Here is a 101,363-nt window from a genome sequence, read left to right as displayed (position 1 = left end):
TCTTCATTGCCGAATTCAAAGATCGGCACCATCACCAGCGAGGATTGCACGCTCATCATCGAGCGGTAGCCGGAATCGACGCGCTCGACTTCGCGCGCGATCAGGCCGTACGACACATAGTTCAGGCCGGGGCCGCCGTACTGTTCCGGAATGGTCGGGCCCAGCAGGCCGAGTTCGCCCATCTCGCGGAAGATGGACGTGTCCATGGCTTCGTGGCGGAAGGCTTCGAGGATGCGCGGCTGCAGCTTGTCCTGGCAGTAAGCCGCGGCGGCATCGCGCACCATGCGCTCTTCGTCGGTGAGCTGCTGGCTCAGCAGCAGCGGGTCATCCCAGTGGAATTGGGCTTTTTGTCTCATGATGTTCTCTTTCTTGTCTTGTCGCTTCAGTCGGCGGTCGCGGTCAGGCGCTCGGCGTTCTCGTGGCGCTGCTGCTCTTCCATCACCAGCTCGCCCAGCATGCGCTTGATGCGGTTGAATTCCGGATCGGCCGGATCGCGCGGGCGCTCCAGCGTGATCGGCACGTCGCGCTTGATGGTGCCGGGACGGTAGGTCATGACGATGGTGCGGTCGGCCAGGTACACCGATTCCTCGATGCTGTGGGTGACGAACACGATGGTGGTGCCGAAGGTCTTCCAGATCTTCAGCAATTCGTCCTGCAGGTTGCGCCGGGTGAGGGCGTCGAGGGCGCCGAAGGGCTCGTCCATCAGCATGACCGGCGACTCCAGCGCCAGCACGCGGGCGATCGCCACACGCTGGCGCATGCCGCCCGACAGGTCCTTCGGATAGCGGGCGCGGAAATCCTGCAGCTTGAGCATGTTCAGCAGGAAGTCGACGCGCTCCCGGATCTGCGCGGCGCTGCGGCCCGCCACTTCCAGGCCGAAGGCGATGTTCTTCTCGATCGTCATCCAGGGGAAGAGCGCGTACTCCTGGAACACCATGCCGCGGTCGGGACCGGGCTCGAGGATCGGCTTGTCGCCGGCCAGGATGCGACCCGAGGTCGGATGCGAGAAGCCGGCGATCGCGTTCAGCAAAGTCGACTTGCCGCAGCCCGAAGGGCCCAGCAGGCAGATGAATTCGCCGCTGGCGATCTCGAGGTTGATGTCGCGCAGGGCGACGACCTCGCCGCCCTGGCCGGCGAACACCTTGTTGACGCCGTTGATGTGGATGGCTGTCATGTCGTCTCCTTAATGGTTGTCGAGACCGCGATGCCACTTCAGCAAGTGGTTGTTCAGCGCGCTCATGCCGGAGTCGATGGCCAGCCCCAGCAGGCCGATGGTGAACATGCCGGCGATGATCTTGTCGGACCAGAAGTATTCGCGTGCTTCCAGGATGCGGAAGCCGAGACCGTTGTTCACCGCGATCATCTCCGCGACGATCACGACGATGAAGGCGGTGCCCATGCCGATGCGCGCACCGGCCAGGATATAGGGCGTGGCGGCCGGCAGGATCACGCGGCGGAACATCGTCATCGGACCGACGCCGAGGTTGCGCGCCGCGCGGATATAGATCGAATCGACCTGGTGCACGCCGGCGATGGTGTTCATCAGGACCGGGAAGAAGGAACCCAGGCTGATCAGGAAGAAGGCCGGCGGATTGCCGAGGCCGAACCACAGGATCGACAGCGGGATGTAGGCGATCGGCGGGATCGGACGCAGGATCTGCACCAGCGGATCGAACAGTTTATACACGGCCTTGTTGGTACCCATCAGCAGGCCCAGCGGCAGGGCCAGGCCGGCGCCGATGGCGAAGCCGACCAGCACCCGCGTCAGGCTGCTGTAGGCGTCTTCCAGCAGTTCGCCGGACACCAGCCAGCGCAGATAGCTGCTCTGGGCCGGGTCGTAGGCGCTCAAGGGCATCAGGTACTCGCCCCATTTATGCAGCACGGCGAGGGGCGAAGGCAGGACCTGCGGATTCACCCAGCCCATGGCCGATGCGCCCTGCCACAGCAGCAGCGCCGCGAGCGGAACCGCGGCGCCATGGACCAGGCGCCGGAGCAACAGAAGATTCATCCCGACCCCTTGCTTATTTAGCGGACTTCTTGGCTGCCTGCAGCAGATCCAACTTGACCCAGTCCTTCGCGGCCGGCGGGTTCGCCATGCGGCCGACGTTGTACTTCATCATGTAGTCGGTGGTCAGCTGGACGTGTTCGACCGTGATGTCGTCGGTGAACTTGGCGTTTTCCATCGCGTCGCGGTAATCCTCGGACGACACCTGGTTCTTGAACATGGATTCACGCACATACTTCTCGGCCAGCTTCGGATCGGCCAGGAATTTGCGGGTGGCGTCCACGAAGCACTGCATGAAGCGCTGGGCGACGTCGCGGCGTTCCTTGTACAGCTTTTCCGACATCACCAGGGCGCGGGTCGGCTCTTCCAGCGGGGTGTCGTAGGGCTTGATGATTTCGGTGCCGTATTTCTTGTTGATGGCCTGGGTCGAGTAAGGCTCGGACTGGCTCATGGCGTCGATGTTCTTGGTCAGCAGGGCCTGGTTCAGGTCCGGATAACCCATGTAGACGACCAGCACATCCTTGCCCGGCTTGTCCGACCAGGTCATGTTGTGCTTCGACAGTTCGGCGAACAGCAGGATTTCCTGCGGGCCGCCGCGGGTGACGCCGACCTTCTTGCCCTTCAGGTCGGTGATCGAGTGGATGTTCAGGTCGGGACGGCCGACGATGCGCACGCCGCCCTTGGCGAAACCGGCCACCAGGTAGACCGGCACGCCGCTGGCGCGGCCGGAGATGGCCGCTTCCAGCGCGCTGGCCGAGACGTCGACTTCGCCCGCGATCATGGCCGGCACGATGTCCAGGCCCTTGGCGAAGACGCGCTCTTCGATTTTCAGGTTGTACTGCGGCGCGATTTCCTTCATGTAGGCGACGGCGCCGTAGTGGGCGAACTTCAGGTTGCCCAGGCGGACCAGGTCGGCCGCATGGGCCAGCGGGAATTGCGCGGCGGCTGCCAGGGCGACGGCCAACGTCTTGACGTTCAGGAATGCTTTGATGCGAGTGGCGAATGCCATTGCTGTCTCCTTGATGATTGATTGTTGTTGCACGACTCTGCGGTACGTTGCCAACAAAGCATGAGCAGTTTCCATGCCAGCGATCAAGGTGTTAGGGCTTTCTCCAAGTCCTTGTTTTAGAAGCACAAATAGATTGGCGTTAAAGGGATGGCACCGGCGATTCCGTGAATCCGCACAATCCGCCCCCGATCTGTCCGGAATGCCGCACGTCGACCGCGGCGCCGGTACATAACTTTTTCACATAGCCTCGGGGCATTCTTTCATCCTTGCAGCTTGCGCTACGCCTATACTCTCCGCTGCACAATTAAGCGCACGTTCGCCCTGACTACATCACATGGCTCTGAATTACATCTGGATCGGCTTTTTCCTGGTTGGCTTCGTCGCGGCGCTGGCCCAGTGGATCTTTCTCGGAGATACCGAGATCTTCAAGCGCATCATCGACGGCACCTTCGATTCCGCCAAGATGGGCGTGATGGACATCGCCCTGCCGCTGGCCGGCGTGATGACCCTGTGGCTGGGCCTGATGAACGTCGGCGAGAAGGCCGGCGCGGTCGGCTGGCTGGCGAAGATCATTTCTCCCTTCTTCTCGCGCATCTTTCCGGAGGTGCCGAAGGACCACCCGGCCACCGGCCACATGGTGATGAACTTCTCGGCCAACCTGCTGGGCCTGGACAATGCCGCCACGCCCTTCGGCCTGAAGGCGATGGAAAGCCTGCAAAGCCTGAACCCGAACAAGGACACGGCCAGCAACGCCCAGATCATGTTCCTGGTGCTGCACACGTCCGGCCTGACCCTGATCCCGCTGGCCATCATGGCCCAGCGCGCCATCCTGGGGGCGAAAGACCCCTCGGACATCTTCATTCCCTGCATGATCGCGACCTATGTCGCCACCGTCGCCGGCATCATCGCCGTGTCGATCCGCCAGCGCATCAACCTGATCAACGGCGTGGTGCTCGGCTGGCTGGGCGGCATGACGGCCGCCATCGCCGGCCTGATGTGGTACATGACGACCTTCCTCACCAAGCCGGAAATCGAGACCTTCTCGAAAGTCGCCAGCAACCTGATCCTGTTCACCATCATCGTCGTGTTCATCGTCGGCGCGCTGCGCAAGAAGGTGAATGTGTACGAGGCCTTCATCGAGGGCGCCAAGGGCGGCATCCAGACCTCCTTGACCATCATTCCCTACCTGGTCGGGATGCTGGTGGCGATCTCCGTGATCCGCAATTCCGGCGTGCTGGGCTTCGTGGTGCAGGGCCTGGAATGGCTGATCCGCCAGGCCGGCCTCGACACCGCCTTTACTCCCGCCCTGCCGACCGCGCTGATGAAGCCGCTCTCCGGCAGCGGCTCGCGCGCGCTGATGATCGACGCCATGAAGACCTATGGCGTGGATTCCTTCGTCGGGCGCCTGGCCTGCATCTTCCAGGGCTCGGCCGACACCACCTTCTACATCGTCGCCCTGTACTTCGGTTCGGTCGGCGTGCGCAAGACCCGTTACGCCATTTCCTGCGGCCTGATCGCCGACCTGGCCGGCATCATCGCCGCCATCTCGGTGGCCTACGTGTTCTTCGCTTGATTTTTGAATGAATAAAGGGACCAGCATGTTTCGCATCCGCCCGCTCGCCTTCGCCGCCCTCGCCACCGTCGCTTCCTTCAGCGGCGCGCTTCCTGCCCACGCCCAACTGCCGGAACCGGTCGCCCAGGTGCTGCGCAGCACCGGCATCGCGGAAGACGCCGTCAGCGTGCTGGTGCTGCGCGACGACCAGACCGTGCTGTCCCACTTGGCGGACCGCCCCATGCAGCCGGCCTCGACCATGAAACTGGTGTCGACCCTGGTCGGCCTGGAGACCCTGGGCCCGGTGTTCCGCGGCCGCACCGAGCTGCGCACCACCGGCGCGCTGCGGGGCGACACGCTGAAAGGCGACCTGGTGCTGCGCGGCGGCGCCGACGTCGACCTCTCGGGCGAAGCGCTGGAAAACATGCTGCGCAGCCTGCGCTACCAGGGCATCCGCAAGATCGAGGGCAAGCTCGTCGTCGACCGCCAGCTCTTCAATCCGGCGCGCACCGACCTCGGCGCGCCGCCCTTCGACGAATCGCCGGAAGCGTATTACAACGTCATCCCCGATGCGGCGATGATCAACAAGAACATGCTGCAGCTGGACATGCGCTCGACCGGCTCGCGCCTCAAGCTGCAGATGCAGCCCGAGCTGCAGGGCGTGAGCATCGGCCACGACATGAAGCTGATCGACGCCAACTGCAAGCAGTGGGACGACGGCTGGAAGCTGCCGGAAGTGGTGCCGCAGAAGAACGGCGGCATCAAGGTGATGCTGCACGGGACTTTCCCGAAGAACTGCGAGCAGAGCTATTCGATCAATGTGGTCGACCACCAGGACTACGTGGAGCGCCTGTTCCGTGCTACCTGGAAACGGCTCGGCGGCACAATTTCCGGCACCGCCGTCGAGGGCGCGACGCCGCCGGACTCGCGCCTGCTGGCCGCCCACGTCTCGCGCACGCTGCCGGAAATCGTCCGCGATACGAACAAACCTTCCGACAACCTGCTGGCGCGCCTGATCTTCCTGAGCCTGGGTTCACTGGAAGCAGACCCGGTGCTGGGCAGCCATCCGCAAGCCGGCGCCGCCGAAACGACCTTCTCGCGCAGCGATGCCGCCGTGCGCAACTGGATGCGCGCCCACGGCATCGACGACAAGGGCCTGGTGCTCGAAAACGGTTCCGGCCTGTCGCGCACCGAGCGTATCACCCCGGCGCAGATGGGCGGCCTGCTGAAGGCCGGCCTGCGCAGCCCTTGGGCGCCGGAATTTCAGTCCAGCATGCCGATCGTCGCCGTCGACGGCACCATGCGCCGCCGCCTGCACGACAGCCCGGCTGCCGGCCGCGCACGCCTGAAGACGGGCACCCTCAGCAACGTCGTGTCCCTGGCCGGCTATGTGCCGGACGCCACCGGCAAGCCGCTGGTCGTGGTGGCCATGGTCAACAGCAGCCTGGCCAGCAACGGCCGCGGCCGCGCCGTGGTCGACACCCTGGTCGACTGGGCATCACGCCTGGGCGGTCCTGCCCAGCCGGTGCTGCGCGTGCCGGGACAGCCGGCGCCGAGCCAGCCGACGCCGGGACCGCAGCCGACGCCGCAAGGCGTGCTGGCGACGCCGCCGGCTCAGCCCGAACAGCCGCTGCAGCCGGCCCAGCCCCAGACCCAGCCCCAGCAAGCCACCCAGCAGGGGCAGCAGCAGGGCCAGGACAGCAATCAGCGCCAGCCCATGCCGCCCGCTCCGGCGGCGCTGGAACGCCCGTGAGCGGCGACGCACCGGCACCGGTGCCTGCCTCCGCCTCCGCATCGGCAGGCACGCCCGCCGGCATCCGCATCCGGCGCTTCACAGCGCGCGAATGGCCGGCCTACCGCGCGCTGCGCCTGCGCTCGCTGGCCAACGCACCCGAGGCCTTCGGCAGCAGCTTTCAGGCCGAGGAAGCCTGGGCCCAGGAACTGTGGATGGCGCGCCTGACCGCGGCCAGCGTCTCGGGCCGCGACTGTCCGCTGGTCGCGGAATCGGCCGGACCGGACGACGCCGTCGCTGACATGCTCGGCCTGCTCTGGGCCAAGTGCGACGCCGAGGATGCCGGCATCGTCAACCTGTTCCAGATGTGGGTCGCGCCGGAAGCGCGCGGCCGTGGCGTGGCGGCGGCCCTGGTCGACGAAGCCGTGACCTGGGCGCGTTCGATCCGGGCGCACAGCGTCCGCCTGGGCGTGGTCTGCAGCAACCAGGCCGCGATCCGGCTCTACCTGCGCAAGGGCTTCCGCGACGTCGGCACGCCGGCGCCGATCCGCCCCGGTTCGGCACTGCTCGAGCAGACGATGTGCTTGAACTTGATGCAATAAAATTTCAAATTTAGCCTGTTTTTGAAACTTTATTGCGGCACCGAACTCGCCTTGACCGTCCCCGCCGCGTTGCCCGGCTGCGCGGGCGCCCCGGCCGCCCCGGCCAATGATGCGGCGCCGCCCGAGTTCCCCTGCGCCGTATTCGTGCCCGGCTCCATCCACGGCGTGCCGGCCAGGTTGGGCCTGGCTTCCACCAATGAGACATTCGCGCCGGTGCCCTCGCGGATCGCGCGCACCACATCCATCATGGTCGACTCGGTGAATTTTTCCGGTGTGCCGAGGAAGACGCTGCCCAGGCGCCGCGGCCAATGCATGATGCCGCCCTCGGGCTTGGTGAACACGGCAACCATGTCGAGGTGATAGCCGCTCTTGTAGGGGAAGAGGCAGGCGACCAGGTTCATGTCCTCGGTGCCGCGCACCCGCGGGGTCGCCTTGGCGGTCCATGCCGCGCCCTCGCAACTGGGGCCCCTGGCCACCGAAGAACCCGCCGGCACGCCAGTCGGATCGGCGATCTTGAAGTGGCCGGGCAGGTCGGTCGCCTCGACGCCGGGAGGCGTTGCCACCACCGCATCCTTGACGTTGCGGTTGATGCCGTCGGTGGCCGCCTTGGTGACCGATTGCGCGGGAGCGTCGGTCCTGATGTCGAATACCCGGTAGTACTCCACCGTCGTACTGCGCGACGCCAGCGGGTTGTTGCCGCCATCGGTGCTGCATCCTGCCAGCGCGGCCGACAGTCCGGCGGCCAGCGCGCAAGCCCGCGTCATAACTCTTACCGTGCCTCTCATCATGCACCCTCCCTGTTGGTTGGACGTCTGTGACGGCTCCAATTTTTACGCTTGCTCATGCATGACGAATGAGTTGGCTCAAGCGTGCGCGGGTGCCGTCAGCGTGGCGCCACAGGGATGCGGCAAGAACTCAGAGTACGCGGCGGAAGGTCTGGCGCACCAGGTTGCGGTCGCCGCAATCGAAATGCCACCATTCGGTGTTGATACCGACAAAGCCGGCCTGGAACATCGCCTCGCGCAGCAGGCGGCGGTTGGCCACCTGGGCTTCGGTAAGAGCACCGGTCTGCAGGAAACCTTCTTCCAGCTTCGGGTGCGAGAGTTCGGTCATGTCGTCGAAGCCGGTGCCCATGTCGAGCTCGCGGCCGGCTTCGTCGAGGATGGTGATGTCGAGCGCCATGCCGTAGGAGTGGATCGAGCCGCGCTCCGGATTGGCGAGATACATCTGCAGGCCGGTGCCCTCCAGCGCGTCCCACAGCTGCTGCTGCACGCGCTGGGGACGCAGGGCGTCCAGCACCAGCACCGTGCAGCCGGGCCGCTGTTCCTTCAACCAGGCCACCACGCGCTCGAGCGCCGCGGCGGCATCGACGTGCAGCCAGGCGCAGTCGTAGGGCGAGTACAGGTCGCGGCCGATGAAGTTGTCGGGGGTGGCGTAGCGCAGGTCGACGGCGATGCCGGCGATGCTGGAGAGGTGACGGAACTCGGGATCGCCGGCGATGTCCTCGCTGGCGATCGTCAAGGGCCCGGTAATGCTCATTGTCGACCTTTCACTGAGTTCCTTTGTCTAACAATGCGCGGGCGGCCGCGCCGATGCAGTTTGCCAGCTCGCGCGCACCGTGCGACAGCGGCGCATGGCTCGCCGTCAGCAGGTAGAGCTGGACCGGAATCGCCGGCGCCCACTGGCGGCACTGGACCTTGGCCTTGGCCGCCGAGGCCGCCGTGAACGGGTCGAGCACCGCGCTGCCGGCGCCCGCCTCGACCAGCGAGCGGGCGATCTGGTAGGTCTGCACCACGGTCTGGAATACCGGATGCACGTCCTGGGCCTCGCAGGCCGCCACCACCATTTCGCCGAGCGGGTCGCGGTCGGCCAGGCCGATCAGTTCGCCGGACAGGGCGCTCGGGGTGATCGGCTCGCGGCATTCCGCCTCGCTCCAGGTGCCGGCCGGCGCCATCACCATCAGGTTGCCGGCGGCGATCGCTTCGGCCTCGATGCCGGGGTGGCGCGGGTCGTGCAGGGACAGCGCCAGGTCGGCCTCGCCCAGGCGCAGGGCGTTGACGATCTCGCTGGTGTGGAAGGTGGCCAGTTCGCAACGGGTCTGGGCGAACTCGCGGCGCCACACCGTCAGGGCGGCCGGCAGCACGCTGACGGCGATGGTCGGCGTCGAGATCAGGCGCACGGTCTCGCCGGCGCGGTTCTTCAGGCTGGCGGCCAGGCGGCGGATGCCCTGCAGGTCGCGGTTCAGCTTTTCCGTTTCCGCGAACAGGCGGTGCGCTTCCGGCTTCGGATACAGCTTGCCGCGGACGCGCTCGAACAGCGGCATGCCCAGCTGCAGCTCGGCATGCTGCAGCACCTTGGTCACCGCCGGCTGCGAGATATGGAGAACCTGGGCGGCACCGCTGATGGTGCCGACCTGCATGATGGCGTGGAAAACTTCGATATGGCGCAGGCGCATCGCTTCACCCTTTGGAGCAGAAAGGGAAAGGATACGTAAAACTGGCGCTGCCGGAAAGCATCACTGCTGAACTTTTACCGGCGGTGTTGCAGGAATGGCTGCCGGATCGACCGTGGCGGGGGCTGGAGCCGGCAGCACGGGCGACGGCACCGGCGAAGTGATCACCGGCGACGGCAGCACTGGAGGTAGCAGCGGCAGCGGGCCGCTCGGGTTGGTCAGCGCCTCCAGCAGCGCGGCGGTTTCGACGTCGGGCATGCCGTCGATGTTCGCCGGACGGTATTTCATCTGGAAGGCCGACAGCACGGAGCGGGTCTGCTCGTCCATGTTGCCGGACTGGACCAGGCCATAGCCCCAGGCCGCCAGCTTCTTCTGGAACCAGGCCACGTCCGGCAGCTGGGTCTGGAAGATCGGCGTCACCACCGCCACGCGGGCGGCGTCCGGCCACACCACCAGGCCGGCGTCGGCCAGCTGCTTCCACGGGAACATCGGACCCGGGTCCTGCTTGCGCAGCGGGGCGATGTCGCTGTGGCCGAGCACGTTTTCCGGCGCGATGTGGTTGCGGGTGACGATGTCGCGCACCAGCGGAATCAGGGCGTCGATCTGGTACTGCGGGAAAGGCGCGTAGACGCGGCCGGCCGGGGTGTCCTTCCAGCCCGGATTGACGATCTCGATGCCGATCGAGCTGTTGTTCAGCTGGGTGTAGTTCTTCCAGCTCGAATTGCCGGCATGCCAGGCCGCGTTCTTCTCGTCGACCAGGTTGTAGATGACCGGCCTGGGCTCGTCGGTGAGCAGGTAGTGAGCGCTGACTTCCTGCTGCGTCAGGATCTTGATCGAGGTCGGGCGGTCGCTGACGGTATAGTGCAGCACCAGGAAGCGGGCGCGCGAGCTCTGGCCCTTGGCCGTGTAGGTCTTGTCATACTGCGGTCCGGTGGCGCAACCGGCCAGCAGGGCGATCAGGAGGGTGGCGGCAAGGCTTTTCATGGATGGTTCGTCTCGTCGAATGTTGAATGCTTGTTATTATGCAGCAGGGGTCGGCGGCGGTTCGAGCGCCATGCGCGCCGCCGCGTAATGGGCGCCGCCCGAGGTCTGGCTGAATGCCAGCCCGGCCGGCAGCAGCTCGCGCATCGCCGCCACGATGGACGGGTGCAGTTCTGCCGCGCGGCCCGACACCGCCACCGGGCGCGGTCCGAAGCGGGAAATCAGGGCCCGCGCCAGGCGCGCCAGTTCGGCGCCGGCATTGCGCAGGATGGCGGCGGCGGCCGGATCCTGGTCGGCCGTCGCCGCCACGGCCAGCGCCAGCTTGCCGACTGCGCCGCGTTCCTGGCCGTAGATGAACTGGCGGGAAAACGCCCAGTCGTCGCCGCCGACGTAGTCGAACACGGCCTGCGCCATCTTCGAGCTGCGCCAGGCGCCGGGAGATTCGTCTTCGAGGCGCCAGATGTGGCGCAGCGCCTCCTTCGCGATCCAGAAGCCGCCGCCGCCGTCGTCCAGCACCACGCCGCGGCCGCCGGCGCGGTGGAAGGTGCCGTCAAGGTCGATGAAGGCGCCGATCGAACCGGTGCCGGCGTACACCAGGTAGCCTTCGCCGGGCGCGAAGCTGGCGCGGTAGGCGATTTCCATGTCGCTGCAGAAGTGGATGCCGCTTGCCTGCATGTGCAGCAGCTCGGCCAGCCAGCGCTGCAGCAGTTCGCCCTCGCCGCCGAAGCCGGTCAGCCCGGCCTGCACGCGCGCCGGCACGCCATGGGGCAGCACGCTGGCGGCCAGCTCGGCAAAGGTGGCGCGCACGGTCTCGCGGCCATGCGGACTGCCCATCTGCAGGGCCGACAGCCCGGCGACGGTGCCTTCGGCCACGATCTGGCCGCCCGGCGCAGCGAGCGCCCAGCGGGTCTGGGTGCCGCCGGCGTCGATGCCGAGGCCCAGCTCAGTGGCAGCGGAGGATGAGGCTTGAATCATGGTCGAAGCGAAGTGTACGCCGGTCGGGCCGGGGCGTGCGAATGAAAGGTGGCCGTATGCGCATGAGTAAAGGTTATGGAGAGCACGTCGGCCCGCGGCCCTAGAACCGTCGTGCCCGCGACTTTTGCTCCGTCGCCCCCGCGAAGGCGGGGGTCCAAGTTCTGCTTGAGTTATCGAAATTTATGCAAACTTGGGTCCCCGCCTTCGCGGGGACGACGGTGGCTGGTGTCGCGGGGACGACGTGCAACTGCTAACGATTAGGCCTTCTTCCAGGCCATCACCCGAGCGCTCTCATTCCCCAACCGGTCAACCGCACTCACCACCACCAGATCCGCCGCCCCCAAAGTCGCATCGTCACCCACCAGCCACTCGTTCTGCCCGGCCGGCACCACCGCAAAGCGCCACTGGCCGCCATAGCGCGACCACACGGCATACAGGCTGTCTCCCTTGCCTGGCGCCAGCTTCAGGCGCAGCGCACTGCCCTTGCGGGTGACGGCCACCGAGGGCGCTTCCGGCTTGTCCTTGCCCAGCCAGGGCGTGGCCGGCACCAGCGCCGGGGTGGCGTAGGAGACCGTGCGCAGCTGGTCGCTCAGGCCCTTGCGGTTCTCCATCAGCGCGACCATGCTGAAATGGACGTGGCCGCCGGCGCTCGGGCGCGAGCGCGTGATGGCGATCTGGTCGATGATCTCCTGGGGCTGGTAATCCTTGGCCGGCGGAGCGATGCCGACCCGGCTGGTGTACAGGCCCGGCCAGACGTGGCGGCCCTGGCTGTTCTGGCCCAGCCAGTAGTCGAGCAGCACGTCGTAGGCCTGGCCCGGCTGCTTGATCGACCAGTACAGCTGCGGCGTGAAATAGTCGAGCCAGCCGTTCTGCAGCCAGGTTTCGGCGTCCGCGTACAGCTTGTCGTACTGCGAGAAGCCGGTGACGCCGGGCGGGCGGCGGTCCGGGCGGCCCAGGCCGAAGGGGCTGATGCCGAAGCGGACCCAGCTCTTCTCCTTGTGGATGCCCTCGTACATGGCCTGGATCAGGTGGTTCACGTTCTGGCGGCGCCAGGATGCGCGGTCCAGCTTGCCCCCTAGGGCCAGGTAGCGCTGCCAGGACGGCTCGTCCGGGAAGTCGAGTTCCGCCTTCGCCGCCTTGCCGTTCAGCGCGGTTTCGTTGCCGGCCGCGGCGTTGGGCGCCTCGATCGGGTAGGGATAGAAGTAATCGTCGATGTGGACACCGTCGATGTCGTAGCGGCGCACCACGTCGAGCACGACGTCGAGGGTCTGCTTGACCGCCGATTCCTCGCCCGGGTCCATCCACTCGAACTTGCCGTAGGTTTTGACGGCGGCCGGATTGCTGCGGGTGATGTGGTTCGGCGCGGCCGGCGACCTGGCGATGTTGTGGCGTGCGCGATAGGGATTGAACCAGGCGTGCAGCTCGAGCCCGCGCGCATGCGCCTGCGTGACCCAGAACTTCAGCGGGTCGTACCACGGTTGCGGCGGCTTGCCCTGGGCCCCGGTCAGGTATTCCGACCACGGCTCGATCTGCGAAGGATAGATGGCGTCGGCCGAGGGACGCACCTGCAGGATGATGGCGTTCAGGTTCAACGCCTTGGCGCGGTCGAGGATCGCGATGGCCTCGGCCTGCTGCTGGGCGGCGTTCAGGTTCTGCTTGCTGGGCCAGTCGATGTTGGCGACGGTCGAGACCCAGGCGGCGCGGAATTCGCGCGGCGCCGGCGGCGGCATGTCGCCATCGCCTGCGCCGGCGGTGGCGATCTTGCCGGCGCCCGGGGTCGTGGTACAGGCCGAGAACAGGCCACTCATCGCCAGCGCGCCGGCGACTCCCGCAAGCGCGAACGCGCGTCGTTTCTGATCAGGTTGCACAGGTGCTCCACATATTTTTCAAACTTTGACAAACCATTTCTTGCGCCACATGCCCCAGGCCACCGCGAACATCAGCGCATTGAACAGCACCGCATGCAGCAGCGAGGTGTTCAGGGGCCCGATGGGCAGCGCGGCGATCGGCGCATACAAGGTTTTCCCCAGCGAACGCAGGCTGCCGTCCGGCTGGGTAAATTTAATGAAACCGAACATCTTCGCCAGGAATCCCGACAGCGCGAAGATGAACAGCGCATTCATGCCATAGATGACGAAGGGTTTGGTCCAGCGCGCCGCGGCCTCGCGCACGGCAGTGTAAGGGTTTACGTCCAGCAGCCAGTAAAAGGCGGAAAACACGATCAGGGCCCAGCCCGTCATCAGGAAGCAATAGGACGGGGTCCACAAGCTCTTGTTAATTGGCATCAGAATGGAGTCCAAAATCGCGCCGATCCACACGCACAACAGGCCGGCCAGCAGCATCCAGACGGTCTGCTCGGTGCGGTTCACGTTCGTTGCCAGCCAGCGCCCGGCCAGCACGCCGAACAGCTGGCTGCACAGCGCGGGCAGGGTCGACACCAGCCCTTCCGGATCCCAGGTCTTGCTTTGCACCCACAGGTGATTGCCCAGCAGCGAGCGGTCGATCCAGGCGCCGAAGTCCTGGCCAGGCTCCAGCACGCCGGCGCCGATGCCGGGCACGGGCACCAGCAGCATCAGCACGCTGTACAGGGTCAGCAGGCCGGCGATGATGGCCAGCTGCATGCGCCAGCCGCAATACACGACGATGGGCGCGGCCAGCAGGGTGCACAGCGCGATCCGCTGCAGCACGCCGGGGATGCGCACCTTCTCGACATTAAAGTAGGGCATGAAGTTCAGCAGGAAGCCGATCAGGAAGATCAGCGCGGCGCGCTTGGCCAGCTTCAGCAACAGGCGCGGACGATCGGCGCCGGCCGCGGCCAGGCGTCCCAGCGAGAGCGCCATCGCGACGCCGCCGATGAACAGGAAGAAGGGGAAGATGCAGTCGGTGAAAGTCCAGCCGTTCCACTTCGCGTGTTCGAGCTGGGAATACAGGTGGCTCCAGTCGCCCGGATTATTCACCAGCACCATCGCGGCGATGGTGAAGCCGCGGAAGGCGTCGAGCGAAGCCAGGCGGGACTTGGGGTCTTGCATCTTGTTGTTGTCTCCTTCTTGTTAGCGTGTGAACGTCGCCCCCGCGAAGGCGGGGGTCCAAGTTCTGCGTGCGTTACGACTGCGCTGGCAAACTTGGGTCCCCGCCTGCGCGGGGACGACGGCGCACTACTACTACTTCTTCCCGAACTCCGGATCAATCTTCACCAGCGCCGCCATGATGAAAGCCGGAACCGTCGCCAGGCAGGTCCAGGTGAAGAAGTGCTGGTAGCCAATCATCTCCTGCAGCTTCCCGCTCCACATCCCGGGCACCATCATCCCCAGCGCCATCAGGCCGGTGCAGATCGCGTAGTGCGCGGTTTTATACGGGCCCTCGCAGACCATGATCATGTACATCATCATGGCGGTGAAGCCGAAGCCGTAGCCGAACTGCTCGATTGCCAGGAAGCCCGAGATCACGCCGAAGTTCTGCGGCTGGAAGGTGGACAGATACACGAACACCAGGTCCGGCAGGTGCACCGCGAACACCATCAGCCACAGGCAGCGCTTCAGGCCCCAGCGCGAGATCAGCCAGCCGCCGAACAGGCCGCCGATGGTCAGGGCGACGATGCCGATGGTGCCGTAGGCGGTGCCGTACTGCGCGGTGGTGAGGCCGAGGCCGCCCTTCTCGACCGGGTCCTTCAGGAAGGGCGCGACGAGTTTCAGCAGCTGGGACTCGCCCAGGCGGAAAGTCAGGATGAAGCCGAGGATCAGCCAGATGTCGCGCTTGCCGAAGAAGCTGCCGAAGGTGGCCAGGAAGGCGCGCAGCGGATTGCTGCCCTCGCTCGCCTTGTGGTCGGCGTCGGGCCGCGGCAGCACCGCCTGGTGCCAGGCGAACAGCGCGAAGAACAGGCCGGCCAGCACGAAGAACACGATGGCCCAGGCCTGGTGCACGTCGCCCAGCGACACGGCGAGCGTGCCGGCCAGGATCACCAGCGGCCCCTGCCCCGCCAAGGTCGCCAATCTATAAAAGGTGGAGCGCACGCCGACGAAGGCGGCCTGCTGCGCCTGCGGCATGCCGAGCATGTAGAAGCCGTCGGCCGAGATGTCGTGGGTGGCCGAGGCGAAGGCCATGATCCACATGACGGCCAGGCTGACCACGAAGAAGGCGGGTAAGTGAAGCGTCGCGCCGACCGCGCCGAGGCCGGCGGCAAGCGCCAGCTGCAACGCGACGGTCCAGCCGCGCTTGGTGCCGAACATGTCGACCAGCGGCGACCACAGGGGCTTGATCACCCAGGGCAGGTACAGCAGGCTCGTATAGAAAGCGATGTCGGTGTTGGAGATCCCCATGTCCTTGTACATGACGACCGACAGGCTGTTGGCGACGATGTAGGGGATCGCCTGGCCGAAGTACAGGGAGGGTACCCACAGCCACGGGTTCTTTGCTTGCGTTTTCTGCATAACTCTTTCGTGGTGGGGCGTACCGGCGGCGCAGGGCGCTTCCAGCACGCCCCGCTCGCTTAACTGGTCATTGAACTGGTCAGCCGGCCAACGCTTCGCGCACGCTGCCGTGCGCGCTGTCCAGCAGGGCGCGCGCCTGCTCGACCTCGATTTTCCTGGACAGGGCGACGATGGCGACCTTGACGTGGAAACCGCACTGCTCCAGCACCTGGCGCGCCGTTTCATCGTCGGCGCCGGTGGCGAAGGTGGTCAGGCGGATCGCCCGGCGCACCAGCTTGGCATTGGTAGCCTTCAAGTCTACCATCAGGTTGCCATAAACCTTGTTCAAACGCACCATCAGGGCGCTCGAGAAAGAGTTCAGAGCGATCTTTTGCGAGGTGCCGGCCTTCAGGCGGGTGCTGCCCGAGATGGCTTCCGGACCGGTGTCCAGGGTGACGCCGATTTCCGCCTCGCCGGCGACCGGGGCGTCCGGATTGTTGGCGAAGCCGACGGTCAGCGCGCCGGCGGCGCGCGCGGCGCGCAGGGCGCCCAGCACATAGGGCGTGGCGCCCGAGGCCGCGATCAGCAGCACCACGTCGTCCGGGCCCACGTTCACGCTGCGCAGGTCGGCCGCACCCTGTTCGAGATCGTCCTCGGCGCCTTCGACGGCGACGAACATGGCATCGGTACCGCCGGCCAGCAGCGCCACCGCGCGGCCGTGCGGCCAGGAGAAGGTCGGATACAGCTCGACGCTGTCGAGCACGCCCAGGCGGCCGGAGGTGCCGGCGCCGACGTAGATCAGGCGGCCGCCCGCTTCCATGCGCGGCAGCGCGGCCGTGACGGCGGCGGCGATGCGCGGCGCGGCGGCGCGGACCGCCTCGACGGCCTTGAACTGGTCATCGACCAGCACATTCACCAGCTCGGTGGTGGGGTATTGGTCCAGGGAAGCGTGTTGCGGGGCGGGGGTCTCGGTGTTCAGCATAATAAAACCAGTGTAATACCAATCCCAACAGCCTGCCATGAAAGGATCGGCCGTTATCATTCCGAAAAGTTATGTATAGCTGCGGCCTATTCATTGGCAGTGCGGCCGGCGACTCCGTATGCTGGCCATGACAAGAACAAGGAGACGAGATGAACCACGGCAGGCGCAATATGCTGGGCATGGCTTTATTGGGCATGATCGATCCGCTGCTGGCGGCCGCGCCGGCGTCGAGCGCTTCCGCGGCCGCCATGCCTGCCGCGCTGAAGGCCCGGCTCGACCGCGAGCTGGCGGCGATCGTGGCGAATCCCGCCTGCGAGCTGGCCAGCCTGTCGGTGCTGGCGATCCGCGACGGCCGCATCGCCTACGAGGCCCAGTTCGGCCGGCGCCTTATTGGCAACGTCAGTGGGTCGAATGGCCAGTCGGACAAGCCGGTCGATGCGCGCACCCTGTTCCGCATCGCCTCGATCTCGAAGATGATGACCACCCTCGGCCTGATGCGCCTGGTCGAGGACGGCAAGCTGGACCTGGACGCCGACGTCTCCGGCTACCTCGGCTTCAGCTTGCGCAATCCGCATTTCCCGGACCAGGCCATCGCCTTGCGCCACCTGCTCACCCACACCTCGTCCCTGCGCGACGAGGCCGGCTATTCCTGGGGCGTCGACACGGCGCTGAAGGACGTCCTCGTCCCCGGCAGCCGCCTGCATGGCGAAGGCAAGATGTGGGCAAGCAATGCCGGCCCGGGCGCCTATTTCACTTACTGCAACCTCGGCTGGGGCGTGATCGGCACCATCATGGAAGGGGTGACGGGCGAGCGCTTCGACCGCCTGATGCGGCGCCTGCTGGTCGAGCCCCTCGGCCTGCACGCCGGCTACAACCCGTCCGAGCTGCCGCCGGAAGACGTCGCCAACATCGCGACCCTGTACCGCAAGCGCACCGTCGACACCGAGGTCTGGGATGCCAACGGCCCCTGGATCGCCCAGGCGGACGACTACGGCCAAGCGCCGCCCTCGCCACCGGCCGGCATCGAGCGCTACGTCATCGGCGCGAACGCCACGCCCTTCAGCCCGACCGGCGGCATGCGCATCTCGGCCCACGACATGGGCGTCGTGATGCGCATGCTGATGAATGGCGGCGTGCACGACGGTCGACGCATCCTGCGGCAGGCCACGCTGGACCGGATGTTCTCGCGCCAGTGGACCTACGACGGCAAAGGCGGCAACGGCGACAGCCTCGACGGCCTGTTCAATTGCTGGGGCCTGGGCAACGAGCAATTCCCTGACGATCCCGTCACCCATACCCGCCTGGTCGAAGGCGGCGGCTTCGCGGCGGCCGGCCACCTGGGCGACGCTTACGGGCTGATGTCGGTGTTCGCTGCCGACCTGAAGAACCGCAACGGCATGGTCGCGCTGGTGGGCGGCACCTCGACCGACCCGCTGGCCTACAAGGGCAGGTATTCGTCTCTGGCCCGTTTCCAGGAACAGATCCTCACGACGATGCATCGGCGCGCCATCCTGGTGCGCGCATGACCGGCGGTTATGCCTGCCTGCGCTACATTCATTAGCGAAAGCCAGGGCCAGCCCCTAAGCTTTCACGTCATCATCGAAGAAAAATAGTGTGCACGGATGCAAGAAATAATCGTGATCGGCGGAGGTGTTGTCGGCCTGACCTCGGCCTGGTGGCTGCTCGAGGCGGGCCACAAGGTCACGCTGCTCGAACGTGCACCACAAGTGGGCACCGGCACCAGTTTCAGCAATGGCGGCCAGCTGAGCTACCGTTACGTGTCGCCGCTGGCCGACGTCGGCGTGCCGCTGAAGGCGCTGCAGTGGATGTTCCAGGAATATGGTCCGCTGCGCTTCAAGCCCCAGTTCGACCTGCACCAGTGGACCTGGCTGGCCGCCTTCCTGGCCAACTGCCGCGCCGACGCCAACCGCAAGACCACGAACAAGCTGCTGGAGCTGGGCGAACTGTCGCGCCAGGCGATGGTCCAGCTCGAACCGGTGGTGCCGCCGGAATCCTTCCAGTGGCGCGAGTCCGGCAAGCTGGTGGTCTACCGGACCAGGAAAGCCTTTGAGGCCGCCGCCTCCAAACCGGATTCCTCCCCTACCCGCCAGGTCTGGAACGCGGCCGAATGCGTGGCCCACGAGCCGGCCCTGGCCGCCGCCGAGGACAAGCTTGAAGGCGGCATCTACAACAGCGGCGAAGCGGTGGCCGACTGCTACGCCTTTTGCGTGGCCCTGGCCGAACGCATCGCGGCGCATCCGCGCTTTACCGGCTTCGTGCATGGCGACGCCCTGCGTCTGCTGACGTCCGGCGACCGGATCACCGGCGTCGAGACCAGCAGCGGCCCGGTGAAAGGCGACGCTTACGTGCTGGCGGCCGGCATGCAGAGCCGCGCACTGGCCCGGACCGCCGGCATTTCGCTGCCGATCTATCCGCTCAAGGGCTACAGCCTGACGGCGCCGATCCGTCCCAGCGACGTGGCGCCGGAAATCAGCGTCACCGACTTCGAGCGCAAGGTGCTGTACGCGCGCATCGGCGGCAAGCTGCGGGTGGCGGCCATGGTCGACATGATGGGCGAAGACCTGAGCCTGGACGCCCGCCGCCTGGCCAGCCTGACGCGCCAGGTCCGCGAAACCATGCCCGATGCGGCCGACTACAACAGCGTCACCCCCTGGGCCGGCCTGCGCCCCGCCACCCCGAACAGCGCCCCGATCATCGGCCACTCGCCCTACAAGAACCTGTGGCTGAACATCGGCCACGGCCCCCTCGGCTTCACCTTCGCCTGCGGCACCGCCAGCCTACTGGCCGACCTCGTCCAAGACAAAACCCCACCCTTCACCCTCGAAGGCCTGACCCTGCGCTGAAATTCGGGGTCAGAGCACTTTTCGCCTTAAATTCGGGGTCAGAGCACTTTATGGGGCAATGACCCAGCTGCAGCTAAGCCCGGCATGGCTTCTGCCATAGGGGCGAATGCTCGGGCCAGGCCCGAAATTTGTAACCAATAGTCGAAAATAGCCGCGCTGGCGGTAAAAAACGGTAATGTGCTCTGACCCCGAATTTTTGCGGAAAAGTGCTCTGACCCCGAATTTTTTTCGAGACGGTTGAATTTATTTTCGGCAAAAGATGTCCGAAGATGAGGCAACTGCAGCCAATATGCTGTCTTCTAGGAAATTCCGAACAGTCATCGCCTCTCACCTGAGCCTCTAAAATGGCGGATAATTGCCGCCATGCCTACCCCGCCAAAACCCGGCTGCCCCTGCGGCAGTACCTTGCCCATCCTGCGCTGCTGTGGCCCGTATATCGCCGGCGCCCAGCTTCCGCCGACCGCCGAAGCGCTGATGCGTTCGCGCTACACGGCCTATGTGATGCAGCAGGAAGACTATCTGCGCGCCACCTGGCACCCGAGTACCCGGCCGGAAGAGTCCATCGTCGACAAAAATGAAAAGATTCAATGGCTCGGACTTGAGATAAAATCTGCTTTACGTTTACGTCAACGTAAAGTAGATCTGCCGGAACAGTTGGACCAGGACACCGTCGAATTCGTCGCCCGCTTCAGGGTCAACGGCCGCGCCCAGCGGCTGCACGAGATCAGCAACTTCGTGCGCGAACCCGAAACGCCCGGCGGCGTGCCACGCTGGTTCTATGTAGACGGCAGCTTCCCCGAGCAAAAAGCTAAATAGAATACGCAGGAGACGCGATGCCTCAAATCGACAGCAAACTCAACCCGCGCGGCGAGGATTTCAAGACCAACGCCGCAGCCATGCAAGCCCTGGTCGACGACCTGCGCGCCAAGGTGGCCGCCGTTGCGAAGGGCGGCGGCGAAGCGGCCAGTGCCAAGCACGTCGCCCGCGGCAAGCTGCTGCCGCGCGACCGCGTGCAGATGCTGCTCGATCCCGGTACGCCCTTCCTCGAGTTTTCCCAGATGGCGGCCTACGAGATGTACCACAATGCGGCCCCGGCAGCCGGCATCATCACCGGCATCGGCAGGGTCAGCGGCCAGGAATGCGTGATCGTCTGTAACGACGCCACCGTCAAGGGCGGCACCTATTACCCGATGACGGTCAAGAAGCACCTGCGCGCCCAGGAGATCGCCGAGCAGAACAACCTGCCCTGCATCTACCTGGTCGACTCGGGCGGCGCCAACCTGCCGAACCAGGACGAGGTCTTCCCGGACCGCGACCACTTCGGCCGCATCTTCTATAACCAGGCCAACCTGTCCGCCAAGGGCATTCCGCAGATCGCGGTCGTGATGGGCTCCTGCACCGCCGGCGGCGCCTACGTGCCGGCGATGAGCGACGAGTCCATCATCGTCAAGGAACAGGGCACCATCTTCCTGGGCGGCCCGCCGCTGGTGAAGGCCGCGACCGGCGAGGTCGTGAGCGCCGAAGACCTGGGCGGTGGCGACGTCCACACCCGCCTCTCGGGCGTGGCCGACCACCTGGCCCAGAACGATACCCACGCGCTGTCGCTGGCCCGCACCATCGTCTCGAACCTCAACCGCAGCAAGCCGCAACAGGGCGCGCTGCGCGAATCCGTCGAACCGAAGTACGCACCGGAAGAGCTGTACGGCGTGATCCCGGTCGACACCCGCAAGCCCTTCGACGTGCGCGAAGTCATCGCCCGCATCGTCGACGCTAGCTGCTTCGACGAATTCAAGGCGAGATATGGCACCACGCTGGTGTGCGGCTTCGCCCATATCTTCGGCATGAAGGTCGGCATCATCGCGAATAACGGCATCCTGTTCTCGGAGTCGGCGCTGAAGGGCACCCACTTCATCGAGCTGTGCTGCCAGCGCAAGATCCCGCTGGTCTTCCTGCAAAATATCACCGGCTTCATGGTCGGCCGCAAGTACGAGAACGAGGGCATCGCCCGCAACGGCGCCAAGATGGTGACCGCGGTGGCGACGGCGTCCGTGCCGAAGTTCACGGTGATCATCGGCGGCTCCTTCGGCGCCGGCAACTACGGCATGTGCGGCCGCGCCTTCTCGCCGCGCTTCCTGTGGATGTGGCCGAACGCGCGCATCTCGGTGATGGGCGGCGACCAGGCCGCGTCCGTGCTGGCCACCGTCAAGCGCGACGGCATCGAAGCCAAGGGCGGCCAGTGGTCGCCGGACGAAGAAGCCGCGTTCAAGCAGCCGATCAAGGACCAGTACGAACACCAGGGCCACCCCTACTACGCCACCGCGCGCCTGTGGGACGACGGCGTCATCGATCCGGCCGACACGCGCATGGTCTTGGGGCTTGGTCTGTCGGCCGCGCTGAATGCGCCGATCGAAGACACGAAGTTCGGCGTATTCCGCATGTAAAACGGGGAGAGAACATGGATAACTACGATACCCTGATCATCGACGTCGCCAACAAGGTCGCCACCATCACCCTGAACCGTCCGGACGTGCGCAACGCCTTCAACGAAGTCGCGATCGCCGACCTGACCATGGCCTTCGACGAGATCAGCCAGGACGCCGACGTGCGCGCCATCGTGCTGGCCGCGAACGGTCCCTCCTTCTGCGCCGGCGCCGACCTGAACTGGATGAAGAAGATGGCCGGCTACTCCCACGAGGAGAACGAAGCCGACGCCCTGCGCCTGGCCGACATGCTGCGCACCATCTACTTCAGCCCGAAGCCGGTGGTGGCGAAAGTGCAGGGCGACTGCTACGCCGGCGGCATGGGCCTGGTGGCGGCCTGCGACATCGTCGTGGCGGCTGAAGGCGTGAACTTCTGTCTGTCGGAAGTGAAACTGGGCCTGATCCCGGCCACGATCTCGCCCTACGTCATCAAGGCGATGGGCGACCAGGCTTCGCGCCGCTACTTCCTCAGCGCCGAGCGTTTCGACGCTAGCTGCGCGAAGCGCCTCGGCCTGGCCCACGAGGTCGTCCCGGCCGAGGAGCTCGACACCACCGTGAACACCATCGTCAAGGCGCTGGTGAACAACAGCCCGAATGCCGTGCGCGAAGCGAAGAAGCTGGTGCGCGACGTGGCCGGGCTGCCGATCGACGATGTGCTGCTGGCCGATACCGCCGCCCGCATCGCGAATATCCGTGCTTCCGCCGAGGGACGCGAAGGGGTCGCGTCCTTCCTCGAGAAGCGCAAACCCGCTTGGCTGAGTTAGCCAATCAGTAAAGTAATAGGATTCATCTTGAACCGTCACACCTCGTCCGACTGGATCGCGCGCAGCCTGCGCAGCGTCTGGCACCCATGCACACAGATGCAGCACCACGAAGAGGTGCCGCTGATCGCCGTCAGCCACGCCAAGGGGCCGTGGCTCTACGACCATGAAGGCCGGCGCTACATGGACGGCATCAGCTCGTGGTGGGTCAACCTGTTCGGCCACGCCAACCCGCGCATCAACGCCGCCCTGAAGGACCAGCTGGACACGCTCGAACACGCGATGCTGGCCGGCTTTACCCACGAGCCGGTGGTCGAGCTGTCGGAGCAGCTGGCGGCGTTAACCGGCCACGCGCTGGGCCATGCCTTCTATGCGTCCGATGGCGCATCAAGCGTAGAGATCGCGCTCAAGATGAGCTTCCATTACTGGCGCAACGCTGGCTACCCGAACAAGCAGGAATTCGTCTGCCTGCAAGGCTCCTATCACGGCGAGACCATCGGCGCCCTGGCCGTCACCGACGTCGCCCTGTTCAAGGACGCCTATGGCCCGTTGCTGCGCGCTTCCCGCACCGTGGCCTCGCCCGATGCCCGCAAGGCCGTCGACGGCGAGTCGGCCCAGGACGTGGCGCGCCGCGCGATCAAGGACGTGGAAACCCTGTTCGCCGAAGAGGGCGACAGGATCGCCGCCATCATCGTCGAGCCGCTGGTGCAGTGCGCGACCGGCATGGCGATGCACGATCCGCTCTACCTGCAGCGTCTGCGCGAGTTGTGCGACAAGTACCACGTGCACCTGATCGCCGACGAGATCGCGGTCGGCTGCGGCCGCACCGGCACCTTCTTCGCCTGCGAACAGGCCGCCATCTGGCCGGACTTCCTCTGCCTGTCGAAGGGGATCAGCGGCGGCTACCTGCCGCTGTCGCTGGTGCTCAGCACCGACAAGGTCTACGAGGCTTTCTACAGCGAAGACATCACGCGCGGCTTCCTGCACTCGCACTCGTATACCGGCAACGCCCTGGCCTGCCGCGCCGCACTGGCGACCCTGCAGATCTTCCAGGAAGACGATGTATTGAACAGGAACCGCGAGACCGCGACCCGCCTGATGCTGGAATTGGCCCCGCTGCTGGAACACGAGCGCGTCACCAGCTTCCGCCAGCGCGGCATGATCCTGGCGTTCGACGCCGTCGAGCCGGATGCGAAACGCGCCTCGACCTTCGCGCGCCGCTTCTTCACCAGCGCGGTCGAGAACGAACTGCTGCTGCGCCCGATCGGCCGCACGGTCTACCTGATGCCGCCCTATGTATTGGACGAAGAAGAGATCGTCGGACTGGCGGCGCGCACGCGCAAGGTCTTCGAGAAGGTGATCGCCGAAGCATGATGAACAATGCGAATCATGCGGTGGATCTGAGTCTGATCGCCGGCGTCGAGCGCCAGCTGGACACCCTGGCCGTCCAAAGCCTGACGCGCCGCCGCCGCACCGCCGACTCTCCCTGCGCGCCGCGCCAGGTGGTCGACGGCCGGTCCATGCTGGCCTTCTGCAGCAACGATTACCTGGGCCTGGCCGCGCATCCGCGCGTGATCGCCGCCCTGCACGAAGGCGCGGACCTGTACGGCGCCGGCAGCGGCGCCGCCCATCTGGTTTCCGGCCACAGCCGCGCCCACGCGCAGCTGGAAGAGCGGCTGGCCGCGATGCAGGCGCCGCACCTGGCCGATGCGCGCACGCTGTACTTCTGCACCGGCTACATGGCCAACCTGGCGGCGCTGACCGCGCTGGGCAGCAGCCCGGATGCGACGATCTTTTCGGAGGCGCTGAACCACGCCTCGCTGATCGACGGCGCGCGCCTGGCAAAAGCCGGCGTCACGGTCTATCCGCATGGCGACGTGGCCGCGCTGGAAACGAAGCTTTTGGAAAGCGGGGCCGGCACGAAAATCGTCGTCACCGACAGCGTGTTCAGCATGGACGGCGACCTGGCACCGCTGCCGGCCCTGCTGGCCCTGTGCGAACGCCATGGCGCCTGGCTGGTGGTCGACGATGCCCACGGCTTCGGCGTGCTGGGCGCGAACGGCCGCGGCGCGCTCGAACATTTCGCGCTGCGTTCGCCCAACCTGGTGTATGTCGGCACCCTCGGCAAGGCGGCCGGCGTCGGCGGCGCTTTCATCGCCGCGCATGCCTCCGTCATCGAACTGATGATCCAGCGCGCCCGCCCCTACATCTACACGACGGCGAGCCCGCCGGCGCTGGCGCATGCGCTGCTGGCCAGCCTTGACATCATCGAAGGCGCGGAAGGCATGGAACGCCGCGCGCACCTGAACCGGTTGATCGCCCTGCTCGACGATGAGCTGAAGCTGAAGCGCTGGCAGCGGCTGCCGTCGCGCACCGCCATCCAGCCCATCGTCATCGGGGCCAACGACGAAGCGCTGCGGGCGGCCAGCCGCCTGCACGAGCAGGGCCTGTGGGTGCCGGCGATCCGCCCGCCCACCGTGGCGCCGGGCACCGCCCGCCTGCGCGTGACCCTGTCCGCCGCGCATACGCAAGACGAGGTGGCGCAGCTCGCCGCCGCCCTGAATCACCTGGAAACCCAGCAGCTGGAAAGGACCGCAGCATGACTCTCAACGATCCCGAACAACCGGGCGGCACGCCGGCCCATTCGGAAGTCGGCTTTGCCGAGCCGGCGAAGGCCGCCGCGCCCGTCGTCACCACCGTGCCGGCCCCGCTGGCCGCGGAAGGCGTGCCGACGCGCTTCGCCTGCTTCGTCACCGGCACCGATACCGAAATCGGCAAGACGCTGATCAGCGCCGCGATCCTGCACAAGCTGGTACAGCATGGCCAGCGCGCCTGCGGCATGAAGCCGATCGCGGCCGGCGCCGAAGAGCGCGACGGCGAGCTCCATAACGAAGACGCAGCCATGCTGCGCGCCGCCGGCAATGTGAACCTGCCGCAGCACATCACCACGCCCTTCATGCTGCGCGAGCCCTGCGCCCCGCACATCGCGGCCGAGCTGGAAGGCGTGCGCATCGAGCCGGTGGCGATCATGACCGCCTTTGCGGAGATCCTGGGAGCGTCCGACGCCACCGTGGTCGAGGGCGTGGGCGGCTTCTGCGTGCCCTTCTCCGACGATTTCGACAGCGCCGACCTGGCGGTGCAGCTCGGCCTGCCGGTGATCCTGGTGGTCGGCATGCGCCTGGGCTGCATCAACCACGCCCTGCTCACCGCCGAAGCGATCATCTCGCGCGGCCTGGTGCTGGCCGGCTGGGTCGCCAACCAGGTCGATCCAAGCATGCGCTTCGTCGACGAGAACGTGGCCGCCCTGGAGCAGCGCATGCCCGCGCCCCTGCTGGGACGCGTGCCGCGCCTGGAACAAGTCTCGGCCGCCGATGCGGCGGCCTATATCGAGCTCGCGGGCGTGCCGGGATGGCCGCTCATGCGCTCCTGAAACACCAAAACAAGGATTCAAAAAATGACCCAAGTCGTTACCCTCCACCCGCCCGTCACCCCGGCCTCTCTGCCGAAGGACGCCACCTGGCCGCTGGCCGAGGTGCTGGCCCTGTTCGAACTGCCGCTTCCGGAGCTGATGTTCCGCGCCCAGCAGGCCCACCGCGTCAACTTCCCCGACGGCGACGTCGAACTGGCGACCCTCCTCTCCATCAAGACCGGCGGCTGCGAGGAAGACTGCGGTTACTGCCCGCAGGCCGCGCGCTACGATACCGGCGTCGAAGCGAAGAAAATCCTCGACCTGGACACCGTGCTGGCCGCAGCAAGCGAAGCCAAGTCCAAGGGCGCGACCCGCTTCTGCATGGGCGCCGCCTGGCGCAGCCCAAAGGAGCGCGACATGGAAAAGGTCGAAGCCATGGTGCGCGGCGTGAAGGCGCTCGGCATGGAAACCTGCGCCACGCTGGGCATGCTCGAGGAAGGCCAGGCCGAACAGCTGAAGCAGGCCGGCCTGGACTACTACAACCACAACATCGACACCTCGCCGGACTTTTATGGCGACGTGATCTCGACCCGCGAATACAACGACCGCCTGGATACCCTGGGCCGCGTGCGTAACGCCGGCCTGAAGATCTGCTGCGGCGGCATCGTCGGCATGGGCGAGACGCGTTCGCAGCGCGCCGGCCTGATCGCCCAGCTGGCCAACATGAACCCGTATCCGGAATCGGTGCCGATCAACCACCTGGTGCAGGTCGAAGGCACGCCGCTGCACGGCCTGCCGCCGCTGGACCCGATCGAGTTCGTGCGCACCATCGCCGTCGCCCGCATCACGATGCCGAAGGCGCGCGTGCGTTTATCCGCTGGCCGGCGCGAGCTGGGCGAGGCGGTGCAGGCAATGTGCTTCATGGCCGGCGCCAACTCCATCTTCTACGGCGACAAGCTGCTGACCACCGATAACCCGGAAGCTGACGATGACCGTGCGCTGCTGGAAAAGCTGGGTTTGAAAACCCGCTCGGCGACCTTGGAGTCGGTGCAGAAGGAAAGTTGCGGTTGCTGAGGCCACGTACCTGAAAACGTCAATCCCGCGAAGGCGGGAATCCAAGTTTTTGGACTGAGCCACGAACTTGGGTCCCCGCTTGCGCGGGGACGACGGATCGAACGCTAACACTTAAAAAATAGACGAGACACCACATGTTCACCAAGATCCTCATCGCCAACCGTGGCGAAATCGCCTGCCGCGTCGCCGCCACCGCGCGCCGCATGGGCATCCGTACCGTTGCCGTCTACTCCGAAGCCGACGCCGGCGCGAAGCATGTCGCGGTCTGCGATGAGGCGGTCTTGATCGGCCCGGCCGCGGCCAAGGACAGCTATCTGCGTGGCGACAAGATCCTCGAAGTCGCCAAAGCCACCGGTGCCCAGGCCATCCATCCGGGCTACGGTTTTCTCTCGGAGAACGCGGAATTCGCCGAAGCCGTCGAGGCGGCCGGCCTGGTCTTCATCGGCCCGCCGGGTTCCTCGATGCGCGCGATGGGATCGAAGTCGGCGGCGAAGCAGCTGATGGAAGGCGCGAACGTGCCGCTGGTGCCGGGCTACCACGGCGATGCCCAGGATCCTGAGCTGCTGCAGAGCGAGGCCAACCGCATCGGCTATCCGGTGCTGCTGAAGGCCAGCGCCGGCGGCGGCGGCAAGGGCATGCGTGTGGTGGAGCGCTCGGAAGATTTCCAGGCCGCGCTGGCCTCCTGCAAGCGCGAGGCGATTTCCTCCTTCGGCGACGACAAGGTGCTGGTCGAGAAGTACCTGACCCGCCCGCGCCACATCGAGATCCAGGTCTTCGCCGACAAGCTGGGCAACTGCGTCTACCTGCACGAGCGCGACTGCTCGGTGCAGCGCCGCCACCAGAAGGTGCTGGAGGAAGCGCCGGCGCCCGGCATGACCGGGGAGCGCCGCGCCTCGATGGGCGAAGCGGCCGTCGCCGCCGCGCGCGCGGTCGGCTATGTCGGTGCCGGCACCGTCGAGTTCATCGCCAACCAGGACGGTTCCTTCTACTTCATGGAGATGAATACCCGCCTGCAGGTCGAGCACCCGGTGACGGAGATGATCACCGGGACCGACCTGGTCGAATGGCAGCTGCGCGTGGCGGCCGGCCAGCCGCTGCCGAAGCAGCAGCATGAAATCTCCATCAATGGGCATTCCATCGAAGCGCGCGTGTATGCGGAGAATCCGGAGAAGGGCTTCCTGCCTTCGATCGGTACCTTGCGTTTCATGGACGTGCCTTCGCATGTGGCTTTCGAGCTGGGCGGCACTGCAGACGCACCGGCCGGCGTGCGCATCGATTCGGGTGTACGCGAAGGCGATGCGATCTCGCCGTTCTACGACCCGATGATCGCCAAGCTGATCGTCTGGGGCGCGGACCGTACCCAGGCGCTGTCGCGCATGGCGCAGGCGCTGTCCGAGTTCCACATCGTCGGCCTGGCCACGAATATCGCCTTCCTGAAGCGCCTGGTGGAAGGCCAGGCCTTTTCCAGCGCCGACCTGGACACCGGCCTGATCGAGCGGAACAACGCCTCGCTGTTCCCGGCCGCCGGCCCGGCGCCGAAGGGTGCGCTGGCCCTGGCGGCAGTCGCGCTGGCGGATGCCGAGCAGGCCTTGTCGGTGTCCGGCAATCCGGCCGATCCCTGGACCAGCACCCATGGCTGGCGCATGAACGGCACCTATCGCCGCGCATTGTCCTTCAGCGACGAATACACCGCCATGCTCGACGCCAAGGCCTATGCAGCGGTCCTGGCCTATCACCCGCACGGCTGGGTGCTGGAACTTGACGGCGCCGCCCACCCGTTGGCGCTGGTCTCGAAACGCGGCGGCGAAGGAGATGGCAAAATCGCGATCCGCCTCGACGGCAGCGCCCTGCACGGCACCGTGCGCCGCGACGGCGAACTGCTGCACGTGTTCACCGGCGGCCAGCATGTCACCCTGCACTACGCCGATCCGATGGCGCATGCCGGCGAAGTCGAAGCCGCCGGGGGTCGCCTGACCGCGCCGATGCCGGGCAAGGTGGTCGCCGTGATCGCGAAAAACGGCCAGACTGTCAAGAAGGGCGAGCCGCTGGTGATCATGGAAGCGATGAAAATGGAGCACACGATTGCGGCGCCGAGCGACGGCCTGGTCGAAGAGATCCTGTACCAGGTCGGCGACCAGGTGGCCGACGGCGCGCCCCTGCTGGCCTTCAAGGCCGCCGCCTGAGGAGGCCGAATGCGGATTCTCCTCTACCGCGGCGACGGCGTGATCGAGCCGTGGGCGCGCGATTTCGCGCAGGCGCTGCCGCAGGCCGAAACGGTCGCATGGCAAGAGGGGCACGCCCTCGAACCCTGCGACTACGCTGTCCTGTGGGCGCCCACGCCCGCCCTGCTCGACCAGCTGTCGCGCGTCAAAGCGATCTTCCTGATGGGCGCGGGCGTGGACGCGATCCTGAAATTCGGCGATGCCCTGCCCGACGTCCCGGTGATCCGCCTGGGCGACGCCGGCATGGGCGGGCAGATGGCGGAGTACGTGGCGTATGCCGTGCTGCGCTACTTCCGCCGCTTCGACGAATACGAGCAGCAGGCGCGCCAGGGCATCTGGAATCCGCTCGGCGCGCGCAGGAAGGAAGAATTCACGGTCGGCGTGCTGGGGCTGGGCAAGCTCGGCGTGCCGGTCGTGCAGGCGCTGCGCCAGCTCGGCTTTCCAGTGCGCGGCTGGAGCCGCACGCCCAGGGACATCCCGGGCGTCGAATGCCATGCCGGCATGGACTCGCTCGACGCGTTTCTGGGCGGTTCGCAGGTGCTGGTCTGCATGCTGCCGCTGACGCCGGAAACGACCAACCTGCTGGACCGCGCGCGGCTGTCGAAGCTGCCCGAGGGCGCGTATCTCGTCAACGTCGCGCGCGGCGCCCAGGTCGCCGAGCCTGACCTGCTGGGCCTGATCCGCTCGGGCCACATCGCGGGCGCCACGCTGGACGTTTTCCGCAACGAGCCGCTGCCGGCGCCGCATCCCTTCTGGAGCGAGCCGCGCATCACCATCACGCCGCACATCTCGGCGCTCACGATCCGCGAGGAAGCCGTGCGCCAGATCGCGCAAAAGATCACCATGCTCGAACAGGGCGAACATGTGGCCGACGTGGTCGACCGCCAACGAGGATACTGAAAATGAACCTGCCAAAACACGTCAAGATCGTCGAAGTCGGCCCGCGCGACGGCCTGCAGAACGAAAAAGAGAATGTCTCTGCCGCCGTCAAGATCGAGCTGGTCGACCGCCTGTCGCGCGCCGGCTTCGCCAACATCGAAGCGGCGTCCTTCGTCTCGCCGAAATGGGTGCCGCAGATGGCCACCAGCCTTGAGGTCATGGCCGGCATCAGCCGCCGTCCGGGCACCATCTATTCGGCCTTGAGCCCGAACATGCAGGGCTTCGAGGCGGCGCTGGCAGCGAAGGCCGATGAAGTCGTGATCTTCGGCTCGGCCTCGGAGGCCTTCTCGCAAAAGAACATCAACTGCTCGATCGCGGAATCGATCGCGCGCTTCGAAAGCGTTGCCAAAGCCGCCAAGGAGCACGGCCTGCGCCTGCGCGGCAGCATCAGCTGCTCCTTTGGCTGCCCCTACCAGGGCGAGGTGCCGCTGGATGCCGTGGCCGACGTGGTGGCGCGCATGCGCGACCTGGGCTGCGACGAGATCGACATCGCGGACACGATCGGCGTCTCTACCCCGCGCAAGACCCAGGCGGTGATGGAGACCGCGGCGCGCGCCTTCAAACTCGAGGGTATCTCCGGCCACTTCCACGACACCTACGGTCAGGCATTGGCGAACATTTACGCCAGCCTGGAAGTGGGCGTGGCGATCTTCCACTCCTCGGTGTCGGGCCTGGGCGGCTGCCCGTACGCGAAGGGCGCGACCGGCAACGTCGCCACCGAGGACGTGGTCTACATGATGAACGGCCTGGGCATCGAGACCGGCATCGATCTCGACCAGGTGGTGGACGCGGGCCACTTCATTTCGCAGCAGCTGGGGCGCAAGGGAGTGAGCCGGGCCGGGAATGCGCTGCTGGCGAAACGGGCTGGCTGATTTGTCATGCGATCGTGGGCACGCCGTGCCCACGTCCTCGCCACGCGGAAATGAAAAAAGGCCGACGATCGCTCGTCGGCCTTTTCGGTATACTTGGTCGGAGTACAAGGATTCGAACCTTGGACCCTCTGGTCCCAAACCAGATGCGCTACCGGGCTGCGCTACACTCCGAAGACAACGATCATACCCTTCCGCAGAGGTCGCGGTCAAGGAAAGCACCCGAGAATGCGCGCGAATGTGTGCGGATGAGGCTTTCCGGCACAGGAATCGATGGGAGCCGCACGTGAATGCCGTAATCGACCATTTCCCGGGACCGGGCTTTGACGCCCTTCCCGACCGCAAGCAATTGCAGCGCGTGGCGGCGGGCATCGCCATCTCGCTGGCCGCGCATGCGCTGCTGTTATCGATCTATCGCCAGCCGCGGCCGGCCGCCCTGCCCGCGCCCGCCGGCGAGCCTCTCACCGTGCGCCTGCGGGCGGAGCCGCAACGACCGCCGGTTGCGGAGCCGGCCGAGCCGCCGGTACAGCCGCAAGTACAAACGAAGCCGGTGCCGCGCGCACGCCCGCCCCGCCGCATCATCGCCGTGCCGCCGCAGCCGGAAGCCGCCAAGGACAAACCCTTCGCCGTCGAGGCGCCGCCCACGCCACCGGTGCCCGCGGACGCAGCGCCGGCACCGCACTTCAACCTGGACGCCGCCCGCAGCGTGGCGCGCAAGGTGGCGAACGAGCCGGATCCGGCCAAGGTGGGAACAGCGCTGGAAAGACTGCCGCCGCCGCCATTGCAGACCGAGAGCAAGTTGGAGCGCGCCATCAAGGGCGCCAAGCGGCCGGATTGCAAGGATGGGGTGCCGGGTGGATTGCTGGCGCCGATTTTCCTGGCGATGGATAAGAAGGATAGTGGGTGTAAGTGGTAAAGCATCGTCATTCCCCGCGAACGCGGGAATGACGTTGGTTTGCGGATCGACGGTTCAGGCGTCGCCCTTGATCTGCAAAGCCCGCTCATACAGCGCATTTTTCTTCCGCCCCGTAATCTGCGCCGTCAGATTCGCCGCCTGCTTCACCGAGCACTCCGTCAGCAGGATCTGCAGGATGCGCTCCGCCTCCGCATCGCCGGCATCATCGGCCGGTGCCGCGCCTTCGACCAGCACCACGAATTCGCCGCGCTCGCGGTTCTGGTCGGCCTTGACCCAGGCCAGCGCCTCGCCGAGCGGGCAGCGGTGGATTTCTTCGAACATCTTGGTCAGCTCGCGCGCGAACACGACCTGGCGGGTCGGCTCGAACACGGCGGCCAGGGCTTCGACGCAGTCGGTGATGCGATGCGGTGCCTCATAGATCACGAGGGTCGAGGTTTCGCTCTTGAGCTGGGCCAGTTCGGTTTCGCGCTGCCTGGCCTTCGCCGGAAGGAATCCGACAAAATGGAAGCGGTCGTTCACCAGGCCGCTGGCCGACAGCGCCGTGACCACCGCCGAGGCGCCGGGTACCGGCACCACGTTCAAGCCTTCTGCGCGCACCGCGTCGACGATGCGGGCGCCGGGGTCGGAGACGGCTGGCGTGCCGGCGTCCGACACCAGGGCCACGCGCTCGCCCGCGCGCAGGCGCTGGATCAGCTTTTCGGCCACCTCGCGCTCGTTGTGCTGGTGGGCGGCCACCATCTGCTTGTTCAGGCCGAAGCGGGTCAGCAGGGCGCCGGTCTTGCGCGTGTCCTCGCAGGCGACGACGTCGGCGATCAGCAGCAGATGCAGGGCGCGCAGGGTGATATCGGTGACGTTGCCGATCGGTGTGGCCACCACGTAGAGCGTTGCGGTAGGATACGACTGCTGGGCTGCTTCGCCCAGTACGGGCAATTGGGCGATCTGGCTGGACTGAATGGCGGTCATGTGGGGATCGGATGCTGATTAAAAAACTGAAAGCGCTGGGCGCGGGCCTGGCGACGGGACTGACGGTTGCGCTGCTGACCGGCTGCACCACGGTGAGCCTCGACGAGCCGCAGCGATTGTGCGCGCCCGGGGGCGCAAACACAAGTCCCAGGAGCGGCGACTACGCCTGCCCGGAGTATGCGCCGCCACCGGCGCCGGCCTATGTGCCGCCGCCGCGCGAGGTGGAATCGGCGCCGGTGCAGACCGCGCCGATCCAGCTGCCGGGCCATGAGTCCCGCCCTCCCCCTCCCGCCGCCGCCAGGGGTGCCGGTCCGGTCCGCGTCGCCCTGCTGCTGCCGATGAATTCCCCGAGCCTGGGCGCCGCCGCCGATGCCGTGCGCGCCGGCTTCATGGCCAGCGCCGAGCGTGACGGCGCCGGCATCGCGGTCGACCTGGTCGCCACCGGCGACAGCGCCGACGACGCCCTCGCCGCCTATTCCCGCGCCGCCGCCTCGCACGACGTCATCGTCGGCCCGCTGGCCCGCCCTGCCGTCAGCGCGCTGGCCAGCGGCGGCGCGGTGAGCCTGCCGACCGTCGCCCTGAATCATCCGGAAGTGCGTGGCTCCTTGCCGCGCGGCATGGTCGTGGCCGGTCTCTCGATCGAGGACGAGGCGCGCCAGGCCGCCGACTGGGCGGCGCGCGAACATCCGCAGGGACGGGCACTGATCCTCACCGGCAACGCCGCCTGGGCCCAGCGCGCGGCCGGCGCCTTCGAGGCGCGTTGGAGCGAACTCGGCCATACGGGCCAGCGCTATAACCTGCCCTCTGCCGGCGGCCGCGCCGACCCGCTTGCCATCTCCGAGCTCAAGACCCGGCTGGAAATCGATCCGCCGGAAGTGCTGTTCGCCGCGCTCGACGCGGTCGAGCTGCGCCAGGTGCGGGCCCGGACCGGCACCGCGATTCCCCTGTACACCGGCGGCGCCGGCAATCCGGGCCGCGCGCCCGGCACCGCGTATTCCGAGCTGAACGGCCTGCGCGTGGTCGACCTGCCCTGGCTGATCCGGCCGGACAACCCGGCGGTGATGGTGTATCCGCGACCCATCGATTCGGAGCAGTCGCTGACCATGAGCCGCCTGTACGCGCTCGGCATCGATGCCTTCCTGGTCGCCCGCGAGCTGGGCCTGCGTCCGGGCTCGCCCTTCATCATCGACGGCGTCACCGGCCACCTGGAGGTCGATGCCGGCAGCCAGCGCCTGCGGCGGCGCGAAGCCATGGCGGTCTACCGCGACGGCAACTTCGAACCCGCGGACGCGGGGCCTTGAAATGTGGCCGGCCCGCCTGTCGCAGAAGCAGGAACAGGGTCGGCAAGGAGAAGAATCGGCACTGGCGTATCTTCAACACCACGGTTTGGTGCTGATCGAAGCGAACTTCCGGTGTAAGTTAGGCGAGATCGATCTCGTCATGCGCGAGGGCGACACCCTCGTCTTCGTCGAGGTGCGCCAGCGCGCCGACCGTTCGCGCGGCGGGGCCGCCGCCAGCATCACCCCAGCGAAAATCCGCCGCATCCTGCGCGCCGCCCAGCTCTATCTGCAACGCTTCAGGCGCATGCCGCCCTGCCGCATCGACGTCGTCGCCATCGATGGCGGCAGGCTGGAATGGTTACGGAACGCCATCGAAGCCGCCTGAAATGTAAGCATTTCTTACGCCACTTGTGCGGTAGGCGTTGCCACTGCACTATAATCTTCGTCCATGAATACTCAACGCATCCTCGCTCATTTCCAGGAAAGCGCCGAACTCAAGCTGAAGTCGGGCCAGCTTCTCGCACAACCCATTTCGCAGGCCATCGAACTGATGTTCAATGCCCTGTCCAACGGCAACAAGATCCTGGCATGCGGCAACGGCGGTTCGGCCGGCGACGCCCAGCACTTCGCTGCCGAACTGGTCGGCCGCTTCGAGCGCGAGCGTTTCCCGCTGCCCGCGATCTCGCTGAGCACCGACACCTCGATCATCACGGCGGTCGGCAACGACTACAGCTTCAACGAGATCTTCAGCAAGCAGGTGCAGGCCCTGGGCCAGGCCGGCGACATCCTGCTGGCGATCTCGACGTCTGGCAATTCCGGCAACGTGCTGGCGGCCGTCGAAGCGGCGCTCGAGCGCGAGATGCGCGTCGTCGCCCTGACCGGCAAGGACGGCGGCAAGCTGGGCAAGCTGTTGACCGATGCCGACGTGCATATCAACGTGCAACACGCACGCACCGCGCGCATCCAGGAAGTGCATCTGGTCGCGATCCACAGTATCTGCGACGGTATCGACGTCGCCCTGTTCGGAGAAGAAGATGCAAGTTAAGAAAGCCGTCCTTACCGCTGCCGTGCTCGCTTCCCTGATGGCTTCGCTGCAAGGTTGCGTGGCCGTGGTGGCCGGTGGCGTGGTCACCGGCGCGTTGGCGACCACCGACCGCCGCACGCTGGGCGCGCAGACCGAGGACAAGGCGATCGCCGTGAAGGCCGAAACCCGCATGCCGCAGATCGTCGGCGATGCCGGCCACGTCAACATCAACAGCTACAACCGCAAGGTGCTGCTGACCGGCGAGGTGCGCGACGAGGAAATGAAGCGCGCCGTCGAGAACGAAGTGCGCGGCATCACCAACGTCGACAACGTGATCAACGAGCTGGTCGTCGCCGGCCCGTCGAGCTACACCTCGCGTTCGAACGATGCCCTGATCACCAGCAAGGTCAAGCTCAGCCTGGCCGACAAGCAGACGGTGTCCGCCAACTCCTTCAAGGTCGTCACCGAACGCGGCAATGTCTACCTGATGGGCCTGGTGACCCAGCGCGAAGGCAATATCGCGGCCCAGGTGGCGCAAGGCGTGTCCGGTGTGATCCGCGTGGTCAAGATCTTCGAATACATCAGCGAAGAAGACCTGCGCGCGATGCAGCCGCAGCAGCCGCCGCAGGCGCAGTAATCCACGGGAAACTGGCGGCGGGTCTATAATGACTTGTCGCCCGTTCACGGATGAGATGAAGCCATGACCGCAACCAGTTCCAACCGCTCCTGGATCAAGCCGGCCGCCATCGGCGCCGCCGTGCTCGCGATCGCCGGCATCGGCTTTGCCGCTTTCAACCAGCAGCCGACTGCGCCCAACGTCACCTTCATCAGCATCGACGGCCAGAAGATCAGCTCGCAAGACTTGCGCGGCAAGGTCGTGATGGTCAATTTCTGGGCAACTTCCTGCGCCACCTGCGTGAAGGAAATGCCGCAGATGGTCGACACCTATAACAAGTTCCGCAAGCAGGGCCTGGAATTCGTCGCCGTCGCCATGAGCTACGATCCGCCGAACTATGTCCTGAACTATGCGGAAACACGCAAGCTGCCGTTCAAGGTCGCCCTCGATTCCGGCGGCGACCTGGCCAAGCAATTCGGCGACGTGGCAATGACGCCGACCACCTTCGTCATCGGCAAGGATGGCAAGATTCTCAAACGTTACCTGGGCGAGCCGGACTTCGCGTCGTTGCACGCGCTGCTGCAGAAATCGCTGACCGCAAGCTGAAGCACATCCGCGCACCCCTGACCTCCCGCAAACCGTACCTGTTTGCTTGCCCCAAGCTTGACGCGTTCGCTGGCAAAGGAAAACTCATGCGCAAGCCGTTCACGTCCGCCCTCCTGTTCCCACTGCTGCTGGGAGGCTGCGCGAGCGTCGACACCGAACTGCGCGATACCGTCATCCTGCGTTACCAGCACGTCGCCAACGTGCACCGGATCGGCTTTCGCAACCCGATCGCACTGAGGCGCAACGAAGCCATCCATTTCGTGCAGCCGCTGGAATCGCAGGGCTTCTGGGCCGTATTCGTGCTGTGCAGCGTGGACGTCAACGGCGCCGTGCCCGCCTTCTATTACGACATCGACCGCTTCCGCGTCCAGTACGACGGCCGCCGCTTCGGCCCCTTGCGTCCCTACACCCTGCGGCTGGACGATAGCATCGACCTGAACACGCGCACCGACACCGCCGCCATCGCCGACGCCATCGCGGCCGAAATCCACGAAGGCCCGCCCAGCCAGGTATTTCATCATGGCGCCTACCCGAACCTCGACTACCGCTTCGCCATCTACGTGCCCCACGGCCTGGCCGATTACGCGGGCGAGGAATTGCCGCTGCGCTATGTCGGCGGCCACACTATCGTAAAAGGCAATGGCATCCCGCCTTCCGATATCCGGCTAGCGGGCGCGAACGGCACCGGCATCACGGCGCGCTGCCGGCCCTGATCGCGCTATGCTGTCGGCAAGGACAGCAGGAGGAAGCATGAGCGCAGCGAATATGACGATGACGGTCGAGCAAGCCTACCGGGCCATGCTGGCCTTCCTCGAACGCGAGGTCGAGCTGACCGAATCCAGCGACCTGGCCGACCTGGTCAGCGAATACAAGCTCGATGCGGATGGCCAGACCCGGGATCCGGCATTGTGGGAGGAATGGCTGACGGCGGTCGACAAGGTCCGGCCGCAGGGGAAACCGGACTGAGGGAGGACCGGCATTGCTCCCTCCTCTCGAACTGATTGCGCGTCTCGGCCTGGCGGCCCTGCTCGGCGGGGCGATCGGCTTCGAACGCGAGCGCCTGTCGTGGGCGGCCGGCTTGCGCACCCACATGCTGGTGTGCGTCGGCTCCTGCCTGTTCATGATCGTGTCGGCCTATGGATTCATGGGCGTACTGGAGCACGACCACGTCTCCCTCGATCCCTCGCGCGTGGCGGCCCAGGTCGTCTCCGGCATCGGCTTCCTGGGCGCGGGATCGATTTTGCTGCGCGGCGAGATCGTGCGCGGCCTCACCACCGCCGCCAGCCTGTGGACGGTGGCGGCGGTCGGCCTGGCCGCCGGCGGCGGACTCTACCTTGCCGCCGTGTCCGCCACCATCATCATCCTGATCATCCTGGCCGGCATCAAGCCGCTGGAGCGCCGCTATTTTTCCGCCCGGCAAAAACGTGAGGTGATGATCTCCGCCGAACGCGGGCGCCTGACCCTGCACGTGCTGGAAAAGGAAATCGGCCCCGTCACCAGCCGCATCAACACCTTCATCGTCCAGCAGCAGAAAGAAGCCCCGAACATGGACGATGTGCTGATCTCGTTTTCGCGCATGTCGGAAAGCGATTTTCATACGCTGCTCGACAAGTTGCAGAGCATTCCGGGCGTGCAGAAGCTGGACGCCAAGGGTCTCTCCGCGCGGCGGACTTACTAAGCCCGCTGCCTACCAGCGCCCCCGCTCCCGCTTCGACTGCCGCTTGCGCGCCGCCGCGTTCTGTTGCTGCAGCAGGGAATCGACGCGTTCGGACGCTTCGCGCGCCAGCTGCTGGGCCAGCTCGATGCTGGGGAAGAATTCCGGCATCCGATAACCCAGCCAGGCATAGGCCGAGACCATGCGGCAGGTGTCCTCGACTTCCTGCAGGTTCTGCCAGAACAGTTCCTGCGGGTGAGGCTGCAGCTTGCAGATCTTGCGCTTCGCCAGCGATTGCGCCCAGTGGTTCCAGGCGCTTTCCAGGGTCGGGACGCGGGTCGAGATCGGCACCAGGGACATCGTGAACTTTTCGGCCACGCTCAGGTCGAGGGTATCCAGCCATTCCGCGCGCTCGTTCTGCTCCTCGGTGATGCGCGGGTAAAAAAAGCCGTCCGGGACGTCGATGTTGTGCACGAAGCGCTTCAGCAGTTTCACCAGCGAGGTCTCGCCGGTTACCGACGATATCCTGTGCAATTGCTCGATCGACGGTGCCACCGCGAAGCCGCTGGCTCTTACTGGCGGGATCTTTTCCTTCATTAGTGAGCGCATGATGTCGTGCGTCTCGTCGTCGTAGCCGGCCACGAAGCCTTCTTCATGCACGCCGTAGCGCCCTGCCCGTCCGGCGATCTGCTTGGCCAGCGCGGCCGAGATCTCTTCCTCTTCGACACCGTTGTACTTGACGGCCGTCGTCATCACGATGCGCTGGATCGGCATGTTCAAGCCCATGGCAATGGCATCGGTGCCGACCACGATGTCGGCCTGGCCTTCGCGGAAACGCTCGGCCTGGGCACGCCGCACTTCCGGCGACAGGTTGCCGTAGACGGTCGCTACCGACAGGCCCATCTCCGTGATCATGTCCCGCCACATCAGGACATTGCGGCGCGAGAAGGCGATGACGGCGTCGCCGCGCCGCAGGTTCTTCAGCCTGCGCACCGCGCCCGGTTCCATCGACAGCGGCGCCTTGCGCTTGAGCACGTGCACTTCGAGCGGGCACTCCAGCCTGTCGGCCAGGGCCTCGATCGCGCGCCGCGCTTCCGGCGCCCCGACCAGGTAGACGACCGACGCCGGCGCACCGCACACGGCCGCGGTCCAGGCGGCGCCGCGGTCGCGGTCGGCCAGCATCTGGATTTCGTCGATCACGGCCACCTCGACCCTGGTCCTGGTATCGAGCATCTCGACGGTGCTGGCGACGTGGGTCGCGTTCTCGGCCAGACGCCGTTCCTCGCCGGTGATCAGGCTGACGGCCAGCGGCTCGCCATCCTCGCGCAAGGCGCCCTGCAGGCGCTCGTAATTCTCCAGCGCCAGCAGGCGCAGCGGAGCGAGGTAGACGCCGCTCTCGGCCTGGGCCAGGTGCTCCATCGCGCGGTGGGTCTTGCCGGAATTGGTCGGCCCCAGCAGCGCGACGAAGCGGCGCGCCATCTTGCTGGCGACCTCGAAGGATTGCGGGTACTCGGCCAGGTTGATGCTTTCCTTGGTGCGCGCGGCGTGGCGCTCTTCCTGGTCGCGCTCGACGGCGTGTTCGAGGCGCTGGTGGATGCGCTCGAACACGTACTCGGCCGGCTCGGAGGTCTCCAGTTCTTCCAGCACGTGCAGGAACAGCATGGGATCGAAACCCGCTTCCTCGCACCGGTCGGCGATGTCGCGCACGAATTCCTCGACTTCCTGGTTCAGGTCGTCGATGGCGTCGCGGGTCGCGCGTTCTTCGATGAGTGCGCGGCGCACGCCGAGGTCCATCTTACGCCACTTGCTCGGCTTGGCCAGCACGCCGCGCGAGGGCACCAGGCGGTAGTCGACGTGCAGGCCGTCCACGCGCACCGCGCCGGAAAAGCGCAGGAAGACGCGGCCTTCCATCTTGACCAGCTCGACGCCGCGCTGGTTCAGCTGCAGCTCGTGTTGGAGGAAGTTGTCGTCGTCCTGGGTGTCGTCGATGTTGTTGTTGGCCGGGTGACCGGAATGGTGTTGGCTCATGTTTTTTTATGCACGGGCTTGGGTTGAGGCCAATATAGCGCGGTTGGCGCGTGGGCTACGTTCGGCAAGCCACGGAATGAAAAAGCGTGGGCGGGGCCGCCCACCCTACCGGTTTGAATCCCGTAGGGTGGGCGGCCTCCGCCCACGCATGTCGATCAGAGAAAAAGCGGCTTGTTACGCAGCCACGCCCGCCTCATGCGCCTGCTGGTCCGCATGGTAGGACGAACGCACCATCGCGCCCACGGCCGCGTGCACGAAGCCCATCTCGTAAGCCTTCTCTTCGAACATTTTAAAGGTGTCCGGGTGCACGTAGCGGCGCACCGGCAGGTGCGAGTTCGACGGCGCCAGGTACTGGCCGATGGTCAGCATGTCGATGTCGTGGGCGCGCATGTCGCGCATGACTTCGAGGATTTCCTCGTCGGTCTCGCCCAGGCCCACCATCAGGCCGGACTTGGTGACGGCGTTCGGGTACTTCTTCTTGAAGTCGCGCAGCAGCACCAGCGAGTGCTGGTAGTCGGCGCCCGGGCGCGCTTCCTTGTACAGGCGCGGCACGGTTTCCAGGTTGTGGTTCATCACGTCCGGCAGGCCGTCGGCGAAGATATCGAGGGCCTTTTCCAGGCGGCCGCGGAAGTCCGGCACCAGCACTTCGATCTTGGTGTTCGGGCTCAAGGCGCGGGTCTTCTGGATGCACTCGACGAAGTGGCCGGCGCCGCCGTCACGCAGGTCGTCGCGGTCGACCGAGGTGATCACCACGTAGGACAGGCGCAGGTCGGCGATGGTCTTGGCCAGGTTGCCCGGCTCGTTGACGTCCAGCGGGTCCGGACGGCCGTGGCCGACGTCACAGAAGGGGCAGCGGCGGGTGCACTTGTCGCCCATGATCATGAAGGTGGCGGTGCCCTTGCCGAAGCATTCGCCGATGTTCGGGCAGCTGGCTTCCTCGCACACCGTCACCAGGTTGTTGGCGCGCAGGATGTCCTTGATCTCGTAGAAGCGCGAGGAGGCGGTGGCGGCCTTCACGCGGATCCAGTCCGGCTTCTTCAGGCGCTCGTGCTGCTCGATCGGCACGATCTTGATCGGGATGCGCGAGGTCTTGTCCGCGCCTTTTTGCTTGGCGCTGGCGTTGTAGGCAGCTTCTGCGGCATTGCCGGTGTCGATTTCGGAAGTCATGTGCTCTTTACCCAGGGAGGGTTTCGGTTGGTTTGTTCGTTGCGGCCGGAATGTCGTCCGCGGACAGGTGCCGGACCAGGGCCTGCGCCAGGGCCTGCTGCACGTCGTGGAGCGGCGCTTCCACGCCCATGCTGCGCATGTCCACCGTGGCCAGTCCGGAATAGCCGCAAGGGTTGATCCAGCTGAAGGGCGCCAGGTCCATCGCCACGTTCAGCGATACGCCGTGGTAGGTGCAGCCGTTGCCGCGCACTTTCAGGCCGAGGGCGGCGATCTTGGCGCCCTTGCTCGGTCCATTGGCCATGTAGATGCCGGGCGCGCCTTCGACCCGTTCGCCCGCCAGATTATACGCCGCCAGCACATCGATGACCGCCTGCTCGATCTTGTTGACGAACTGGCGCGCGTACAGCTTGCCGCCCGGCTTGTTGCGGCGCAGGTCCATCAGCAGGTAGATCACGACCTGGCCGGGACCGTGGTAGGTCACCTCGCCGCCGCGGTCGGTCTGCACCACGGGGATCCCGTGCGCGCTCAGGATATGGCCGGGATCGGCGCCCAGGCCGAGGGTGTACACCGGCGGGTGCTCGACGATCCAGAGCTCGTCGGGGGTATCGGGCGTGCGCGCGTCCGTGAAGGCACGCATGGCGGCGAAGACGGTGTCGTAATCTGCGCGGCCGAGCTCACGGATGGCAGGGCGGTTCGCTGGCATGGAAACTGTGGGGACAGGAATGGAATGCCTCGACATTATAAGCCAGCCTCATGTCCCGTGCCGGCAAGCCCCCTGTTCCTGTTGCTTAAAGCACGACTTTGACCATCGGATGCGCGGACAGCTCGGTGTACAGCTTGTCCAGCATCTCGCGGCTGGTGGCGCGAACGGTCACGGTCAGGCCGGTATAGGCGCCTTTCGACGACGGACGCACTTCCATCTTGCCTTCATGGAAAGTCGGGTCGTGCAGGACGATCAGCTCGAGGATGGTGGCGGCGAACTCCTCATGCGTCGCGCCCATCACCTTGATCGGGAAATCGCTGGGGTATTCGATGAGGGATTCTTTGGGGTCCATGGGCACTCCTGTAAAACCTGCATTGTAGCCAAAGTCCCCAAGATGCGCCGGAAGGCGCACCGGGAACGGCGGTGGCGTTCCCGGTGGGCAGCCGCCGGTCAGCGGTCCGAATGATGCTCGCGCTCTTCGCCGCGCTTGCGCTCTTCGGCGCGCGGGTTGGACGCAGGCGGAGCAGGGCGCGCCGCCGGGGGAGGCGCAGGCGCAGCGACCACCTGTGGCGGCGGAGCAGGACGCGCGACCGGGGCCGGAGCGGGCGGAGGCGGCGCCGCACGCTGCGGCGCTTCACGGGCACGTTCCTCCTCGCCGCGGTGCGGACGCTCGAAGCGCGCTTCCGTGACCGGCCGCGGTGCCGGCTGGGGCGCCGCCATCACCGGAGCCTGCTGGACCGGCGCGGCCGGCATCACCGCCGACACCGGCGCCTGAGCCGGACGGCGCTCGTGCTGCTGCTCGTTGCTACCGGGACGTTCGCGGCGCGGCTCGTCGCCGTCACGGCCGTCACGACGATCGCGGCGGCCTTCTTCCCAGTCGCGGCGTTCCTGGCGCTGCCAGCCCGGCGCGGCCGGCTGCGTGCCCTGCAGCTGCGGGCTGTTGGCCGTCAGCGGCTGCGGCGCCGGCGAGATGTGCGGCGTCGGGCTGACCACCGGCTGCGGCTGGGCCGGCACCGGCAGCGGCACCAGGCCGGGCGCCTGCTGCTGCACGGCGCCCTGCTGCACGGCCGGACGCTGGCGCACGAAACCGTCGCGCTCGATGCGGGCGGTGTCGATGCGCTCCGGGCGGCCGTTCACATTGCGGTCGGAACGCTCGCGGTCCGGGCGGTTCGGCTCGATGCGATCGGGGCGGCCGTCGCCGTTGCGGTCGGCGCGGTTCTGGAAGCGGCCGGGGATTCCGTCACCGTTGCGGTCGCCGCGGTTGGCTTCGAGGCGGTCCGGGCGGCCATCGTGGTCGCGGTCCACATTGCCGCCGCGGTGAGGCCGGTTGGGCGGGGCGGGCGGGGCGCCGGCCGCCGGAATGCCGAGGTTCTGGCCGTTGTGCACCAGCGCCGGCGGCACGGTGGCGATCGGCGCCTTCGGCACGTTGACCCGGCCGCCGGGGCCGAAGCGGTCGCGCGGCACCACGGTCAGGCCCTCCGGGCGGTAGTCGCGGCCGCGGCGCGGATCGGGCCGCACGTGATTGTTCAGCCAGCGCAGGCGATCGTCGGAGACGTGATAGGAGGGCACGTAGCGGTCGTGCGGTGACAGCGGATACCAGCCGAAGCCCGGACGGCGGCTGCGGTCGCGGAAGGTGATGTTCCAGTCGGCGCCGCCGACCCAGCCGACCAGGGCCGGCGCCCACACGGGCCGTTCGACGCGGCCGCCCGGCGCCCAGGCCCAGCGGCGGTTCACATACACCCAGCGGCCGTAGTGGAAGGGCGCATAGCCCCAGGGCGCGTTGTCGACCCAGGTCCAGCCCCAGGGATCGATCCAGGTCCAGCTGCCGTCGCGGTAGGGCACCCAGTCGGCGGCGACCGCCGGGATCCACAGCGGGCCGTATTCGCTGTCGCTGCGCCAGTTGCCGTAGCGGTCGAGGTCTTCGTAGCCGGTCATCTCGGACGTCACGTAGCGTGCCGAGGCGGAGTTGTCCTCGATGCGGTCGCGCGAGAACGACCAGCTGTCGAAGGCGTCCTGCACGGCGCTGGCGGTGCGCATGTCGTCGTCGGTGACCTCGAGGCGCTTGCCGGCGCGCACTGTCAGCTGGGAGCCGCCGGACTCGACCAGGGCGGCGCCGTCGAACACGTTCACCATGCTGGTGTCGCGCACGCGCTCGGTGTCGATGCGGATCCGGCCCGGCTGCTGCATGCGCACGCGCGCCTGGGGGGTGAGCACTTCGAAGCCGCGCAGCACATCCGGATTCAGGATGCGCACGCTGGCGCTGCCGTAGTGCAGGCGCAGGCGGATATTGTCGTCGTCCAGTTCGAGCACTTCGAGCGAGGAATCGCCGTCCAGGCGGACCGAAGTCGAGCCGACCCGCAGCTCGGTGCGGGCGCCGGGGGCGGTCGTGATCATATTGCCCGAGGTGACCGGCCAGTTGACCTGGGCCTGGGTCATCTCGACGCCGACGTCGCCGCCGATGCCGACCGAACCCTGGGTCAGCGCAACGCGGCCGACGCGCGCCGGCGGATCGTCCGCGGCCACCGCCAGCGCGGAAAGGGTGGTGAAGGCCAGCAGCACGGCCGTCTTCAGGATCGGATTGGACATCGCGACGTCTCCAGCGTGAACTGTTATTCGGTTATATCCCGGGTTTACCCTGTAATAACGCATCCGGGCGCGGAACGACGACCATCGTTACAAATCGTTGCGAAATAGTTATTTCGACATGGAGATTATGCGTGGGCGCGTTTCACCAGGAACAGCAGGCAGCCCATCCCGATCAGCACGGCGCCGAAGAACCGGTTCTGCATCTTGACCGCGTGCTCGTCGCGGAAGAAGCGCTGCATGCTCGAGGCCAGGAAGGCGTAGCCGTGCATCACGGTGGTATCGATGGCGACCATGGTCACGCCCAGGATCGCCAGCTGCAGCAGCATCGACCCGTCCTTCGAGATGAACTGGGGCAGCACCGCGACCATGAAGATGATCCCTTTCGGGTTGGTGGCATTGGTCAGGAAACCGGTCAGCACGCGCCGGCCGAACGGCGGATGGGCATCCAGCCTGGCGGCGGCGACGTCGGTGGCCCGCGCTTTCGAGCGCCACTGGCCGATGCCGATCCAGATCAAGTAGAGGGCGCCGGCGATCTTGACCGCGGTGAACACCGACTCCGAGGCCAGTACCAGCGAGCCGACGCCGGCGCCGGCGATGACCAGCACCAGGATCAGGCCGAGCTGCAGGCCCAGCACGGTGGCGCTGGCTTTCTTGAGGCCATAGGCCAGGCCGTGCGACATCGACAGCACGGCGCCGGAGCCGGGCGACAGGGCGATCAGGATGCCGGCGACGACGAACGCGATCCAGGTGGAAAAGGGCATGGGGGAAATCGGGCGGGTGCGGGGGTGCGGGGTGCGGAATGCGAAAACGGGCATGGCGCGCAGCGGCCGGCATGGCGCCGGGCTGCGGCCAGCCACGGGAACAGCTTACTTCTTCTTCGGGTTGACGGCGGCCTTCAGGGTCGCGCCGGCAGCGAAACGCGGGGTCTTCGACGCAGCGATCTTGATCACTTCGCCGGTTGCCGGGTTGCGGCCTTTGCGGGCAGCGCGCTTGGTGACCGAGAACGTGCCGAAGCCGGTGATACCGACCGTGTCGCCCTTTTTCAGGCGCTCGGTGATGATGTCGATGATGGTGTTCACTGCTTGGTTCGCAGCGGCACCCGACAGTTCGGTACGCTTCGCAAATTCAGCGATCAGTTCGCCTTTTTTCATAAATCCTCCGGGTTGAAAGAGCCGGAAGATTAGCATAATTAATTGCCCTGTGTAATCTGTTAACAGGGCGTACGTAAGCCGTACGCCCCGTCGCCACGGGCTTCCTGCGTTTTCGGCAGGTTCAGGCCGGTACTGCGGGAGCCTCCTGCACAGCCAGTCGGGTGCGCAGGGCGGCGTTGATCAGGGTCTGGTAGCCGGTGCCGGTGCGCTCGGCGCGCGAGCGGAACTCGTCCAGGACCTCGTCGTCGAGGTAGATCGTGATGCGGGTCTTGCGCTTCGGCGGACGGGCGCGGCGGCGCGGCGCGACCGGCAGATCGAGTTTGGCGAAATTCGCGAGGTTCGTGGTCATGGCATCTCCTTCGGTCGGCAAGGCTGCTGTACCGCAGCCAATGTTGGCACTATACGTACAGCGTTGCGACCCTTCCGCCGGAAAGCGACGAGATGCAGATTTTCGGGGATGAAACGCAAATAACGCGCCTGAACCGTGTGAAGAAGCTGTGGTGCCTCAGTTAAGATGTGGCCATATTGATATTGAGGGAAAACCAATGGCTGCAGGTAGTTTGCTGGCGTTAATCGACGATATTGCGAGTGTCCTCGACGACGTCGCCCTGATGAGCAAGGTGGCGGCCAAGAAGACCGCCGGCGTGCTGGGCGACGACCTGGCGCTGAATGCCCAGCAGGTTACCGGCGTCAGCGCCGACCGCGAACTGCCGGTGGTGTGGGCGGTGGGGGTGGGCTCGCTGAAGAACAAGGCGATCCTGGTGCCGGCCGCGCTGGCGATTTCCGCCTTCATCCCGTCGGCGATCACGCCGCTCCTGATGGTGGGCGGCGCCTATCTGTGCTTCGAAGGCTTCGAGAAACTGGCCCACAAGTTCCTGCACAGCGAGGCCGAGGATGCCGCCCACGAAGAGGAACTGGCCCAGGCGCTGGCCACCGGCGCCGACATGCGCGAAGTGGAAAAGGAAAAGATCCAGGGCGCGGTGCGCACCGACTTCATCCTGTCGGCGGAGATCATCGTGATCGCGCTGGGCGTGGTCAACGAGCAGGGCGCCTCCTTCGGCACCCAGGTCGCGGCCCTGGTGGCGGTGGCGATCGCGATGACGATCGGGGTCTATGGCGTGGTGGCCGGCATCGTCAAGATCGACGACCTCGGCCTGTATCTGAGCCGCAAGAGCGGCGCCGCCGCGCGCGCCATCGGCAACATGCTGCTGGCCGCGGCGCCGCGCCTGATGAAGGCGCTATCCGTGATCGGCACCGTCGCCATGTTCATGGTCGGCGGCGGCATCATCGGCCACGCCTTCGAACCGCTGCACCACCTGGCCGAAGGCGCGGCCCACGCGGTGGCCGGGGTGCCGGCGATCGGCGGCCTGCTGGCGGCCGTGACGCCGACTCTCGTCGATGCCGTGGCCGGCGTGATCGTCGGGGCCGTTGTGCTGCTGGGCGTGAGCGTCTTCCAGCGTTTGCGCGGCAAACACTGAGCCGTCGTTCCCGCGCTAACTCGTCGTTCCCGCGTTACCTCGTCGTTCCCGCGCAGGCGGGAACCCAAGTTGGTTTGCGTCTCGACTGCGCATCGAACTTGGATCCCCGCCTGCGCGGGGACGACGGCAGCCTCCCTTACACCTTCCTGACGTGCGCCCCCTGTTGCGCAATTACATCTGCGCAACTTGGGCTAATTGACAACGGTAAACATGCCGGACAGTATCGTTGAAAAGCGCATCCCAACAAGAAGGAACAAGAGATGAAACAACGATTTGCACCGGAAAAGACCGTACTCGCCTTATCGATCGCCTCGCTGTTCGCCGGCGCCGCCGCGCAGGCACAGGAAACAGGGGATGCCGCCAGCCCCAGCGCCACATCCGGTGCCACCGCCACCGTGGTGGTGACCGGCACCCGGGTGGCCAACCGCACCGCCCTCGACACCGCCTCGCCGGTGGACATCATCTCCGCCGAGTCCCTCAAAACCACCGGTTCCACCGAACTGAACCAGGCGCTGTCGACGGCCCTGCCTTCGCTGAACTTCCCGCGTCCCTCGCTGACCGACGGCACGGATACCATCCGCCCGGCCACCCTGCGCGGCATGGCGCCGGACCAGTCGCTGGTGCTGGTCAACTCGAAGCGCCGCCATGCTTCCTCGCTGGTCAACCTGAACGGCAGCATCGGCCGCGGCTCGGCCTCGGTCGACCTGAACACGATCCCCTCGAGCATGGTCAAGACGATCGAGGTGCTGCGCGACGGCGCCGCCGCCCAGTACGGCTCGGATGCGATCTCGGGCGTGGTCAACGTCCGCCTGCGCACCGACCGCAGCGGCGGCGAAGGAACCGTCGTGTACGGCGCGCACAAGACCGAGTACGACCTGCTGAACGACGCCGCTCCGGCCGGCGCGTCCTGGACCGCGCCGAACTCGCGCAAGCGCACCGACGGCCAGACCACCACCGTCAGCGCCTGGAAGGGCCTGCCCTGGGGCGAAACCGGCTACATCACCCTGGCCGCCGAATACAAGAACCAGGAACACACGGAACGCGCCGGCTACGACATGCGCCAGCTGTATCCGAAGGTCGGCACCGCCTACGACCCGCGCGAGCTGACCATCAACCGCTTCGACGCCTGGTACGGCGAGCCCGAGGTCAAGCAGTCGACCCTATTCGTCAACGCCGGCAACAACATCACGGCCGACGTCAAGGTCTACGGCTGGGCCAGCTACCAGAAGCGCGACGCCCGCTCGGCCGGCTATTTCCGTACGCCGCAGGACGTGCGCAACATCCCGTCGATCTATCCGGACGGCTTCCTGCCGATCATCGCACCGACCGTCGACGACTACAGCGCCGCCGCCGGCGCGACCTGGACCGCCGGCGACTGGGACATGGACGCCTCCATCGTCTATGGCAAGAACAAGCTGAGCTACGAGATCCAGAACACCCTGAACCGCTCGATCGGCCCGACCAGCAAGACGGTGTTCGACGCCGGCGGCTTCGGCTACGACCAGACCGTGCTGAACCTGACCGGGGTGCGCAAGGTGGACGCCGGCGGCCTGGCTTCGCCGCTGAACGTGGCGGTCGGCCTCGAGGCGCGCCGCGAAGGCTACCAGCTGAACGCCGGCGAACCGGATTCCTACCGCTACGGCGGCGTGGTGCTGGCCAACGGCACCCCGGCCGCACCGGGCGCCCAGGTGTTCCCGGGCTTCCGTCCGGCCAACGCCACCGACGCCAGCCGCAACGCGGTCGGCGCCTTCGTCGACCTCGAAGCGAACGTCACCGACCAGCTGCTGGCCTCGGTCGCGGTACGCGGCGAGCATTACTCGGACTTCGGCAACAACCTGTCCGGCAAGCTGTCGGCGCGCTACGATTTCAACAAGACCTTCGCCCTGCGCGGCGCGGTGCAGAACGGCTTCCGCGCGCCCTCGCTGCAGCAGCAGAACTTCACCTCGACCTCGACCAACTTCATCAACGGCGTACCGTTCGAGATCACCACCTTCAAGCCGACCGATCCGGTCGCGGTGGCGCTCGGCGCCAAGCCGCTGAAGGCCGAGAAGTCGACCAACTACTCGCTGGGCGCGGTGCTGCGCCTGGATCCGCTCACGCTGACGGTGGACGCCTACCGCATCAACGTGAGCGACCGCATCATCCTGTCGGAGAACCTGACCTCGACGGCGGTGCGCAATTACATCGTGGCGCAAGGCTTTACCGGCGTGGGCGGCGGCCGCTTCTTCATCAACGGCGTCGACACCAAGACCACGGGCGTCGACATCGTCGCCAACTACCCGCTGAACCTGGGCGCCAGCGGCCGTTTCGACTTCACCCTGGCCGGCAACTTCAACAAGACCGACGTCACCAAGGTGCCGACCACCGCCCAGCTGGCGGCCCTGAACCCGGCGCCGGTGCTGTTCGACCGCCTGAACGTGCTGACCCTGGAGAAGGGCCAGCCGAAGAACAAGATCACGGCAAGCGTGAACTGGAAGCTGGCGCAGTGGGGCGTGACCGCGCGCGCCACCCGCTACGGCGAAGTGCTGTCCCCGGGCACCACCCAGGCCTTCGACTTCCTGATCCACCCGCATACCATCGTCGACCTCGAGGCGCGCTACGCCGTCACGCCGAAGCTGAGCCTGGCCCTCGGCGCGGACAACCTGTTCGACCAGTATTCGGAAACGCTGCCGCCGTCGCTGAACACGACGAGCAATACGCCGTTTGCGAACTACACGCCGTTTGGTACGGGTGGGCGGTATATCTACGCGCGGGCCAACTACAGCTTCTGAGTCGACCGTCACCCATGAACCGTCGTTCCCGCGCAGGCGGGACGACGGTGTGGCCGCCTTTTCCCATCTCGCTTACACTCCCTTTCAAGCGATCACCCGCGCCGGCACAGCATCGCCCCCAGCGCCAGCCCGACACCGAAGGCGCCATAGACCACGGCCAGCGCCGGCGGCGACAGGTGTTTTTCGTAGCCGGGCTTGAGCCGGTCCGGCGTAAGCTGGTAGTCCACGAAGCAGGCCACGGCCGAGGCCGCGGTGCCGACGCCCAGCGTGAGTGCGGGGTTCTTGCGGTCGAGCACTTCGCCGCACAGGCGCTCGAAGATCACCGACCAGAACGTCGCGCTGCCATGGTGGATCAGGTAGCCGGGCAGGGTGTAGCGTGCCGACAGTTCGTGGTGATCGGCCGCCCTGTCGCCCCAGAGCCAGTGGCTGACGGCATTGGTCGGCGCATAGGCGCTACCCGCTTCGCGCTTGCCGAATGCGGCGAGGACCGCGGTCGACAGCAGGCTGGAGGTGATGCCGCCGACCAGGCCGCGCTGGAATGCAGTTTTCCATGGTTCCATATCGTCCTCGATGCAAGAAAGCTCAGTACAAGAAAGGGAAGTGAATGCGGATTCTGCTGACGGGAGCAAGCGGATTCATCGGGCAACACCTGCTGCAGGCACTGCTGGCGGAAGGCCACGAGGTCGTCTGCGCGGTGCGCCGGGTAGAAAAGACCGACGATCCGCGCCTGTCCTTCATCCATGCCGACTTCACGAAAGATACCGATAAATCCGTCTGGCTGGCGCGCCTGTCGGGCATCGAAGCCGTGATCAACACGGTCGGCATCTTCCGCGAAAGCGGGGCCCAGACCTTCGACAGGCTGCACGTGCGGACCCCGCGCGCGCTGTTCGCGGCCTGCGCCGAATCGCACGACGTGCATATGGTCGTGCAGCTGTCCGCGCTGGGCGCCGACCAGGAGGCCGACACCGCCTACCACCTGTCGAAGAAGGCCGCCGACGACTACCTGGCCGCGCTGCCGGTACGCGCCGCCATCGTCCAGCCCTCGCTGGTCTACGGCAGCGACGGCGCCAGCGCGCGCGTGTTCAAGGCGCTGGCCTCGATGCCCTTCGCGCTCCGCTTCGGCGACGCGCCCCAGCTGGTGCAGCCGGTCCACGTCGACGATGTGGTCGCCGCCATCGTCGCCCTGCTGCGCCGGCGCCTGTATCTCGACCAGGACCTGGGTCACGAGGGCAGCGCCCGGCGCATTCCGCTCGCCGGCCCCGATGCGCTGCCTTTTACCGACTACCTGGCGGCCCTGCGCGCCTCGATGGGCATGGGACGGCTGCGCGTGCTGCGCCTGCCCGGCGGCGTCGCGCGCGGGCTGGCCCGCTTCGGCCGCTGGCTGCCGGGCGGCCTGCTCGATCCGGAAACGCTGCGCATGCTCGACCGCGGCAACAGCGGCGCCCCCGGACCGCTGCTGCGCCTGCTGGGGCGGCCGGCGCGTCCGATTACCTCCTTCGTGCTGGAGCCGCGCGCCGAACGTGCGCGCGCCAGGCTGGATTGGCTGCTGCCGATCCTGCGCATCAGCATCGCGCTGGTGTGGATCGTCACCGCCATCGTCTCCGCCTTCGTGTATCCGGTGGCGGACAGCTATGAACTGCTGGCGCGCACCGGCATCCCGGCCGAACTGCGGCCGCCGATGCTGTACGGTGCGTCCGCCTTCGACCTGCTGCTGGGCCTCGGCATCCTGTTCCTGAAACGCCGGCGCTGGCTATGGCTGGCACAATTGGGCCTGATCGGTTTCTATACCGTGGTGATCGCGTGGAAGCTGCCCGAATTCCTGGTCCACCCCTACGGGCCGCTCACGAAAAACCTGCCGATGCTGGCCGCGATCTGGCTGCTGTACCAGGTCGAAGATGAGGAAAACTGATGGACTACGTCGTCGTGAAATGGCTGCACATCCTGTCGTCGACCTTCCTGTTCGGCACCGGCATCGGTTCGGCCTGGTACATGCTGTTCGCGAATTTCAGCCGCGACGTGCGCGCGATCGCCGTGGTCAGCAAGTACGTGGTGATCGCCGACTGGCTGTTCACGGCCACCACCGCGATCCTGCAACCGGCCACCGGCTTCTACATGATCCACCTGGCCGGCTATCCGCTGCATAGCAAGTGGATCATGTGGTCGCTCACGCTCTACGTGCTGGCCGGCGCCTGCTGGCTGCCGGTGGTGTGGCTGCAGATGCGCCTGCGCGATATCGCGGCGGGGGTGGTGCGCAGCGGCGCCGCGACCTTGCCGCCGCTGTACTGGAAGTACTTCAAGACCTGGGTGGCGCTGGGCGTGCCGGCCTTCGTCGCCTTCGTCTTCATTTTCTGGTTCATGGTCAGCAAGCCGGTCTAGAATGCGGTATCTCTTTTCCAAAGGATGGTCATGTCCCGCTTCAAGCTCGGTCTTGCCCTGGTTCTCGCATCCGGCAGCGCATTCGCTGCTCCTCCCGCCTGGGTCGCACGCAGCGACGCCTACGCCCAGCCGGTCCTGAAGGACACTGGCAAATACCACCCCGAAGACTCCACCTCGCTGGGCGACGAAAGCTTCGACACCATGGTCGCCGACTACAAGCCGCGCGACTACGAGCGCGAGCTGGCCGACACCGAAAAACGCCTGCTCGAACTGCGCCGCCAGCGCGCGGGCGAGAAGGATCCGAAGGTGGGGCAAGACCTCGACATCCTGATCGACTCGCGCGAAAAGCAGATCGCCTCCATGAAGCTGGAACGCCAGTACCTGCTGGACTACACCAATGTGGGCGAACTGGTGTACGGCGGCCTGCGCGCCCTGCTCGACCCCCGCAACAAGCCGGAGCGCCAGAAGCTGGCCCTGGTGCGCCTGAAGCGCTACGCCGGCAAGGAGAGCGGCACCACGCCGATCGCCACCCTGGTGCGCGCACGCACCGAGGAGCGCCTGGCGAACAAGTCCCTGATCGGGCCGTATGTCGGCGAAGTCGAGGATGGGCTGAACAACAACGCCACCTACCTGGACGGCATCGAAGACCTCTTCAGGAAGGCCAAACTCAGCGGCTGGGAAGCCGACTTCGCGGCGCTGCGCCAGCAGGTGAACGACTACGACGCCTTCGTGAAGAGCCGCATCCTGCCGCGCGCGCGCAAGGACGTGCGGCTGCCGGAAGCGGTCTACGTGAATCGCCTGCGCAACGTCGGCGTCGACATCGCGCCGGAGCAGATGATCGAGCGCGCCAGCTTCGACTTCCAGGAGGTACGCGACCAGATGCAGGTGGTGGCCAACACCATCGCCTCCCAGCGAGGCCTGCAGTCCAGCGACTACCGCGACGTGATGCGCGAGCTGAAGAAGACCTCGATCCCGCCGGACCAGCTGCTGTCCTTCTACCGCGAGCGCCTGAAGGAGATCGAGGGCATCATCCGCCAGCACGGGCTGGTGACCCTGCCCACGCGCGACGCGAATATCCGCACCGCGACCCCGGCCGAGGCGGCGCGCACGCCGGCGCCCTTCATGAACCCACCGCGCATGATCGGCAATACCGGCGAATATGGCGAGTTCGTGATCCCGCTGTCGAACCCGAATGCGAAGTCGAAGGAAAAGATGAACGACTTCGACTTCGCCGCGATGTCCTGGACCCTGGCCGCGCACGAGGCACGTCCCGGCCACGAGCTGCAGTTCGCGTCGATGGTGGAGCAGGGCATGTCGGTGGCGCGAGCCCGCTTCGCCTTCAACAGCACCAACGTCGAGGGCTGGGGCCTGTATTCGGAAGCGCTGGTGCTGCCCTATATGCCGCCGGAAGGCCAGCTGGTGTCCCTGCATGCGCGCCTGCTGCGCATGGCGCGTGCGATGCTCGACCCGCAGATCAACCTGGGCCGCATGACGCCGGCACAGGCCAAGGATTTCCTGATGAAGGAAGTGGTGCTGTCGGAGCCCTTCGCGCAGTCGGAAGTGGACCGCTATTCCTTCCGCAGCCCCGGCCAGGCCACCGCCTACTACTACGGCTACGTGAAGCTGCGCGCGCTGAAGACCCTGGCCGAGATCGAGCTGGGCGAGCGTTTCAATTTAAAGGCCTTCAACGACTTCATCATCGCCCAGGGCATCCTGCCGCCGAAGCTGATGCGCGAAGCGGTGCTGCGCGATTTCATTCCGGCGCAGAAAGCGGTGGTGGCGGCAAGCTGATCGTCACCTGAGCGGCCAGGCGAGCGGTGCGCCGGCGGCCCGGGCTTTGGGTATTCAGACACGGGCTCGTCCTGCCGCAGGACGGGCCTTTTTTTCGTGCGCCGTCCAACTGATCATTGAGTCCACAATGATGTCCCCGGCCGTGCGGGCGCAGATGTCCGCTGCCGCAACATCGATGGATGGAGAGCAATGATGCGGGCTTACCAGATTCTTCCCGGCGATGGCATCGACGGGCTGCAGTGCGTGGATTTTCCCGAGCGTGAACTGGGCATGGGCGAAGTGCGCGTGCGCGTGCATGCGGTGTCGCTGAACTACCGCGACCTGATGGTCGCGAGCGGTAACTACCTGGTCACCGTCGACGACCCGATCATTCCCTGCTCGGACGGCGCCGGCGAAGTGCTGGCGGTGGGGGCGGGCGTGAGCCGGGTGCAGGTCGGCGACCGCGTGGCCGCATCCTTCTTCCCTTACTGGCAGGACGGTCCGACCGGGCCGGACAAGATCCGCCACGCGCTGGGCGGCGACATCGACGGCATGCTGGCCGAAGAGGTCGTGCTGTCCGAAGACGCGCTGGTGAAGATCCCGCCGGGGATGAGCTTCGTCGACGCCTCGACCATGCCCTGCGCCGGCGTGACCGCCTGGAATGCGATCTTCGTGTCCAGCAACGAGGTCCGTCCCGGCGACACCGTGCTGCTGCTGGGGACCGGCGGCGTCTCGGTGCTCGGCCTGCAGCTGGCGAGGGCGGCCGGCCTGCGCACCATCATCACCTCGTCCAGCGACGAGAAGCTGCAGCGCGCCCGCGAACTGGGCGCGCACCACACCGTCAACTACCGCACCTTCCCGGAATGGCAGGAAGAGGTGCTGCGCCTGACCCACGGCGCCGGCGCCCACGTGGTGCTGGAAGTGGGCGGGCAGGGCACCGTGAACCGCTCGGTATCCTCATGCGCGATGGGCGGTACCGTCGCCATCATCGGCGGCGTCAGCGGCTTCGGCGGCGAAGTCAATCCGGCCACCCTGCTGGCCAGCGCCAAGCGCATGGTCGGCATCTTCGTGGGCAGCCGGGCCATGCTGGAACAGGTCATGCGCTTTGCCGACACCAGCGGCCTGCAGCCGGTGGTCGACCGCGTGTTCACCTTCGACCAGGCGCGGGAGGCCTACCGCCACATGGAATCGGGCTCGCACTTCGGCAAGGTGGTGATCGCGGTAAGGTAGGGTGGGCGCTGCGCGCCCGCGCGTGAAGCCGGCTCAGCGCCGGATCTGGACCAGCTCGATCTCGAACAGCTTCGGCCACAGCTTGCCCGTCACATAGAGCTTGTGGTGCTTGTCGTCGTATGCGATGCCGTTCAGGACCGCATCCACATTGCCCGTGCCGCGCTGGGCCGGCGGCAGCAGGCCGGTGAGGTCGATCCAGCCGACCACGTTGCCGCTGGCGGGGTCGATGCGCGCGATCACGTCCGTGCCCCAGACGTTGGCGTACAACTCGCCGTCCACCATCTCGAGTTCGTTGAGCTGGACGATCGGCTTGCCCTCGGCCGTCACACGGATGCGGCGCCGCTCGTCGAGCGTCTTCGGATCGAGGATGCGGATCTCGGCGCTGCCGTCGCTCATGTAGACGTTTTTCGCATCGCTGGCCAGGCCCCAGCCTTCGCCCTTGTAGTTGAAGCGGCCCTTCAAGGTGAAGGTTTTCGCATCGAAGATGAAGCCGACGTTCGACTGCCAGGTCAGGTTGACGATGGTGTTGCCGACCGGAGTCGAGCCTTCGCCGAAGTATTCGTCGGCCAGCTCCTTCTTCTGCAGCACTTTGCCGGTCTTGAGATCGACCCGGCGCAGCGAGGACTGGCCCTTCTGGCCGGTACTCTCGAACAGCTGGCCATCCTTGATGAACAGGCCCTGGGTAAACGCCTGTGGGTCGTGCGGGTAGGTGTTCTTGACCACGAAGCCATAGACGGGAATGGCGGCCTGGGCGAAGTTCGTGCCCGCAAGGAGGGCGGCGGCAAGCGCGAAGGATGCGGATTTCTTCAAGGTGGAGACTCCTGGATCGGTGACGGCAAAGAACCTGTCCCGGTGGGCGGGGGGACGCGCATGGCGATGCATGGCAAGCGCGGGCAAGGCGCGAGGAGGCCGCATGGCGAGCCATGCAACGACGAGCAACGCCGCCCGCGCTTGTCAGGCGCGCCAGGAGCGACTCCCGCCTACCCGGACAGGTTCATAGTATGCCAGCAACGCGCTGCCGATGTTAAGCTTGCGCCATCATGCAAAAGAAGATCCTCACTTACCTGCAGCTGCCGCCCGGCGGCGAAGCACCCGCCCTCGACCACCTGTCTCCCTTCCTCGCCATCGTGCTGGCCGAGGAAGAGGTCACGGAACTCTGGCAGGCGGAGATCAGCCGCTGGCTGGTGGCGTCAGGCTGCCGTTACCTGCTGGCCTGGGGCAAGGATTGCGAAGCCTGGCACGACATGGTCGAGGATGCGGCGCTGGAAGCCTTCGACTACGAGGACGTCCCCGAGGAGCACAAGGTGATCGCGACCTGGCACGAGGACGAGGACCGCGAAGAAGTGTTCTGGTTTGCCAAGCACCGCGCGGCCCACCCCAGCCACAGTTTCAAGGCCACCGTGATCCTCGATATCTCGGCGCGCAACCGGAGGGACGAGATCGAGGCGGAGTACACGGACGCCTAAGTACTTGGCCAGAAATAAATGTGAATTTTGGCAAACAGAACCGGATGCGGTGCAAGGCGGCGAGTGCGCCGCAGTGCGAGCACTGCAAGCAGGAGCCAACGCAGCAACGCGCCGGTTCTGGCAGCCAAAAACACATTTATTTATGGGTAAGTACTTAGGCCCAGCCGTCCGGAGCGTGTTTTCGTTTTGCGTTAGCATGCGGTCTGCAATCGCTTCAACACGCTGGAAAAGGAAACGGAATGGACAGTATCGACCTCGAAGTGCTGCACGCCTGCGCGCAATGGATCCGTGACGGCGTCCCGTGCGAGTACGTGACCGTGGTGCGCACCTGGGGTTCGAGCCCGCGGCCGGAAGGCGCGACCATGGCGATCCGCGCCGACGGCCTGGTGGTCGGTTCCGTCTCCGGCGGCTGCATCGAGGACGACCTGATCGCGGCGGTGCGCGAGCATGGCATCACGCGGACCAGGCCGGAAGTGGTCACCTACGGCATCTCGGCCGACGAAGCCCACCGTTTCGGCCTGCCCTGCGGCGGCACGATCCAGCTGGTGGTCGAGCCGCTCGGCCCGCACAGCCGCATGGATGAACTGCTGGCCCTGGCCCAGCGCCGCGTGCTGAGCCGCCGCACCCTGGACCTGGAATCCGGTGCGGTCGAGCTGTCGTCGGCATCGCCCGACGACCAGCTGCGCATGGCGGACGGCAGCCTGGTGAGCGTGCACGGGCCGCGCCTGCGCATGCTGATCATCGGCGCCGGCCAGCTGTCGCAGTTCCTGGCCCAGATCGCGATCGGACTCGAATACCAGGTGACGGTGTGCGACCCGCGCGAGGAATACCGCGGCAGCTGGAGCCTGCCGGGCGTGGAGGTCGTGCATGCGATGCCGGACGACCTCGTGCTCGAGATGAAGCTGGACAGCCGCAGCGCCGTGATCGCGCTGACCCACGATCCCAAGCTGGACGACCTGGCCCTGATGGAAGCGCTCAAGACCGACGCCTTCTACGTGGGCGCGATCGGCTCACGCGTGAACAATGCGCGGCGCCGCGAACGCCTGCGCGAATTCGACCTGAGCGAAGAACAGATCGCCAAGCTGCACGGCCCGATCGGCCTGTATATCGGCAGCAAGACGCCCTACGAGATCGCGGTGTCGATCCTGGCCGAGCTGACCGCGGTGAAGAACGGGGTCGCGCTGCCGGCCCAGATGTCGGTGGAAGGCGGCAAGGAATTGGCAGGGAAGCTGCCTCCCGATCCGCTGGCCGCCTGAATCAAGCTTCTCTCAGCAGCAGCACGGCCAGCACCAGCATGGTGGTGCCCGTGAAGGCTTCGATGGCGCGCCACACCGCCGGCCGTCCCAGCACGAAGGCGCAGCGGCGCGCGCCCAGGCCGAGCAGGGAAAACCACAGCAGCGAAGCCGTCATCGCACCCGCCGCGAAAGCGCCGCGGTGCCCGGCCGCCAGGCTGCCGCCGACCGCGCCCAGCAGCACCACGGTATCCAGGTAGACGTGGGGATTCAGCAGCGACATCGCCATTACCGTCACCAGGGCGCGGCGGGCGGTGGGCGCCTGCTGTCTCTCGGCCGCCGGTCCGGCGCCGGCGCCGCGCCAGGCGCTCGTCCAGCAGCGCAGGCCGTACCACAGCAGGAACAGGGCGCCGCCATGGCGCGCCGCCGCCAGCAGCCATTCCGAGGACTCCACCAGCTGCCCGAGCCCCGCCATGCCGAGCCCGATCAGGGTGACTTCGACCAGGATGCAGGCCGCCACCGTCAGCCCCACGTGCCGGCCGCTGACGCCGGTGCGGATTACGTGCGCGTTCTGGGCGCCGATCGGCATGATCAGGCTCGCGCCCATGCCCAATCCCTGTAGAAATACCTGCTGCGAAAACATGTTCGTTGATCCTCGATGCGTCAATATCGAGAGGATCAAGGTTCTGCGGTGAATCTTCAATTACATTAACGAAATCTAAGCTATCGTAAATTTCGCTAATCTATGAAGATCGATCCGCGCCGCAGCGAAGCCTTCCTGGCCGCCGTCGACAGCGGCAGCCTGGAAGCGGCCGCCCACCAGCTGAGCATCACGCCCTCGGCGGTGTCGCAGCGCATCTCGGCGCTCGAGCACGACCTCGGGACACCGCTGCTGATCCGCACCCGTCCCTGCCGCCCGACCGCGCCCGGCATGCGCCTGCTGCAGTTCCTGCGCCGGCGCGCCCTGCTGGAAGCCGAGTTCCTGGCCGAGGTCGAGAACGACGAGCTGCCGGTGCGGGTGCCGCTGGCGGTCAACAACGACACCCTGGCGACCTGGCTGCTGCCCGTACTGGCGCCGGTGCTGGCCGCGGAACAGCTGCTGGTCGAATTCGTGCTGGACGACCAGTGGCACACGTTTACGCTGCTGGAGCAGGGCCGCGCCCTGGCCTGCATCTCCGGCGAACCGGAGCCGATGCGCGGCTGCACCGTGACGCCGCTGGGCATCATGCGCTACCGCCTGGTGGCATCGAAGGACTTCGCGCGGCGCTGGTTCCCCGGCGGTTTTACGCGCGAGGCCGCCAGGAAGGCGCCGGTAGTGGTGTTCGACCGCAAGGATTCCCTGCAGGCGGCCTTCCTGCTGCAGCACTTCGGCCTGCCGGAAGGGGCGTATCCCTTCCACTACGTGCCGGCCAGCGATCCCTTCGCCGACGCGATCCGGCTCGGCCTGGGCTATGGCCTGCTGCCGCTGGAACAGTGTGCGGAACTGCTGAAGACCGAGGTGCTGGTCGACCTGACGCCCGACCTGCACCTGGACGTGTCCCTGCACTGGCATGCCTGGCGGATTCAGCCGCCGAGGCTCGAACGCATGGGCGCGGCACTGGTCAAAGGAGCGCGCGCGGTGCTGTTGCCATCCTGAGCGGCCGCCTCGTCGACGGGCAGCCATTGCACCACACCCCAGATAAATTCGGGCACTACGAACAGCCACAGCAGCGGCGCGCCGGTGTGGACAAGTGCCCAAGTCATCCACATCGAAAACAGGAAGCGGCCGACGCCGTCGTAGCGCCCGTACAGCGCCGCCGTCGCATGCAAGCGCAGCACGCTCCAGACCAGCACCACGCTGCCCATCATGCAGGCTAACAGGATGTGGAAGGGAGAAAAGGCCGGCAGCGCGGCGCCGCCCAGCCACTGGTTCACGGCGGACAGGTGCTCGTGCGCCAGGGCGAAGGTCCAGGGCGTGGCGAAGCAGGCGGTGAGCAGCAGATCGTACCAGGCGCTGGCGCGGACGATCTTCAGGTAGGTTTTCAGGTTCATGATATCTCCTTGGGTTGGTTCCAGAGATCATCAACCGTGGAGTACACTCCAGGGTCAAGCCCTTATGTGAACGCCCATGAAAATCGGAGAACTGGCATCCGCCACCGGCCTGAGCCGGGATACCCTGCGCTTCTATGAAAAGCGCGGCCTGCTGCAGCCCCGGCGCCGCGACAACGGCTACCGGGATTACCCGCCCGAGGCCGTGCAATGGCTATGCTACCTGCGCAGCGCCCAGCAGCTCGGCTTTACCCTGGCCGAGATCGAAGCCGGGATGCCGCTGCTGGCGACGCCCGAGAGCTCCGCACAGGAGCTGCAAGAGGCGCTACGCCGCAAGCTGGCCGACATCGACGCCCGCATCGCCGGCCTGACCATGCTGCGCGCCGAGCTGGCGCGCGAACTGGACGAGCCGGGCGCCGCCTGTCCGCTGCAGCAGTAGAAATTTGTTACAAAGCCATGTCCTCGTGCTACTCTCCTGCCGCGTTGAATACGCAGGCGCCGGCATGGGCGCACAGAACGCATCGATGGAGATCACATGAAACGCCTGTTAGCTGCCGCCGCCGTGCTGGCCACCTTTGCCCACGCCGCCTTTGCCGGCGAGATCACGCTGTTCACCGATAGTAACTTCCGCGGCCCCAGCGTCACCATCAACCGCGACGCCTACAACCTGGCCGACATCGGCTTCAACGACCGCGCCTCGAGCATCATCGTGCGTTCGGGCGTATGGCAAGTCTGCGAGGACAGGGATTTCGGCGGCTACTGCGCCGAGTTCGGCCCCGGCGAATACCGCGAACTGCCGCGCTTCAACGACAGCATTTCCTCGCTGCGGGAAGTCTCGCGCGGCGGCCGCGGCTACGACCGTGACGACCGCCGCGGCGGCCCGGGCTGGCGCGGGGACCGCGACGAGCGCGGCGGCCCGCGTGGCGGCGACGCCGTCCAGCTGTTCTCCGGCCAGCGCTTCGAAGGCCCGGCCGTCAGCCTGTCCGGCGATTTCCGCTCGCTGAACGACGTCGGCTTCAACGACCGCGCCGGCTCCATCATCATCTACGAAGGCCGCTGGGAATTCTGCGAACATGGCGACTTCCGCGGCCAGTGCGTGGTGTACGGCCCGGGCCGCTATCCCTTCCTGGAAGGGATGAACAACCGCATTTCGTCGATGCGCCGCGTGCGCTGAGCTCTCTGAGCGTTACGCGCTCAGGAAAAGACGCCGCTGCGCGGAGCGGCTTCGCCTTCAAGCAGCGCGCGCAGGGTAAAGCGCAAGGGGTAAATGCCGCCGGGAGGCTTGCCGAGCTCGCTGGCGGTGCTGGTCTTGTACCTGAGCGGCGTTTTCGCGCCGTGCGCGGCATACACGTAGGCGCCGTCGGCAAGCAGGCCGGCGCCATCGAACGCGATCTCCTCATCGGTCGACAGGGCAACGACGCCGACGAAAGGCGTGCCGTCGGCGGCCACGAAATCGGCCGCAACCGATAGCGAAAGCGCGTCGCGCGGGATCGTGGCGCGTTCGAGCGGCCGGATCCAGGTCTCGTCCTGCGCGTCGTCCGCCTCCTCATCCATGGCAAATTCCCAGATCGCGAACGCTTCCAGATCCTCGGAAGTGAGGGCATCGATCGGTTTGCGGGTCTGCAGTGTGGTTTCCATCGATGTTCACTCCTGATGAATTGATGAATGGATGGTGGATGACGACGCGGTCCAGGCCGGTGGCTGGGTGCGGGCATCCGAGCAGTGTAGAGCGGAAATGGCAAGGTTGCAATAGGGCAACTATGGATGTTCTGGCCTGAATCAAAGCGTCTTGCGAGCAGTCAATAGAGTCCAAGTAAATCCGGCTTCAAATGCTTCCGTTACCGCCCGGGAGCATTCATGCCTGCACAATTTTCTGCCTTCTTTTCCGACACCACCCAGACAAGCCGCCTGCTGCGCCTGCACACGTGCCTCGGTCCCGACCGGCTGCTGGCCGAATCGATGCGCGGCGAAGAAGCCATCGGCGAAGGGTATGCGTTCACGATCACTGCCCTGTCGCTGGATGCCGGCATCCCGCTGCGCACCCTGATCGGCCAGCCGGCCCTGCTCGAGCTGCTGACTGTCGACGCCGGCATGCCGCGCCCCTTTCACGGCTACCTGGCGGCGGCGGAACTGAACGGCGCCAATGGCGGCATGGCCCGCTATACGCTGAGCCTGCAGCCATGGAGCGCCTTTCTGGCGCATACCCGCGACAGCCGCATCTTCCAGGACATGAGCGTGCCCGACATCGTCGACACGGTTCTCAAGGCCTGGCAGGGACGTGGCCGGCTGGCTCCCGACTGGCGTTTCGATCTCGCCGATCCCGGCAGCTATCCGAAGCGCAGCCTGACCACGCAGTACCAGGAAAGCGACCTCGCGTTCATCGAGCGCCTGATGAGCGCGGAGGGCCTGTTTTATTACTTCGAGCATGAAGGCGATCCAGGCAGCCCGCGACTGGGCAGTCATCGGATGGTGATCGCCGACCACAATGGCGCCTTCCTCGCCAACCTCCAGTCGGCCGTGCGCTACACCCAGCCGGGCGCGGTGATGAAGGAGGACAGCATGGACCGCTGGCGCTGCGAAGTGCGGCAGCAGACGAATGCGATCGAACTCGCCAGCTGGGATTACCGCAGTCTCGATCGCCGTCCCGTCTTCTCATCCTCGATGCGCGCAAGGGAAGAGGAACTGGCGCAGCGCGACATGCCGGGACAGTACGCCTATCCGAACCGCAGCCACGGCCAGCGCCTGGCCGACCGCCGGCTGCAGGCCCTGGAAGCGCGCTGCGAGGTCTTCATCGGCGCCGGCACGGTACGCACCCTCGCGCCGGGAACGACATTCACGCTGTCGGGCCACGCCGTGCACGATGCGGAAGACGAAGACAAACGCCGCGTCCTCGTCACCCGCGCGCGCCACCTGATGCATAACAACCTGAGCGCCGAGATGAAGGCGGAGATCGCCGGTCGTCTTGGCGAGCCGCCGGCCTCGGATGGCAGGGCATACCTCGCCAGGCCCGGCGAACGTCCGCTGTACCGCAATCGCATCGACGCCATCCGCAGCAGCATTCCCTACCGCGCCTGTCCTTCATCGCATCCGCAGCCCACCATCCGCGGCCAGCAGACCGCCATCGTGGTCGGGCCGCCCGGCGCGGTCATCCACACCGACCGCGATCACCGGATCAAGCTGCAGTTCCACTGGCAGCGCGGCGCGGACGGCCACAATCGCCTGGACCATCCCCATCCCGACGGACATACGGGAGCGCCTGGCGACGACAGCGCCGGCACCTGGGTACGCGTCGCCACGCCGCTGGCGCCGATCGCCGGTGCGAACTGGGGCAGCCACGCGTTGCCGCGCGTCGGGCAGGAGGTGCTGGTCGACTTCCTGGAAGGCGACATCGACCGCCCCGTGGTGATCGGCGCGCTCTACAACGGCGCCGGCGCCCGGGACGCCCAGCACAACACCCGCAATCACGGCGCCGGTCCGGCGACCGGCAATGCGCCGCCCTGGTTCCCGGGCGAGGCCGGCGCACACGCGCATCCGGCCGTGCTGTCCGGCCTGAAAAGCCAGGCGATGCAGGCCAGCCAGCTTGGAACGAAAGCCTATAGCCAGCTGGTGTTCGACGACAGCCCCGGCCAGGCCCGCGTATCGCTGCAGCGGCATGCGAACGCCCACCAGGGCACGGCAGAGCTGAACCTTGGCCATGTGCGGCACCAGGCGGACAACCAGCGCCTCAAGACGGCCGGCCTTGGCGCGGAACTGAAGACCGCGCACGGGCTGGCCTTGCGTGCCGCGAAGGGCATGCTGCTGTCGGCGGATCGCCTGGCGGGTGGCGCGCAGATGGACGCGCGCGGGGCGTGCGGACAGATCGATGCGAGCCGGGAGTTGCAGGAGAGTCTGGCGGGAATGGCGGGTAGGCACAATGCGGCGGTAGGCGATTCACGGGATCTGCCGGCCATTACGCAGATAAAGGCTGCCGGGGAAACCATCGGTATTGATGATCACAGTGCTGTCGCGTATTCCGTGCCGCAATTGCAATTGACAAGCCCAGCAGGGATTGTGGCAATGACACCTGCCGATGTTGTGCTGGTAGCAGGTAACACCACCAGTATCAGTGCCGGGCAGGACATCAATTCGGTTACACGAAAGAGTACTTATTGGGCGACGGCGGCCGGGATCAGCCTTTTCACTTATGGCAAAGCAAGCAATAGCAATAAACCGGCTCAGGAGACAGGGATCAGGTTGCATGCGGCGAGTGGAAAAGTAAGCAGTCAAAGCACGTCGGATGAGATCCGTATGACGGCTGACAAAACGGTGACTTTCATGAGCGTCAAGAAGTCCATATCGATTTCAGGCAAGACTCATCTCTTGATGACTGCACAGGGAGCATGTCTGAAGCTGGAAGGCGGCGACATCCTGCTGCATAGCCCAGGAAAGGTGGAATTCAAGGCGAGCATGAAAGAGCTGGCGGGCCCCAAAGGCGCCAGCTCGACTTACACATTCGCGACCTCTTCCTTCAAGGGCTGTGAGCAGGCGACACGCGACGCAAGTGCACGGCAAGCAGGTACCCAAACTCTATGAGCAAGCAATGGACCAATACTTTGACCAAAGTGTTAGCAGCACTTTGCCGCAAACTCTCGAGTATCTCCGCAACCTGTTCCAAGAGATCGCGCAAGGAAAGTGCCAGCTCTGGGTTAACCCTGCCAACAACGATCCTTTCGCGACGGTGCCTTTAGTCGAGAAATCCCGTGTTCGCGTTCCGATTAGACATCCGCGATTTGACATGCGGCTTGCGCCTTATCTGGTAACGCTGGATCTGTCTCAAAGTTCGGAAAACGATATTTTTGAAGAGAGCGTAGAGATAGCGTGGCACGCATGGACTAAGGAGAGCCTTTCGGCATTTTGCGGGCAGCCAATCTCAGGGTGGGTAGCAACGCTGGCCCTGCCAAAAGCACTGGCTGCACACTGGGCACAACGCTGTTATCTACATCGCTACCAGCACTTCGGCAAACTTCTCCGTTTTCATGACCCCGGAGTGCGTGAGTGGTTGTGGTCAACACTTACGAGTCAACAGCGAGACGCCCTTCTTGGCCCTGCGGACAGCATTATCGCTATCGGACGAGGACATGTAATACAACGTCAAACCAGACCCTCAGGTCCGTCGTCAGCCACGACATTTCCCGATCTCGTGCTCGATGGCGAGCAATGGTCTCAAGTAGAGAGTTATGCGACGTTACACGCGGCGTGGCTCGCTTGGTGGAACGACTCAGACAGCTCAAAGACTTATACCCCCGGTTGGGAACGAAGCGTGTTCAAAGCGTTAAGCCATGCGATTCGGTATGGGATTCTGGATGCACAAAACCGTGAGCTTTTTGCGTTGCATGCAATGAAATTCGGAAGCGACTTTCACAGCCATCAAAGAATGCAACCGATATGGGAAAAGACGCTTGCGGGCACTTTCTACGGCCCGGCACTCGAAGAAAGATTCGCTTGTCCTGTCGAGCAATTCACACCGAATCCTTACAACCGCTGACTGTTCATACAAACTGACATGGTCTATACCAATAAAGAAAACTTGGACTGCATCAACTGTAACAAGAGTGGTCTGGCAGTCCTACCGGTCCGTTATAGCGTAATACCAAATAACGTGGACGCAGCCTTGCCGCCTACGTTAGGAAACAAGGTTACCGAAGTAAGACTCAAACACCACAAATACGCGCTCCGAACCTTGCGCCAAGGATTCCTGTACTTATTCTATGAAAAGCACGCGCATGGAACGCACATCAGATGGGAAATTTATAGCGTTTCGACGGCCGGAACCCTTTGGAAGCAGATATCGCCTGGCGCAATCGAAGCCGTCACTCAGGAACGTTGTTCACGGAAAGAGCATAGTCTTCCTGCATCAATAATTGCCATTGATTCTCCAGAGCGGTGTGGACGAGTATGGATGGCATTTTCCGAGCATGCCTGGAGTAGCGAAACGTTCAAAGCTTTGGAACAAGACGGACATCTTCGCGACCGGCGTATGCAAACCTTTGCTCCCGCTGTCTGGATCAAGGCGCGGGACTACCGTCATGGGATCGAAGCCACTGAAGCCGCGTTAAACAACATTATTGAATACAAGAGCGGCTTTCCGCTGTCTACGCTGGGTCGCAACAACGTTTCAGAGATCAGCAAGCCTGATGGGTCGTATGACAAGAACGGACTAAGAAGCTGCGCAACACGATATCCGATAACGGTCCGCCGAGACGATAAACGCAAGCTGGTCGAACTGATGACGCAGGTTGGCGAAGTAACCCACGGCCCAGCCCATGCGCCGATCGTCATCGCCCTATGGGATAGCGTAGGGATAACGCATGAACTGAACGGCTATCGCAATGATGCTACCGGATGGATTGAAAAATATGGAATAGAACGTGAGCTGGAGATAGGAGCATTAAGCGCGATTGAAGGCGCAAAGTTGGCGCTTAAGCAGCGAGAAACAAACAACGCAATCTCGGGAATAGAGGCTGGCGTATTCAAATGGGATGCTGAATTCACGCGGCGAAGACTTACGAATTATGAAGCTGCTTACCCAGGTGATGTAGCCGGCCGCGCCAGACAGGAAGATCTTTGTAAGCGCTGGGAACGTGATGCTGCAACAAGAATACCTTCAAGTATTGCAAGACGCCGCGAAAACTACGTTCGCCTTTCCGATCCGGAGTGGAAGGATGGAATGGTAGAAGTCGACAAAGTCGCCAACCAGGCGATCGCCCGAAACACAACGACCGGGAAGAGCGCAGTGGAGACGCGTGATGAACTTATTCAGGCACGAACACGTACCGCTGAGATAGAGGCAACAGAAGCGTGGTCGAAATACGAGGCCAAACTGGATACCGTTGCCCTTAAGACGTTCCGGAAGAACTATGCGAACTTTATCTCGGCTGCGGCAGCTCTAGCTGATGAGCGCACGGAAGATGTTGTCGCATGGATGAAGTCATCTTACCTACAGGACGCTCTCCTCGAGTTTCATCCTTTGAACGTTTCTGACGGCGTAGCTTTTGAGAACGCTGTGGGTGACATCATGCTTGGAATCAGCTCTAGTCCTGCAGGCCTAACCATCATCAAGGAGTGGATCAATGAAGCGAAAGCTAGTGATGGTAATTTGCTATGGCGCGCTTTTGCACTCAACCAAATAGACGGAATAAGTGCAGTTAACACTATATTAGATGAGGTAATAGCATCAAAAGAAGTTTCCTATACCGACACTGCTCTTGACGCAGTCCGAGACAGCACCAAACATCTAGCCAAGCTCGCTGACCTTTCAAAGAAGGCGCTTTCACTTCATAACACATTAAGGAAGGCTGAGGTCTACCGCGTGCCGACTGGCGGAATCGAAAAAATTCTAATGAGTGTTGGAAATCTTTTATTTCAACCTTTCTTAAAAAAACGTGCTGATTGGTTGTCCGAAAAATTGATTTTAGGCCTCTTGCTGGCTCGATCTGGCGCACAATATACAAACATTATGTCCTTATTGGCCTCTGAAGCTAAATTCGGAAGGGCCGGACGGGCCGAAACAATGTTCGCATTGCGGTTAGTACATGACGTTGCCAGTCAGAGGTCGAGCAGTGAGTTTTTAAAACTTAAACAATCGTGGGAAAAATTAGCCAAAGATGCGGATACAACTAAGGTTAACGAAAATCCACGACTAGCCGGCGGATTCAATGAAGCTAAAGAATTACGGTTCGGCATGATCGCAACGATCGTGCAGATGGTCTATGTCACCAAACTTTATCTTGATGCGGAAGCCGATCCTCAAAATAAGAAACTCCAAGGTGAGCTTTGGGCTGCTGGAATTTCCCTGAGTGCCGGGCTGGCAGATCTTGGCGCAACTGCAATTAAAGGCCTACATAACTTGAAAGATGCAGCTCCGGGATTTCAAGCATTAAAATTAGCCGGGGGTATATTAAGCGCTGGGTCCGCTTGGATAGTCGCACACCAGGATTATGAGAACGCCAGAAAAAATGGCGAAAATGGAGACACATTAATTTCATTCTTATGTTACACGAAGGTGATTTTCAGTGGAGCCGGTGGCGCTTCCTCGGTAATTACTGCCGTTTCGTACACCAAGCCGGCATTTGAAATGCTTGCCGCCAAGCTTCCAAATACCGTTATTGGTCGTAGTTCAGCAATAATCCCACGGATTGGATCGCGAGTCGCATCCAGATTATTGTTAGGTAGAGCCTTAATAATGCTTGGCGGAATATGGTTTAGCGTTGCGACTGTAGCTATTCAGTTTTTAATTTGGAAATTTAGTGACGATAAACTTCAGGAATGGTGTGAGCACTGCGCATTCGGAATCAATCGCAAGAAAAAATTATTAAGCCCAAAAAATCAAAAGACAGATTTCGAAAACGCATTGATGGAGGTAATATAATGAACTATCTTCTCCTCTCCGGCACTGTGAAAGATTTGAACATCACCAAAGGATTTGATGACCTTTCATTCCCTAGCCAAGGAAAGAAATTTGCAGGCTTAGCATCAATCGCTGCAGCTGCGACGGGCAATATTACAAGCTCCACCATACTTGCAAATTCTAGTAATGGAGCAGATGTATCGATGGAGTTCTTTACTTGTCGTGTTGATAAATTAACATTATCCGGTCGTTTCTACAAAGTTGATTTCAAAGACGGAGACAACATAGAATTTGTCGTAGTTAAAAAAGACGAGGTAAATGAAGTCTACTGCGCTCGAAATCCGACTCAACGCTTAGTTTGGTGCATTCCTTACCGAATACGGGGCCATATTGCACAAAAAAAGCATGATATTTTTTCCAGCTTAACAATATCAGCATTTTCTTCATTGGCTTTTGCACTATTCTCATATTATCAAGAATCTCGTCCCTTGGCCGATTGCTGGAGAACTGTTCTTGGATTTTCTTTCCTTTCTTTTTTTATTATATTAATCGTTAATTTTCTTTCACGATGGCCATTCTACAAATTCTCATACGAAGCAACGAGCATTTTCAAAACTTTATGCTTCAAAGATCCTTCTATGGTGGATCTTCCAAAAAACCACGATTCAGCTGAAAAAGAATTTTATGAGCAAATTGGCGAACATCGTCCATGGCAGGTAGAGCCATGGAAATATCGATATAAGGCAAATTCTTGCTAGTCAATATTTCAAAAAGGCTCACAACATACCGGCATCGATAAGGTTAATGCTCCATTTTTAATCCAATAAATCAACTTGTCGAATCAAGACTGACAGACGACGATACGGATCTTCATTACCGACACAAAGCACCGGCGCACCACGCTCAAGCGCGAAATGGCGCCCCAACGCCAGCGCAGCAAAAAATGAAACCGCACCACATCTCCCACTGGCGACGCCAACACGGACCATGTCATCCGTTTCGTCCAGCCGGGATAACCCGGCCGCCTTCAGCGCCAATAATTCGAGTACGCGGCTCGAGCGCTGCCCGGTATCGGCAATCACCATTGTCACATCGGAAGCATCGATCCCACTGCGTTTGAAGGCACGTTCCGACAATTCCCCCAGCAAGCTGGAGTCGACACGCTTGGTCTCGTCGGCCGACGAATCCAGGTGCGCTTCCTCGATTCCATCCAGTACCGCAATCGTCGAGGATTCGGCCAGGCTGAGCTGATCCGTCATCAGAAACCCGACCGCGCCTTCGCCTGGAATATGTCCATGAGGCTGCGATGACGTGAACAGGGAACCATTCGCCGCCCAGCGCGCCACCGACTCGTCGCCAATATGCGAAGCGAACGCCACGACCATGGCGATCAATGGCGCATTCTCCGCACCAGCGCTGTGAGCCAGCCGATTGATTACCGCTGATGGGGAAACATCCCCCGCAAGCGCAGGGACTTCCGTCGTCACGATGACATGGTCGCCTGGCCAGCCGTAGCGTGCCACGGTCTGCTTGAGCCATATGCCGGCCGCGCGGCCTTGTGCGACATCCCATTCAGCCGGCAATAACGGTATCAATTGCAGCCTTGCCTGCGTATCCACCTGGTACAGGATTGGTCCCGCAGCCTGTGCGGCCAGTTCGGCAACCACGGCGCTTGCCAGCGTCAACGCACGCCATTGCTCGTCATTGAACTGCAGCCCGCTCATGCCATTCAGGGCCAGCCATTCCCCGATTTCGTCCCGCAGCGCTTCGTCCACGGCGTGATTGCAGCGCGCTGCCATGATGGGAAAGCCATCCTCATCGACCAATTCTTTATCGAGATCGGCGCGCGCCTTGTTACCGGCGATGGCCGAGGCCAATTCTTCGGGCGATGCGCCATGCGGCAGCCGCAGCGAGGCCGCCAATATGGCCAGCGGACGGGTTTGCGACGGCGCGGTCGCTGCCTTTGCTGGCGTGGAAACGGTGGTAGCGGTTGGCGCGGCGGTCGGTCGGGCAATCAGCTTTCGGCCAATGAAGCCCATCAGGACCAGGCAAGCTGGCAATCCGAGCAGGTAAAACAGCAATTCGCCCGTTGCCGGGTTGGCTTTGGTCGTGCGCCAGTAAACGATCGCGCTTCCCCAGCAGGCGACAACGACAAAGGTGGCCAGAAAAAGGGATTTGAGCCAGGAAAGCAGTACGCGCTCACCGGCTGGCAAGGCAGGATGTGTGGACATCGTCGCGCTCAGATCTTGTCGGAGGTGGTTTGCTGACCTGCGATCAGGACAGCGCCGCAAGAAGTCTTGTCGCCGTCGCGCGCGGCCGGCTTGCCGTCGACGATCAAGGTCGTGTCTCCGCTGGCGATCGTGACCGTGCCGTGTTTGGAACAACTGACCTTGTCACCCATGCGTGCGATGCCGACGCCATCGATATCGCTGTATGGCGACGCTTCGATGACGCTGCCGCCGTGGGAGATTTTGTCACCGAGTCTGATCAATGGTCCTGCCATATGAATCTCCTCTCGAAATACGGTTGCTCAAAAACAAAAATACTCTTCAACACCTCACATTAATAGTGACCTGAAGCAATCGCGATGAGCTTACGCAAGCATTACCTCCTGGAGTGCTTTATCTTGGGCAACGCTTGGTCGTCGTTGAATACATTGCTCACCCTGCATGGAGGTTATATGAAACATTCGAAATTATTGATTCTTCTTACCCTGTTCGGTTCGCTGGCCGGCTGCGGAAAACCAATTCCAAAAGAAAAATCCTTATATATCGGTGAGTGGCAAGAAAAAGCGATGTATCTACTGATTACGCAAGATGGTTCCGTCAAGTACAAGCGTTTAAAGGACGGTGGCACGACCTCAGTTGACGGTCCACTCAAGGGGTTCGATGGAGACAATTTCGAAGTAGGGCTTGGACCAATCACAACGACCTTTGTGGTGAGTAAGCCGCCTTACAAGGATGGCAATGGGTGGAAAATGGTCGTCGATGGTCTGGAACTGACGAAAACGGATTAGTTCTTGGTAACTTTCGCAAAAATCGCGATCTGCGCTATGGCGTAACATATTAGTAAGCGCAGATTTCGCCCGCCACGGCAACGACGCCGCTGTTTTACTGGCGTTAACTTGATTAACGTCTCGTTGCCATATCGTTGCTCCATATTCGGTACCAAGTTTCCGGCATCACATCACCTTTTTTAAATAGCTTTCTGGAGTCAAGACGCGCAGGAGTAAAATAGAATCCAGCTTCAGGACATGACTGTCCGGCCGCGACACGTACAAGTTGGGCGGAATTGATGGCTTCGGATTTCTGAGTTTCGTATGAATCCTGTGCGCGCTCTACCAGATACCAAGTGCAATCCTTTTTTTCAAGACAGGGCTCTTCGCCATATTTTCTTAAGTCTTTCGGATCCAAAAGGTCACGAAAACCAGCAATCACATAGGCTTGAGGAGATTGTGTATGGTTAGCGCTCAAAAACTGAGCGCAACTATTCGGCAAATCGGGAACATAGATACCGTTTTGAGGCGTCTTGGCTCCAGTTTGCACCGAAATTTTTTGATTGACACGGTACGCCGGCCATTGGCCTGGAAGGTCTAAGGGCTCTGTTAAGTCTAAATAATTCGATAACTCCAAGGGCCTCCAGTACGCGCCTTCCGTAGCCGTGATATACCCTGCTCGCTTTGCTGCTTCCGTTAAAAGTCTATCGTAAAGCTCACGCTCTTCAACCGACATCCAGTCAGTTGAATAGTCCCGTCTCTGTCCTATGGCGTCATTAACTGGACCATGAGCATAACGAAGACCATCGGCATCGCCATGACTTAGCATAATGAATCCTGTGCACAGGCCCTTCAACGTATCACGAACATTCGGCAATATACGATGGTCCCAGACGATATCTGGCTGTTCCGAAAACGGCATTGATCGATATTTTGAAGGGAGATTCGATAAATATAATTGCAAGCATGATTCAACATGTCTTACCATTTTTCCCCATGTACCGCGTAATTCCGCAAAATATTCCAAAGAGCTATAACGCTCCAGCAAATGTATTTCTTGCGGATTGATCTGGATGGCCATGTTCCCTCTCTATATCGCCCAATTATTCTTTTGCACAAGCACACCAATCAAGCCATTTGCTGCTCCCAATCGTCATATCCCGATCCCGTCTTCTGCCTGGGAGAAATATGTAATTTTTCCAGGTGAGACGGATCGACGACGAGTTGAATAGCACCGCCCTCGAGGACATAGTTTGTATTTTTCATTGTTTGAGATGCTGTTATTCCTTCCCAAACATTCAATCTAGGACCCGGTAGGACAGTGTAAGTGATGAATTCACCATTGCTGTTCCAGTTCGCCCAAACAGCAAAACGGCGACGCCAATCGTCTTTTGATTTCAGTTTTCTGAACTCTGTTTCAGTCATCCAACAGATGCGGTTGTCTTTCGACGTAGGATCTACGATCCGATAAATAGTAGTACCTGGAGCTTCGAACTTGATTTTGTAACCGACGCCCGACATCGCTTCACCATCCACACCACGATAGTTGAGCGCAATGAAGTTATTGGTCGTGCCAGCTCAATCAGGTAACTGCGGCAACTCTGCAGCCTTGTTTGCCCCGCCCTCAAACAAATGCTGCCCACCCTTCACACTGAACTTCCCTGGGCAGGCAAACGTAATATCCCCACCCGCCAGCGTCACCGTCGCCGGCCCCGCCTGCAGCACGATCTTGTCCCTGGCCTTGATCTCGATGCCGTCGTTGACGGAAATGACCGTCACCGCCCCTTCCGCCAGGATCTCCAGCTGGTCCGTATGCGCCTGCAGCGACACCGGCCCGTTGCCGGCGATAGCCTGGATGCCGCCGCCGTGCGTGAACAGGCCTGCGGCCTGGCCGGCCACCGAGGACACCGTATGCGCCGCCGTCATGTGCAGGTTCGATTGCGTGGTCCAGTGCAGCTGCTGTCCGGCGTAGATGACGGTGGAGGCAGGCGTCGCCCAGTTGATGCCGGCGGCCGCATCCATCAGCACGATCGCCGCGCCGAACTTTTCCACCGGCTGCTCCGCATCCAGCTCGCGCATGCCCGCTTGTGCTTTCAAGGCCGGCTGTCCGCCGACCGCGCCGGCATACCTGCCTTTCGCCTGCGGATCGATCTGCTCGATGAAGTCCGCCTGCGCCTGCGCCGCCTCCTTGCTGAACAAGGCCTGCTGCTGGGAGGCCGCGCCGGCCATCGCATCGTTCAGCGAACGCGCGCCCTTGAACAGCGAGAGCGCCTCTGCCGCATCCATCTGGGTCGACGCGCCCTCGGCACGCGCACTGGTCGACAGCAGCACGCCTTCGCCGCCGCGCAGGACGGCCCAGGCATCGGTGCGCAGTTCGAAGCCGCTGCCGCGAAAGCGTCCGCGCTGGGCCGAGCCGGGCGGCTGGTCGACCAGGTAGCCGAGGTTCAGCTGGGTCGCCGCACTGCTGGTGGCCAGGCGCATGCGCAGCTGGCCCTGCGTGTCGTCGAGCTGCCACTGGTTCCAGCCGCCGCCGTCGAAGTTATGGGTGTGGATCCCGGACAGCACGCCCGCATGCTTGATGCCGGAATCGACGCCGGCCGCGAACGGCGGCGGGTCCGATCCGGTGTAGAGCTGGGCGACGATCACGGGGCGGTCGATGTCGCCTTCGATGAAGTCGACCAGCACTTCGGTGCCGATGCGCGGCGTGAACTGCGTGCCCCAGTTGGGCCCCGCCAGCGCTTCCGCCACGCGCACCCAGGTGCCCGAGCTGTCGTCGCCGGGGGCGCAGCCTTCGGGGTCGCTGTTGTGGGCCAGGCCGCCGGGGTTCGGATTGCGCCCGCGCTGCCAGGGAAACTGGATCCTCACCTGGTGGTCGCGCGTGGTGGTCGCCACCGCATCGGGCAGGCCGACCACCAGCGCCGTCTGCGGTCCGGGTGCGGTGCACGGCTGCGGCGCGGTCACCGCATCCGGGATGATGGCGGCCACGTCGCGCACGCATGCGAAGGTATTGCGGTAGATGCCGTCGATACCGGCCGGCCGCAGGTTGTTGCGCGCCTGATGGCGCACCCACAGCACGACGAAGGCGTTCTCTCCCTCCGGATAGCGCTCGTGCTGGCTCAGGTTGAACGCGTACCCGGCCGCCAGCCGGCGCACCGAGCCCGCGCCTTCGAAACGCTTGTTGTCCAGCTCCAGCGCCTGCAGCATCAGCCGGCAGTGCCGGCCGGCTTCGTCGCTGCTGGCTGCGATGCGCTCGCCGCTGCCGTCATAGATCGCCATCCCGGGCAGCTCGCCGGCATCCAGGTGGGACTGCTGCTCCGCGCCCGGCGCCATCAGCTGCGACGGATCCCAGCTGCTGATGGCGACGCCATTGGCCGCGACCTGGCGCCGCGCGCCGAAGACGTCGATGCTGTCGTCCTGCTCGGTGGCGCGCACGCCGTGGAAGCGGATGGTGTCGCCGCCCGGCGTCGCGGGCGCCGGCGCCTTGCCGTCGAAGATGAGCAGGCGGTGTCCATCCTGGTCGTGCTCGAAGCGCCAGCTCAGGCCCTCCGAGGCCAGTACCCGCATGAAGAAGGCGAGATCGCTCTCGCGGTACTGGGTGCAGACCGGGCGCGTGGACAGCGGCTGCGTCAGGTCGAAGTCGAAGCGCAGCTGTGGATAATCCATCAGCAGTTCGGTGACGATGTCGCGCGCGTTCTTGTCCTGGAAGATGTAGCTGTCGCGGCGCAGCGCCAGCAGGGACAGCGCCGGCTCCAGCCGCAGGCGGTAGCGCGCCATGCCGCCGTCCGCGCCCGTCCATGAAGCCTGGGTGCACAGGCCGTGCCAGGCGCGCCGGCTGCCGTCCGGCTGCAGGATCGCCACGCTGAGAGATTCGCCGATGAAGGGCGACAGTTCGAGATCGGCCGACACGCTCAGCGCATCGATGTCGAAGCAGAACAGTTCGTTGACGCCCTCACGGCCCGTGAAGCGCTCCACCACCAGCGATTCGGGCAGATCGCCATCCTGTGCGCTCGCAAGCGTGATGAGCCGCGCGTGCTGCCTCAGTCCTTCGCCGAAGACGCTACCCATCTCAGGCCGCCACCGCCAGCAGTTCGAGCTTGAGCTCCTTCATCCCCGACGGCACGTAGATCGACACCGACTGCGCCTGCAGCATGCGCTCGACCATCTGCCCTTTGGATTCGAGCACGAAGTAGCAGGTGTCGGGGCGCACCGGTACCGCTGCCGGCAGCTGGGGCGCGTACTGCAGGCGCACGCCGGGCAGGGCGGACAGCACGCATTTCTCGACGTCGTCGGGAGCGCCGACCTTGAAGCGCAGCGGCACCGTATCGACCAGCTCCAGCGCCGGGATGTCGGCCGAGACGGCGATATAGAAGGTGGTCTTGTCGTCGATCTTGCCCGAGTCGAGCATGCCGTGGTGGTAGCTGGGTCGCACCTCGCTGAGGACGATGGCGAAGTACTTCGACGAGATCACGGTATCGAGCAGCTCGCGCACGATCTGGTGGAGCTTCAGGAAGGCCGGGCCGGGATCCGCATGCTGGTAGGGCGGCAGGTCGGCCAAGGTCCAGCTCTTCGAGAAGGTCATCAGGGCGCCGGCGGTGGCGAGCAGCTGCTCGTACAGGCGCTCGGGATGCAGGTCCGGGTGGTGCAGATAGTGGGTCAGCGCCGCGCAGGCCGTGCTGGTCGTGTGCAGCAGCCAGAACGAGGACATGTCGCCGGAGCGGAACTCGATCACGTTGCGGCTCGGCTCGCGGTGGTGGCCGTACAGGGCGCTGACCTTGGCCTGCAGCGCGTCCAGCAGGCGGCGCAGCTGCAGGTGCAGGATCGGCGCGGCGCCGACCGACAGGCTGGGCGGCACGAAGCCCGGATCGAGTTCGAAGCCGCCGGCGGCGGCGCGGCGCAAGCGCAGCAGCGGGAAACAGGTATAGGCATCGCGCGGCTCGAACTCGGCCACCAGGCGCACCGTCTTCTTCAGGTAGGCCAGCTGGGCCGGGGAGGCCTGGGTGTAGAGGTCGGGCGTCTCCTGGTTCGCCTGCACGAAGCGGGCCGTGGTGCTGTCCTCGCCGGGCGGAACGAAGTTGCCGCTGAAGGGTTTCAGTCCCGGCAGGGCGGCGTAATAGGTCACGCTCTGCTGGTTGTGGCGGGACTGCAGCAGGTTCAGGTCGACCGTGGGCGGCAGCTCGTCGGGCCCCGGCGCGTCGACCAGTTCGCCGTCCTGGAAGCGCAGCGCCAGCGCCAGGATGCGCAGCACGTTGCTGCCGAGGGCATCGCGGTCGACTTCCAGCCGCTCCACGCCCCAGGCATAGGGATGAACGGCATCGATGCTCTTGTAGAGACGGTGTTCGTGGTATTGGTCCTGGCGCTGGAAGTGCTGCGGACGCAGCAGCAGGCCCTCGCCCCAAAGTACCTTGCTGTTCATGTCGCGTTCCCTCCTGTCGAGTCCACAACCATAGCTTTTTCGTGGCGCCCTTTTTACGGGAACCCGGTTGGGTCTTGCTCCCGCTCAATGTTTTGGTAGCGCCTTCCCAACTGAACTATTTTTTCGGCGGCGTCTATGTAAGACTCTCGGCTGGATCACGCGAGGGGATGCCGATGAAGGGTTTCACGCCTGGTTTATTCGACCGCCTGCTCGGTGTGCCGACGCGTGGCGCCGGCAGCGCCACGGTGTCGCGGATCTCGGCCGAGGACTTGAAGGATGCGGTCGCGCGCGACCTCGAGGCCCTGCTGAACACCCGTGCCGTGATCCCGGAAGCGCTGCTCGAGGACTACCCCGAATGCAGCAATTCGATCCTGAACTACGGCCTGAGCGACTTCGCCGACCGCTCGCTGTCCAGCCCCACCGACCGCGCCCATATCTGCACCTGCCTGGAACAGGTCATCGGGCGCCACGAACCGCGCCTGCGCAACGTGAAAGCCTCGCTCGAGATCAGGGAGGGCGCGGTGAACCGCCTGAATTTCTCGATCACGGCGCTGCTGGTGGCCAGCAGCTCGCAGGAGCCGGTCAACTTCGACGCCGTGCTGCAGCGCTCCACGCTCCAGTACAGCATCAGCAAGGCAGGACGGACGGCGGTGGCGGCGCCGTCCGCGTCCGCGCCGGTGGGAGCCTGAGGTGGAACTGCTACTGCCGTATTACGAGCGCGAGCTCGGTTACCTGCGCCGCAACCTGCGCGACTTCGCGGAACGCTATCCGAAGATCGCCGGCCGCCTCCTGATCAGCGGCGAGGTATGCGAGGACCCGCACATCGAGCGCATGATCGAGTCCTTCGCGCTGCTCAACGCGCGCATCGCCAAGCGCCTCGACGACGATTATCCCGAGTTCACCGAGGCGCTGTTCGAGGTGCTGTATCCGCACTACCTGCGGCCCTTCCCCTCGTGCTCGATCGCACGCATGGACGTCGCCGCCGCCGCCGCGCAGCAGACCGGCGCCAGCGTCATCCCGCGCGGCACCCAGCTGAATACCCGGCCGGTGCGCGGCGCCGCCTGCACCTTCCGCACCGTCTACCCGGTCTGCGTGGCGCCGCTGGAACTCGCCGAGGCATCGTTTTCCGCCATCATCCGCTGCCCGGAAGCGGTAAGGCTGCCGGGCGGCGCCGGCGCCGGCCTCAAGCTCAGCATCGCCGCAACCGGCGAGCAGGCGCCCGGCCAGTTGCAGCTGGCGCGGCTGCGCGTGTTCATCGACGGCGAGCCTTCGTTCTGCGCGGCCCTGCGCGATGCGCTGTTCATGCGCACCGTCGGCGCCTGGGCCGAAGCCGACCGCAGCGGACGCTGGGTGCCGCTGGACGCGATCCCGATCCATGCCGCCGGCTTCGACGACGACGATGCCCTGATCGACTTTCCGGCGCGTTCCCATCCCGCCTACCGGCTGCTGACCGAGTACTTCTGCTTCCCCGAAAAATTCAACTTCTTCGACATCGACCTTGCCGCGCTGGCGGGCGCGCTGCCGGCGGGGAGCAGGACGCTCACCCTGCACCTGGCGCTGTCCGGCCTGCGCGCCGATTCGAACACCGCGCGCATGCTGGAGACGCTGTCGACGAACAACGTGCTGCTCGGCTGCACCCCGGTGGTCAACCTGTTCCGCCAGAAGGGAGAGCCGATCCGCCTGACCCATGCCAGCGCCAGCTATCCTGTGCTGGCCGATGGGCGCCGCGCCTTCGCCTACGAGGTGCAGACGATCGAGTCGGTCTCGCTGGTGCGCCAGACGCCGCAGGGCGAATCCATCATCGAATACCAGCCCTTCTATTCGCTCAAGCATGCGCAGGCGCCTTCGATCGGCGGCCATTACTGGGCCCTGCGGCGCGACGAGACCCTGCGCGACAGAAGCCCGGGCTTCGAGACCCAGATCACGATCGTCGACATCGACTTCGATCCCGCCGCGGTGGAGACCGACACGCTGAACCTCGAACTCATCTGCACCAACCGCGACCTGCCTTCCCAGCTCGCCTACGGCCAGCGCGGCGGCGACCTGTTCCTCGAAGGCGGATCCAGCGTGAAGTCGATCGTTTTCCTGCGCAAGCCCACCAATTCCTGGCGCTTCGAGCACGGACGCGGCACCCACTGGCGCCTGATCTCCCACCTGTCGCTGAACCACCTGTCGCTGACCTCGGACGGCATCGACGCCTTCCGCGAGATGCTGGCCCTGTACGACCTGCCGCGCTCGGCCTCTTCGCAGCGCCAGATCGCCGGCATCAATGGCATCGAACAAAAGGCCGCCAGCGCCTGGCTGCCGGGGAATCCGTTCACCTGCCTGGTGCGCGGGGTCGAGGTGCGCCTGACCATCGACGAGGAAGCCTTCGTCGGCAGCGGCATCCACGCCTTCGCCCACCTGATCGAGCGCTTCCTGGCCCTCTACGTCCACGCCAACAGCTTTACCAGGCTGACCATCGTCTCGCACAAGACCGGAGAGGAGCTACTCGCATGTTCGCCAAGAAGCGGCGATTCGAGCCTGCTGTAATCGAGCGCCTGTTCAAGGAACCCTGGCGCTTCGAATACTTCCAGGCGGTGCGCCTGCTCGAGCTCTGGCTCAGGCGCCAGCGCCAGTCCCGGCTTGACCCGGTGGCGCAGGTGCTGCGCTTCCGGAACTCGACCTCGCACGGCTTCCCGGCCAGCCAGCTCGAAGCCATCCACCTCGAGACCCACGACGACGAAAGCCTGCGCCACGTCCACCTCACGCCCGCCTTCATGGGCCTGTTGGGCTGCAACGGCGTGCTGCCGGCCCACTACAACGAACGCATCGCCGAGCACGAGCAGCGCCACAAGGACGAAGGCCCGCGCGCCTTCCTCGACACCTTCTCGAACCGCTCGCTGGCCCTGTTCTACGAAGCCTGGCGCAAATACCGGCTGCCCTTCAAATACCAGCTCGAGGGCAGGGACAGCTTCCTGCCCCTGCTGCTCGGGCTGGCCGGCTTCGGCAATGCCGCGCTGCGCCAGCGCCTGGCGCAAGGACACAACGGCGCGGTGCTCGACGAATCGGTCGGCTACTTCGCCGCCGCGATCCGGCACCGGCCGGCCTCCAGCAGCCAGCTCGCGCGCGTGCTGAGCGAATACTTCGGCCAGCCGGTGGCGGCCGAACAGTTCGTCGGCCAATGGTACGAGGTGCCGCCCGCGCAGCAGACCATCCTCGGCCAGGCCACCGCCGTGCTGGGCGCCGGTGCGATGGCGGGCGTGCGCGTGTGGCAGCGCGACCTGCGCCTGCGCCTCGTGATCGGACCGCTGGACCGCGCCAGCTTCGGCGCTTTCCTGCCCGGTGGCCTGGCGGCGAAAGCCCTGCACTCCCTGCTGACCCTGTTCACCGGCGTGACCCTCGAATACGAAGTGGAACTGGTGCTGCGCGCGGCCGACGTGCGCGAGGTCACCCTGCGGGATGGCACCCATATCGGCCGCCTGGGCTGGGATGCCTATCTGGTCGACGGTCCCCAGCACGCGGACCGCCGCGACGTGCGTTACGAACTGAATTCGCTGTAGCCGCCCTCGTCGTCGAACAGGCCTTCCCCATCCCAGCAGCGCAGGCCTGCCGCGGCCTGGCCCGACACCGCCTTGCCGGCAAGGCCCAGATTTGCGGCCAGGCGCGGGAAGGCGCGGCAGTAGCTCGACTGCACCCCGGCCAGGCGCGCCAGCCTGGCATGGCTCAGCACCATCCCGTCCGGCACGGCGCGCAGCACCCGGGCCACCCGCAGGCGCCAGTCCTCATCCCAGGCCGGCAGCATGCGGCCCAGGTCGCGGATGCGGTCGCCGGGCCGGATGACGCCGCCGGCCAGCACGCGCGCCAGCACGCCGCGGCGCGGGCCGATCCGCGCCGCCACGCCGGCCTGGAAGGCATCGAGGTGGCCGCAGGCTTCGCACTGGAACATCAGCCGCAGCAGGATCTCGTCGCCGATGCGCAGCACACTGCCGGAGACCAGCTGCGAAGTGTCGAAGTCGACCAGCAGGTTCTCGCCCAGCGCCTGCGTGGGCAGTTTGAAATCGGCATAGGCCGGGGCGCCGGCCAGCAGCACCTGGCGCGGCGACAGCGGATCGGCATGGCGCTCGCCGGCCAGGCCCACGCCGGCGATGGCCTCGGCATGCGGCGCGCCGTCCGCCAGCGCCAGCACCTGCCCGAGTCCTGCACCGATCATCATGTGTTCATCCCCAAAAAAGCGTCGTCCCCGCGGAAGCGGGGACCCAAGTTTGCAAGCGCTTTCATAGCGCGAACAAAACTTGGATCCCCGCCTGCGCGGGGACGACGGATTCAAGAGCGCGGCCCTAAGGTATTCAAGGGCCCGGTCCTCCGTGGAGAACCTGCTTCTATCAGGCAGCCGAAGCCAGTGCCTGGTTGAAGGTCGCGCTCGGACGCATCACGGCTTTCACCTTGGCGTTGTCCGGCTGGTAGTAGCCGCCGATGTCGACCGGCTTGCCCTGGATTTCCAGCAGCTCGGCCACGATCTTCTGCTCGTTCTCGGCCAGGGTCTTGGCCAGCGGCGCGAAGAAGGCGGCCAGCTCGGCATCCTCGGCTTGCTGCGCCAGTTCCTGGGCCCAGTACAGCGACAGGTAGAACTGGCTGCCGCGGTTGTCGAGTTCACCGGTCTTCGGCGACGGCGACTTGCGGTTGTCCAGCAGCTTGCCGGTGGCGGCGTCCAGGGTCTTGGCCAGCAGTTTGGCTTTCGCGTTGCCGGTCTTGATGCCCATGTCTTCCAGGCTCACCGCCAGTGCCAGGAACTCGCCCAGCGAATCCCAGCGCAGGTGGTTTTCTTCGGTCAGCTGCTGCACGTGCTTCGGTGCCGAGCCGCCGGCGCCGGTTTCGTACATGCCGCCGCCCGCCATCAGCGGAACGATCGACAGCATCTTGGCGCTGGTGCCCAGTTCCAGGATCGGGAACAGGTCGGTCAGGTAGTCGCGCAGGATGTTGCCGGTCACCGAGATGGTGTCCAGGCCGCGGGCCACGCGCTCCAGGGTGTAGCGCATCGCGCGCACCTGCGACATGATCTGGATGTCCAGGCCCGTGGTGTCGTGATCCTTCAGGTAGGTCTTGACCTTCTTGATCAGTTCATTCTCGTGCGGGCGGTACGGGTCCAGCCAGAACACGGCCGGCATGCCGGAGTTGCGGGCGCGGGTGACGGCCAGCTTGACCCAGTCGCGGATCGGTGCGTCCTTCACCTGACACATGCGCCAGATGTCGCCCTTCTCGACGTTCTGCGACATCAGGACTTCGCCGGTGGCGAGGTCGGTGATGTTGGCGACGCCGTCTTCCTGGATCTCGAAAGTCTTGTCGTGCGAGCCGTATTCCTCGGCCTGCTGCGCCATCAGGCCCACGTTCGGAACGGTGCCCATGGTCTTCGGATCGAAGGCGCCATGCCATTTGCAGAAGTTGATGATCTCCTGGTAGATGCGGGCGAAGGTCGATTCCGGCAGCACGGCCTTGACTTCCTTCAGGCGGCCGTCGGCGCCGTACATCTTGCCGCCGGCACGGATCATGGCCGGCATCGACGCATCGACGATCACGTCGTTCGGCGAGTGGAAGTTGGTGATGCCCTTGGCCGAGTCGACCATGGCCAGTTCCGGACGGTGCTCCTGGCAGGCGTGCAGGTCGCGGATGATCTCTTCGCGCTGCGAATCCGGCAGGGTGGCGATCTTGTTGTACAGGTCGGCCATGCCGTTGTTGACGTTCACGCCCAGGCTGTCGAACAGGGCGCCGTGCTTTGCGAAAGCGTCCTTGTAGAAGATGCGCACGGCGTGGCCGAACACGATCGGGTGCGAGACCTTCATCATGGTCGCCTTCACGTGCAGCGAGAACATCACGCCGGTCTTGCGCGCGTCTTCGATCTGCTGTTCGTAGAAGTCCAGCAGGGCCTTGCGGCTCATGAACATCGAATCGATGACCTCGCCGTCCTGCAGGGAGACCTTCGGCTTCAGCACGATGGTCTGGCCGCTCTTGGTCAGCAGTTCCATCTTGACGTCGCGGGCGCGGTCGAGGGTCATCGACTTCTCGCCGTGGTAGAAGTCGCCGTGGGTCATGTGCGACACGTGGGTGCGCGAGGCCGGCGACCATTCGCCCATCGAGTGCGGGTTCTTGCGGGCGTATTCCTTGACCGCCTTCGGTGCGCGGCGGTCGGAATTACCTTCGCGCAGGACCGGGTTCACGGACGAGCCGATGCACTTGCCGTACCTGGCCTTGATCTCTTTTTCTTCGTCGGTCTTCGGATCGGCCGGGTAGTCGGGCAGGTTGTAGCCCTTGCCCTGCAGCTCCTTGATCGCGGCGGTCAGCTGGCCTACCGAGGCGCTGATGTTCGGCAGCTTGATGATGTTGACTTCCGGCGTCAGGGTCAACTTGCCCAGCTCGCTCAGGGCATCGGGCACGCGCTGTTCCGGCGTCAGGCGCTCGGGGAACTGGGCCAGGATACGGGCAGCGACCGAGATGTCGCTTTCCTGGATGGTGATGCCGGCGGGCTTGGTGAAGGTGCTGATGACGGGCAGGAAGGCGTGGGTGGCCAGCAGGGGCGCCTCGTCGGTAAGGGTGTAGATGATGGTCGAATCGCTGCTCATACGCTTTTTCCTCGGTGTTCGCGAAGGTAAGGGAAACTAATACTAAAAAGATATCAACTGTCTGGGCTCGCGGATCGCGCACGCCATCAGGCGATGATGTCAGGCGATGATCCTAACCGATCTACTCCGATGCGAGGAGCTTTTCGCCAGGCGGATCATTTTGCCGCATGGCCAAGTCTTATATAAGACAGAAGACAAGCGCCATATTATGCACCGCTTTTCAGGCGGACACCACCCTTTCGCGCTTTTCGGCGTCAAGCGCGCGCCGCCAGTGGCAGGTTTGCTTCATCCTGCGGCAACGCGAGTCTGGCGACCGATCCGGAGGCTCCCATGCTTTCCTGGCGCATCCTTATACCCTTGTCCCTAATGCTGACCGCCTGCGGCGGCGGTGGCGGTACCTCCGGCGGCGGCACACCGGTGCTGCCTCCCGCACCGCCGTCCGCCGCCCTCACCCTGGCGCTGGCCCCCTTCGCCAGTAACCTGTCCAGTCCCACCTTCCTCACCACACCGCCGGGCGACGCGCGCCAGTTCATCGTCGAACGCGCCGGCCGCATCCTGGTCATGCAGGGCGGCAGCCTGCTGGCCCAGCCCTTCCTCGACCTGCGCAGCGTCACCGACGTCGCCGGCGAGGGCGGACTGCTGTCGATGGCCTTCGATCCCGGCTATGCGACCAACGGCCGCTTCTACGTCTACCGCACGAATGCGAATCACGACATCGTGGTCGAGCGCTACACGGTGTCCGGCGATCCCAACCGCGCGGATGCCGCGTCGGCGCTCGCCATCATCCAGATCCCGCACCCGACCTATATCAATCACTTCGGCGGCCTGGTCGCCTTCGGTCCCGACGGCTATCTCTACCTCGGCACCGGCGACGGCGGTTCCGAAGGCGATCCGAACGGCAATGCGCAGAACCTGGGCTCGCTGCTGGGCAAGATGCTGCGCCTGGACGTGAGCGGCGCCAGCTCTGCACTGCCCTACCGGATCCCATCCACCAATCCCTATCTTGGCCAGGCGGACGTACGGCCCGAGATCTGGGCGAACGGCCTGCGCAACCCCTGGCGTTTCGCTTTCGATGCCGACAAGCTCTACATCGCCGACGTCGGCCAGAACCTGCGCGAGGAAGTCGACCTGGCGCCGGCGTCGCAAGGCGGGCTGAACTATGGATGGAAAGTCATGGAAGGCAGCACCTGCTACCAGGCGCCCAGCTGCAATCGCAGCGGCCTGGCGCTGCCGGTGCTCGAGTACAGCCATGCCGATCCCGGCAGTCCGTGCGCGATCACGGGCGGCTTCGTGTACCGCGGGACGGCGATCCCGGAGCTGGCCGGGCGCTATTTCTATTCCGATTACTGCGCCGGTTTCGTGCGCAGCTTCCTTGCCTCCGGCCTGGCCGTCTCCGAACAGCGCGACTGGAACATCGCCAAGCCCGGCCAGGTGCAATCGTTCGGCCGGGACGGGCAGGGCGAGCTGTATGTGCTGACCGCGAGCGGCATCTGGAAGATCGTCAAGGGACAATAGGCAAGCTCATGAACGCCTCCAGCGGCATCGCGGGCGAAGTCATCCTCCGCCCCGTCAGTCCGGTCGAAGGGCCGGGGATACCCACCCATCGCCCCTACGCGGCCGGCATCCGCATCATGGATGAGAGCGGCCGCACGGTGACCGAATGCCGGAGCGGTCCCGACGGGCGCTTCCGGGCCGACCTCCCGCCCGGCACCTATGTCCTGCATGCCGAGCCGGACGTGGCCGGCCCGCGGGCGCCCCCGCAGACCGTGACCGTGGAAAAGAAGCGCTACACCGCTGTCCGCATCGTTGTCGACAGCGGTATCCGCTGAGCACAGGTGCTAAGTAGCGAAGCCGAAGCCGACGATGCGGCTGGTCCAGTCCTGGTTCCTCTGCACATACTCGTTGACCAGCCAGGCGCGCCTGGCGTTGCGGGTGTCGAGCGTCACCGCCGAGTAATCGCCCCAGCGGCCGCCGCCGTACCAGGTCGGGCTCGTGAATGCCGCCGTGCCCGGTCCAAGGATATACGGCAGGCCGTCGTTATGGTCGTAGCCGGAGAAGCGCACCTGGGCATTGGTGCCGTTCCTCGGGTCCGTCATCGTCCATGTCACGAAGATATCGTCGCCGGCGTTCGCCGCGATCGAGGCATTGAAATCGTAGGAGGTCGAGGTGCCGAAGAAGAAGGCGCTCTGGATGATCGAGTTGGTGGCGGTATTGATCTCGTAAAACCTGGGGGCGGCATAGCCGACCAGGTTGATCGTGTGCACCTGCCAGAGGGAGTTGCCCATCTGCGTGCTGGCATTGACGAAGCGGCCGTCGAGGGTATCGAGCAGCGCGCCGGTGCCGGGCTGCGGCGCGTCCGGCGGCGCCGAATACGCGGCCACGGCGACGTTCACCGGCCCGCTCAGCTGGATGCCGTTCGGCCGGCTCGAGTTGGTCAGGGTGTACAGGCTCAGTGCGCTGCCGCCCGCCGCCGCGACGAGGTAGGTGCGCGCGTTCTGGTCGAGGACGTTCGGCGGCGCCAGCGTGCCGCGCAGGCCGGTGAACACGGGCACCGCGAAGCCCAGGCCGTTGTAGAGGCGCGCCTTGGCGACGGCGAACATGTCGGCACCGCGGAAGCCGCCGGAGGCGGCGAAGATATTCGCCGTCAGGATGATCGAATCCTGGTCCATGCCGAGCTGTGGATAATCCCAGAAGTCGCCCGCGGCGAAGGTGACGTTCAGTCCATAGATGAAATACGGACCCGCCGCATTCGACGAGGTCGAGACGGCGATGAAATACAGCTGGCGCGTGGCCGACTCCTGGAAGGCGACGGCGGTCACGATCCAGCGGTTCCAGGTGGTGTCGTACACCGCGCGCGGATCGAACAGGATCTGGGCGGTGTAGCCGAAGAAGGACGCCAGCGAAATGCTGGTGCGCTGGGTCGGGTTATCCCGCGCATAGATGTCGATGTGCGAATTGGTGACCTCGACGAAATGCTCGCGTCCGATCGCGCCATGGGTGTCGGGCGGCGTGAGCCCGTCGACATTCGAGGCGCCCTGGAAATTCGGTCCGACCAGCACGATCGGGACGCGCGGCTGCGCTTCGGCATGCAGCGCGGTGTGCACATCGGCGGGCTTGTCGGCCGTCGCCCCCGCTTCCTGCAGCCTGGCCTTCATCTCCGCATAGTCGGCGGCGGGCATGGTCGGCAGGAAGGGCTTCATGCGCTGCTGCGCCGAAAGATTCTGAGCGGGCGCCGGCATGTTCCGCATGTCCTCCATCATGGTGTCCAGGGTCCTGGTCTGCGCGGGACTTGCTTCGAGCTTTGCGTCAGCCTCGATGAACGAATGTTCCATGGTGTTTCTCCTTTTGCCTGAAATGAATTGCGATGCGCGATGCGCGTTGCGTGTCTGAGGCGTGTACCGGAGCACGAAGCGGAATATTCCTACTTCGATTCGGACTTACCGAAGATGGGCTTTCCCTTTTTTGGCGATTCCGGCATCAGCTACTATCGTGACAAAGCTGCCACGGCTTCTTGATCGAACTCAGCGGCTAAAGCGTGGAGAAAAGTGACCCTAATCTAAGGTCTGGAAGGCAGTTCTGCCACGACAGGCAGCCGAATGGAGAAGGTGGCGCCCTGGCCGCGGCCGGCGCTGCTGACGCTGAGCGTGCCCTCGTGCAGCTCGACGATACGGCGGGCGATATACAGGCCGAGCCCGAGACCGGTGGCATTGTCGTGCTGCTGCAGCCTGAAGGCACCGAACACGTGCGGCAGGTCTTCCGCTTCGATGCCCTGGCCGGAATCCGTGATGTCGATCTCGACCATGCCATCGAGCCGCCGGATGGTGATGCGGATGACGCCGCCCACCGGCGTGAATTTGACTGCATTGAACAGCAGGTTCCAGATGACCTGCTGGAGGCGCCGCCCGTCCGCATCGAAGCGGATAGGGTCGCCGTAATCGGCCGGCGTCACCCGTATCTGGATCTGCTTGGCGTGCGCATGGGGCTCCACCGTCGAGATGGCGTCGCGCAAGACCTGTCCCAGCACGACACGCGTGCGTGTGATCGACATCTGCCCGGTCAGCGTGCGCGCGGCGTCGATCAGGTCCTCGACCATCCCGGCTTCCTGGCGCACGTGCACGCGCATCGATTCGAGCCCGCTGACCGCTTTGGGCGGCAGGTCGGGAGTCGTGCGCAACAGTATTTCGATGCGCATCGACAGCGCCGAGAGCGGCGTGCGCATCTCGTGCGAGACCGCCGCCAGGAACAGTTCGCGTGTCCGGTTTACGCGTGTCAGGTCATCGATGGTTTCGCGCTGGCGGTCGAGCGTGCTCGACAGTGTTTTCAGGAGACCCGCATAGGTGCTCATGCGTTTGTCGGACACGGGCGCATCGAGCCGCGCCTCGTTCCACAGCAGGTGGCCAGCCAGTCCGATCTGCTTGGCGATACGCTCGCAGGCCAGCGGTGAACTGAAGTCGGCGAAGCGCCAGCCAAACACCAGCACGCCGTAGACCTGGCCGCGCAGCAGCAGCGGCTGGGCGCACACGCGGAAGCCTTCGCCGAATTGCCCGGATGCGGAATCCGCCTGCGCGCATGCCTGCTGCACCAGCGCGCGCTCGAAAGCCGTACCGGGACCGTCCTCGGCCCACAGGGTCGAGCGTTCCGCCAGCAAGGCCGACATGCGCGAACCCGTCAGGGGACCGATGTGGCGCACGCCTGCCGCGTCATAGGCCGACGTGACGAGGCCCGTCGCTTCCGTGAACTGCCGTAGCGGCGTATGCCAGTCGCTCCAGTCGACCGGTGTGTTGTCTGGCAGTTCGGCCTTGATCACCTGGGATTTTCGTTCGGCATGCGCGCCGAGTCGGGCAGAGGGTTGCCGCTGGCCACGGCTTCTTCGATGGCCGGGCTCTGGCGCGATGGCGAGCGCGACAGCAATCCGTAGTAGGACGAGAACGGCAGTTGCGGCACGGCCTGGGTATCGCTGCCGTTTTCATCCAGCAGAACCAGGCCGCCGACGCCGATTTCGTATTCGCGCGTGACTTGCACATTGCGGCTGCCGCGCACCTTCGGCACGGCCAGCGCGCGCCGCAGCACGGTCGAGATTTCCACGTAGTTGAGCAGGATGATGTTGTCGACCAGGTGCGAGCCCTTGAGTTCCTCGCTGATCTGCGACACGCCCAGCAGTTCCGGGCTTTCGTAGTTGAACAGGGTCGTTGCCAGGCGGTTCTTGAAGAAGCTCGCCAACGCGTACAGGTAATCGGCAACCTCGTCGGCACTGGTCATTTCATACACAGCCACCGAATCGAGCGCGATACAGTCGATGTTCTCCTGCTCGACCAGCTTGACGATACGGTCGAAGTGCACGTCCAGTTCGAGTTCCAGCGGCGACTCATAATGGATGAAGAGCTTGCCATCGTCGATCAGGCCCTGCAGATCGAATCCGAGCGACTTGGCGTTGCGGATCAATTGGCGCGGATGTTCGTCAAGGCTGACCAGCAGCGCCTTGTGGCCATTCTTGATGGCGTCGGTCAAAAACTGGACGCTGAACACGGTCTTGCCGGTGCCGGAAATACCGCTCACCAGCGTCACCGATCCTTCGTAGATACCACCAGCCATCATCTTGTCGATGGCCGGCGAACCGGTCGACAGGCGCCGTTCCGAGGTCGGCTGGTCGGGCGAGGCGACCGGGCGCGACTGGGCACGGCGGTACACATGCACACCGATCTCCGGTTCGATGCGCATGGTGTGGCTGCCGCCGATGAAATCCTGGCCGCGCGACTTCGTGACCTTCAGGCGGCGGTGCGCCCGGCGCCTTGCCTCGCCGAACGTGAGCGAAATGATGGTGTCGAAAACGAAGCGCTCGTGCGCCAGCACGCCGGTCAGCGATTCGTCCTTTTCCGCCGTGACCATGGTGGTCACGCCCAGACGCGTCAGGCCTTCGATCAGCAGGTGCACGTCTTCGCGGAAGGGCATGTCGTTCACTTCCGCGTACAGGCGCAGCGGCGTCAGGCCGTCGATCAGCAGGCGCTTGGCTCCCATCTCGACGAGCGAGGCGGCGAAGGCGCCGTCGTCACTGCGGAACTCGCTCAGCAGCACGGCCGGACTGGTCTGGATGATCTTGATCTTGCCCTGGTCGATCATGCCCTGCAGGTCCCAGTTGAAGCCGGCGGCATCGCGCATCAGCTTGGCGGGATCGAGTTCGAAGGACACGATGGCGCCCGGCTCGTCGTAGTCGAGCGCGCCGTGGTAGATGAAGCCCAGCCCGAGCGTGGTCTTGCCCGAGCCGGGCGGACCTTCGACGATCAGGTTGTTATTGCGGGGAATGCCTCCGTGCAGTACCTCGTCCAGCCCGGTAATGCCCGTCTTGACCAGTTCGTTCATCGATTCACCCTCTATAAGTGTGTCAGCTTAACATGCGGCGGCGCAACAGTCTGCCGGCGATTGCCGGCACCAGTGGTGGCTCGATGTAATTTTTTTACGTGAAATTAGCGACAGATTCTAAGACAACTCGCCGTCATGTATTAACACGATTGAAACATTCTGAACGGCGATTCTTTCGCGTCCCCAGCCTGCTGCAAGTGCGTTTGCAGCGTTTAGGCGACACAAATTCAAGCGAGCCGGTACCCGTTAGGCACAGCCCTATGATCGGCCGGTAATTGATGAGTGATCCCTGGCTGCACAACCCGTGAAAGGAGATTCGCCATGAAGCTGTTCGCTCTTGCTGCCGCCCTCGCGCTGGCCGGCTGCGCCTCGCAACCGGCGCAGCCAGGGAAGACCTATACGCACGTACCGCGCACCGAAAAGTGCAAGCCGACCTCCGAAAAGAAGATCGCGGCCCTGTTCGACCGCTGGAACGACTCGCTGGAATCAGGTGATCCGCACAAGGTCGTCGCCAACTATGCGGACGACGCCATCCTGCTGGCGACCGTGTCCAACCAGCCCAAGCTGACGCCGGCGGAAAGAGAAGAGTATTTCGAGACTTTCCTGCTCAATGAACCGTCCGGCAAGATCGACCTGCGCCGCATCTACCTCGGCTGCAACGTCGCCGTCGATGCCGGCCTGTACACCTTCACCTTCGACAGGACCGGGCAGGTGGTGCCGGCCCGTTATACCTTTACTTACCGATGGGATGGGGAGCAGTGGCTCATTACAAGCCATCATTCTTCGGTGTTGCCGGAGTAGCCGTGAAAAAGCGGGAGTTTGCCGCCTATCTCAAGTTATGGCGCCGACTCGCTGGACGCGCGCCGGCTGGACTCGGACATTAAAAAAACAGGCCGCGACCTGTGGGGTTCGCGGCCTGCTGCTGTTCAGGACAAGCTGTCTTCTTACTCCACCGTCACCGACTTCGCCAGATTACGCGGCTTATCCACATCGGTACCACGCGCCAGCGCCGTGTGATACGCCAGCAGCTGCAGCGCCGCCACGTGCAGGATCGGCGACAGCAGGCCGTAGTGCTCCGGCAGACGGATCACGTGCAGGCCTTCGCTCGAGGTGATGTGGGTGTCGACGTCGGCGAAGCAGTACAACTGGCCGCCGCGGGCGCGGACTTCCTGCATGTTCGACTTCAGCTTTTCCAGCAGGGCGTCGTTCGGGGCGATCGTCACCACCGGCATCTCTTCGGTCACCAGCGCCAGCGGGCCGTGCTTCAGCTCGCCTGCCGGGTAGGCTTCGGCGTGGATGTACGAGATTTCCTTCAGCTTCAGCGCGCCTTCGAGGGCGATCGGGTAGTGGATGCCGCGCCCCAGGAAGAGGGCGTTTTCCTTGCGCGCGAATTCCTCGGCCCAGGCGATGATTTGCGGCTCCAGCGCCAGCACCGAGCTCAGCGCGACCGGCAGGTGGCGCATCTGCTTCAGGTAAGTGGCCTCTTCCTCGTCGCTCAGGCGGCCGTTCACTTGCGCCAGAGTCAGGGTCAGCAGGAACAGCGCGGCCAGCTGGGTGGTGAAAGCCTTGGTCGAGGCCACGCCGACTTCGACGCCGGCGCGGGTGATGTAGGCCAGCTTGCACTCGCGCACCATGGCGCTGGTGGCGACGTTGCAGATGGTGAGCGTGTGGACCATGCCCAGGCTGCGGGCGTGCTTCAGCGCGGCCAGGGTGTCGGCGGTTTCGCCCGACTGCGAGATCGTCACCACCAGGGTCTGCGGGTGCGGGACGCTGTCGCGGTAGCGGTATTCGCTGGCGATCTCGACGCTCACCGGGATCTTGGCCACCGATTCGATCCAGTACTTGGCGGTGAGGCCCGCGTAGTAGCTGGTGCCGCAGGCCAGGATCAGCACACGGTCGATTTCCTTGAACACGCGGAAGGCTTGGTCGCCGAACAGTTCCGGCATGATGCCGGTGACGCCTTCGAGGGTGTCGCCGACCACGCGCGGCTGCTCGAAGATTTCCTTCTGCATGTAGTGGCGGTAGGGACCGAGTTCGGCGGCGCCGGTGTGGGCGTGCACGGTTTTCACTTCGCGCTCGGCCGGGCGGCCGTCGACGTCGACGATCCAGTAGCGGGCCAGTTGCAGGTCAACCACGTCGCCTTCTTCCAGGTAGATGATCTGGTCGGTGGTGCCGGCCAGCGCCATCGCGTCCGAGGCGACAAAGTTCTCGCCCTTGCCCAGGCCGACGATCAGCGGAGAGCCCTGGCGCGCGGCCACCACGCGGTGCGGCTCTTCGCGGCAGAATACGGCGATGGCGTAGGCGCCGTGCAGGCGTTTCACGGCCTGCTGGACGGTCTCGAACAGGTCGCCGTTGTACATGTGGTCGACCAGGTGGGCGATGACTTCGGTGTCGGTCTGGCTGGTGAATTTGTAGCCGAGATCCGTCAGTTCGCGGCGCAGCTCGTCGTGGTTCTCGATGATGCCGTTGTGGACCAGGGCGATACGGGCGTTCTCTTCGGTCGGCGAGAAGTGCGGGTGGGCGTTCTTGGTGGCCGGGGCGCCGTGGGTGGCCCAGCGGGTGTGGGCGATGCCGGTGAAGCCCTGCAGCTCGGTTTCCTTGATCTGGGATTCGAGGTCGGCCACGCGCGAAGTGCTGCGCGAACGCTGCAGACGGCCGTCGACGTGCAGGGCAACGCCGCAGGAATCGTAGCCACGGTATTCAAGGCGCTTCAGACCTTCGATCAGGATAGGGGTAATGTTGCGTTGAGCTACAGCTCCGACGATACCGCACATGGTTGGACTCCAATAGAAATTAACAGATGTCAATAATGTAGAGCAGACGTTATGAAATAAGCTTTCAGAATCCAACCATTTTTGATAGATTATTTCACGATCCATCTAACGTGAAATATTCTTTCAAATTTCAAAGAAATCTTTATAAAAATGTCGACAGAGCCCCATGTCTTGGACGAACTTGATCGTCGCATCTTAAATACGCTACAAATTGATGCATCTCATACGAACGCCGAATTGGCGGAATTGGTACACGTATCGCAGCCAACTTGCCTGCGGCGCGTCAAACAGCTGACCGAAAACGGTGTTATCGAACGGCAAGTTGCGATCGTCTCGCCGGACAAGGTGGGCGCGCGCCTGACTGCCATCGTCGAGATCACGCTGGACGTGCAGGCCGCCGACCGCATGGAGGAGTTCGAACGCGTCGTCGCAGAGGACGCCGCGGTGCTGCAGTGCTACCGGGTCGCGCCCGGCCCCGACTTCGTGCTGGTGGTGCAGGTTGCCGACATGCCGGCCTACCACGCGCTGGCGCACCGCCTGTTCACCACGCATAAGAACGTGCGTAACGTAAAAGCCTATTTCTCGACCTTCCGCAGCAAGTTCGAGACCCGTATCGTGGTGTAAAAATACGGTCACGCACAAGTCATCCACAGGGGATTGTGGATAATGTGGATAAGCTGTTTACCTGTAAACTTTGCCATCGGCGAAGTAATGCACAGCTCATCCACAGTTGGTTGTGGACAGATTGTGACATTGCCGAATTTGTGAGCAGAGGGTGTCATCGGCCGCAAAAACGGCCGCTCGACGGGGACGAGCACCCGTTTCATGCGTTGTGGATAACCCCGGCAATCAACACCCCGATCATGCCGCAGCCGCTTCCAGCGCCAGAGAAGAAAAGCTTGATAAAACAAACACCAATAAAGACAACAGGCCCGTCGGATCACCGTACGGGCCTGTGGATGACTTTGTGGATGACTGGGCGAAAACCCTGTGCAAAGCCGGTGGACCAGGCTGTGCCCAAGCTGTTGCCAAGCTGTGGCTATACTGTGCGCAGCCGGTGGATTACTTCGTCTTGACCGGACGCATCCAGTTCTCGATCGTCATCTGCTTCGGACGCGAGATCGTCAGCTTGCCGGCCGGCGCATCCTTGGTCAGCGTGGTGCCGGCGCCCAGGGTCGCGCCCTTGCCGACGCGCACCGGGGCCACCAGCTGGCTATCGCTGCCGATGAAGGCTTCATCTTCGATCACGGTGCGGAATTTATTCGCGCCATCGTAGTTGCAGGTGATGGTGCCGGCGCCGATGTTTACACGCGAACCGACGTCGGCATCGCCCACATAGGCCAGGTGGTTCGCCTTGCTGTGGGCGGCGACCTTGCTGTTCTTCACTTCGACGAAGTTGCCGATGTGGACATCTTCGGCCAGCTCGGTACCCGGGCGCAGGCGCGCGTAGGGGCCGATCTGCGATTTGTCGCCAACGATCGCATCTTCCAGGTGGCAGAAGGGTTTGATCTGGACGCCGGCGCCGACCCTGGTATTCACCAGCACGCAGTTGGCGCCGATGGTCACGCCGTCCGCCAGTTCGACACGGCCTTCGAACACGCAGCCGACGTCGATCGAGACGTCACGCCCGCAGATCAGTTCGCCGCGCACGTCGATGCGGGCCGGATCCAGCAGGTGCACGCCCTTTTCCAGCAGCGCATTCGCGATGTTCAGCTGGTGGCGGCGCTCGAGTTCGGCCAGCTGCACCTTGCTGTTCACACCGGCGACTTCCCACTCGGCGGATGGATGCGCCGACACCACCGGCACGCCGTTCGCCACCGCCTGGGCCACGATGTCGGTGAGGTAATATTCGCCCTGGGCGTTATTGTTCTTGAGCGCGCCCAGCCAGCCGTTCAGGTGCCTGGTCGGGATCACCATGATGCCGCTGTTGATTTCCTTGATCGCGCGCTCTTCCTCGTTGGCATCCTTCTCTTCGACGATGCGCACGATCTTGCCGTCTTCGCGGATAATGCGGCCCAGGCCGAAGGGGTTGTCCTGCACCACGGTCAGGATCGCCAGCTTGTCGTCGCCGGCGGCCTCGACCAGGCGCTGCAGGCTGGCGCTGGTGGTCAGCGGCACGTCGCCGTACAGCACCAGGGTCGGCGCGTTCTCGTCGACTAGAGGCAGGGCCTGCATCACTGCGTGGCCGGTGCCGAGCTGGGGCTGCTGCAGGGCGGTGTCGATGACGATGCCGGCGTCAAGGCCCCATTCGTGAACCGCACTCGGCACAGCTGCGCCGCCGTGGCCATAAATCACGCATAATTTACTCGGCTTTAAGCTGCGCGCCGTGTCGATGACATGCTGTAACAGCGGCTTCCCAGCCAGTGGATGCAAGACTTTGGGCAGGGCGGATTGCATGCGCTTTCCCATGCCGGCGGCGAGGATGACTACGTTCATAGGCCGTTCTCAATAGAAAATGTAGTTGAATAACATGAAAAAGTTTAACACGCACCAATCGCTGTTCCAGCGCGCACGCCTGCTGTTTCTGGTCGCGCTGATGGTTCTTGCCGCAGGTTGCAGCACGATCCGCTTTACCTACAACCACGGCGATACCTTGCTGTACTGGTGGTTGAACGCTTACGTCGACCTCGACAGCGACCAGTCCGACTGGGTCAAGAAGGATATCGACAACCTGTTCCAGTGGCACCGCGCGACCCAGTTGCGCGACTACGCCGGCCTGCTGGGCAAGATGCAGCGCCAGCTCGGCGACGGCAACGTCACCCAGGACGAGCTGCTGTCCGATTACCGCGACATCAAGGCGCGCACCGAACTGCTGGCCTTCAAGGCGCTGCCCCAGCTGGCCGACCTGGCGATGTCGATCAAGCCCGGCCAGATCGCCCAGATGGAGCAGAAGTTTGCCAAGAATAACGACAAGTTCCGCAAGGAGTTCATGAGCGGCAGCGTCGAGGATCAGCACAAGGCCCGCTTCAAGAAGGCGATGAGCCAGTTCGAGCTGTGGCTCGGCAGCTTCAACCGCGACCAGGAAGCGGCGCTGCGCCGGGCCTCGGATGCGCGTCCGCTGGACAACGACGTCTTCCTGCAGGAACGCATGCTGCGCCAGAAGAAGATCGTGGCCCTGCTGCGCCGCGTGCACGACCAGAAGCTGAACAAGGAACAGACCATGTCGGCCGTGCACGACCTGCTGCGCGACATGTTCGACCGCACGGAGGCGCCGGAGCGCAAAGCCTTCTACGATGCCTATGTGGACAGCACTTCGAAGTTCATCCTGACCGCGATCAAGTTGACCACGCCGGAGCAGAAACAGCACGCGCAGAAGCGGATGCAGGGCTGGATCAACGATTTCAACGCCCTGGCGCAGGGGAAATAATCGCGATCGTGGACATGGATGCCCGCCCTACCTGACTCGGCCGTAGGGTGGGCACCCCGTGCCAACCTGCATGCTATAGTCCGGCCATGCAAAAGAAGTCCTCACACAAACCTTCGTATCCCCGCCGCCCGGGCCCGCCGCAACAGGTGCGCATCATCGGCGGCGCCTGGAAACGCACGCCGCTGCCCGTGCTCGACGCCTTCGGCCTGCGTCCCACACCCGACCGCGTGCGCGAGACCGTGTTCAACTGGATCCGCCACCAGACTGGCGGCGACTGGGACCAGCTCGACTGCCTGGACCTGTTCGCCGGCAGCGGCGCCCTCGGCTTCGAGGCGGCCAGCCGCGGCGTGCATTCCGTCACCATGATCGATACCCTCGGGCCGGTGGTGCGCCAGCTCGAAACCATCAAGGAAAAGCTGAAAGCCGACAACGTCAGGATCCTGCGTGCCGATGCGCTGGCCGTCGCACGCGACCTGGCCCAGCGCGGCCAGCGTTTCGACCTGATCTTCCTGGACCCGCCTTATCAACAGGATTTCCTGAGCCAGGCCCTGCCGCTGTGCGCCGGCCTGCTGAAGGAGGGCGGCCTGGTGTATGCGGAGGCGGGTGCGGCCCTGCCGTTCGCGGAAACGGAACAGGACAGTACGCCGGAGTGGCTGTCGGGCTGGCAGCTGGTGCGTGGCGACAAGGCCGGCATGGTCTACTTTCACCTGCTGAAGTTGCACTAAAACACGGCAATTTCAGCCCCATCCTGGGGCGGCTGCCGAATTTTCAGGCATAATGCGCGCTTATTCAGGTGCATTTCTCCAGGGGAGCCGCAATGGTTGTAGCCGTTTATCCAGGTACGTTCGATCCGCTGACCCGCGGCCACGAGGATTTGGTGCGTCGCGCATCGGGTCTGTTCGACACCCTGGTCGTCGGTGTCGCCGACAGCAAGAACAAGAAACCGTTCTTTTCGCTCGACGAACGCCTGGAAATCGCCAACGAAGTGCTCGGCCACTATCCGAACGTGAAGGTCGAAAGCTTCAGTGGCCTGCTCAAGGATTTCGTGCGCAAGCATGATGCGCGCGTGATCGTGCGCGGCCTGCGCGCCGTGTCCGACTTCGAGTACGAGTTCCAGATGGCCGGCATGAACCGCTACCTGTTGCCCGACGTCGAAACCCTGTTCCTGACCCCGTCCGACCAGTACCAGTTCATCTCCGGCACCATCGTGCGCGAGATCGCGATGCTGGGCGGCGACGTCTCCAAATTCGTGTTCCCTTCGGTCGACCGCTGGCTGCAGAAGAAGATCGCGGCCATCACCGGCGCCGCACCGAAGGCCTGAGCTTCACGCAAGAGGTTGTAAAAATGGCTTTGCTGATTACCGACGACTGCATCAATTGCGACGTGTGCGAGCCCGAGTGCCCGAACGACGCCATCTCGATGGGCGCGGAGTATTACCAGATCGACCCGCACAAGTGCACCGAATGCGTCGGCCACTTTGACGAACCGCAGTGCGTGGCACTGTGCCCGGTCGCCTGCATCCCCTTCAATCCGGAGTGGCGCGAAACCCGCGAAGAACTCCAGGCCAAGTACGAAAAGCTGACCGCCGCCAAGGCCGCAGCCTGAGAGCGTGCTTCAAGTTCGGGCCGGCGCCTGCCGGTCCTTCCCCCGTCGACTATGACATTCGCGCAACACTGCGCCGCCATCCGCCGGCGTCCGTGTTGCACAGCAAACTTCCGCTTTTCCTCTCCGGCGACGTCGGCATGACTGTCGCTTGTGCACCCGCAGCATCGAAATAGTTCCGAATATTTAATTTGGGCAAATTGATTGGTGCTATATTTGTTATCAAAAAAATAGCACGTCCATTCTATTTTGATGGGAACGGGGAGACATATGATTAGGAATATGCGGATCGGCCAGCGCCTGGCCGTGGGCTTCGGCTTCGTGATTGCCTTGCTGGTGCTGTTGGCGGCGATCTCCTGGCTGCGGATGGAAAGCCTGAACAAGGAGATGGAAACGCTGGTGCGGGTGCGCTACGCGAATACGGTGGCCGCCAACCTGGTCAAGGAAGACGTGAGCGAAGCCACGCGCAGCATGCTCAACGTCCTGATCATGAGCGACCCCGACCAGATCAAGAAGGAACTGGCCAATACCGAAGCGCGCAGCGCCAAGGCGACCGCGGCGGTGGCGCAACTGGCCAGGCACGTCGGCGATGCCGAAGGCGAGGGCATCCTGAAGGCGATCGCCGCCATCCAGGACAAATTCCTGCCGGCCCAGACAAAATTCATCGGCCTGGTCAACGAAGACAAGAAGGACGAGGCCATGGTGAAATTCATGTTCTCGCTGCGTCCCCAGCAAACCCGTTATTTCGAGCAGCTCGACAAGTTCGTCGCCTACCAGAACGCGGCCATGAACAAGGCCGGCCAGGATGCCGCCGCCGTCACCCGCCGCACCCAGATGCTGATCCTGCTTCTCGCCGGCGCGGCCTGCCTGCTGTCGCTCGGCGTGGCGGTGCTGTCGACGCGCAGCATCACCGGGCCGCTGGCTCAGGTGGTGGAGATCGCCCGCCGCGTCGCCGACGGCGATCTCACCAGCGACATCGCCGTCGACAGCCGCGACGAGGCCGGCCAGATGATGGAAGCGCTGCGCCACATGAACGACAGCCTGATCCGCATCGTCGGCGAGGTGCGCACCAGCACCGAATCGATGGCCGGCGTGACCGGTGAAATCGCCAGCGGCAACCTCGACCTCTCGAGCCGCACCGAAGCCCAGGCCAGTTCCCTGGCCCAGACCTCGAGCTCGATGCGCGAACTGACCGATACCGTGCAGCAGAACGCGGACAACGCGCGCCAGGCGAATACGCTGGCGGCCCAGGCTTCCGAAGTGGCGGCGCGCGGCGGCTCCGTCGTGTCGCACGTGATCGCCACCATGGCTTCCATTACCGGTTCCTCGAAAAAGATCGTCGACATCATCGGCGTGATCGACGGCATTGCCTTCCAGACCAATATCCTGGCCCTGAACGCCGCGGTGGAGGCGGCGCGCGCCGGAGAACAGGGACGCGGCTTTGCCGTGGTGGCGTCCGAAGTACGCAACCTGGCCCAGCGCTCGGCGGCGGCGGCGAAGGAGATCAAGTTGCTGATCAGCGATTCTGTGGATAAAGTGCATGAAGGCAGCAGCCTGGTCGAGCAGGCCGGCGTGACGATGGCCGAGGTGGTCGAGAGCGTGCGCCGCGTGACCGACATCATGGGAGAAATCACGGCCGCCAGCGTCGAGCAGAGCGCCGGCATCGCCCAGGTCAGCCAGACCATCGTCGAGATGGACCAGACTACGCAACAGAACGCGGCGCTGGTCGAGGAGGCGGCAGCAAGCGCGTCGACGATGCAGGAACAGGCGGCGCGGCTGGCGCGTGCGGTCAGCGTCTTCAAGCTCGACCAGGATACTGCGCAGGCGCCGTCCCACCTGTCGTCCGAACCCCGGCTGACGCTGGGCTAAGCCATTACTAATGCATTACCGTTCATTCTGAGGAGACACACATGACTTCCATTTCCAATACCTCCTTTGCGCGCCGGCTGGTCGTCAAAGGCATGATGGCCGGCGCCCTGCTGGCCGCCGCCATCAGCCTGCCGGCCCAGGCGTCGGTCGACGTCAGCGGCTACAAGTTTGAGGACACCGCCAAGGTCGCCGGCAAGGACCTGAAACTGAACGGCGCCGGCATGCGCACCAAGCTGATCATCAAGGTCTATGCCGCCGGCCTCTACCTGCCGGAAAAGAAGACCGCCACCGCCGACATCATGAAACTGGAAGGCCCGCGCCGCGTGACCCTGCAGATGGCGCGCGACATCTCGTCCGAAGACTTCGGCAAGGCCTTCATGGATGGCCTGAACGAAAACGTCGACAAGGCCGAGAAGCAGAAGATCGTGGCCCAGATCGGCAAGATGGGCGAGCTGTTCGCCTCGGTCGATGCTCTCAAGAAGGGCGATGTGCTGCATCTGGACTGGATTCCGGGCACCGGTACCCAGGCTGAGCTGAACGGCAAGAAGCTGGGCGACCCCATCCCCGACATCAACTTCTACAACGCCATCCTGCGCATCTGGCTGGGCGACAAGCCGGTCGACCGCTCGCTGAAGCCGGCCCTGCTCGGCGAAGCCAAGTGATTTAAGACCCTCGCATCATCCTGGTTCGACGCGGCCCCGGGCAACCGGCGCCGCGTTTTTTTTCGCCCTGATTTTTTTACTGCGCAGCTGCCGGATTTCCGGATGAGGCCGGCCCCCATCAGGCATGCCGAGGCCGCTGGCGGCGCATGTCTTCGATAAGATCGAAACTACGATAATTCAACCACACATATCGACTCTTCTTTAACTTCTTTCTTCGTAGCGATATCTCATCATTAAGTTACGCGCATCTGCATCGTTCTAGCCGTCACATCGTCTATCAGGAAGCTGCATCGACTGTCTTACGCAGAATGCCAATGATGAAATCATCCTCTCTTAAAATCACTACAAAACTCATCAATATTCATGCATCATGCATTTTTATGAATATTCGAATTTATGCGCCATGCATACGATATCGACTAATTGTTAAATCGGTTGCTTAAAAAATCCCCAGAAAACCGGAGCGACCGGAAGTCGACCGCGATTCTTCATTCCCACTCAGGGCGGGCAGGAAACGAGGGGGTGAACGGGGTGAACGGACGAAAAAAAAGGCGCTGTTCGCGCTAAGTGTTGAATCTGCCCAGCGCCGCTCTCAAAAAGGCGTCTGGACTGGCAATGCGCTGGCCATCCAGCGCCCAGCGCCAGCCGAAGTAGTGGTCCAAGTAACGGCTGGCGATGCCGCGGAAAGGCAGCAGCCAGGTGCGCATCCGGCTGTGATAGGCGTTCACGTTCTGGATGTGCAGCGCACCGCGCTTTCTTTCGCCGGCCCTCGCATTGATGGCTTCATGCGAAATCCCGACCTCCCGCGCGAATGCCGGGTAGGCCGCATGGCTGTCGGTCACCAGCAGCACGTCGCGCGCCAGGCGCGGCCCCAGGTGTTGCACCAGCTGCCGCTTGCTCACGCTGCCCTTGCCGGTCACGGCGTCGATGGTCTGGCCGCTGCGATCGCGTGCCACCAGGATGCACACTTGTTCATTCGAGAT

The 101,363-nt window shown here is 64.3% G+C and carries 94 protein-coding genes and 1 tRNA gene; 53 read left to right on the top strand and 42 right to left on the bottom strand.

Features of this window, described 5'->3' with window-relative positions:
• The 4 genes from AC1DOP_RS22515 to AC1DOP_RS22500 form a co-directional block, all read right to left on the bottom strand.
• On the bottom strand, nucleotides 1–356 hold a 356-nt coding region (locus tag AC1DOP_RS22515), incomplete at its 3' end, for an acyl-CoA dehydrogenase family protein (protein WP_477253453.1).
• Between the two features lie 26 nt (nucleotides 357–382).
• Nucleotides 383–1,174: an ABC transporter ATP-binding protein gene (locus AC1DOP_RS22510; RefSeq protein ID WP_441935213.1), complete on the bottom strand. Its 792-nt coding sequence runs from the start codon at nucleotides 1,172–1,174 to the stop codon at nucleotides 383–385.
• Nucleotides 1,175–1,183: 9 nt separating this feature from the next.
• Complete coding sequence (locus AC1DOP_RS22505) at nucleotides 1,184–1,924, bottom strand: ABC transporter permease (protein WP_442121289.1); 741 nt, start codon at nucleotides 1,922–1,924, stop codon at nucleotides 1,184–1,186.
• Nucleotides 1,925–2,021: 97 nt separating this feature from the next.
• Nucleotides 2,022–3,014 (bottom strand): ABC transporter substrate-binding protein, encoded by a 993-nt coding sequence (locus AC1DOP_RS22500; protein WP_441935212.1) that lies wholly within the window; start codon nucleotides 3,012–3,014, stop codon nucleotides 2,022–2,024.
• 334 nt (nucleotides 3,015–3,348) lie between these two features.
• On the opposite strand from AC1DOP_RS22500, the gene AC1DOP_RS22495 reads away from it, so the two are divergent.
• The 3 genes from AC1DOP_RS22495 to AC1DOP_RS22485 are packed head-to-tail and all read left to right on the top strand — an operon-like array spanning nucleotide 3,349 to nucleotide 6,900.
• Nucleotides 3,349–4,587 (top strand): nucleoside recognition domain-containing protein, encoded by a 1,239-nt coding sequence (locus AC1DOP_RS22495; protein WP_441935211.1) that lies wholly within the window; start codon nucleotides 3,349–3,351, stop codon nucleotides 4,585–4,587.
• Between the two features lie 25 nt (nucleotides 4,588–4,612).
• A complete protein-coding gene (dacB, locus tag AC1DOP_RS22490; protein WP_477253450.1) occupies nucleotides 4,613–6,319 on the top strand; it encodes a D-alanyl-D-alanine carboxypeptidase/D-alanyl-D-alanine endopeptidase in 1,707 nt (568 codons plus the stop codon).
• A complete protein-coding gene (locus tag AC1DOP_RS22485) occupies nucleotides 6,316–6,900 on the top strand; it encodes a GNAT family N-acetyltransferase (protein WP_477253448.1) in 585 nt (194 codons plus the stop codon). The genes dacB and AC1DOP_RS22485 overlap by 4 nt, the downstream gene beginning before the upstream one ends.
• Before the next feature lie 29 nt (nucleotides 6,901–6,929).
• Here AC1DOP_RS22485 and AC1DOP_RS22480 read toward each other — a convergent pair whose 3' ends face one another.
• The 9 genes from AC1DOP_RS22480 to murQ form a co-directional block, all read right to left on the bottom strand.
• Nucleotides 6,930–7,664, bottom strand: a complete 735-nt coding sequence (locus AC1DOP_RS22480; RefSeq protein ID WP_477253446.1) for a hypothetical protein — start codon at nucleotides 7,662–7,664, stop codon at nucleotides 6,930–6,932.
• 151 nt (nucleotides 7,665–7,815) lie between these two features.
• A complete protein-coding gene (locus tag AC1DOP_RS22475) occupies nucleotides 7,816–8,439 on the bottom strand; it encodes a M15 family metallopeptidase (protein WP_441935207.1) in 624 nt (207 codons plus the stop codon).
• A gap of 10 nt (nucleotides 8,440–8,449) precedes the next feature.
• On the bottom strand, nucleotides 8,450–9,355 hold the full coding sequence (locus AC1DOP_RS22470) for a LysR family transcriptional regulator (protein ID WP_441935206.1): 906 nt from the start codon (nucleotides 9,353–9,355) through the stop codon (nucleotides 8,450–8,452).
• A gap of 60 nt (nucleotides 9,356–9,415) precedes the next feature.
• A complete protein-coding gene (locus AC1DOP_RS22465) occupies nucleotides 9,416–10,336 on the bottom strand; it encodes an N-acetylmuramoyl-L-alanine amidase (protein WP_441935205.1) in 921 nt (306 codons plus the stop codon).
• Nucleotides 10,337–10,372: 36 nt separating this feature from the next.
• Complete coding sequence (locus tag AC1DOP_RS22460) at nucleotides 10,373–11,308, bottom strand: N-acetylglucosamine kinase (RefSeq protein ID WP_441935204.1); 936 nt, start codon at nucleotides 11,306–11,308, stop codon at nucleotides 10,373–10,375.
• Between the two features lie 257 nt (nucleotides 11,309–11,565).
• On the bottom strand, nucleotides 11,566–13,116 hold the full coding sequence (locus AC1DOP_RS22455; RefSeq protein ID WP_442121288.1) for a glycoside hydrolase family 10-like protein: 1,551 nt from the start codon (nucleotides 13,114–13,116) through the stop codon (nucleotides 11,566–11,568).
• A 78-nt stretch (nucleotides 13,117–13,194) separates the two neighbouring features.
• On the bottom strand, nucleotides 13,195–14,337 hold the full coding sequence (locus AC1DOP_RS22450; protein ID WP_441935203.1) for an acyltransferase family protein: 1,143 nt from the start codon (nucleotides 14,335–14,337) through the stop codon (nucleotides 13,195–13,197).
• 132 nt (nucleotides 14,338–14,469) lie between these two features.
• The gene (locus tag AC1DOP_RS22445; protein WP_441935202.1) at nucleotides 14,470–15,735 is read right to left on the bottom strand and encodes an MFS transporter; all 1,266 of its coding nucleotides are present in this window, start codon (nucleotides 15,733–15,735) and stop codon (nucleotides 14,470–14,472) included.
• Between the two features lie 79 nt (nucleotides 15,736–15,814).
• Nucleotides 15,815–16,696, bottom strand: coding sequence for an N-acetylmuramic acid 6-phosphate etherase (gene murQ, locus AC1DOP_RS22440; protein ID WP_477253442.1), 882 nt, complete (start codon nucleotides 16,694–16,696; stop codon nucleotides 15,815–15,817).
• Nucleotides 16,697–16,845: 149 nt separating this feature from the next.
• Between murQ and AC1DOP_RS22435 the strand changes: the two genes are divergently transcribed.
• From AC1DOP_RS22435 to AC1DOP_RS22380, 12 genes are all read left to right on the top strand, one after another.
• Nucleotides 16,846–18,222 (top strand): serine hydrolase domain-containing protein, encoded by a 1,377-nt coding sequence (locus AC1DOP_RS22435; RefSeq protein WP_477253440.1) that lies wholly within the window; start codon nucleotides 16,846–16,848, stop codon nucleotides 18,220–18,222.
• Nucleotides 18,223–18,318: 96 nt separating this feature from the next.
• Entirely contained in the window at nucleotides 18,319–19,560 is a 1,242-nt protein-coding gene (locus AC1DOP_RS22430) for a D-amino acid dehydrogenase (protein ID WP_441935199.1), read from the top strand.
• Nucleotides 19,561–19,923: 363 nt separating this feature from the next.
• Entirely contained in the window at nucleotides 19,924–20,376 is a 453-nt protein-coding gene (locus AC1DOP_RS22425) for a YchJ family protein (RefSeq protein WP_477253437.1), read from the top strand.
• 17 nt (nucleotides 20,377–20,393) lie between these two features.
• Nucleotides 20,394–22,001: a carboxyl transferase domain-containing protein gene (locus AC1DOP_RS22420; RefSeq protein WP_441935197.1), complete on the top strand. Its 1,608-nt coding sequence runs from the start codon at nucleotides 20,394–20,396 to the stop codon at nucleotides 21,999–22,001.
• A gap of 14 nt (nucleotides 22,002–22,015) precedes the next feature.
• Nucleotides 22,016–22,804 (top strand): enoyl-CoA hydratase/isomerase family protein, encoded by a 789-nt coding sequence (locus AC1DOP_RS22415; protein WP_441935196.1) that lies wholly within the window; start codon nucleotides 22,016–22,018, stop codon nucleotides 22,802–22,804.
• Nucleotides 22,805–22,831: 27 nt separating this feature from the next.
• Nucleotides 22,832–24,175: an adenosylmethionine--8-amino-7-oxononanoate transaminase gene (bioA, locus tag AC1DOP_RS22410; protein ID WP_441935195.1), complete on the top strand. Its 1,344-nt coding sequence runs from the start codon at nucleotides 22,832–22,834 to the stop codon at nucleotides 24,173–24,175.
• Nucleotides 24,176–24,201: 26 nt separating this feature from the next.
• Nucleotides 24,202–25,404: an 8-amino-7-oxononanoate synthase gene (gene bioF, locus AC1DOP_RS22405; protein WP_477253455.1), complete on the top strand. Its 1,203-nt coding sequence runs from the start codon at nucleotides 24,202–24,204 to the stop codon at nucleotides 25,402–25,404.
• A complete protein-coding gene (gene bioD, locus AC1DOP_RS22400; protein ID WP_477253434.1) occupies nucleotides 25,401–26,231 on the top strand; it encodes a dethiobiotin synthase in 831 nt (276 codons plus the stop codon). Before bioF ends, bioD begins: the two co-directional genes overlap by 4 nt.
• A 24-nt stretch (nucleotides 26,232–26,255) precedes the next feature.
• Nucleotides 26,256–27,284 carry a biotin synthase BioB gene (bioB, locus tag AC1DOP_RS22395; protein WP_441935193.1) on the top strand — a complete coding sequence of 343 codons (1,029 nt, stop codon included), beginning with the start codon at nucleotides 26,256–26,258 and terminating at the stop codon, nucleotides 27,282–27,284.
• 134 nt (nucleotides 27,285–27,418) lie between these two features.
• On the top strand, nucleotides 27,419–29,467 hold the full coding sequence (locus AC1DOP_RS22390) for an acetyl/propionyl/methylcrotonyl-CoA carboxylase subunit alpha (RefSeq protein ID WP_441935192.1): 2,049 nt from the start codon (nucleotides 27,419–27,421) through the stop codon (nucleotides 29,465–29,467).
• A gap of 9 nt (nucleotides 29,468–29,476) precedes the next feature.
• Complete coding sequence (locus tag AC1DOP_RS22385; RefSeq protein ID WP_441935191.1) at nucleotides 29,477–30,406, top strand: 2-hydroxyacid dehydrogenase; 930 nt, start codon at nucleotides 29,477–29,479, stop codon at nucleotides 30,404–30,406.
• Nucleotides 30,407–30,408: 2 nt separating this feature from the next.
• Complete coding sequence (locus AC1DOP_RS22380; protein WP_477253431.1) at nucleotides 30,409–31,317, top strand: hydroxymethylglutaryl-CoA lyase; 909 nt, start codon at nucleotides 30,409–30,411, stop codon at nucleotides 31,315–31,317.
• Between the two features lie 94 nt (nucleotides 31,318–31,411).
• On the opposite strand, the gene AC1DOP_RS22375 is transcribed toward AC1DOP_RS22380, so the two are convergent.
• A tRNA-Pro gene (locus tag AC1DOP_RS22375) sits at nucleotides 31,412–31,488 on the bottom strand.
• A gap of 112 nt (nucleotides 31,489–31,600) precedes the next feature.
• Between AC1DOP_RS22375 and AC1DOP_RS22370 the strand changes: the two genes are divergently transcribed.
• Entirely contained in the window at nucleotides 31,601–32,230 is a 630-nt protein-coding gene (locus AC1DOP_RS22370; RefSeq protein WP_477253429.1) for a hypothetical protein, read from the top strand.
• Nucleotides 32,231–32,284: 54 nt separating this feature from the next.
• On the opposite strand, the gene rsmI is transcribed toward AC1DOP_RS22370, so the two are convergent.
• Nucleotides 32,285–33,193, bottom strand: a complete 909-nt coding sequence (rsmI, locus tag AC1DOP_RS22365; RefSeq protein WP_441935188.1) for a 16S rRNA (cytidine(1402)-2'-O)-methyltransferase — start codon at nucleotides 33,191–33,193, stop codon at nucleotides 32,285–32,287.
• An 11-nt stretch (nucleotides 33,194–33,204) separates the two neighbouring features.
• Here rsmI and AC1DOP_RS22360 point away from each other — a divergent pair, with 11 nt between their 5' ends.
• The 8 genes from AC1DOP_RS22360 (at nucleotide 33,205) to AC1DOP_RS22325 (ending at nucleotide 38,397) form a co-directional block, all read left to right on the top strand.
• Nucleotides 33,205–34,494, top strand: a complete 1,290-nt coding sequence (locus AC1DOP_RS22360; protein ID WP_477253427.1) for a penicillin-binding protein activator — start codon at nucleotides 33,205–33,207, stop codon at nucleotides 34,492–34,494.
• 1 nt (nucleotide 34,495) lies between these two features.
• Nucleotides 34,496–34,858: a YraN family protein gene (locus AC1DOP_RS22355; RefSeq protein WP_441935186.1), complete on the top strand. Its 363-nt coding sequence runs from the start codon at nucleotides 34,496–34,498 to the stop codon at nucleotides 34,856–34,858.
• A gap of 63 nt (nucleotides 34,859–34,921) precedes the next feature.
• Nucleotides 34,922–35,518: a phosphoheptose isomerase gene (locus AC1DOP_RS22350; protein WP_441935185.1), complete on the top strand. Its 597-nt coding sequence runs from the start codon at nucleotides 34,922–34,924 to the stop codon at nucleotides 35,516–35,518.
• On the top strand, nucleotides 35,508–36,134 hold the full coding sequence (locus tag AC1DOP_RS22345; protein ID WP_441935184.1) for a BON domain-containing protein: 627 nt from the start codon (nucleotides 35,508–35,510) through the stop codon (nucleotides 36,132–36,134). Before AC1DOP_RS22350 ends, AC1DOP_RS22345 begins: the two co-directional genes overlap by 11 nt.
• Before the next feature lie 63 nt (nucleotides 36,135–36,197).
• On the top strand, nucleotides 36,198–36,719 hold the full coding sequence (locus AC1DOP_RS22340) for a peroxiredoxin family protein (RefSeq protein WP_441935183.1): 522 nt from the start codon (nucleotides 36,198–36,200) through the stop codon (nucleotides 36,717–36,719).
• 86 nt (nucleotides 36,720–36,805) lie between these two features.
• Entirely contained in the window at nucleotides 36,806–37,432 is a 627-nt protein-coding gene (locus tag AC1DOP_RS22335; protein WP_441935182.1) for a hypothetical protein, read from the top strand.
• 37 nt (nucleotides 37,433–37,469) lie between these two features.
• A complete protein-coding gene (locus AC1DOP_RS22330; RefSeq protein WP_441935181.1) occupies nucleotides 37,470–37,685 on the top strand; it encodes a hypothetical protein in 216 nt (71 codons plus the stop codon).
• A 13-nt stretch (nucleotides 37,686–37,698) separates the two neighbouring features.
• Nucleotides 37,699–38,397: an MgtC/SapB family protein gene (locus AC1DOP_RS22325; RefSeq protein WP_477253423.1), complete on the top strand. Its 699-nt coding sequence runs from the start codon at nucleotides 37,699–37,701 to the stop codon at nucleotides 38,395–38,397.
• Between the two features lie 9 nt (nucleotides 38,398–38,406).
• Here AC1DOP_RS22325 and AC1DOP_RS22320 read toward each other — a convergent pair whose 3' ends face one another.
• The 8 genes from AC1DOP_RS22320 to AC1DOP_RS22285 form a co-directional block, all read right to left on the bottom strand.
• A complete protein-coding gene (locus AC1DOP_RS22320; RefSeq protein ID WP_477253421.1) occupies nucleotides 38,407–40,401 on the bottom strand; it encodes a helicase-related protein in 1,995 nt (664 codons plus the stop codon).
• Between the two features lie 174 nt (nucleotides 40,402–40,575).
• Nucleotides 40,576–41,568, bottom strand: coding sequence for a lipoyl synthase (gene lipA, locus AC1DOP_RS22315; protein ID WP_441935178.1), 993 nt, complete (start codon nucleotides 41,566–41,568; stop codon nucleotides 40,576–40,578).
• A 7-nt stretch (nucleotides 41,569–41,575) separates the two neighbouring features.
• A complete protein-coding gene (lipB, locus tag AC1DOP_RS22310; RefSeq protein ID WP_441935177.1) occupies nucleotides 41,576–42,271 on the bottom strand; it encodes a lipoyl(octanoyl) transferase LipB in 696 nt (231 codons plus the stop codon).
• Between the two features lie 85 nt (nucleotides 42,272–42,356).
• Nucleotides 42,357–42,623 carry a DUF493 family protein gene (locus AC1DOP_RS22305; RefSeq protein ID WP_441935176.1) on the bottom strand — a complete coding sequence of 89 codons (267 nt, stop codon included), beginning with the start codon at nucleotides 42,621–42,623 and terminating at the stop codon, nucleotides 42,357–42,359.
• Nucleotides 42,624–42,721: 98 nt separating this feature from the next.
• A complete protein-coding gene (locus AC1DOP_RS22300; RefSeq protein WP_477253418.1) occupies nucleotides 42,722–44,857 on the bottom strand; it encodes a DUF6600 domain-containing protein in 2,136 nt (711 codons plus the stop codon).
• Nucleotides 44,858–44,982: 125 nt separating this feature from the next.
• The gene (locus AC1DOP_RS22295) at nucleotides 44,983–45,618 is read right to left on the bottom strand and encodes a LysE family transporter (protein WP_441935174.1); all 636 of its coding nucleotides are present in this window, start codon (nucleotides 45,616–45,618) and stop codon (nucleotides 44,983–44,985) included.
• Between the two features lie 105 nt (nucleotides 45,619–45,723).
• Nucleotides 45,724–46,008 carry an HU family DNA-binding protein gene (locus AC1DOP_RS22290; protein ID WP_441935173.1) on the bottom strand — a complete coding sequence of 95 codons (285 nt, stop codon included), beginning with the start codon at nucleotides 46,006–46,008 and terminating at the stop codon, nucleotides 45,724–45,726.
• Nucleotides 46,009–46,129: 121 nt separating this feature from the next.
• Nucleotides 46,130–46,357: a BrnA antitoxin family protein gene (locus AC1DOP_RS22285; RefSeq protein ID WP_441935172.1), complete on the bottom strand. Its 228-nt coding sequence runs from the start codon at nucleotides 46,355–46,357 to the stop codon at nucleotides 46,130–46,132.
• A gap of 196 nt (nucleotides 46,358–46,553) precedes the next feature.
• Between AC1DOP_RS22285 and AC1DOP_RS22280 the strand changes: the two genes are divergently transcribed.
• Nucleotides 46,554–47,486 carry a DUF808 domain-containing protein gene (locus AC1DOP_RS22280; RefSeq protein ID WP_477253415.1) on the top strand — a complete coding sequence of 311 codons (933 nt, stop codon included), beginning with the start codon at nucleotides 46,554–46,556 and terminating at the stop codon, nucleotides 47,484–47,486.
• A 260-nt stretch (nucleotides 47,487–47,746) separates the two neighbouring features.
• Complete coding sequence (locus AC1DOP_RS22275; protein WP_477253413.1) at nucleotides 47,747–50,257, top strand: TonB-dependent receptor plug domain-containing protein; 2,511 nt, start codon at nucleotides 47,747–47,749, stop codon at nucleotides 50,255–50,257.
• Nucleotides 50,258–50,349: 92 nt separating this feature from the next.
• Here the strand turns inward: AC1DOP_RS22275 and AC1DOP_RS22270 are convergent, their stop codons facing one another.
• A complete protein-coding gene (locus tag AC1DOP_RS22270; RefSeq protein ID WP_441935169.1) occupies nucleotides 50,350–50,817 on the bottom strand; it encodes a hypothetical protein in 468 nt (155 codons plus the stop codon).
• A 44-nt stretch (nucleotides 50,818–50,861) separates the two neighbouring features.
• Between AC1DOP_RS22270 and AC1DOP_RS22265 the strand changes: the two genes are divergently transcribed.
• The 4 genes from AC1DOP_RS22265 (at nucleotide 50,862) to AC1DOP_RS22250 (ending at nucleotide 55,633) form a co-directional block, all read left to right on the top strand.
• Nucleotides 50,862–52,166 (top strand): SDR family oxidoreductase, encoded by a 1,305-nt coding sequence (locus tag AC1DOP_RS22265; protein WP_441935168.1) that lies wholly within the window; start codon nucleotides 50,862–50,864, stop codon nucleotides 52,164–52,166.
• Nucleotides 52,166–52,633: a DUF2269 family protein gene (locus tag AC1DOP_RS22260; protein ID WP_477253411.1), complete on the top strand. Its 468-nt coding sequence runs from the start codon at nucleotides 52,166–52,168 to the stop codon at nucleotides 52,631–52,633. The genes AC1DOP_RS22265 and AC1DOP_RS22260 overlap by 1 nt, the downstream gene beginning before the upstream one ends.
• Before the next feature lie 30 nt (nucleotides 52,634–52,663).
• Nucleotides 52,664–54,424, top strand: a complete 1,761-nt coding sequence (locus AC1DOP_RS22255) for a DUF885 domain-containing protein (protein ID WP_477253409.1) — start codon at nucleotides 52,664–52,666, stop codon at nucleotides 54,422–54,424.
• 192 nt (nucleotides 54,425–54,616) lie between these two features.
• Nucleotides 54,617–55,633, top strand: coding sequence for a zinc-dependent alcohol dehydrogenase family protein (locus AC1DOP_RS22250; protein WP_442121286.1), 1,017 nt, complete (start codon nucleotides 54,617–54,619; stop codon nucleotides 55,631–55,633).
• Between the two features lie 33 nt (nucleotides 55,634–55,666).
• Here the strand turns inward: AC1DOP_RS22250 and AC1DOP_RS22245 are convergent, their stop codons facing one another.
• Nucleotides 55,667–56,443, bottom strand: coding sequence for a glutaminyl-peptide cyclotransferase (locus AC1DOP_RS22245; protein WP_477253407.1), 777 nt, complete (start codon nucleotides 56,441–56,443; stop codon nucleotides 55,667–55,669).
• A 230-nt stretch (nucleotides 56,444–56,673) separates the two neighbouring features.
• Between AC1DOP_RS22245 and AC1DOP_RS22240 the strand changes: the two genes are divergently transcribed.
• Together AC1DOP_RS22240 and AC1DOP_RS22235 are read left to right on the top strand one after the other, a co-directional pair.
• Nucleotides 56,674–57,099 carry a DUF7684 family protein gene (locus tag AC1DOP_RS22240; protein ID WP_441935164.1) on the top strand — a complete coding sequence of 142 codons (426 nt, stop codon included), beginning with the start codon at nucleotides 56,674–56,676 and terminating at the stop codon, nucleotides 57,097–57,099.
• A gap of 239 nt (nucleotides 57,100–57,338) precedes the next feature.
• Nucleotides 57,339–58,355 (top strand): XdhC family protein, encoded by a 1,017-nt coding sequence (locus tag AC1DOP_RS22235; RefSeq protein WP_477253405.1) that lies wholly within the window; start codon nucleotides 57,339–57,341, stop codon nucleotides 58,353–58,355.
• A gap of 1 nt (nucleotide 58,356) precedes the next feature.
• On the opposite strand, the gene AC1DOP_RS22230 is transcribed toward AC1DOP_RS22235, so the two are convergent.
• Complete coding sequence (locus AC1DOP_RS22230) at nucleotides 58,357–58,938, bottom strand: LysE/ArgO family amino acid transporter (protein ID WP_477253403.1); 582 nt, start codon at nucleotides 58,936–58,938, stop codon at nucleotides 58,357–58,359.
• Between the two features lie 138 nt (nucleotides 58,939–59,076).
• On the opposite strand from AC1DOP_RS22230, the gene AC1DOP_RS22225 reads away from it, so the two are divergent.
• The gene (locus AC1DOP_RS22225; RefSeq protein ID WP_441935161.1) at nucleotides 59,077–59,967 is read left to right on the top strand and encodes a LysR family transcriptional regulator ArgP; all 891 of its coding nucleotides are present in this window, start codon (nucleotides 59,077–59,079) and stop codon (nucleotides 59,965–59,967) included.
• Here the strand turns inward: AC1DOP_RS22225 and AC1DOP_RS22220 are convergent.
• The gene (locus tag AC1DOP_RS22220) at nucleotides 59,895–60,362 is read right to left on the bottom strand and encodes a hypothetical protein (RefSeq protein ID WP_441935160.1); all 468 of its coding nucleotides are present in this window, start codon (nucleotides 60,360–60,362) and stop codon (nucleotides 59,895–59,897) included. The two genes, AC1DOP_RS22225 and AC1DOP_RS22220, sit on opposite strands and share 73 nt — an antisense overlap.
• Nucleotides 60,363–60,438: 76 nt before the next feature.
• On the opposite strand from AC1DOP_RS22220, the gene AC1DOP_RS22215 reads away from it, so the two are divergent.
• On the top strand, nucleotides 60,439–60,798 hold the full coding sequence (locus AC1DOP_RS22215; RefSeq protein WP_477253400.1) for a MerR family transcriptional regulator: 360 nt from the start codon (nucleotides 60,439–60,441) through the stop codon (nucleotides 60,796–60,798).
• Between the two features lie 96 nt (nucleotides 60,799–60,894).
• Nucleotides 60,895–61,533 (top strand): beta/gamma crystallin-related protein, encoded by a 639-nt coding sequence (locus AC1DOP_RS22210; protein ID WP_477253398.1) that lies wholly within the window; start codon nucleotides 60,895–60,897, stop codon nucleotides 61,531–61,533.
• A gap of 20 nt (nucleotides 61,534–61,553) precedes the next feature.
• On the opposite strand, the gene AC1DOP_RS22205 is transcribed toward AC1DOP_RS22210, so the two are convergent.
• Nucleotides 61,554–61,997, bottom strand: a complete 444-nt coding sequence (locus tag AC1DOP_RS22205; RefSeq protein WP_477253396.1) for a hypothetical protein — start codon at nucleotides 61,995–61,997, stop codon at nucleotides 61,554–61,556.
• A gap of 219 nt (nucleotides 61,998–62,216) precedes the next feature.
• Between AC1DOP_RS22205 and AC1DOP_RS22200 the strand changes: the two genes are divergently transcribed.
• From AC1DOP_RS22200 to AC1DOP_RS22185, 4 genes are read left to right on the top strand one after another with little or no spacing between them, the layout of a single operon-like run.
• Nucleotides 62,217–64,931 (top strand): type VI secretion system Vgr family protein, encoded by a 2,715-nt coding sequence (locus tag AC1DOP_RS22200; protein WP_477253394.1) that lies wholly within the window; start codon nucleotides 62,217–62,219, stop codon nucleotides 64,929–64,931.
• 7 nt (nucleotides 64,932–64,938) lie between these two features.
• On the top strand, nucleotides 64,939–65,883 hold the full coding sequence (locus tag AC1DOP_RS22195; protein WP_441935155.1) for a DUF4123 domain-containing protein: 945 nt from the start codon (nucleotides 64,939–64,941) through the stop codon (nucleotides 65,881–65,883).
• Nucleotides 65,884–65,901: 18 nt separating this feature from the next.
• Complete coding sequence (locus tag AC1DOP_RS22190; protein WP_477253392.1) at nucleotides 65,902–68,766, top strand: T6SS effector BTH_I2691 family protein; 2,865 nt, start codon at nucleotides 65,902–65,904, stop codon at nucleotides 68,764–68,766.
• Nucleotides 68,766–69,503, top strand: a complete 738-nt coding sequence (locus AC1DOP_RS22185) for a putative type VI secretion system effector (RefSeq protein WP_441935153.1) — start codon at nucleotides 68,766–68,768, stop codon at nucleotides 69,501–69,503. Before AC1DOP_RS22190 ends, AC1DOP_RS22185 begins: the two co-directional genes overlap by 1 nt.
• A gap of 57 nt (nucleotides 69,504–69,560) precedes the next feature.
• On the opposite strand, the gene AC1DOP_RS22180 is transcribed toward AC1DOP_RS22185, so the two are convergent.
• Nucleotides 69,561–70,976: a hypothetical protein gene (locus tag AC1DOP_RS22180; protein WP_441935152.1), complete on the bottom strand. Its 1,416-nt coding sequence runs from the start codon at nucleotides 70,974–70,976 to the stop codon at nucleotides 69,561–69,563.
• A gap of 8 nt (nucleotides 70,977–70,984) precedes the next feature.
• On the bottom strand, nucleotides 70,985–71,248 hold the full coding sequence (locus AC1DOP_RS22175) for a PAAR domain-containing protein (protein ID WP_441935151.1): 264 nt from the start codon (nucleotides 71,246–71,248) through the stop codon (nucleotides 70,985–70,987).
• 177 nt (nucleotides 71,249–71,425) lie between these two features.
• Between AC1DOP_RS22175 and AC1DOP_RS22170 the strand changes: the two genes are divergently transcribed.
• Complete coding sequence (locus AC1DOP_RS22170; RefSeq protein WP_477253389.1) at nucleotides 71,426–71,761, top strand: hypothetical protein; 336 nt, start codon at nucleotides 71,426–71,428, stop codon at nucleotides 71,759–71,761.
• 112 nt (nucleotides 71,762–71,873) lie between these two features.
• Here the strand turns inward: AC1DOP_RS22170 and AC1DOP_RS22165 are convergent, their stop codons facing one another.
• Genes AC1DOP_RS22165 through tssK form a run of 4 tightly spaced genes read right to left on the bottom strand, consistent with a single transcriptional unit; the run spans nucleotide 71,874 to nucleotide 77,153 of the window.
• The gene (locus AC1DOP_RS22165) at nucleotides 71,874–72,821 is read right to left on the bottom strand and encodes a hypothetical protein (protein WP_441935149.1); all 948 of its coding nucleotides are present in this window, start codon (nucleotides 72,819–72,821) and stop codon (nucleotides 71,874–71,876) included.
• Between the two features lie 47 nt (nucleotides 72,822–72,868).
• Nucleotides 72,869–73,261, bottom strand: a complete 393-nt coding sequence (locus tag AC1DOP_RS22160; RefSeq protein WP_441935148.1) for a hypothetical protein — start codon at nucleotides 73,259–73,261, stop codon at nucleotides 72,869–72,871.
• A 57-nt stretch (nucleotides 73,262–73,318) separates the two neighbouring features.
• Nucleotides 73,319–75,805: a type VI secretion system Vgr family protein gene (locus AC1DOP_RS22155; protein WP_477253386.1), complete on the bottom strand. Its 2,487-nt coding sequence runs from the start codon at nucleotides 75,803–75,805 to the stop codon at nucleotides 73,319–73,321.
• 1 nt (nucleotide 75,806) lies between these two features.
• Complete coding sequence (gene tssK, locus AC1DOP_RS22150; protein ID WP_441935146.1) at nucleotides 75,807–77,153, bottom strand: type VI secretion system baseplate subunit TssK; 1,347 nt, start codon at nucleotides 77,151–77,153, stop codon at nucleotides 75,807–75,809.
• Between the two features lie 173 nt (nucleotides 77,154–77,326).
• Here tssK and tssE point away from each other — a divergent pair, with 173 nt between their 5' ends.
• Genes tssE through tssG form a run of 3 tightly spaced genes read left to right on the top strand, consistent with a single transcriptional unit; the run spans nucleotide 77,327 to nucleotide 80,695 of the window.
• Nucleotides 77,327–77,842 carry a type VI secretion system baseplate subunit TssE gene (tssE, locus tag AC1DOP_RS22145; RefSeq protein ID WP_441935145.1) on the top strand — a complete coding sequence of 172 codons (516 nt, stop codon included), beginning with the start codon at nucleotides 77,327–77,329 and terminating at the stop codon, nucleotides 77,840–77,842.
• Between the two features lies 1 nt (nucleotide 77,843).
• A complete protein-coding gene (gene tssF / locus AC1DOP_RS22140) occupies nucleotides 77,844–79,685 on the top strand; it encodes a type VI secretion system baseplate subunit TssF (protein ID WP_441935144.1) in 1,842 nt (613 codons plus the stop codon).
• Entirely contained in the window at nucleotides 79,649–80,695 is a 1,047-nt protein-coding gene (gene tssG / locus AC1DOP_RS22135; RefSeq protein WP_441935143.1) for a type VI secretion system baseplate subunit TssG, read from the top strand. Before tssF ends, tssG begins: the two co-directional genes overlap by 37 nt.
• On the opposite strand, the gene AC1DOP_RS22130 is transcribed toward tssG, so the two are convergent.
• Nucleotides 80,674–81,348: an MOSC domain-containing protein gene (locus tag AC1DOP_RS22130; protein ID WP_441935142.1), complete on the bottom strand. Its 675-nt coding sequence runs from the start codon at nucleotides 81,346–81,348 to the stop codon at nucleotides 80,674–80,676. The two genes, tssG and AC1DOP_RS22130, sit on opposite strands and share 22 nt — an antisense overlap.
• 169 nt (nucleotides 81,349–81,517) lie before the next feature.
• The gene (locus AC1DOP_RS22125) at nucleotides 81,518–83,749 is read right to left on the bottom strand and encodes an NADP-dependent isocitrate dehydrogenase (RefSeq protein WP_441935141.1); all 2,232 of its coding nucleotides are present in this window, start codon (nucleotides 83,747–83,749) and stop codon (nucleotides 81,518–81,520) included.
• A 330-nt stretch (nucleotides 83,750–84,079) separates the two neighbouring features.
• Here AC1DOP_RS22125 and AC1DOP_RS22120 point away from each other — a divergent pair, with 330 nt between their 5' ends.
• Nucleotides 84,080–85,264, top strand: coding sequence for a PQQ-dependent sugar dehydrogenase (locus AC1DOP_RS22120; protein ID WP_441935140.1), 1,185 nt, complete (start codon nucleotides 84,080–84,082; stop codon nucleotides 85,262–85,264).
• A gap of 8 nt (nucleotides 85,265–85,272) precedes the next feature.
• Complete coding sequence (locus AC1DOP_RS22115; RefSeq protein ID WP_441935139.1) at nucleotides 85,273–85,578, top strand: hypothetical protein; 306 nt, start codon at nucleotides 85,273–85,275, stop codon at nucleotides 85,576–85,578.
• Between the two features lie 9 nt (nucleotides 85,579–85,587).
• Here the strand turns inward: AC1DOP_RS22115 and AC1DOP_RS22110 are convergent, their stop codons facing one another.
• The 3 genes from AC1DOP_RS22110 to AC1DOP_RS22100 all read right to left on the bottom strand — a co-directional run bounded on the left by AC1DOP_RS22110 (nucleotide 85,588) and on the right by AC1DOP_RS22100 (nucleotide 90,106).
• Nucleotides 85,588–87,081 carry a hypothetical protein gene (locus AC1DOP_RS22110; protein WP_441935138.1) on the bottom strand — a complete coding sequence of 498 codons (1,494 nt, stop codon included), beginning with the start codon at nucleotides 87,079–87,081 and terminating at the stop codon, nucleotides 85,588–85,590.
• Between the two features lie 224 nt (nucleotides 87,082–87,305).
• Nucleotides 87,306–88,556 (bottom strand): sensor histidine kinase, encoded by a 1,251-nt coding sequence (locus AC1DOP_RS22105; RefSeq protein WP_441935137.1) that lies wholly within the window; start codon nucleotides 88,554–88,556, stop codon nucleotides 87,306–87,308.
• Entirely contained in the window at nucleotides 88,553–90,106 is a 1,554-nt protein-coding gene (locus AC1DOP_RS22100; RefSeq protein WP_441935136.1) for an ATPase domain-containing protein, read from the bottom strand. The genes AC1DOP_RS22105 and AC1DOP_RS22100 overlap by 4 nt, the downstream gene beginning before the upstream one ends.
• A gap of 321 nt (nucleotides 90,107–90,427) precedes the next feature.
• Here AC1DOP_RS22100 and AC1DOP_RS22095 point away from each other — a divergent pair, with 321 nt between their 5' ends.
• A complete protein-coding gene (locus tag AC1DOP_RS22095; protein ID WP_441935135.1) occupies nucleotides 90,428–90,907 on the top strand; it encodes an SgcJ/EcaC family oxidoreductase in 480 nt (159 codons plus the stop codon).
• Between the two features lie 143 nt (nucleotides 90,908–91,050).
• Here AC1DOP_RS22095 and glmS read toward each other — a convergent pair whose 3' ends face one another.
• Nucleotides 91,051–92,880: a glutamine--fructose-6-phosphate transaminase (isomerizing) gene (gene glmS / locus AC1DOP_RS22090; protein WP_441935134.1), complete on the bottom strand. Its 1,830-nt coding sequence runs from the start codon at nucleotides 92,878–92,880 to the stop codon at nucleotides 91,051–91,053.
• A 150-nt stretch (nucleotides 92,881–93,030) separates the two neighbouring features.
• Here glmS and AC1DOP_RS22085 point away from each other — a divergent pair, with 150 nt between their 5' ends.
• Nucleotides 93,031–93,504, top strand: a complete 474-nt coding sequence (locus AC1DOP_RS22085; protein WP_441935133.1) for an Lrp/AsnC family transcriptional regulator — start codon at nucleotides 93,031–93,033, stop codon at nucleotides 93,502–93,504.
• A gap of 438 nt (nucleotides 93,505–93,942) precedes the next feature.
• On the opposite strand, the gene glmU is transcribed toward AC1DOP_RS22085, so the two are convergent.
• Entirely contained in the window at nucleotides 93,943–95,316 is a 1,374-nt protein-coding gene (glmU, locus tag AC1DOP_RS22080; RefSeq protein ID WP_477253379.1) for a bifunctional UDP-N-acetylglucosamine diphosphorylase/glucosamine-1-phosphate N-acetyltransferase GlmU, read from the bottom strand.
• A gap of 34 nt (nucleotides 95,317–95,350) precedes the next feature.
• Here glmU and AC1DOP_RS22075 point away from each other — a divergent pair, with 34 nt between their 5' ends.
• The 6 genes from AC1DOP_RS22075 to AC1DOP_RS22050 all read left to right on the top strand — a co-directional run bounded on the left by AC1DOP_RS22075 (nucleotide 95,351) and on the right by AC1DOP_RS22050 (nucleotide 100,380).
• Nucleotides 95,351–96,247 carry a DUF6279 family lipoprotein gene (locus AC1DOP_RS22075; protein ID WP_441935131.1) on the top strand — a complete coding sequence of 299 codons (897 nt, stop codon included), beginning with the start codon at nucleotides 95,351–95,353 and terminating at the stop codon, nucleotides 96,245–96,247.
• 86 nt (nucleotides 96,248–96,333) lie between these two features.
• The gene (rsmD, locus tag AC1DOP_RS22070; RefSeq protein ID WP_441935130.1) at nucleotides 96,334–96,972 is read left to right on the top strand and encodes a 16S rRNA (guanine(966)-N(2))-methyltransferase RsmD; all 639 of its coding nucleotides are present in this window, start codon (nucleotides 96,334–96,336) and stop codon (nucleotides 96,970–96,972) included.
• Between the two features lie 92 nt (nucleotides 96,973–97,064).
• Nucleotides 97,065–97,568: a pantetheine-phosphate adenylyltransferase gene (coaD, locus tag AC1DOP_RS22065; protein ID WP_441935129.1), complete on the top strand. Its 504-nt coding sequence runs from the start codon at nucleotides 97,065–97,067 to the stop codon at nucleotides 97,566–97,568.
• A gap of 23 nt (nucleotides 97,569–97,591) precedes the next feature.
• Complete coding sequence (locus AC1DOP_RS22060; protein ID WP_441935128.1) at nucleotides 97,592–97,852, top strand: YfhL family 4Fe-4S dicluster ferredoxin; 261 nt, start codon at nucleotides 97,592–97,594, stop codon at nucleotides 97,850–97,852.
• Nucleotides 97,853–98,119: 267 nt separating this feature from the next.
• Complete coding sequence (locus AC1DOP_RS22055) at nucleotides 98,120–99,718, top strand: methyl-accepting chemotaxis protein (protein WP_441935127.1); 1,599 nt, start codon at nucleotides 98,120–98,122, stop codon at nucleotides 99,716–99,718.
• Between the two features lie 41 nt (nucleotides 99,719–99,759).
• Nucleotides 99,760–100,380, top strand: coding sequence for a chalcone isomerase family protein (locus AC1DOP_RS22050; protein ID WP_441935126.1), 621 nt, complete (start codon nucleotides 99,760–99,762; stop codon nucleotides 100,378–100,380).
• Nucleotides 100,381–100,943: 563 nt separating this feature from the next.
• Here the strand turns inward: AC1DOP_RS22050 and AC1DOP_RS22045 are convergent.
• Nucleotides 100,944–101,363, bottom strand: a 420-nt coding sequence (locus AC1DOP_RS22045) for an IS1595 family transposase (protein ID WP_477253375.1), incomplete at its 5' end; no start/stop codon positions are given.

This window comes from Massilia sp. 01N410, assembly GCF_056399665.1.
Note: the sequence above shows the minus strand (reverse complement) of the source record. Positions and strands in the feature narration are given on the sequence as shown.

What these genes read in the sequence shown, in the direction of transcription:
- AC1DOP_RS22510 (WP_441935213.1), bottom strand. Translation starts at nt 1,174, where the DNA reads ATGACAGCCATCCACATCAACGGCGTCAACAAGGTGTTCGCCGGCCAG.
- AC1DOP_RS22505 (WP_442121289.1), bottom strand. Translation starts at nt 1,924, where the DNA reads ATGGGCTGGGTGAATCCGCAGGTCCTGCCTTCGCCCCTCGCCGTGCTG.
- AC1DOP_RS22500 (WP_441935212.1), bottom strand. Translation starts at nt 3,014, where the DNA reads ATGGCATTCGCCACTCGCATCAAAGCATTCCTGAACGTCAAGACGTTG.
- AC1DOP_RS22495 (WP_441935211.1), top strand. Translation starts at nt 3,349, where the DNA reads ATGGCTCTGAATTACATCTGGATCGGCTTTTTCCTGGTTGGCTTCGTC.
- dacB (WP_477253450.1), top strand. Translation starts at nt 4,613, where the DNA reads ATGTTTCGCATCCGCCCGCTCGCCTTCGCCGCCCTCGCCACCGTCGCT.
- AC1DOP_RS22480 (WP_477253446.1), bottom strand. Translation starts at nt 7,664, where the DNA reads ATGACGCGGGCTTGCGCGCTGGCCGCCGGACTGTCGGCCGCGCTGGCA.
- AC1DOP_RS22475 (WP_441935207.1), bottom strand. Translation starts at nt 8,439, where the DNA reads ATGAGCATTACCGGGCCCTTGACGATCGCCAGCGAGGACATCGCCGGC.
- AC1DOP_RS22470 (WP_441935206.1), bottom strand. Translation starts at nt 9,355, where the DNA reads ATGCGCCTGCGCCATATCGAAGTTTTCCACGCCATCATGCAGGTCGGC.
- AC1DOP_RS22465 (WP_441935205.1), bottom strand. Translation starts at nt 10,336, where the DNA reads ATGAAAAGCCTTGCCGCCACCCTCCTGATCGCCCTGCTGGCCGGTTGC.
- AC1DOP_RS22460 (WP_441935204.1), bottom strand. Translation starts at nt 11,308, where the DNA reads ATGATTCAAGCCTCATCCTCCGCTGCCACTGAGCTGGGCCTCGGCATC.
- AC1DOP_RS22455 (WP_442121288.1), bottom strand. Translation starts at nt 13,116, where the DNA reads ATGAGTGGCCTGTTCTCGGCCTGTACCACGACCCCGGGCGCCGGCAAG.
- AC1DOP_RS22450 (WP_441935203.1), bottom strand. Translation starts at nt 14,337, where the DNA reads ATGCAAGACCCCAAGTCCCGCCTGGCTTCGCTCGACGCCTTCCGCGGC.
- AC1DOP_RS22445 (WP_441935202.1), bottom strand. Translation starts at nt 15,735, where the DNA reads ATGCAGAAAACGCAAGCAAAGAACCCGTGGCTGTGGGTACCCTCCCTG.
- murQ (WP_477253442.1), bottom strand. Translation starts at nt 16,696, where the DNA reads ATGCTGAACACCGAGACCCCCGCCCCGCAACACGCTTCCCTGGACCAA.
- AC1DOP_RS22435 (WP_477253440.1), top strand. Translation starts at nt 16,846, where the DNA reads ATGAACCACGGCAGGCGCAATATGCTGGGCATGGCTTTATTGGGCATG.
- AC1DOP_RS22430 (WP_441935199.1), top strand. Translation starts at nt 18,319, where the DNA reads ATGCAAGAAATAATCGTGATCGGCGGAGGTGTTGTCGGCCTGACCTCG.
- AC1DOP_RS22425 (WP_477253437.1), top strand. Translation starts at nt 19,924, where the DNA reads ATGCCTACCCCGCCAAAACCCGGCTGCCCCTGCGGCAGTACCTTGCCC.
- AC1DOP_RS22420 (WP_441935197.1), top strand. Translation starts at nt 20,394, where the DNA reads ATGCCTCAAATCGACAGCAAACTCAACCCGCGCGGCGAGGATTTCAAG.
- AC1DOP_RS22415 (WP_441935196.1), top strand. Translation starts at nt 22,016, where the DNA reads ATGGATAACTACGATACCCTGATCATCGACGTCGCCAACAAGGTCGCC.
- bioD (WP_477253434.1), top strand. Translation starts at nt 25,401, where the DNA reads ATGACTCTCAACGATCCCGAACAACCGGGCGGCACGCCGGCCCATTCG.
- bioB (WP_441935193.1), top strand. Translation starts at nt 26,256, where the DNA reads ATGACCCAAGTCGTTACCCTCCACCCGCCCGTCACCCCGGCCTCTCTG.
- AC1DOP_RS22390 (WP_441935192.1), top strand. Translation starts at nt 27,419, where the DNA reads ATGTTCACCAAGATCCTCATCGCCAACCGTGGCGAAATCGCCTGCCGC.
- AC1DOP_RS22385 (WP_441935191.1), top strand. Translation starts at nt 29,477, where the DNA reads ATGCGGATTCTCCTCTACCGCGGCGACGGCGTGATCGAGCCGTGGGCG.
- AC1DOP_RS22380 (WP_477253431.1), top strand. Translation starts at nt 30,409, where the DNA reads ATGAACCTGCCAAAACACGTCAAGATCGTCGAAGTCGGCCCGCGCGAC.
- rsmI (WP_441935188.1), bottom strand. Translation starts at nt 33,193, where the DNA reads ATGACCGCCATTCAGTCCAGCCAGATCGCCCAATTGCCCGTACTGGGC.
- AC1DOP_RS22360 (WP_477253427.1), top strand. Translation starts at nt 33,205, where the DNA reads ATGCTGATTAAAAAACTGAAAGCGCTGGGCGCGGGCCTGGCGACGGGA.
- AC1DOP_RS22355 (WP_441935186.1), top strand. Translation starts at nt 34,496, where the DNA reads ATGTGGCCGGCCCGCCTGTCGCAGAAGCAGGAACAGGGTCGGCAAGGA.
- AC1DOP_RS22350 (WP_441935185.1), top strand. Translation starts at nt 34,922, where the DNA reads ATGAATACTCAACGCATCCTCGCTCATTTCCAGGAAAGCGCCGAACTC.
- AC1DOP_RS22345 (WP_441935184.1), top strand. Translation starts at nt 35,508, where the DNA reads ATGCAAGTTAAGAAAGCCGTCCTTACCGCTGCCGTGCTCGCTTCCCTG.
- AC1DOP_RS22340 (WP_441935183.1), top strand. Translation starts at nt 36,198, where the DNA reads ATGACCGCAACCAGTTCCAACCGCTCCTGGATCAAGCCGGCCGCCATC.
- AC1DOP_RS22335 (WP_441935182.1), top strand. Translation starts at nt 36,806, where the DNA reads ATGCGCAAGCCGTTCACGTCCGCCCTCCTGTTCCCACTGCTGCTGGGA.
- AC1DOP_RS22330 (WP_441935181.1), top strand. Translation starts at nt 37,470, where the DNA reads ATGAGCGCAGCGAATATGACGATGACGGTCGAGCAAGCCTACCGGGCC.
- AC1DOP_RS22320 (WP_477253421.1), bottom strand. Translation starts at nt 40,401, where the DNA reads ATGAGCCAACACCATTCCGGTCACCCGGCCAACAACAACATCGACGAC.
- lipA (WP_441935178.1), bottom strand. Translation starts at nt 41,568, where the DNA reads ATGACTTCCGAAATCGACACCGGCAATGCCGCAGAAGCTGCCTACAAC.
- lipB (WP_441935177.1), bottom strand. Translation starts at nt 42,271, where the DNA reads ATGCCAGCGAACCGCCCTGCCATCCGTGAGCTCGGCCGCGCAGATTAC.
- AC1DOP_RS22305 (WP_441935176.1), bottom strand. Translation starts at nt 42,623, where the DNA reads ATGGACCCCAAAGAATCCCTCATCGAATACCCCAGCGATTTCCCGATC.
- AC1DOP_RS22300 (WP_477253418.1), bottom strand. Translation starts at nt 44,857, where the DNA reads ATGTCCAATCCGATCCTGAAGACGGCCGTGCTGCTGGCCTTCACCACC.
- AC1DOP_RS22295 (WP_441935174.1), bottom strand. Translation starts at nt 45,618, where the DNA reads ATGCCCTTTTCCACCTGGATCGCGTTCGTCGTCGCCGGCATCCTGATC.
- AC1DOP_RS22290 (WP_441935173.1), bottom strand. Translation starts at nt 46,008, where the DNA reads ATGAAAAAAGGCGAACTGATCGCTGAATTTGCGAAGCGTACCGAACTG.
- AC1DOP_RS22285 (WP_441935172.1), bottom strand. Translation starts at nt 46,357, where the DNA reads ATGACCACGAACCTCGCGAATTTCGCCAAACTCGATCTGCCGGTCGCG.
- AC1DOP_RS22280 (WP_477253415.1), top strand. Translation starts at nt 46,554, where the DNA reads ATGGCTGCAGGTAGTTTGCTGGCGTTAATCGACGATATTGCGAGTGTC.
- AC1DOP_RS22275 (WP_477253413.1), top strand. Translation starts at nt 47,747, where the DNA reads ATGAAACAACGATTTGCACCGGAAAAGACCGTACTCGCCTTATCGATC.
- AC1DOP_RS22270 (WP_441935169.1), bottom strand. Translation starts at nt 50,817, where the DNA reads ATGGAACCATGGAAAACTGCATTCCAGCGCGGCCTGGTCGGCGGCATC.
- AC1DOP_RS22265 (WP_441935168.1), top strand. Translation starts at nt 50,862, where the DNA reads ATGCGGATTCTGCTGACGGGAGCAAGCGGATTCATCGGGCAACACCTG.
- AC1DOP_RS22260 (WP_477253411.1), top strand. Translation starts at nt 52,166, where the DNA reads ATGGACTACGTCGTCGTGAAATGGCTGCACATCCTGTCGTCGACCTTC.
- AC1DOP_RS22255 (WP_477253409.1), top strand. Translation starts at nt 52,664, where the DNA reads ATGTCCCGCTTCAAGCTCGGTCTTGCCCTGGTTCTCGCATCCGGCAGC.
- AC1DOP_RS22250 (WP_442121286.1), top strand. Translation starts at nt 54,617, where the DNA reads ATGCGGGCTTACCAGATTCTTCCCGGCGATGGCATCGACGGGCTGCAG.
- AC1DOP_RS22240 (WP_441935164.1), top strand. Translation starts at nt 56,674, where the DNA reads ATGCAAAAGAAGATCCTCACTTACCTGCAGCTGCCGCCCGGCGGCGAA.
- AC1DOP_RS22235 (WP_477253405.1), top strand. Translation starts at nt 57,339, where the DNA reads ATGGACAGTATCGACCTCGAAGTGCTGCACGCCTGCGCGCAATGGATC.
- AC1DOP_RS22230 (WP_477253403.1), bottom strand. Translation starts at nt 58,938, where the DNA reads ATGGGCGCGAGCCTGATCATGCCGATCGGCGCCCAGAACGCGCACGTA.
- AC1DOP_RS22225 (WP_441935161.1), top strand. Translation starts at nt 59,077, where the DNA reads ATGAAGATCGATCCGCGCCGCAGCGAAGCCTTCCTGGCCGCCGTCGAC.
- AC1DOP_RS22220 (WP_441935160.1), bottom strand. Translation starts at nt 60,362, where the DNA reads ATGAACCTGAAAACCTACCTGAAGATCGTCCGCGCCAGCGCCTGGTAC.
- AC1DOP_RS22215 (WP_477253400.1), top strand. Translation starts at nt 60,439, where the DNA reads ATGAAAATCGGAGAACTGGCATCCGCCACCGGCCTGAGCCGGGATACC.
- AC1DOP_RS22210 (WP_477253398.1), top strand. Translation starts at nt 60,895, where the DNA reads ATGAAACGCCTGTTAGCTGCCGCCGCCGTGCTGGCCACCTTTGCCCAC.
- AC1DOP_RS22205 (WP_477253396.1), bottom strand. Translation starts at nt 61,997, where the DNA reads ATGGAAACCACACTGCAGACCCGCAAACCGATCGATGCCCTCACTTCC.
- AC1DOP_RS22200 (WP_477253394.1), top strand. Translation starts at nt 62,217, where the DNA reads ATGCCTGCACAATTTTCTGCCTTCTTTTCCGACACCACCCAGACAAGC.
- AC1DOP_RS22195 (WP_441935155.1), top strand. Translation starts at nt 64,939, where the DNA reads ATGGACCAATACTTTGACCAAAGTGTTAGCAGCACTTTGCCGCAAACT.
- AC1DOP_RS22190 (WP_477253392.1), top strand. Translation starts at nt 65,902, where the DNA reads ATGGTCTATACCAATAAAGAAAACTTGGACTGCATCAACTGTAACAAG.
- AC1DOP_RS22185 (WP_441935153.1), top strand. Translation starts at nt 68,766, where the DNA reads ATGAACTATCTTCTCCTCTCCGGCACTGTGAAAGATTTGAACATCACC.
- AC1DOP_RS22180 (WP_441935152.1), bottom strand. Translation starts at nt 70,976, where the DNA reads ATGTCCACACATCCTGCCTTGCCAGCCGGTGAGCGCGTACTGCTTTCC.
- AC1DOP_RS22175 (WP_441935151.1), bottom strand. Translation starts at nt 71,248, where the DNA reads ATGGCAGGACCATTGATCAGACTCGGTGACAAAATCTCCCACGGCGGC.
- AC1DOP_RS22170 (WP_477253389.1), top strand. Translation starts at nt 71,426, where the DNA reads ATGAAACATTCGAAATTATTGATTCTTCTTACCCTGTTCGGTTCGCTG.
- AC1DOP_RS22165 (WP_441935149.1), bottom strand. Translation starts at nt 72,821, where the DNA reads ATGGCCATCCAGATCAATCCGCAAGAAATACATTTGCTGGAGCGTTAT.
- AC1DOP_RS22160 (WP_441935148.1), bottom strand. Translation starts at nt 73,261, where the DNA reads ATGTCGGGCGTCGGTTACAAAATCAAGTTCGAAGCTCCAGGTACTACT.
- AC1DOP_RS22155 (WP_477253386.1), bottom strand. Translation starts at nt 75,805, where the DNA reads ATGGGTAGCGTCTTCGGCGAAGGACTGAGGCAGCACGCGCGGCTCATC.
- tssK (WP_441935146.1), bottom strand. Translation starts at nt 77,153, where the DNA reads ATGAACAGCAAGGTACTTTGGGGCGAGGGCCTGCTGCTGCGTCCGCAG.
- tssE (WP_441935145.1), top strand. Translation starts at nt 77,327, where the DNA reads ATGAAGGGTTTCACGCCTGGTTTATTCGACCGCCTGCTCGGTGTGCCG.
- tssG (WP_441935143.1), top strand. Translation starts at nt 79,649, where the DNA reads ATGTTCGCCAAGAAGCGGCGATTCGAGCCTGCTGTAATCGAGCGCCTG.
- AC1DOP_RS22130 (WP_441935142.1), bottom strand. Translation starts at nt 81,348, where the DNA reads ATGATGATCGGTGCAGGACTCGGGCAGGTGCTGGCGCTGGCGGACGGC.
- AC1DOP_RS22125 (WP_441935141.1), bottom strand. Translation starts at nt 83,749, where the DNA reads ATGAGCAGCGATTCGACCATCATCTACACCCTTACCGACGAGGCGCCC.
- AC1DOP_RS22120 (WP_441935140.1), top strand. Translation starts at nt 84,080, where the DNA reads ATGCTTTCCTGGCGCATCCTTATACCCTTGTCCCTAATGCTGACCGCC.
- AC1DOP_RS22115 (WP_441935139.1), top strand. Translation starts at nt 85,273, where the DNA reads ATGAACGCCTCCAGCGGCATCGCGGGCGAAGTCATCCTCCGCCCCGTC.
- AC1DOP_RS22110 (WP_441935138.1), bottom strand. Translation starts at nt 87,081, where the DNA reads ATGGAACATTCGTTCATCGAGGCTGACGCAAAGCTCGAAGCAAGTCCC.
- AC1DOP_RS22100 (WP_441935136.1), bottom strand. Translation starts at nt 90,106, where the DNA reads ATGAACGAACTGGTCAAGACGGGCATTACCGGGCTGGACGAGGTACTG.
- AC1DOP_RS22095 (WP_441935135.1), top strand. Translation starts at nt 90,428, where the DNA reads ATGAAGCTGTTCGCTCTTGCTGCCGCCCTCGCGCTGGCCGGCTGCGCC.
- glmS (WP_441935134.1), bottom strand. Translation starts at nt 92,880, where the DNA reads ATGTGCGGTATCGTCGGAGCTGTAGCTCAACGCAACATTACCCCTATC.
- AC1DOP_RS22085 (WP_441935133.1), top strand. Translation starts at nt 93,031, where the DNA reads ATGTCGACAGAGCCCCATGTCTTGGACGAACTTGATCGTCGCATCTTA.
- glmU (WP_477253379.1), bottom strand. Translation starts at nt 95,316, where the DNA reads ATGAACGTAGTCATCCTCGCCGCCGGCATGGGAAAGCGCATGCAATCC.
- AC1DOP_RS22075 (WP_441935131.1), top strand. Translation starts at nt 95,351, where the DNA reads ATGAAAAAGTTTAACACGCACCAATCGCTGTTCCAGCGCGCACGCCTG.
- rsmD (WP_441935130.1), top strand. Translation starts at nt 96,334, where the DNA reads ATGCAAAAGAAGTCCTCACACAAACCTTCGTATCCCCGCCGCCCGGGC.
- coaD (WP_441935129.1), top strand. Translation starts at nt 97,065, where the DNA reads ATGGTTGTAGCCGTTTATCCAGGTACGTTCGATCCGCTGACCCGCGGC.
- AC1DOP_RS22060 (WP_441935128.1), top strand. Translation starts at nt 97,592, where the DNA reads ATGGCTTTGCTGATTACCGACGACTGCATCAATTGCGACGTGTGCGAG.
- AC1DOP_RS22055 (WP_441935127.1), top strand. Translation starts at nt 98,120, where the DNA reads ATGATTAGGAATATGCGGATCGGCCAGCGCCTGGCCGTGGGCTTCGGC.
- AC1DOP_RS22050 (WP_441935126.1), top strand. Translation starts at nt 99,760, where the DNA reads ATGACTTCCATTTCCAATACCTCCTTTGCGCGCCGGCTGGTCGTCAAA.